A 112,067-nucleotide genomic window follows, 5' to 3' on the forward strand; every position below is an offset into this window, starting at 1 on the left:
CGTGAGACAGTTTGGTCCCTATCTGCCGTGGGTGTACGAAGCTTGAGAGGATCTGTCCCTAGTACGAGAGGACCGGGATGGACACACCTCTGGTGGACCTGTCGTGGCGCCAGCCGCGCAGCAGGGTAGCTAAGTGTGGACAAGATAACCGCTGAAAGCATCTAAGCGGGAAACTTACCTCAAAACAAGGCTTCGCCGAGAGCCGTGGTAGACCACCACGTTGATAGGCCAGATGTGGAAGCGCCGCGAGGCGTGCAGCTTACTGGTACTAATCGCTCGATCGGCTTGATCGTTCTTAGCAAAATTCATGCTTCGCTTGGGTTTTACCTGAGCAGCAATGATGTCTTCTCTTCACATCCGCTTCGTTGACCTGGTGGTTTTGCCGGGGGGTCCCCACCCGATCCCATTCCGAACTCGGTCGTTAAGCCCCTCTGGGCCGATGGTACTTCGTCTTAAGGCGCGGGAGAGTAGGTCGCCGCCAGGTCTACCAAGCGGATGTGAGATCCAAGACCCTTCAATTCACGATGCCAGCTTTCGCTTTGCCGCGGGGTGGAGCAGCCCGGTAGCTCGTCAGGCTCATAACCTGAAGGTCACAGGTTCAAATCCTGTCCCCGCACCCAAGTTCGAAACGGCCCCTGCGCGAGCAGGGGCCGTTTTCGTTTCCGCCCCAGCCGCTATGATCCTCTCCACCAATCGGGAGGAGGGCGCGACTTTGAGTATTCGCACACATTTTTACTTGACCGGCTGCGTGCTGGCCTTGACGGCCGGCGCGGCTGTCGCTCAGCCAAGCAACACCGCCGTCTACGTCTCCGCCGCCCAGGTCGCGGCGCTCTCGGCCAGGACCAAGGACGGGATCGCCACCGCGCCAGTCCCGACGGGGCCGGGGGTGGTCCTGCTGTCGGCCCATCGCGACGCCGACGGCCAGGTGGAGGTGCACGACCGGCTGGCCGACGAGCTCATCGTCCAGGCGGGCCAAGCCACCGAGTTGATCGGCGGGAGCGTCGCTGGCAACAAGCAGACCGCGCCCGGCGAATGGCGCGGCGGCAAGATCGCCGGCGCCCGCAGCTATCCGCTCGGGCCCGGCGACGTGTTGTGGATCCCGCCCGGAACGCCGCACCAGACCCTGGTCCCGAAGGGCGGCGACATCCGCTACCTGGCGTTCAAGTTCGCAGCCCCGGCGCCGTCGAAATAGCGGCTACTTCGCGAAGATCGCCTTGGGCATCATCACGTGGACGGCCTTGTTGCGGTCCACCACCTCGGTGATGTCCACGTCGCCGGCGACGCTGGTCAGCATGTAGGCGTCGTCCTTCGACAGGCCCTTATGGGCGACCAGGAAGTCGACCATGTTGCGCACCGCCTTGACGGTGGCCACGGCCAGGTCGTCGTCGAAGCCCATGGCGATGTAGTGGGTCGGCGTCTCGGCGCGCGGGTAGGGCAGTTTCTCGCCCTTATGGACGATGAACTGGAAGGTCCCGACCAGGGAGGTTTCCATGGCGGTCACATCCACCTCGCCGTTGCCCTGGCCGGCGTGGCCGTCGCCGACGTTGAAATAGGCGCCCTTCACGAACACCGGCAGGAAAAGGGTGGTCCCGGCGACCAGTTCCTTGTTGTCCATGTTGCCGCCGATGATGGTCGGCGGCGTGGAGTCCCAGCGGCCCATGGCCGGCGGCGGGGCCACGCCCATGCTGCCGAAGAAGGGATGCAGCGGGATGGTGACGCCCGGGCCGAAGTTGGCGATCATCCTGTTGCGGTCCAGCGGGATGATCTTGGTGCGCCGGTACAGGAAGTCGTCGCGCAGCAGGCCGTTGGCGGGACCGAAGCCGTTGTAGGCGTAGGGGATCGCCAGATCGATCTTCAGGATGCGGATTTCCAGGGTGTCGCCGGGCTCCGCGCCATCCACGACGATCGGGCCGGTCAACACGTGGCCGCCAGGCCCACGGGCGGAAGCCGGCACATGCTCGTAGACGTCCTTCAGCGCCGGCTCGATCTGGTCGTCCGGCACGCCGTTGGCCTTCAGGCCGGCCGGGCTGTTGGTCAGCACGGTATGCACCGCGACGGTATCGCCCGACTTGATGGTCAGCGCCGGCTTGTCCTTCGAGTCATAGTGGCCCCAGGCCACCGTGGAAGGCGTGGGCTCGAGCGTGTAGGCGGCCCCGAGCGCCGGCGTGGCGGCAATCAACGCGGCGGCGGCCGCCCCGGCCGCAAGGGTCCCGGCGGCGGGCAGGAAGCGGTCGAACATGTGAAGTCCCCGTGCGCCGAATACGCCGGCGCGGGCCGACTATTGGGCGAGGCCCGCGGCGACGCAAGACAAGCTTACGCCTAGGGAAGCTGGCCGTGGAAACCGGAACGAATTTCGCCGCCGATGTCGGCGCGGCTGGCGTAACGCCGTCTTCCAGGTGAACATCTTCCCGGAGGACCCAAGCCATGGCCAACGACAGCTTCCGTTTCGAACGCTCGATCCACATCGACGCTCCGCCGTCGGCGGTCTATCCGCACATCGACGACTTCCACGCCTGGGCGGCCTGGTCGCCGTTCGAGAAGATGGATAGCGACCTGCAGAAGACCTATTCGGGCGCAGCCCGCGGGGTGGGCGCGCAATACGCCTGGGTGGGCAAGAAGGCGGGCTCGGGCAGCATGGAGATCACGCAGGCCATCGCGCCGTCCAAGGTAGTGATCGACCTGAAGTTCACCAAGCCGTTCAAGGCGAACAACGTGGCCGAGTTCACCGTCGCCGCGGATGGCGCGGGCAGCAAGGTCACCTGGGCGATGAGCGGCCCGCTGACCTTGGTGAGCAAGCTGATGCACGCGGTCTTCCCGATGGACAAGATGCTCGGGCCGCAGTTCGACGACGGCCTGCGCGCGCTGAAGGGCCTGGCGGAAAAGGCGCCGGTCGCCTGAGAAGGGCGGGCCTAGACCGCGATCCGCACGATCTCGGTGAGCAGTTGGGCGGGCGAGAAGGGCTTGGGCACGAAGCCGTTCATGCCGGCGGCGTGATAGGCCGCCTGGTGATGGGTCATGACATCGGCGGTGAGCGCCACGATCGGCGTCTCGCAGGACGGTGCGGGGAGGCCGCGGATGCGGCGCGTGGCCTCCAGCCCGTCCATGCCGGGCATGTTCACGTCCATCAGGATCAGGTCGTAGCCGCCCTCAGCGGCCAGGGCGATGGCGGCCTCGCCGCTGTCGGCGGTTTCGGCGGCGGCGCCCAGCGCCTCCAGCGATTTCAGGCCCACCAGGCGATTGGTGCGGTTGTCGTCGACGATCAGCACCTTCAGTCCGGCCAGCGGCGCCTCGCCGCCCTCGACCACGGGCGCGGCCGCGGCGGCCGGCGCCGGCGGCGCGGCGATCTCGAACCAGAAGGTCGAGCCCACGCCCTCGGCGGACTCGAAGCCCATTTCGCCGCCCATCATCTCGGCCAGGCTGCGGGAAATGGCGAGGCCAAGGCCGGTGCCGCCGAACTTGCGGTCGGGGCCGGTGTGGGCCTGCTGGAACCGGTCGAAGAGCGCGGCCTTGGCATGCTCGGGCACACCCACGCCGGTGTCCTGCACCTCGACGCGCAGCTTGCGGTCCGCGCCGTCGTGGTAGCTCATCCGCACCTCCACCCCGCCGGCCTGGGTGAACTTCACGGCGTTGCCGATGACGTTGAACAGGCACTGGCGCAGGCGGATCGGGTCGATCATCGCCCAGCGGCCGTCGTCGGCGGCCGGCCCCACGGCGCGCAGGTAGAGGTTCTTGTTGTCGGCCTGCGGCTGCAGCAGGGCCACGACGCTGCCCATCACCGCCGCCGGATCGGTGGGCGCGGGCGTCACGTCCAGCTTGCCGGCCTCCATCTTGGAGAAGTCCAGCACGTCGTCGATCAGCTGGGCCAGCATGTCGCTGCAGGCCAGGGCCTCGCCCAGCAGGTCGCGGCCTTCCGCCGTCAGCTGCTCGCGCTTCAAAAGGTTCAGCACGCCCACGATGCCGTTCATCGGGGTGCGGATTTCGTGCGAGACCGACGCCAGGAAACTCGACTTCGAGGCCGTGGCGGATTCGGCCAGCACGCGGGCCTCGTTCAGCGCCAGTTCCTGCTGCTTCTGCTCGTCGATGTCGATCACCAGGCCCACGCCGCGCAGCGGGGCGCCGGCCGCGTCATATTCCGTCTGCCAGTAGAGGCGCACCCAGAGCGGGCCTTCCGGCTTCATCAGCCGCGCATCGACGCCCGGAGAATGGGCGCCGGCCTCCACGATGGCGTTGTAGGCGCGCACCCGCTCCTGGTCGTCCGGATGATAGATGGCCACGGAATCGACGGCGGCGGCCACCAGGATCTCGTCGCCGACCAGGGCGCGCAGCTCCTGCGAGAACCAGTACCGGCCAGCCACGTAGTCATAGCCCAGCACCCCGGCCCTGGCGCTGGTGAGGGCGAGCTTGAGCTGCTGGGCGCCGGCGTTGGCCTCGTCGCGCGCCTGGGCCAGGTCGGTGACGTTCTGGCTTAGGCCATACATCTCGTAGAGGCCGGACTTCAGCTTGCGGCCGGAACGGTAGAGCACCCGCAGGTGGCGCCAGCCGCCGTCGCCGGTGCGGTAGCGCATGTCGGCCTCGGCCGAGCCCTCCTCGGTGGTCAGGCGCTCGCGGATGGCGTCGTCGATCGCCACGTCGTCGGGGTGCTGGATGAGGCGCAGGTTCGCGACCGGCACCGGTTCCTGGATCCGGGCGTGGCCCAGGGCGAGCTCGGTGGGGAAATGGTAGACCTGGGCTTCCGGGTCGAAGCGCCAGACGCCCACCTCGGCGTCATGCATCAGCCGGCCGCGTGCGGCGAAGTCGGCCTTCATCCGCTCCAGCACCGAGCGTTCGCCCGTGACGTCCACCAACACCGCCAGGATCCGGTCCCCGGCTTCCTGCAGGTCCAGGCGCAGCCAGCGCGGCCCGTCGGCGCACTGGAACAGGAAGGTCTGCACGCCTTCGCCCTCGGGCGCCTCCAGCGCCACGGCCCGGACCCGCTGGCCGAACGGTTCGTGGATCAGGCTGGCGGCGGGCACGCCGAGCAATTCGGCGAACGCGGCGTTGGCGTCCTGGATGGCGAGGTCGCGGTCGAGCACCGCCATGGGGATCGGCAGGGCGTCGAATCCCCAACCGGCAGCCCCACCCGAGGCGGGGTCCTTCGTGGCATGCACAGCGGCCATGCGGCACCATCGCCCGATCAGGTTAAGGTCTTCCTCCCAAAACCCCGGTTTTTACGCTGTAATGAATGGGCTCGCGGCGACCAAATTTCGAATATTGGGTATGCTTCTGCGCACGCGTGACGCCTTGATTGTCGTGGCGTCATCTCTAGCTTGATGCGTCAAACGCTTGTTCGAACCGGGCGAGGAGCCGACGCATGACCGAAACCCTGGATCCCGCCCCCGCGCCCGCCGAGGACCTGGGGTTCGATCCCGAGGCGCTGCGCGCCAGGTATCGGGCCGAGCGCGACAAGCGGCTGCGTCGGGAAGGCAACGCGCAGTACCGCGAGATCGCAGGCGACTTCGCCCACTACCTGGACGACCCCTATGTGACGCCGGGCTTCTCGCGCGCGACGCTGACCGACGAGGTCGAGGTGGTGGTGGTCGGCGGCGGGTTCGGCGGCCTGCTCACCGGCGCCAGGCTGCGCGAAGCGGGCATCGAGGACATCCGCCTGATCGAGAAGGGCGGCGACTTCGGCGGCACCTGGTACTGGAACCGCTATCCCGGCGCGGCCTGCGACGTGGAGAGCTACATCTACCTGCCGCTGCTCGAAGAGATCGGCTTCATGCCGAAGGAGAAGTACACCCCGGCGCCGGAGATCCTGGCGCACTGCCGGGCCATCGGCGAGCACTTCGACCTCTACAAGGGCGCCCTGTTCCAGACCGAGGTCACCAAGCTGACCTGGGACGAGGCGACCGCGCGCTGGATCGTCGAGACCAGCCGCGGCGACCGCCTACGGGCGCAGTTCGTGGTGATGGCCAACGGGCCGCTGCACCGGCCGAAGCTTCCCGGCATTCCCGGCGTGGAGACCTACAAGGGGCATTCCTTCCACACCAGCCGATGGGATTATGACTACACCGGCGGCTCGCCGCAGGGCGGCCTCACCGGCCTGGCGGGCAAGCGGGTGGGCGTGATCGGCACCGGGGCGACGGCGGTGCAATGCGTGCCGCACCTGGGCGCCGGCGCGGGCGAGCTTTACGTCTTCCAGCGCACGCCTTCGTCCATCGACGTGCGCAACAACCGGCCCACCGACCCGGACTGGGCGAAGGCGCTGAAGCCCGGCTGGCAGCAGGAGCGGATGGACAATTTCACCGTCCTGACCAGCGGCGGCTTCCAGGCCGAGGACCTGGTGAAGGACGGCTGGACCGACATCATCGGCAACATCCTGCTGCTCGCCCGCAAGCAGGCGGAGGCCGGCCAGGCCATCGGCAATCCCGCCGACCTGATGCAGCTCGCCGACTTCAAGAAGATGGAGCAGGTGCGCGCCCGGGTGGACGGCGTGGTCGCCGATCCGAAGACCGCCGAGGCGTTGAAGCCCTACTACAACCAGTTCTGCAAGCGGCCGTGCTTCCACGACGAATATCTGCAGACCTTCAACCGGCCGAACGTGCATCTGGTGGACACCCAGGGCCGCGGCGTCGAGCGGATCACCGAAAAGGGAATTGTGGCGGGCGGCGTCGAGTACGAACTGGACTGCATCATCTACGCCACCGGCTTCGAGGTCGGCACGTCCTATACGCGGCGCTCGGGCTACGAACTCTACGGCCGCGGCGGCCAGACGCTGACGCAGAAGTGGGCGGACGGCGTCTCGACCCTGCACGGCCTCTATTCGCGCGGCTTCCCGAATGTCTTCATCATCTCCAACACTCAGTCCGGCTTCTCGGTGAATTTCCCGCACATGATCAACGAGCAGGCCCGGCACATCGGCTATGTGCTGGGTCACGCCGCGGCGCGGCAGGTGCGGCTGATCGAGGCCAGCCAGGAGGCCGAGGACGCCTGGGTGCAGACCATCATCGACCTGTCGCTGATGCGCCAGAAGTTCCTCGAGGAGTGCACGCCCGGCTACTACAACAACGAGGGCAATGTGCAGGCCATCAGCGCCCGCAACGGCTCCTATGGCGCGGGCCCGGTGGCCTTCGCCAAGCTGCTGGCCGACTGGCGCGAAGCCGGCGATCTCAAGGGGCTGGAGTTGAACTAAGTCGGTTCTTCAGCGTCCGCTCACGTCCACGGCTTCGATCTTCTTGCCTTCCTTCTCCGCCTGGCGGGCGCCGGCGAGGATGCCCGGCAGGGCGTAGTTGCCCTCATGGCAGGCGTATTCGTAGACCGGCCCCTTGGTGGCGTTCATCGGCATCTCGGCCTTCCACACCTGGGTGTAGACGGCCGGGTCGTCGACCTCGAAGCGGTAGAGGATCTGAGTCGGCGAGACGCGGGTGAAGCGCTCGGTCACCTTGGCGGCCGGTGACAGCAGGATCGAATTGTCGAAATAGGGCCGCAGGCTCTCGCCCGGATTGAAGTTGGTGGTCTCGACCACCAGGGTGTCGCCCTCCCACCAGCCGATGCTGTCGCCCATCCAGGGGCGCATGAAGTTGGGCAGGTGCTGCCTGGTGTTCAGCCGCACGATGCGCACGTCGTGGTTCATCTCGACCAGGATGGCCACCGAGTCCTTCGACTGAACGATCTGATAGTTGTTGTTATACAAGACGTTGAGCATTGGCGGGCCGGCCGTGGAGCCAAAGCCCAGCATGCAGCGTTCGCCGAGCGGGCGGTTCTCCGGCCCGTCCCAGCTGTTGCGGGCCTTGCGGAGCGTGTCGACGTAGAGCTTGTGGCCGGCGTCGCTGTAGGGCAGGCGGCCGTCGGCGGGATCGATGATCCACGAGGTGCGCACCTGGCCGTTGATGCGGCCGAGCGAGACGCCTGGATCGGTCCAGGAGGCGTTGTAGCCGCCGGGGTCGTTGCCGGCCGGCGGCGCGCCGGACTTGGGATCGGTGGGCTTGTCGGCGCGAGCGCGGGCCTCGGCGCGGCGCTTCTCCACATCCGTGGCCTGGGCCTCGGTCAGGGTGAGCGTCTTGAACATCGCCGGCCGCTGCAGGCTGGTGAGCGAGGCGTTGGTCCAGGTGCCCTGCAAGTCGGGCTGGCCGAAGCCGTTCTTCGGCGCGTGGTAGTCGGCCGCCGCAGCGGACGGAACTATCAGGGCGGCGGCGAGCGCCAGCCCGAGTGCGTTGCGCATCTTCGCTCCCCATCGGTTTGCGGCGAGTGTTCGCCCGCCGGGCTCGGCTGGCAAGCGAAGTCCTGTATCGTTCCCGCCAGGTGGTCGAGGAGGCAAGCATGGACGCGCTGTTCGAAGGCGGCTGGACCCACATCGCGGTCAGCCGGCGCGAGGCGGTGGTCGAGGTCGCCCTCGCCCGGACCGAGGCGCGCAACGCCCTGAACGGTCCCTTGATGGAGGAGTTGACCGAGGCGGCGCGGTTGCTGCGCCTGCGCACCGACATCCAGGCGGTGATCCTTACCGGGACCGACAGCTACTTCTCCGCCGGGGCGGATATCTCGGCCAGCCAGGCGCGGGCGGGGACGGGCGCGCTGCTGGAGGCGCGCCGCGCGGTGATGGCCGGGCCGGACCTGTGCCGGGCCTGGGAGGAGATCGAGGCGGTGACCATCGTCGCCATTGAGGGCTACTGCATCGGCGGCGCCTCGGCGCTGGCGGTCTCCTGCGACTTCCGGGTGATGGGCAAGAGCGCCTACATGCGCCTGCCGGAGGTCCCGCTCGGCATGAACATGAGCTGGCGGACGCTTCCCAAGCTGGTCGCCCTGGCCGGGCCTTCGCGCGCCAAGCAATATGTGATGTTCGGCGAGGCGGCCGACGCGACCCGCTGCCTCGACTGGGGCTTTGCCGACGAGGTCGTGGACGATGGCCAGGCGCTCGCCGCCGCCAGGGTCTGGGCCGACAAGGTCACGGCCCTGCCGCCGCTGCCGGTGCGGATGACCAAGGAGGCGATCAACGGCATCGCCGCGACGGGCGCCCAGGCGTCCATCTACATGGACCGCGACCAGTATCTGCTGGCCAGCCGGACCAATGACTACCGCGAGGGGATCGCCGCGTTCCGGGAGAAACGGAAGGGAAAGTTCAAGGGCGACTGAGCGGCTTCGCCAGAAGCAGGGTGGTGAGCCCGCTGTCCCATTCGCGGTCGGGATAGCGGTCGGCCTCCACATAGCCGCGCTTGGCGTAGAAAGCCTGGCTAGGCCGGTTGAAGGTGTCGGTCTCCAGTCGCGCCTGTGGGTGTCCGGCCTTGGCGATCTCGGCCTCCGCGAGGTCCATCAGGCGTGCGCCCAGGCCCTGGCGCGCATGGCTGGCGCGGACGTGCAGCGCGTTCACGAAGTCGCCGTCCCAATCGACGAAACCCACGACCTCGCCGTCGACCTCGGCGACATGGAAGAGAGGACCCCGTTCGCCGACGTAAGCCGTAGGCCGATCCTCGCGCAGGAACGCCTGCGCCGCAGCCTCGGTGATCTGTGGCCGCCAGGCGCTGGCGAAGGTGTCGTGCAGGATCGCGCACAACGCGGCGGCGTCATCCGCTCCGGCGGAGCGAAGGGTGAGCGCCACTCCGCGCCTCAGGGATCGGGCGTGGTCAGCACCGTGCCCTTGGGGGCCACGAACACCACCAGGAACTCGGCGGGCTCGGTGGCGCTGCCGTTGCGGCTGACCACATGGTGGGCGCCGGGGTTCTCGATCCAGCTGTCGCCCACATGCCAGGTGTGCTCGGGCTCGCCCTCCACCTGGCTGACCACGGTCCCCTTCAGCACATAGGCGACCAGGAAGCCGCCGTGGTGGTGCGGGTGGCCGATCTGGCCGGGCGCCAGCGTGACCTTGACTTCGGTCATCTGCAGGCCACCGGCGTTTGGAATCTCGCGGGTCATGATGGCCTGGGCGGCGGCGGGCGCCGCAAAGCCGGCCAAGGCGGCTGCCAGGGCGGTGGCGAGGAGGGCGGTGCGAAGTCTCATGAGGCGCCTTTCACGGGTTGGGCTCGAACGTCAGGCGTTGCGCGCCATCAGGCCGCCGTCGACGGGGATGGTCGCGCCGGTGATGTAGGAGGCGGCGGGCAGGCAGAGGGAGAGCGTCATCTGCGCCACCTCCTCCGGGCGGCCGTAGCGGCGCAGAGCCGTGCGGCGGCGCGCGAAGGTTTCCTTGTCACCAGCCGGAATCGCTTCGGTCATGCCGGTGAGGATCGGGCCCGGGCAGATGCAATTGACCGTGATCCCCTCGGGGCCCAACTCCACGGCCAATGCGCGGGTGAGGCCGGTGACGCCCGCCTTGGCGGCGGCGTAGGGGCTGTCGCGGCTGGTGGCGCCCAGGGCTTCGGTCGAGGCGATGTTGACGATGCGCGGGCTCGCGGAGCGGCGCAGATGCGGCAGGGCGGCGCGGACGATCCGCTGTTGGGCGGTCAGCAGCACGCCAAGCGCGCGTGTCCACACATGCTCGTAATCATCGGAATCTATAGGTGAAAAAGCGCTGATCCCAGCGTTGTTGACCACCATGTCCAGCCCGCCGAACCGCGCCGCGGCGGCGGCGACCACGGTCTTGACGGCCGCGCTGTCGGAGACGTCCAGCATCCAGGCCTCGGCGCTCATGCCGCGATGAACCAGGTCGTCGGCGACCTCGCGCACCGCCTCGCCGGCGATATCGCTGAGCGCCACGTGGGCGCCCTCGGCGGCGAACACCTCGGCGGTGGCGCGGCCCATGCCGCTGGCCGCGCCGGTGATGAAGGCCACCAGCCCTTCGATGCTGCGACCCGGCGCGCTCACAGCGACAGCCCTCCATCCACGATCAGGGTCTGGCCCACCACATAGGCCGCCAGCGGCGAGGCCAGGAACAGGGCCGCGCCCGCCATGTCGGCCGGGGTGCCCATGCGGCCGAGCGGGATGGCCCGCAGGGACGCGGCCAATCGGTCGGGATGTTCGGTGGTGACCTTGGTGAGCTTGGTGTCCACCAGGCCGGGCGCCAGGCCCACGACCCGGATCCCGTCCCGCGCCCAGGCCTCGCCAAGCGTCTTGGTCAGGCTGACCGCGCCCGCCTTCGACGCCGCATAGGCCGGGTTGCCGCGGTTGGCGGTGAAGCCCGAGACCGAGCTTACGACGATGATCACCCCCTTCCGCTGGGCGAGCGTGTCGTGGAAGCGGTTGGCGCAGGCCATCAGGCTGTCGAGGTTGACGGCCATCACCTGATCCCAGCCCTCGGGTTCGAACTCCCCGCGCCGATAGACCACCGTGCCCTGGCAGAGCACCAACACGTCCAGCGCCGGCGGCCCGACCGCCGCGGCGATCTGGGCGCGGTCGCCGACGTCGACCTGGGCGTAGGCCAGGCCGTCCAGGTCGGAGCCCTCGACGCATTCGTAGTCCTCGGCCGTGGCCCGGGTGCCCCAGACGTGGACCGCCGCGCCGCGTTCGGCGAAGGCGTGGGCGACGCCGTTGCCGATGCCGCTGGAGCCGCCCACCACCAGCACCGCCTTCTTGCTGAAATCGAGCTCGTTCATGCGCTTAGCGGCCTTCAAAGAGGGGCGGGCGCTTCTCCAGGAAGCTGGCGACGCCCTCGCGGTGATCGTGGGTCTGCATCAGACGGCGGATCTCGCCGATCGCCCAGGCGCCGATCTCCTGCGGATCGCCGTAGGCGGTGCGCTGCAGGCCCGCCTTCAAGCTTTGGACGGCGAGCGGCGGGTTGGCGGCGATGAGGGCGGCCAGATCGTGGGCGCGGGGCAGGAGGTCGGCGTGGGCGACAACCTCGCTGACCAGGCCGATGCGCAGGGCCTCGGCCGCGTCGATGACGTCGCCGGTGAACAGCAGCTCGGCGGCCTTGGCGGGGCCGACGATGGCCGGCAGGCGATAGAAGCCGCCCACGTCGCAGGGCAGGCCCCGCTTGACGAACAGCTCGGCGAAACGGGCGGCTTCCGAGGCGATGCGGATGTCGGCGAACAGCGCCAGCTCCATGCCCCAGCCGACGGCGGCGCCATTGACAGCGGCGATCACCGGCTTCGCGCAGGCCAGGGCCGCCATGGCCGCGGGCGTGGGCCGCGACGCCTGGGCGGCCGGCGCCTTCGACGCCGCCTTCGGTCCGGCCATGATCTCGGCCACGTCGTCGCCGGAGCAGAAGGCGGGGTCGGCGCCGGTGACCACGACACAGCGCACCTCCGGATCGGCGGAGGCCAGGCGGAACGCCTGCTCCAACTCGTCATAGGCCTGGTAGTTGAGCGCGTTGCGCCGGTGCGGCCGGTTGAGCGTGATCCGCGCGACATGATCGGCCACCGCGCAGGCCACCGTCTCGAACCCGGCGGCCGTCTTCATCATGGGCGCCATCGCTCATCCTCCCGCACGGACGATGCCGACAGCGCGCTCGCCGGGTCAACGCTGACGCGAGGTGATGCTTGCCGTGCGCGTCAGGACGGGGAACATGGACGCCACAGGGAGCCGCAGCCATGCCCGAATTCAGCACCATCGACGCCGGCCAGGCGCAGATCCGCGTGGCCACCGAGGGCGAGGGGCCGCTGGTCCTGATGGTCCATGGCTTTCCGGAGAGCTGGTACAGCTGGCGTCACCAGATCGGGCCGATCGCCCGGGCCGGCTTCACAGCCGCGGCCATCGACGTGCGCGGCTACGGCGGCTCCGACAAGCCGGGCGACGTGGCGGCCTACAGCATGGAGGCGATCACCGCCGACGTGGCGGGCGTGGCCAAGGCGCTGCAGCCGGACGCCCCGGCGATCCTCATCGGCCACGACTGGGGCGCGCCGATCGTCTGGAACTCCGGCCTGTCGCGGCCGGACAGCTACAAGGCCATCGCCGGCCTGTCGGTGGCCTATTCCGGTGTGCCGAACCGGCCCTTCACCGAGATCTTCAAGGAGGCCTTCACCGACAAGGGGATCTTCTTCTATCAGGCCTGGTACCAGGACGTGGGGCCGGCGGAGGCGGAGGCCGAGGCCGACGTGCGCGGCTACCTGCGCAAGTTCTACTATGGCGCCAGCGGCGATGCGCCCCGGGGCCAGTCACCGCTCAAGAAACACGGCGCGACCATGCTGGAAGGCATGATCGACCCCGAGGTTTTCCCCGCCTGGCTGAGCCCCGCCGACCTCGACTACTACGTGGACCAGTTCGAGGGCTCCGGCTTCTTCGGGCCGCTCAGCCGCTATCGCAACCACGAGCGCGACTTCGCCTGGCTGCAGCAGTTCAAGGGCCGCACGCTCGACATGCCGACCCTGCTGATCGGCGGTGACAAGGACCCGGCCTTCAACGGCTTCGGCCGCATCGCCGACCCGGGCGCGATGATGAAGACCCATGTCACCGACCTGCGCGGCGTCCACGTCCTGCCCGGCTGCGGTCATTGGACCCAGCAGGAGCGGCCGCAGGAGGTCACCGATATCATGATCCCGTGGCTGAAGGCTGTCGCCTGATGGCCGACCTGGAGCTGCGGCAGGAGGGCGAGGTCGTCTGGGCGACGATGAACCGGCCGGGGCGGCTGAACGCGCTGTCGCGCGGCCTGGTGACCGAGCTGCGCGAATTCTTCGTGGGCCTCTATTGGCGGCGCGACGTCCGCGTTGTGGTGCTGAGCGGCGCCGGCGAGGCCTTCTGCGCCGGCCTGGACCTGAAGGAGCGTGGCGACCCGCAGGCCCGCGGCTCGGTGGGCGCAGGCCTGACGCGGCAGCGGGAGATCAGCGAGATCGTCATCGCCATGCGCCGCTGCCCGCAGCCGATCGTGGCCTGCGTGAACGGGGCGGCGGCCGGCGGCGGCTTTGCGCTGGCGCTGGCAAGCGACGTGCGGATCGCCGCGCCGGAAGCGCGGATGAACGCCGCCTTCATCCGCATCGGCCTGTCGGCCTGCGACATCGGGGTGAGCTATTTCCTGCCGCGGATGGTGGGCTCCTCGGTGGCCGCCGAATACATGCTGACCGGCCGCTTCATCGACGCCGAGCGCGCCTATCAACTGGGCCTGGTCAGCCGGGTCGTCCCGCGCGAGCAGATGGCGAGCGAGGCGCAGGGCTTCGTGGACGACATGCTGCACGCCACCCCGCTCGGCCTTCGGCTCACCAAGGAGGCGCTGAACCACGCCATCGACGCCCAGGGGCTGGAGGCGGCGATCGCCATGGAAGACCGCAACCAGATCCTGGCCAGCCAGGACGGCGACTTCCAGGAGGGCGTGCGCGCCTTCCTGGAGAAGCGGCCGCCGGTCTACGAGACGCGGGAGGGCTGATGGCGATCAAGCTCTACCACTGCGTCGACGCGCGCTCATTCCGCCCGCTCTGGGCGCTGGAGGAGCTGGGTCTTTCGTATGAGTTGGTGGTGATGCCGTTCCCGCCGCGCTATCGGGCCAAGGAATTCATGGCGGTGAACCCGCTGGGCACCATCCCGGCGATGCGGGACGGCGAAACCTTCATGACCGAGTCCGCCGCCATCGTGCAGTACCTGGCGACCCGCGACGGGCCCACGGCGCTCAGCGTCGAGCCGGGCGATCCCGCCTATGGCGCCTGGCTGAACTGGCTGCACCAGGGGGAGGCGACGCTGACCTTCCCGCAGACGCTCGTCCTGCGCTATCGGCAGTTCGAGCCCGGCAAGGCCGAGGTGGTGGCCGACGACTACGCCAAGTGGTTCCTGGCGCGCCTGCGGGCCGTGGACCGGGTGGTCGAGACCGACGAATTCCTCTGCGCGGGGCGGTTCACGGCGGCGGACATCTCGGTCGGCTACGCCCTGCTGCTGGCGGCCCAGCTTGGGCTCGACGCCGAATTCAAGCCACAGACACAGGCCTATTGGGACCGGCTGCAGGCGCGCCCGGCGTTTCAGGCCGCCAAGGCCGCCCAGGTCCGCCACGCGCCCGCCGGATCGGAGACCATGGCCACATGATTGGGGCGACATGAGCGAGATCATCCTGCACCACTACGACACCTCGCCCTTTTCGGAGAAGGTGCGGATCATGCTGGGCGTCAAGGCGCTGAACTGGCGCTCGGTGATCCAGCCGGTGATCATGCCGAAGCCGGATCTGGTCCCGCTGACCGGCGGCTACCGGCGCATCCCGGTGCTGCAGATCGGCGCGGACGTCTATTGCGACACCCAGGTGATCCTGGCCGAGCTGGATGCTCGCCATCCCAGGCCGCCGGTGGTGAAGGGCGCCGACTGGGCGGTGAACCTCTGGGCCGACCGTCTGTTCTTCCAGACCACGGTGGCGGTGGTGTTCGGCGAAATCGGCGACAATGTCCCGCAGGCGTTCCGCGACGACCGCGAGAAGCTGTCCGGCCGGCCGTTCGACATCGAGGCGATGAAGGCGGTGGCGGGTCCCATGCGCGGCCAGTGGCGGGCCCACGCCGCCTGGATCGAGCGCGGCCTGGGCAACCACGACTTCCTCGGCGGATCAACGCCTTCGCTCGCCGATATCGCCGCCTACATGAACATCTGGTGGCTGGGCCGCGCGGCGCCGGGCCCAGCGGCTAGTCTGCTGGAGGGCCTGACCAAGACCATCGGCTGGCGAGCGCGGATGGAGGCCCTGGGACATGGGCGGCGTGAGGAGATGGCGCCCGCCGAGGCGCTGGAGGCCGCGCGAGCGGCCACGCCGGCCAACCCGCCGCCCAGCGACCCCCACGACCCCTCCGGCCTGGCGCCTGGCGCCATGGTGGCGGTGCGCGCCGACGACTATGGCCGCGACCCGATCGAGGGGCGGCTGGTCGCCATCAACGCCGAGCGGATCGTGGTCGCCCGCGAGGCCGGCGAACTCGACCTGATCCATGTGCACTTCCCGCGCGCCGGCTATGGCGTGAGCGCGGCCTGACACGACTGGAGGCTTCGATGAACGACCGCGTGAGCGTGGAGATCAAGGACGGCGTCGCCGACGTGCGCCTGGTCCGCGCCGACAAGATGAACGCCCTCGACAACGCCATGTTCGCCGCCCTGGTGGAGACCGGCGAGCGGCTGAAGACCGAGCAAGGCGTCCGCTGCGTAGTGCTGTCCGGCGAGGGCCGCGCCTTCTGCGCCGGGCTCGACATGGGCAATTTCGCCCAGATGGCCTCGGGCGACGGACGCCGCTCGTCGGAGGCGCTGGTGACGACCAGGCGCACGCCCGGCGGCGCCAATCACGCCCAGCAGGCCTGCATGGTCTGGCGCGAGATCCCGGTTCCGGTGATCGGCGCGATCCACGGGGTGGCGTTCGGCGGCGGCTTCCAGCTGGCGCTGGGCTGCGACATCCGTCTGGTCACCGCCGACGTGAAACTGGCGGTGCTGGAGATCAAATGGGGCCTGGTGCCCGATATGGCTGGCATCGTGTTGATGCGCGGCCTGGTTCGCGACGACGTGGCGCGCGAACTCACCTTCACCGGCCGCATCTTCGGCGGCGAGGAGGCGGTGGCCATGGGCCTGGCGACCCGGGTCTGCGCCGATCCCAGGGCCGAGGCGCTGGCCATGGCCGCCGAGATCGCGGCAAAGAACCCCGACGCCATCCGCGCCGGCAAGCGGCTGCTGAACATGGCGGCCGAGTCCGACCAGCCCGCCATCCTGCTCGCCGAAAGCCGGGAACAGGGCGCGCTGATCGGCTCGCCCAACCAGATCGAGGCGGTGATGTCGAACCTGCAGAAGCGGGCGGCGAACTACGCCGACTAGGCCCGCCTAGCCGCGCCCGATGAACGGCATGTCGGTGGCCATCACCGTCATGAACTGCACGTTGGCGTCGAGCGGCAGGCCGGCCATGTAGCGCACCGCCTCGGCGACGGCGGCGACGTCCATGGTGGGCTCCGCAGCGATGGAGCCGTCGGCCTGCATGACGCCCCCGCTCATGCGTTGCGTCATCTCGGTGGCGGCGTTGCCGATGTCGATCTGGCCGCAGGCAATGCCGTAGGCGCGGCCGTCCAGGGAGGTGGAGCGGGTGAGGCCGGTGATGGCGTGCTTGGTGGCGGTGTAGGCGACCGAACGCGGCCTGGGGACATGGGCCGAGATCGAGCCGTTGTTGATGATCCGGCCGCCCTTCGGATCCTGGTCCTTCATCAGCCGGAACGCGGCCTGGGTGCAGAGGAAGGCGCCGGTGAGGTTGATGTCGACCACCCGCTTCCAGTGGTCGAAGGAAAGCTCTTCCAGCGGAACGGGCGGGGCGCCGGTCCCGGCGTTGTTGAACAGCAGGTCCAGGCGGCCGAAGCGAGCCTTGGCCGTGTCGAACAGTCCGGTCACCGCCTCGGGATCGGCGACGTCGGCGGCGTGGGCCAGGGCGCGGCCGGCGGCGTCGCCGGCCAGGGCCCGGGTTTCCTCCAGGCGCTCGATCCGTCGGCCCGCGAGCGCCACCGACCAGCCGTCGGCCAGTAGCGCCAGGGACACAGCGCGGCCGATACCGCTGCCCGCACCGGTGACGATGGCGACCTTGGCTGTTGCGCTGTCCATCGACGCTGGATAGCGCTAAGGCCGTCGAAAGCCCAGTATGGGGCTGATAGGGGAGGCATTGATGGTCGACGCTGCGCCGCCGCCGCCCACCACCGTCGAAGTCGTCGTGGTCTACCCGCCGCGCCTCAAGCCGCTGGGCGGCGAGGCGGTGTTCAGCACCGCGCAGATCACGCCCGAGGTGCTGAAGCAATCGCCCCGGCTCGACCAGGCGCTGGAGAGCGTGCCCGGCGCATCCCTGTTCCGCCGCACCACCTCGCTCTCGGCCAACCCGACGACCCAGGGCATCTCGCTGCGCAATATCGCCGGCTCCGCCGCCAGCCGCGCGCTGGTGACCCTGGACGGCGCGCCGGTGAACGACCCGTTCGGCGGCTGGGTGATCTGGACGGCCCTGCCGCCCGAGGGGATCGAGGGCGCCACCGTCGTCCGCGGCGCGGGCGCCGGACCCTACGGCGCGGGCGCGCTCGAGGGCGTCATCAACCTGCAGGAGCGGGCGGCGCGCGACGGCCTGGGTGCGTTCGACGTCTCGGTGGGCGAGCGGGAAGCCTATCGCGCGGCGGTCAGCGGCGGCACCAAGGACATGCTGATCACCGTCTCCGGCGAGAGCAACAATGGCTATGTGCCCGTGCGCGGGCCTGAACAGGGCGCGGCCGACACGCCGCTGGACCTGGAGGACGCCAACGCCTCGGTGCGTTTCCAGCACAGCTTCGGCTCGGTGCAGGCGGCGTTGCGGCTCGAGACCTTCGAAGAGCGCCGCGGCGCGGGCCTGGAGGGCGCGCGCTCCACCGCCAAGGGCGACGCTGAGACCCTGACCCTGGCGCAGCCCGCGGGCGACGGCGTTGGCGGATGGCGACTGCAGGCCTGGGCGCGCGGCAGCAACCTGGCCAACACCTCGGTCGCGGTGGCGGCGGACCGTTCATCCACCACGCCTTCCAACGACGAGTTCGACACGCCGGCGCAGGGCTATGGCCTGAACGCCGCCTGGCAGGGCCGGCAGGGCGGGATGTCCTGGGAACTGGGCGCCGACGGCCGTTGGGCCATGGGCACCGACCATGAGCTCTTCAAGGTCGTGAACAACCAGTACACCATGGGTCGTCAGGTCGGCGGCCAGACCTTCGTGGGCGGAATCTATCTCGACGCCGACTACACACAGGGGCCCTGGCTGGTCACCGGCGGGGCGCGGGTGGACGACTGGACGACCAAGGACGCCCAGCGCAAGGAGTTCGTGCTGGCGAGCGGTGCGGTCACCCTGAACAATCCGACGCCGGACGCCTCGGGCACGGTGCCCACCGGCCGCGTCGGCGTGCGCTATTCGGTGGACGACGACCTGTGGCTGCGCGCGGCCGCCTATGCCGGCTTCCGGGCCCCGACCCTGAACGAACTGAACCGGCCGTTCCGCGTCGGCAACGACATCACCGAGTCCAACCCGCTGCTGCGGCCCGAAAAGCTGGACGGCGTCGAGGTTGGGATCGGCGGCGACGCGTTCGCCGGCGCCAGGTTCAACTGGGCGGGCACGGTGTTCTACAACGTGCTGAAGGACCCGGTGACCAACGTCACCATCGGCAAGGGGCCGGGCATCATTCCGGCGTTGCCGGTCGCGGGCTTCATCGTGGCCGGCGGCACCCTGTTCCAGCGGCAGAACGCGGGCCAGATCAACGCCTGGGGCGTGGAAGGCGACGCCGACGGTGAGGTGTTCACCGCGCTCAGCTGGCGGGCGGCCTTCTCCTACACCCACGCCCGCGTCGACGGAGAGAACGCCGCGCCGCAGCTCACGGGCCTCAAGCCCGCCCAGACGCCGGCCGTGACGGCGACCCTGGGCCTCGACTGGCGCGCGATGGAGAAGCTGACGCTCTCTTCCTTCGTGCGCTACACATCCGACCAGTTCGACGATGACCAGAACACGCGACGCCTGCCGCCGGGCGCCGAATGGGACGGCCGCGCGGCCTGGAGCCTGGGGCCGGGCGAGGAGCTCTACCTGGCCATCGACAACATCGCCGACGCGCACATCTCCACGGGCAAGACGGCCGTCTTCGTCACCAGCTGGGGCGAGCCGCGCACCGTGAAGGTGGGCTTCTCCTACCGGCGCTAGTCCGCCTTGGGCGGCTCCGCGCCCATCGCTCCGGTGATCAGCTGGACGATCTCGGGCCGGATATTCTCCGTGCCCTTCTCCATCATGTGCTGGACGATGCGCGCGCCGACCGCGCCGCGCACCTCGGTGGTGAAGGCCTCCTTGTTTTCCTTCACCCAGGCCATGGAGGCGGTGCGGTTGTCGTTGAGGTTCTGGAATTTCGGGAAGACGTAGCGGGCCATCAGCTCATAGGACTTCCGCGTCGCGTCCCAGGGCGCCCAGTTGTGGGCCATCAGCAGGAAGGCGCCGAAGCCGCCGGACTGGTCGACCAGTTGCTGGAGGCGCTCGGCCGCGTCGTCCGGCGTGCCGATCACCGCCATGCCGGTCTCGACCATGGCCTTCACCGGGTCGTCGCCTTCCGGCACGATCGGCAGGTTGGCGATCTCGCGGAAGTAATAGATCCACTTGTCGAGGCCGAAGCGGATGTCGGCCATGGCCTGTTCACGGGTCTCGGCGATGTGCATCGGCCCGACCAGCCGCCAGGCGGCCCGGTCCATGGCCGTCCCGTGCTCGGCGGCCTGCTCCTCGGCGATCGCCCAGTTGGACGCCAGCGCATTGAAGCCGCCCACCGAGGTCGCGCCCAGCGACAGCAGGCCCAGGCCGTGGCGGCCGGCGGCGCGCGAGCCGGTGGGCGAGACCTGGCTGGCCACCGCCATCTCCACGCTGGGCCGCGAATAGGGCGTCATCTGCAGGCGGGCGCGATCGAGCTCGAACCAGTCGGACTTGTGGGTCACCTCCTCGCCGCGCAGCAGGCGCACCAGCACCGCCAGCGCCTCGTCCATCCGGTCGCGCTGCTTGCCGACCGGAATGCCCATCATGAAGGCGTCGGAGACCAGGGCGCCGGGGCCCACGCCGAACATCACCCGCCCGCGGGTCATGTGGTCAAGCTGGTTGATCCGGTCGGCCAGCATCAGCGGGTGGTGGTAGGGCAGGGACGAGACCCCAGTGCCCAGGCGGATGTGCTTGGTCCGCTCGGCGGCGGCGGCGATGAACACCTCGGGGCTGGCGATCAGCTCGTAGGCGGCGGAGTGGTGCTCGCCGATCCAGGCCTCGTCATAGCCCAGCTGGTCCATCCATTGGACGAGCTCCAGGTCGCGCTGGATGGCCAGGGTCGGGTTCTCGTCGAGGGGATGGAACGGCGCGATGAAGGCGCCGAAACGCAGACGCTGGGGCAGCATGGGCTAAGGATCTCCCGACCGTTTCGGCGAGCTTAGGCGGCGGACGCGGCGGAAAGCCAGGGGCGGGTGACGCTCCCGTAGAAGGAAAAGAATTCACCTCAGATGCGAAATATTCAAATCTGAGTTTTATTAGTCCATTCAATAGTTAATCGGCGAATTCACAGTCTAGTGAAGATCAACGGCAGCGGGTTGCATCATCGATTTCTGCCATACAGGGTCCCGCCCCCAACTCTGGAGGAGTGGCCATGTTCAGCAGCGTTCAACGGCGCGCCCATGCGGGTTTGCGTCAGGGTCTTCGGGTTTCCGTCACCGGCCTTGCGTTCGGCGCGGGTCTTCTTGCGGCCTCGTCCGCCCTTGCACAGGCGGCGCGCCTGCAGGCCGACGGCTTGGTCATGGCGGGCGGCGACGTGCACGCGGCCAACACCGGCTTCATCGGATCCAGCACGCCGCTCGCCGTGAACCTCAGCGCCACCAGTAGCGGCGACCCCTTGAGCTCGTCCAACGCCACCCTTTCGATCCTGGCCGACTACGGCTCGCTGGACGTGGCGGGGTCCGGCGCCGCCTCCGGCGTTCCGCAGCACGGCGCGCAGTCCCAGGCGATCGCCAACGGCGGGCCCATGGCGCAGTTCGAGGATGAGGTGGTGATCAATTCCGCCACCTTGGCGGCGGGCACGCAGGTGGCGATCACCTTCACCCTGGACTACACCGGCCAGGCGGTCTTCACCGGGAACGATCTGGGCCAGTTCCCGTCGTTCTCGACGATCACCAGCAAGTTCACGCTGGACGACCTGCACGACGACAGCAACGGCTTCAGCCTGCTGCACACCACCGGGACCTTCCACGACGTGCGCACGGTGATGCTGGGCGTGGGCGACACCCTGGATCTGCTCGGCACCCTGACCGGCGGCGGCGCGGCCATCCTGGACAACACGGTCGGCGGCAGCGCCAGCTTCGACTTCCACGACCCGATGAACATCTTCGTCGACGCCGGGCCGGGCGTGAGCCTGGTTTCGGCCAGCGGCCACGACTATTCGTCCGCGGCGCTCGCCCCGCCGGGCGTTCCGGAGCCCGCGGCCTGGACCCTGCTTTGCGCCGGCTTCCTGGGGCTGGGCGGCGTGTTGCGGGCGCGGCGCCGGGTCGCCGTGGCCTAGGCCCGGCGCGCGGCTTCCAGGAACTTCAACACCGAGAGTTCGAAGGCGCGGTCGTCGCTAGTCGCCTTGAGGTCGAGGTCGCCGGCCTCGTAGGCCGCCAGGATCGCCGGGTGGATGTAGGCGGCGCGGCAGACGGCCGGGGTGTTGCCCAGCACGCCCGCCACCGCCTTCACGCAGACGGTGACGTTGTGCTTCGCCGCGCCGGCCGGCAGGGCCAGCAGGGCGCGGGCGGCGGCGAGCGTCCCGGCCCAGGTCCGGAAGTCCTTGGCCGAGAAGTCCTCGCCGATCGCCGCGTGGATGTAGGCGTTGACGTCGGCGCTCTCGACGGCGTGGCGCTCGCCGTCCTCGTCGAGGTACTGGAACAGCCGTTGGCCGGGCAGGTCCTGGCAGGCCTTCAGGATGTGGGCGAGGCGACGGTCGCTGAAGCCCGTGCTGTGGACCTTGCCGCTCTTGCCGCGGAACTCGAACACCGCCCTGGTGGCGCCGATCTTCGCATGACGGCCGCGCAGGGTGGTGAGCCCGAAGCTCTTGTTGGCCTTGGCGTATTCCTCGTTGCCGACCCGGATCAGGGTGATCTCCATGACCCGGATCACCGCGGCCAGCACCTTGTCGCGGGGCAGGCCATGGCGGGCGAGGTCGTGGGTCACGCGGGCGCGCAGCCTGGGCAGGGCGCGGCCGAAGGCGATCAGCCGGTCGTACTTGTGGGCGTCGCGCACCTGCCGCCAGCGGGCGTGGTAGCGGTACTGTTTGCGGCCCCGCGCGTCGCGACCGGTGGCCTGGATGTGCCCGCGGGCGGAGGGCGCGATCCAGACATCGGTCCAGGCCGGCGGGATGGTGAGGGCGCGGATGCGGTCGAGCGTCGCCTGGTCGGTCACCGCTGTTCCCTCGGCGTCCACATAGTTGAAGCCACGGCCGGCCTTGCGGCGGCGGATGCCGGGGTCGAGGTCGCTGACATAGCTCAGATGGGCGGCGGCGAGGTCTTCGGCCGGCGCGTGGTCATCGCTCATGTCCCTGGCCACCGATCCGCCTCCACTGAAGCTCGGCCAACGTGCTATGCGCGGGGCCGGTTCCGGAGCCGGATCTTTTGAGCGACCGCCCCATGAACGACTGCCGATGAACGACCGCGGATGAACTACCGCCACGCCTTCCATGCCGGCAACTTCGCCGACCTGGTGAAGCACGCCGCCCTGCTGCGATGGCTGGGGCGGCTGACGGCCGGGCCGGGTTCGCTCTCGGTGATCGACACCCATGCCGGGCGCGGGCTGTACGACCTGGCGGGCGCCGAGGCGAAAAAGTCCGGCGAGGCCGAGGCGGGGATCGGCCGGCTGATGGCCGCCGCCGATGTGCCGGGAACCTTCGCGCCGCTGACCGAGGCCGTGCGGCGGCTGAACGGCGGCGGGTCGGTGCGGCGCTATCCGGGCTCGCCTTGGCTGATCGCCCAGGCGCTGCGCCCCGGCGACCGCTACCTGGCCTGCGAACTGCGCTCCGAGGAGCACGCCGTCCTGCGCGAGGCGCTGAAGGCCCGGCCCGGGGTGCGCACCGCCTGCGCCGACGGCTATGCGGCCGCGGTCGCCGAGACTCCGGCGTCTGGGCGCGTGCTGGTGCTGATCGACCCGCCATTCGAGCGGGCCGACGACTATGCGCGCATCGTCGAGACCCTGGCCGGCGTGCGCCGGCGCAACCGGGACACGGCGGCCCTGGTCTGGCTGCCGCTCAAGGACCTCGAGACCTTCGACGCCTTCCTGCGCGACCTGGAGGACGCGGTCGACGCGCCCCTGCTCGTGGCGGAGACCCGAATGCGGCCGCTCGCGGACCCGCTGAAGATGAACGGTTGCGCGCTGGTGCTGCTGAACCCGCCGGCCGGCCTCGCCGCCGAGCTGGAGGCGATCTGTGGATGGGCAGCTGGCTTGGGCGAGGGCGGCGCGGCGCGCGTCTATGCGCCCGGCGCCTAGTGGGGCGGCGCCCGATCACAAAGCGTAAATTCACAGAGGTTTCGCACGAGCCGGCGCGACGGGCGTGCTATGCTGCAGTGCACAAAGTCCAGCTTGGAGCCTGCCATGTCCGAAACCCCGCACGACGTTTCCCCCGACATCACCGAACGCGCGTTCGAGACCTTCTCGAAGTCGGATGTCCTGCTGCGGGTGCCGATGGGGCTCGCCTCGCCGCTGTGGGGCTTCTTCGCCGGCGCCGCCATGAGCGGTTCAGCCTGGTGGTGGATGACGCGCTTCGCCCGGATCGAGAACCTGGAAGCGATGTTCGGCGCGGCCGAGGTCCAAGCGGTCAAGGCCGCCACCCTGCCGCTGCCGGCCGTCGAGGCGGTGGTGAGCGCGGCCATCGAGACCCTGGATGCGGTCGAGGGGGCGGTCGAAGGTGCAGTGGCGACGGTGGTCGAGCCGGCCGCCGAAGCCGCGGTCGCGGCGCAGGTCGAAGCCACGGCGGAGGTTCTGGACGAACGCCCGGCCGAGCCGCCGCCGATCCTGGAAACCCTGGCGACCGCGCCGGAAATTGCGACGCCGGTCGGCGGCGAATCCGCCCCGATCTCGCCGGTGGTCGCGGCCGCGGCCCCCGAGCCGCAGGCCGCCATCCGGCCGAAGAAGAAGACGCCGCCGACCCAGGCCGACTGACGCCCGCTTGGCGGGTCCGCGCTTGAGCGCCTAAAACCGTCGCGCGGCGGCGACCGGGCCGCGCCGGGCGGGGATGGCGTTGAAGCGGGCCTTGGACATCGCAGGCGGCCTTGTGGGCCTGGTCGTGCTCGGCCTGCCGATGCTGGCGATCGCGCTGGCCGTGCGGCTGGAGAGCCGGGGGCCGTCGCTCCACTGGTCGCGGCGGGTGGGCCGGAACAATCGCATCTTCCGCATGCCCAAGTTCCGCACCATGCGCACCGGCGCGCCCGACGTGGCGACGCATCTGCTGGCCGACCCCGCCGCCTGGGTGACGCCATTGGGCCGGACCCTGCGCCGCGCCAGCCTGGATGAGCTGCCGCAGCTTTGGAGCGTGCTTGTGGGCGACATGAGCCTTGTGGGGCCCCGGCCGGCGCTGTTCAACCAGGACGACCTGGTTGCGCTACGCACCGAGGCCGGCGTCGACGCCCTTCGGCCGGGCCTGACCGGCTGGGCGCAGATCAACGGGCGCGACGAGCTGCCGATCCCCGAAAAGGTGCGGCTGGATCGCGAATATGCGGAGCGCATGTCGGTGGGCTTCGACCTCCGGATCATCGCGGCCACGGCCGTCGCCGCCCTGTCCGGCCGCGGCGTGCGGCACTAGGCCGGGAGACCGATCGGGGCCTTGTGCGTTGATGAAGCTCTGGAAGAACGGGGCGGCGCGGAGAGATCGATTGGCCGCTGAGATCGCACAGCCTGCCGCGGGCGCACGAACCCGCATCCGACGCCGCCGCTGGGCCTGGACCGCCGGCGCGTTCGCGGTGCTGGCCGCCGCGAGCGCAGGCCTGGCGGCGATCTGGGACTGGAACTGGTTCCGCGGGCCGGTGGCTGGAATCGCCTCGGATCGCATGCACCGCCAGGTCAGTATCGACGGCGACCTCAGCGCCCACCTGCTGTCCTGGCAGCCGAGCGCCACGGTCACCGGCGTGCGCGTCGCCAAGCCGGCGTGGGCCGGCCCCGGCGACTTCGCCGACATCGACCGCATCGCCATCCGGATCCGATTGATCCCGCTGCTGACCGGCCACCTGGACATGCGGCTGCTGGAGGTCGACCGGCCAAGGCTGGCGCTCTACCGCAACGCCGACGGCCTGGCCTCCTGGGACTTTTCCGACGGATCGAAGCCGGACGAGCCGCTGCGCATGCCGCCGGTCCGCCGCTTCATCGTCGACAACGGCCAGATCAACTATCGGGACGACCAGAAGAAGCTGACCTTCACGGGCGTGATCGACGCCAAGGAGCACCTGGGCCGCACCGACCGCGGCTTCCAGCTCACCGGCCAGGGCGCGCTGAACGCCCAGCCCTTCCATCTGGCGGTCACCGGCGGGCCGCTGCTGAACATCGACCGCGACAAACCCTATCCGTTCGACGCCGACATCACCGCCGGCGCGACCCACGTCACCGCCCAGGGCGCGGTGCCGAAGCCCTTCGACATGTCGAACTTCTGGATGAACGTCACCAGCCGCGGTCCGGACCTTTCGGACCTCTACGGACTGACCGGCGTGCCGCTGCCGAACACGCCGCCCTATGACCTGCGCGCGCGCCTGTCGCGCGATGTCCACCTGTGGAAGGTGGACGCCATCACCGGCCGCGTCGGCTCCAGCGACCTGACCGGTCGGCTGTCGGTGAAGACTGGCGGCAAGCGGCCGTTCCTGACCGCCGACCTGCACAGCCGCAGCCTCGACTTCCCCGACCTGGGGGCCCTGTTCGGCGGCGCGCGCAAGACCGGGCCGGTGGCCTCGCCCAAGCAGATCGCCGTAGCCAGGAGGTTGCAGGCCCAGAAGCGGATCTTCCCGGAATCGACCCTCGACTTCAGCCGCGTCCGCGCGATCGACGCCGACGTCAGCTTCAAGGCCGACGCGATCGCCAACGCGCCGATCAACCTGCGCTCGGGCTCGACGCGGGTGAAGCTGAACGCTGGCCTGTTGCGCGCCGACCCCCTGGTCCTCGACCTCCCGCAGGGCCGCATCACCGGCTTCGTGCAACTCGACGGCCGCAACACCGACGCGGTCACCGACCTCGACCTGCGGCTGGCCAACGCGCGCCTGGAGAGCCTGGTCCCGATCAAGTTCCGCGGCGTCCCGCCGTTCACCGGTTCGGTGGTGGCCCGCGCACGCCTGCATGGGACGGGCGACTCCCTGCACGACGCCATGGGCGACGCCAATGGCGAGGTGATGGTGGTGGTCCCCAACGGCCAGATCCAGAAGAGCCTCGCCGAACTCTCAGGCGTCGACCTGATCAAGGGTCTGGGCCTGCTGTGGTCCAAGGACCAGAGCACGACGCCGATCCGCTGCGGGGTGCTGCATTTCACCGGCCGCGGCGGGGTGCTCTCCGCCGACCGGCTGATCGTCGACACCGACCCGGTGCTGATCGACGGCGGCGGCTATATCAACCTCGACACCGAAGCGCTGGGTTTCACGGTGAAGGGGCATCCCAAGAAGTTCCAGCTGGTGCGGCTGCTGGCGCCGATCACGGTGAGCGGCCCGATGCTCAGCCCCAAGGTCGACGTCCACAAGGGCCAGGCGATCGCCCAGGGTGCAGGCGCGGTGGCGCTGGGCGCGGTGCTGTCGCCGCTGGCGGCGCTGCTGCCGTTCGTCGACGGGGGCCTGGCGAAGAACGCCGACTGCGCCGGCCTGCGCGCCGAGGGCCAGGCGCAGGGCGCGCCGGTGAGCTCCGCCAAGCCTGCGCCCGCCAAGTCCGCCGCCGCCAGGCCCGCGCCTGGATCGCCGCGCCGCTGAAGCCTTGAATTTCCCATGCGCCGGCGCGCAACTGTCGTCGCGCAGGAGAGGGAAGGCCGATGCGGAAATTGCGGACACTGTGCGCCGTGGGCGCGCTGGCGCTGGCGTCGGGCCTGCTGGCGGACCGGACGGCCCTGGCGGCCGTGCCGGGCCCGGCGCGGCCGATCACCGATCCGAAGAGCGTGGTTTCCGCATCGAAGCCCGCCCCGCCGCCGGCGCCGGTCGCCGCCCTGTTCGACAACCGCGCGGCCCTGGACGCCGCCTGGAGCCCGGACGGCAAATGGGTGGTGGTCTCCGCCAACCTCTCCGGCCGCTACAACCTCTGGAAATATCCGGCCGGCGGCGGCGAGCCGGTCCAGCTCACCAAGAACGACGACCGCCAGTCGGGGCTGACGATCTCGCCCGACGGCAAGTGGGTGGTCTATCAGCAGGACCACGGCGGCGACGAAATGTACGACCTCTACGCAGTGCCCCTGGCCGGCGGCGAGCCGGTGAACCTGACCCAGTCGGCGACCGTATCGGAGACGAATGCGGTCTTCTCGCCGGACGGCCGGCGGCTGGCCTTCGCCGCCAAGCCGAAGACCTCGCCAATCAGCGACGTGGCGGTGATGGACTTCGCCAGCCGCAAGGTGACGCAACTCACCCACGAACCCACGAAGGACAATCGCTGGGCGCCGGCAGTCTTCACGCCCGACGGCAAGGGCGTGATCGCCAATCGCGGCGACGTGGGCTCGACGACCGGCAGCATCTGGCGACTGGACCCGGCAGGGAAGGCCGCACCGAGGCAGGTCACCCACGGCGAGGGCAGGGTGCGCATCGGGGCGGCCGACATCTCGAAGGACGGCAAGCTGCTTTCCATCACCTCCAACGCCAAGGGGGGCCGCGACCAGGCCGGCCTCATGGAGGTTGCGACCGGGACTGTGAAATGGCTTTCGCCCAGCCCGTGGGAGCAGCGCGGCGGCGGCTTCTCCCCCGACGGCGACCGGGTGATCGTGACCACCGACGCCGATGGCCGCCAGGACCTTTCGGCCTACGACCTCAAGACCGGCAAGACCGCGAAGCTGGCGTTGCCGCCGGGCTTCAGCTTCCCGGCGGGCGGCGATGACAGCCCCTTCGCCCGGGACGGCCGCCTGCTGGTCGGCCATGACGCATCCAACACGCCCTTCGACTACTGGACGCTCGACCAGGCGGGTCGGGCGAAGCGCCTGACCCATTTCGCCGCCCCCGGCTTCGATCCGGCGCACGTGCCCAGCTCGCGGATCGTCCACTACAGAAGCGCCGACGGCACGGTGATCAGCGCGATCCTGATGGTCCCGTTCGGGCTGAAGCGCGACGGCTCGGCGCCTGCCGTGGTCACGCCGCATGGCGGCCCCGCCAACCAGACCACCGACCGCTTCAGCCGCCAGAACGTGGCCCTGGTCTCCAGGGGCTATGTGGTGATCGCGCCCAACCCGCGCGGGTCCACCGGCTATGGCCAGGCGTTCCAGGACGCCAACCACAAGGACCTGGGCGGCGGCGACCTGACCGACGAGGTCTATGCGGCGAAGTTCCTGGTCGCGACCGGCTATGTGAACCCCAAGAAGATCGGCATCACCGGAGGGTCTTACGGCGGCTTCATGACCCTGATGGCGGTGGGCAAGACGCCGGACGTCTGGGCCGCCGGCGTGTCGCTCTACGGCATCATCAACTGGTACGAGATGATGAAGCATGAGGCCGCCGGATTGCAGGCCTATCAGCGCACCCTGATCGGCGACCCGGTGGCGGACAAGGCGGTCTACGACGCCGACTCGCCGATGACCTACATCAAGCGGACCAAGGCGCCGCTGCTGATCCTGCAGGGCGAGAACGACATCCGCGTGCCGCGAGGGCAGGCGGCCGAGGTGGTGGAGACGCTGAAGTCGGTCGGCGCGACCGTGGACGTCCACTACTATCCCGGCGAAGGCCACGGCTTCGCCAAGCGCGAGAACCAGATCGACAGCCTGGAGCGCACGATCGCCTGGTTCGACAAGTACCTGAAGTAGGGGCGGCGAGGGCCAGACCGGCTTGACCGTGCATCTGCATTGTATATACATCGTTGTATATGCAACGAGGAACGCCCATGCGCCGCGCCGCGATCTCCGTCCTTTCGCTTTCGCTGATGCTGTCCCCGATCGTGGCATGGGCGGCAGAAGCGGTCCCGCCGAACATCGCCGCCGCCGTCGCCGATCCGGGCCGTCCTGCCGCGGACAAGGCGCGCGACGCGAACCGCAAGCCGGCCGAGATCCTGGCCTTCGCCGGGGTGAAGCCGGGCGAAAAGGTGGGCGACTATGCGGCCGGGCAGGGCTACTTCACCCGCCTGTTCGCCGCCGCGGTGGGGCCGGGCGGGCATGTCTACGCCACGGTCCCGGCCTCGCTTTTCCAGTACCAGAACATCGTCGAGGGCATCGCCGACATCGACGCCTACGCGAAGGACCACGCCAACGTTTCGGTGACGGCGGCTTCAGCCCTGGATTCAGCGCGTTATCCGGAAAAGCTCGACCTGTTCTGGATATCCCAGAACTACCACGACCTGAAGGATCCCTTCATGGGGCCGGTGGACATGGCGGCCTTCAACAGGACGGTGTTCGCCGCGCTCAAGCCGGGCGGGACCTACATCGTGCTCGACCACGTGGCCGCCCCCGGATCGCCGGCCGATGTCACCGACACCCTGCACCGGATCGAGCCTTCGGTGGTGCGCCGCGAAGTCGAGGCCGCAGGGTTCAAATTCGTCGGTCAGAGCAATCTTTTGGCAAATCCGGCGGACCCTCATGACAAGGGCGTGTTCGACGCCTCCATCCGGGGCCGGACCGACCAGTTCGTCCTGAAGTTCCGCAAGCCCTAGGAGCCCAAAGCGCCATGTCGAGTTGCGTCTGCCTGCATGTGCGCCGCGCGGCCCGGGTGCTGACCCGCCTCTACGACGAGGCGCTGGCCCCCTGCGGGCTCACCTCCATGCAGCTCGGCACGCTCGACAGCCTGGCCGACCACGGCCCGATGACGGTGACGCGCATGGCGACGATCAACAGCCATGAGCGCAGCGCCACCTGGCGCGGGCTGCAGCCGCTGATCCGCCGCGGCGTGGTGCGTCGCGCCGGGACCGGCGGGCGGGCCGACCGCTACGAGATCACGCCGGCGGGCCGGGCGCTGTTGAGCCAGGCGCTGGAGCTCTGGAAAGGCGTGCAGGGCCGGGTGGTCGACTACCTGGGCGAGGACGCCCAGCGCCTGACCCTGATCGCCGACCGGCTCGACGCCCTGGAATAGCTAGCGGTCCGCCGCGTCACGCAGGCATTTCAGCCAGGCGTCCTCGCGCTTCTTCTCGGCGTCGCGCAGGGCGGTCTCGGCGTCGCGGACCCCGGCGTCGTGCTTGCGCCACTCGGCGACGGCGCCTTCACGCGCGGAGCGGGCGGCCTCCAGGGTCGGGAAGCGGGCGAGGACCGCGCGCACCGAATAGCTCACCGGCGGGCCGACGGTCTCGCGGTCGGGATAGAAGCCGGTGATGGAGTCCTTGCTCTCGGTCTCGATGTGGAAGACGTCCGCCCAGCCGGCATGATGGCGCATCAGGGCCCAGGGCCGTTCCATCTCGCTCACCGATCTCTCCTCGCTGTCTGGTCTTCGAATCCACCGCGACGAATCCCGGTGGCCGCGCGGGCCGCAACCTAGCGCAGCGCCCGCCGCGGTCCAACGCCGCGTCCGCGGATTTGGGCTTTGCCAGACGCCGCATCCGTGGAAAAGCCTTGGCCATTGATTTGATCCATAGCGTCTCACGCGAGCGTTCGAACCTTGCCCAATATCGTGATCGGCCGGCAATTCTGCGGGCCCCCCAATTCCGGCAACGGCGGCTATGTCTGCGGCGTCATCGCCCGCGGCCTCGACGGTCCGGCGAAGGCGGTGCTGCGCGCGCCGGTGCCGTTGGACATCGAGCTCAGCCTCGACGACGCCGAGGGCGCCATCCAGCTCACCAGCGCCGAGGGCCTGCTGATCGGGATCTCCGCGCCCGGCGACGCCTCGGTCCTGCCGCAGCCGCCCCCGGCGCCCGGGCTGGAGGCCGCCCGCGCCGCGAGCGAACGCTATCCGGGCCACCGCCAGCCGATTCATCCGATCTGCTTCACCTGCGGAACCGACCGGATCGAGGGTGACGGCCTGCGGGTCTTCCCCGGCCAGCTCGAGGGCGCGCCGGAAGGCCACCTGGCCTGCGTCTGGACGCCGGACGCCGCCTTCGCCGATGCCGATGGCCTGACGCCGAGCGAGATCGTCTGGGCGGCGCTGGACTGCCCGGGCTTCTTCGCCTGGGTGGTGAAGGAGGGCCGCCACGGCGCGCTGCTCGGCACCATGACCGGCGAGGTGACCCGCCGCCCGCGCGCGGGCGAGACGACCATCGTCACGGCCTGGCCGCTGGTAAGAGAGGGCCGCAAGGAGACCGCCGGCGTGGCCCTGTTCTCCGAAGGCGGCGAGCTTCTGGCCCGGGCGCACCAGGTCTGGATCACCATGGCGCAGGCCTTCCCGGCGAAGGCCGCGGAAGCCGGTGCGGCCACCGCCTAGGCTTGCGCCCGACGACGCATCGGGCTCCAACTTCGGCGAACCAGGCGGGAGGACAACTGTGCGCGCGGCTTCGGTCTCGGACTATCGGGAGCTCGCGCGCCGCCGGCTCCCCAACATCTTCTTCGAATATATCGACGGCGGCTCCTATGCCGAGGTGACGCTGAAGCGGAACGTGGCCGACCTGGAGGCGCTGGCCCTGCGCCAGCGGGTCATGCAGGACATGTCCCAGCTCGACATGACGGTGACGACGCTGGGCCAGACGCTGGCCATGCCGGTGGGCCTGGCGCCGGTGGGCATGGCCGGCATGTACGCCCGGCGCGGCGAAACCCAGGCGGCGAAGGCTGCGCAGGCGGCCGGGCTGCCGTTCGTGCTCTCGGCCATGGGGATCTGCGGCGCCGAGGAGGTGACCAGGGCCGCGGGCGTCCCGCCCTGGTTCCAGCTCTATATGCTGAAGGACCGCGGCTTCATGCGCGAGCTGCTAGGCCGCATGAAAGCCCTCGGTTGCCCCGTGCTGGTGTTCACCGTCGACCTGCCGACGCCCGGCGCGCGCTACCGGGACCTGCGCTCCGGCTTCACCGGGGCCAGCGGCTTTTCGGGCTGGCTGAACACCACGCTCGACGGGCTGAACCATCCGGCCTGGCTGTGGGACGTGGGCCTGCATGGCCGCCCGCACACCCTGGGCTCGGTGGCGAGCGCCCTGCAGGGCGGTGGGCGCAGCGTCACCGACTTCCTGTCCTGGGTGGCCAAGAGCTTCGATCGCTCGGTGACCTGGAAGGACCTGGACTGGGTGCGCGAGACCTGGGACGGGCCGATCGTCATCAAGGGCGTGCTGGACGTGGCCGACGCCAAGGATGCGGTGAAGGCCGGCGCGCAGGGCTTGATCGTCTCCAACCACGGCGGGCGGCAACTGGACGGGGTGCGCTCGTCGATCTCCGCCCTGCCGCCGATCGCTGACGCGGTAGGCGGCGATCTCGAGGTCTATATGGATGGCGGCATCCGCTCGGGCCTCGATGTGCTGAAGGCCATGGCTCGCGGCGCCAAGGCCGTCTTCATCGGCCGCGCCTGGGCCTACGCCTTGGGGGCTGGCGGCGAATCCACGGTGGCGAGGATGCTGGCGACGCTGAAGTCGGAACTCGCCGTGGCGATGATTCTCACCGGTAAGGCGAAGCTGCGTGACGCCGGCCGCGATCTGCTGGATACCTAGGGCGACGGCGGAATCGCGTTATCCGGGATTGCGCCATCAAAGGCCCGTGACCCGGCGAAACCCTTTACGCTGTCGAGGGTTCTGTCGGCCACACGCTCTCGGAGGCCCAATGTCGCAGTCGCTTTGTCTCGCCTATTCGCTCAGCCAGGCCGAAGAGGGCTGGCGGTGGAGCGTCTATGACGAGGACGGCGTGACCGTGGCCGACGGATCCGACGCCGATCGTGACGCCGCCCAGGCGGCGGTGGAAAGCGCCCTGCGCTCGCCGCCGGCGCCCGGGGCCTTCCTGAAGGTCGTCTGAGGCCACACCGGCCCCCTTGCGCGCGCCGCAGTTCGCGGCAGGCTCGCGTGCGTGAAACTGCTCATCGTTGAAGACGACCGCGAAGCCGCCGGCTATTTGAAGCGCGCCCTGTCGGAGGCCGGCCACGCCGTGGACTTCGCCACCAACGGCCGCGACGGCCTGCTCTTGGCTGCCGGCGAGCCCTACGACGTGATCGTGCTGGACCGCATGCTGCCGCAGGTGGATGGCCTGGCGATCCTGCGGACCATCCGCGCCTCGGGGGTCAAGACGCCGGTGCTGCTGCTGACGGCGCTGGGTGGCATCGACGACCGGGTCGAGGGCCTGGAGGCCGGCGCCGACGACTATCTGGTCAAGCCCTTCGCCTTCGCCGAGCTGCTGGCCCGGGTGAACGCCCTGGCGCGCCGCCCGCCCACCCAGGAACTGCGCACCGAACTGGCCATCGCCGACCTGAAACTGGACCTCATGAAGCGCACCGTCACGCGTGGCGGGCGGCGGATCGAGCTCCAGCCGCGCGAATTCCAGATCCTGGAATACCTGCTGCGCCACGCCGGCCGGGTGGTCACCCGCACCATGCTGCTGGAGAGCGTCTGGGATTTCCACTTCGACCCCAAGACCAACATCGTCGAGACCCACATGAGCCGGCTGCGCGGCAAGGTGGACCGCGGCCACGGCCATGACCTGATCCACACGGTGCGCGGCGCCGGCTACGTGCTGCGCGAGCCGGACTAGCCGCGATGTTCCGCTCCACCAGCCTGCGCCTGGCCGGCCTCTACACGACGATCTTCGCGATCCTGGTGGTGGTGGTCGGCGTGGTGACCCTGGTCGCCACGCGCCAGGCGCTCTCGGCCCAGTTCGACGCCCGCATCCGCGCCGAGTCCGCCGCCCTGGTGCAGGAGTATCGCGCCGAGGGCCTGACCGGGGTGATCGATGCGGTCCATGAACGGGACCGGACGCCGGGCTCGCTGGCCTTCGGCCTGGAGGGGCCGGGCGGGCGGGCGCTGGCCGGCCAGCTCGCCGCCGAGCACGCCGCCCTGGGCTGGTCAAACCTGCGGCCGGCCGGGTCGGGCGAGACCTTGCGGCTGTTCGCCGTCGCCTTGCCGGACGGCCACCGGCTGCTGGTCGGCGACGACGAGGAGCGGGTCGAGGCCTTGGACGGCGCCGTGCTGCGGGTGTTCGCCATCGCGCTGGCGGTGGTGGTGATCCTGGGCGTCGCCGGCGGCTATGCGCTGAGCGGCGACGTACACCGCCGGCTGGCGGCGATCTCGGGCACGGCGGAGGCGATCATCGACGGCGACCTTGGCCGCCGGGTGCCGGTGCGCGGTTCCGACGACGACCTCGACCGCCTGGCCGCCACCTTCAACCGCATGCTGGACCGGATCGCGGTGCTCATGGACAGCCTGAAACAAGTGTCCGGCGACATCGCCCACGACCTGCGCACGCCTCTGACCCGCCTGCGCCAGAAGCTGGAGGCGGGGCAGGCGCGACCTGAAGACCGCGAGGCGGCGCTGGAGGGGGCGCTGGCCGATCTGGATTCGATCCTGGAGACCTTCGCGGCCTTGCTGCGCATCGCCCAGATCGAGGGCGGGGCGCGGCGCGCGGGCTTCCGGCCCTGCGATCTCGCCCAGCTGGCCCAGCACGTCACCGAAGCCTTCTCGCCCTCGGCGGAAGACCAGCGCCAGTCCCTGGGCTTCGAGCCGCCGGCGGACGGGGCGGTTCGGGTCGACGGCGACGCGGAATTGCTGACCCAGCTGCTGGTCAATCTGGTGGAGAACGCCCTGCGCCATGCGGGGCCGGACGCCCACATCGCCGTGCGGGTCGGTCGCGCCGGGCGGGGCGCGGTGCTGTCGGTCACCGATGACGGACCGGGCGTGCCGGAAGCCGAACGCGAGCGGCTGTTCGACCGTTTCTACCGGCTGGAGCGCAGTCGCTCGACACCCGGCAGCGGCCTGGGCCTGGCCCTGGTGGCGGCGGTGGCGCGGCTGCATGGGGCGGAGGTGGCGCTGTTTCCGGCGGAGCCCGGGTTGGAGGCGCGCGTCGCTTTTCCCGAGGCGACCTAGCACAGGTTGTGTGGTCCAACATTGGGGTTTGGCAATCTGGCCGTCATCGGGCGGTCAAGCTGGTGGGTCTAGGTGAGGGCGAAGGGAGGACTTCCAATGCATGCTTCGCGCTTCGCCGCCGCGTTCGCTTTCAGCTTTCTCTGCGCTGGAGCGGCCTGCGCCGCCGGCACGGGCTATCACGTCATCGACCGGATCTCGGGCCCGGACGGCGGCTGGGACTATGTGCGGGTCGACGAGGCCAACAATCGCGTGCTGTTGACCCACGGGTCCTCAGTGATGGCCGTGAACTTGGCCACCAAGGCGGTTTCGTCCTTCGGCCCCGGCCAGCGGCTGCACGACGCCATGCCGGTGAACGGCGGCGCCGAGGTGATGGTCACCAACGGTGGGACCAGTACGGTGGTCTTCGTCAATTCAAAGACCGGCCAGCCGGTCGCGACCGTTGCGGCCGGCAAGGGCCCGGACGCGGCGGGCTTCGACCCCAAGACGGGCTTGGCCATGACGATGGACCACCAGGGCCAGATCACCCTGATCGATCCCAAGGCCCACAAGGTGACAGGCGTGATCGAGGTGGGCGGCGACCTGGAGGCGGCCGCGGCCGACGGGGCCGGAAAGGTCTTCGTCAACGTCGAGAACAAGAACGAGGTGGTGGCTGTCGACATCATGAAGAAGTCGGTCTTGGCTCACTATCCGCTGACGGGTTGCGAGGGCCCCACGGGCCTGGCCTACGACGCCGCCGACAAGTTGCTGATCGCCGCCTGCAGCGCCTCCACCGACATCGTCGACGCCAGGACCGGCCAGGTGGTCCAGACCCTGGCCACCGGCAGGGGCGCCGACGGCGTGGCCTATGACCCGAAGCAGAAGCTGGCCTTCGTGCCCGCGGGGCGCGACGGGACGCTGTCGGTGATCAAGGTCGCGGGCGGCGGCAAGGCCGCCATCGTGGAGACGGTGCAGACCCAGGTCAGCGCGCGCACCATCGCCGTTGATGAACGGACCGGCCGCGTCTACCTGCCGGCGGCGAAATACCAGCCGGCGACGGGCGGCGGTCGCCCGGGTATCGTTCCTGGCAGCTTCGAAGTGCTCGTGGTCGGCAAGTAGGGAGGACGCGTGAAGGCAGCGGGGCTCAGCGCGGTTCTCCTGGCTCTGGCGCTGGGCGCATGCGTGCACTACGCCCCCGCGCCGCCGCATCCCGAGGCCTTCGCGCCAGGCTTCGACGCCCGCGCCCTGCCGGGCGATCCGGGCGGCAAGGCCTGGACCCGCGCCGGTCTGCTCGCGCTCGCGGTCCGGCAGAACCCGCAGATCCTCGAGGCGCGGGCCAAGTATGCGACGGCGCTGGCGGCGGCCCGGGCGGCCAAGGCCGGCGCGGGGCCAAGCCTGACGCTGACGGCGGAATACGCCGACCAGGCGCCGCACTGGGGGTGGGAGGCGGCCAGCGATATCCCGCTGGATTTCGGCGTGCGGCGCAGCGCCCGGATCACCACCGCTCAGCTTCAGGCCCTGCAGGCCTATTACGACTACGGCGAGGCGATCTGGAGCGTGCGCACGGCGATCGACAGGGCGCTGGGCGACCTCGATTTCGCGCGGCAGGAGCGGTTCTTGGCGCAGCAGTCGACGCAGGTGCGTGATGATCGCGTGCAGCGCATGCAGCGGCGCGTGGACCTGGGGCAGGACGCCCGGACGCTGCTCATCACCGCGATGACCGACGCCGCCGCCGCCCGGCGCCGGCTGATCACCGCCGATGGCGACCAGGAAGCCGCGCTCGCGGCCCTCGCCAAGGCCCTGGGCCTGAGCCCGGCGGCGGTGCGCAGCCGGGTCTTCCCCGCGCCGGGCCAAGAGGAGCCGTCGCTGGCCGGCCTTGCGACCTGGCGGCGCGATGCGGCCGCTTCGCGCCGTGACGTGCTGCGGGCCGTGGCCGACTACGATCTCGCCGAACAGGCGCTCCGGACCCAGATCGCCATCCAGTATCCCGCGCTCAGCGTCGGCCCCGGCTATTTCTACGACCACGGGGTCAACAAGCTGCCCTGGACCCTGTCCCTGGCCCTGCCGCCCTGGGACCTGAACCGCAAGGCCATCGCCCAGGCCGAGGCGGCGCGCCTCGACGCCGGCCGGTCGCTGGAGGCCGCCCAGGCCAACGCCCTGGGCGAGGTCGACGCCGCGACTGCGGCCTTCCGCCAGGCCTGGGCCGACCTCGAGCGGGCTCGCGACCACGACGCGCCCCTGGCGGCCCAGGCGGCGGCGGTCGCCGACCGGCTGGCCCTGGCCGGCGAGGGCGACAAGGTCGATGCGCTGGCCGCGCGGGGCGCGCTGATCGACGCGGACCTGGCGGCGAACGACGCCCGACGCGCCGCCCTGGCCGCCAAGGCCGACCTGGAGGACGCCCTGCGCCGGTCGTTCGATCCGGCGGAGACGGCGGCGATCCTCAATGCCTTGAACGATGCGAAGGCCGCCCCGGCGCCGGTGGCGAAGACCGGAGGAGCGCGATGAAGGCTCATAGACTGGCGGCGCTGGCCGGCGCTTTGGGGGTCTTGCTGGCGGGCCACGCCTGGGCGGCGCCGGCGGCGGAGGCCGCGGCGGGCCTGCTCGCCATGGACGCCAGGACCCAGGCGCGGTTGGGGGTGGCGGTGGTCGCCCTGCCGTCGGCCTATCGCTCCAGCACCCAGACGGCCTTCGCCCGCGGCCTGGACCCGGGGCCGCTCGCGCAGCTGGATTCCGACCTGTCCGCCGCCCGGGCGGCGGCGCAGGCCTCGGCGGCGGAGGCGGCGCGGACCAAGGCGCTGGTCGCCGACCAGACCGTCTCGAAACAGGTCGCCGAGACGGCGCAATCCCAGGCGCGGCAGGATGCGCTGAAGCTGAAGCTGCTGCGCCAGCGGGTCGGTCTGGAGTGGGGCCCAGGCCTCGGCAAGCTCAGCGACGCGGCGCGCGGCAAGCTGATCGCCGACATCGTCGCGGGCCGCGCCGCCCTGGTCAGGCTCGACTCCGGCCAGGGCCTGCCGTTGGGCGGCGGCTCGGTGCTCATCCAGACCGGCGCGGACCAGACGGCTGCGGCCACCATCCTCGGCCCGACCCGGGCGGCCGATCCGCGGCTGCAGTCCACCGGCCTGCTGGCCGTGGTCCGCGGTCCCGCCGCTCTGCGGATGGCCAGCGGGGCGGTGGCGCCGGCCAGCGTGGCGGTCGGCGCGGGGGCGTCGGGCGTGACCATCCCGCGCGCCGCCCTGATGCGCTCCGGCGGTCAGACCTTCGTCTATGTGCGCCGCGACGCCACCCATTTCGAGCGACGCGTGGTGAGCGGCGGCGTGGCCGAGCCTGATGGCGTCTTCGTCCGCGCCGGCTTTCGGCCCGGCGAGCCGGTGGTGACCGCCGGCGCGGCCCAGCTGTTCGCGGCCCAGAGCGGCGCCGGCAAGGACGTCGATTGAGCATGTTGTCGCGCATCGTCGGATGGACGCTGGAGCGGCCGCGGCTGATGGCGGTCGCGGCCCTGCTGTTGCTGGTCTACGGCGGCATCGTGCTGGAGCGCGCCAAGCTCGACGTCTTCCCCGACTTCGTGCCCGCCCAGGTGGAGGTGCAGACCAACGCCCCGGGCCTGACCGCCGAACAGGTGGAGCAGCTGGTCACCCGGCCGGTGGAACAGGCCATCAACGGATCGGCCGGCGTGGCCTCGATCCGCTCGGAATCCACCGCGGGCCTGTCGACCATCACCGTCAACTTCGCCCAGGGGTCCGATCCCTTTCACGACCGGCAGGTGGTCTCCGAGGCGCTGGGCGAGCTCGACCCCCTGCCGCAGGGGGTGACGCCGCCGCATGTCTCGCCGCTCACCTCGTCCACCATGGACCTGATGAAGATCGGCTTCACCAGCGACCGGCTGACGCCCATGCAGCTGCGCGACCTGGTCGACTGGACCGTGCGGCCCAACATCCTGCAGGCCGACGGCGTGGCGCGCGCCACGGTGTTCGGTGGCCAGTTCCGCCGCATCGAGGTGCGCGTGCGGCCCGACGCCCTGGCGGCCCGCGGCCTGGGCCTCAGCGATGTGCTGAGCGCGGTGCAATCGGCGACCGGCGTCTCCGGCGCCGGCTACATCGACACCCCGCAGCAGCGGATCCTGATCGAATCCCACGGCCAGGCGCAGAACGCCGCCGACGTGGCCGCGGCCCCGCTGCCCAGCGTGGACGGCGCCGCCCCGGCCAGGGTCGGCGACGTGGCCCAGGTGGTGGACGGCCCCGCGCCGCTGGACGGCGACGCCCTGATCATGGGCAAGCCGGGCGTGATGATGGCGATCTCCAGCCAGTACGGGGCCAACACGCTGGACGCCACCCACGCGGTCGAGAAGGCCATGGCCGACATGGCCCCGGCCCTGAAGGCCCAGGGCGTGGTGGTGAACCAGAACCTGCATCGGCCGGCCAACTTCATCGCCACGGCGCTTTCCGGGATCGGCTGGGACCTGGGCCTGGGCGCGGTGCTGATCGCGCTGGTGCTGTTCCTGTTCATGCGGGACCTGCGCACCGTGCTGATCGCCTTCGTCTCGATCCCGTTGGCGCTGCTCACCGCGGTGATCGTGCTGGACCGCATGGGCTCGACGCTGAACACCATGACGCTCGGCGGCCTAGCCGTGGCCCTGGGCGTGGTGGTCGATGACGCGGTGATCGGCACCGAGAACATCGTGCGCCGGGTGCGGACCGCGACTCCCGGCGCGAGGGTCCGCGATGTGATCCTGGCGGCTTCGGTCGAGGTCCGCGCGCCGGTGATCTACGCAACCCTGATGCTGGCGGCGGTGCTGCTGCCGGTGCTGCTGCTGCACGGCCTGCAGGGATCGTTCTTCTCGCCGCTCGCGGCGTCCTTCATCATCGCCACCCTGGCCTCGCTGGCCGTGGCGATCGTGATCACCCCGCCGCTGGCGCTGCTGCTGCTGCACCGCGCCGACCTGAAGATCGAGCCCGGCTGGTTGCGGCACGCCAAGCATGGCCACGAGCGCATCCTGAAGCGGGCCATCGCCGCGCCCGGCTGGTCGCTGGTGGCGGTGGGCGTGGCGCTGGCGATCACCGTGGCGGGCTTCGCCCTGTTCAATTCCGAACTGCTGCCGGACTTCCGCGAAAGCCACTTCGTGCTCAGCGTCTCCGGCCCGCCGGGCACCTCGATCGCGGTGATGCGCGACTATGGGGAGAAGATCAGCCGCGACATCCTGGCGATCGACGGCGTGCAGAGCATTGAGCAGCAGATCGGCCGCGCCCCCGGTGGCGAGGACCCGTTCGGCACCGAGCGCACCGAGTTTCATGTCGAGCTGAAGCCGCACCTCTCCGGCCACCGGCAGGACGAGGTCCAGGACGCCATCCACAAGGTGCTGGACAGCTACCCGGGCCTGCGGACCGAGGTCGTGACTTTCCTGGGCGACCGGATCAGCGAGTCGATCTCCGGCGAGACCGCCGCTCTGGTGGTGGGCGTCTACGGCGCCGACCTCGACACCCTGGACAAGGTCGCCGACCAGATCTCCGACGTGATGAAGACCGTGAAGGGCGCGGTGGACGTCACTGTCCAGACGCCGCCGAAGACGCCGGTGGTGCGGGTCGACCTCGACTTCCCGGCCATGGCCCGGTTCGGCGTCGCGCCCGCCGACGCCCTGGCCGCCATCGGCGCGGCCTATCAGGGCGCGGCGGCGGCCAAGATCTTCCAGGAGACGCGGACCATCGACATCGCGGTCACCACGCCGCCGGACCTGCGCCGCGATCCGGAAGCGGTCGGCGACCTCTTGGTCCGCTCGGCGACCGGGACGGCCGTGCCGCTGAAATCCATCGCCAAGGTCTATCTCACTGAGACCAGGACCCTGGTGCGCCATGAAGGCGGGCGGCCACGGCAAGCGGTCACCGCCAACCCGCCGCCGAAGGACGTCGCCAAGGTGACCAAGGCCGTGCAGCAGGCCATCGCCGCCAAGGTGAAGCTGCCGCCGGGCGTCTTCCTGCAATATTCCGGCGCCGCGCAGGGCGCGCTGGCGGCGCGCCAGGAGCTGCTGTTCAACACCGTCATCGCCGCGGGTGGGGTGATCGCGCTCCTGCTGATCGCCTTCCGCAGCGGGCGCACCACCACGCTGATCCTCGGCGCGACGCCCTTCGCCCTGGTGGGCGGGGTGATCGCCGTGGCGCTGACCGGTGGCAGCCTGTCTCTCGGCTCGCTGGTGGGCTTCGTGACCCTGTTCGGGGTGGCCGCCCGCAACGCCATCCTGCTGATCGCCCACATCGACCAGCTCACCGACGAGGACGGCCAGCCCTGGTCGGTGGAGACCGTCCTGCTGGGAACCCGCGAGCGGGTGACGCCGATCCTGATGACCGCGCTGGTGACCGGCCTGGGGGTGGCGCCGCTGGCCGTCTCCACCGGCCAGCCGGGGCGCGAGATCCAGGGGCCGATGGCCATCGTCATCCTGGGCGGGCTGATCACCTCGACGGTAGCGAGCCTGGTGCTGCTGCCGGCGCTGACCTGGCGGTTCGGGCGCCGGCCGGGCGAGGCCGCGCCGCCGGAGACGATCCCCGCCTAGACCCTGATGGGTTCAGGCCGAAGCGGCCTGAACGCTGAATCAGGATCTACACATTTGATTCTAGAGATGTCTGGCGAGTTCCTTCGCCACCACCGGCGCCAGTTTGCCGACGATGATCTGCACGCCCCGGGCGTTGGGGTGGATGGAGTCGCCCTGGTTCAGCGCGGGGTTGCGTTCCACCCCGGCCAGCAGGTCGGGGAACAGGGTCACGCCCTCGGCCTTGGCGACGCTTTCGAAACTGGTGTCGAAGTCGCGGGCGTAGTGGGCGCCCATCTCGGGCGGGGCCTTCAGGCCGCAGAGCACTACGCCCATGCGGCGCTGCTTCAGCCGGGCGACGATCTTCTGCAGGTTGGCGCGCGTGGTTTTCGGATCGATGCCCTGCAAGAGGTCGTTGCCACCCAGCGCCACCACCACCAGTGCGGTGTCGGGCTGGATGCTGAAATCGACGCGCGCGGCGCCGTCGGCGGCGGTGTCGCCGGAAACGCCGGCGCCGCGCACCACATTGGCGACGCCCAGCCGGGCGAGCGCGTCGTGAAGTTGGGCGGGGAGGGCGGCGGCGGCCGGCAGGCCCAGGCCGGCGGTGATCGAATCCCCCAGGATGGTCACCACCTTGGCCTTGGCCGCGACGGCTCTCAGCGGCACGATCGAGACCCCTGCGGCGATGAGCGTTCGCCGGGAGACGGAAATGGGGGAAACGGAAAGGGATCGTGTATCGGCCATGCGCGTGCCCTATCTAGGATGAACTGAACGCCGCTGAAACGCCTGAGGGCCCACCTTGACCGACACAGACGTCCCAAAGTCGCCGCGCGACGCGGGGGACCCGCTCGTCCTGGAGCAGGTCTCGCTCACCCTGCCGTCGGCCGCCGGGCCGGTGGAGATCCTCCGCGGGCTGGACGTCACCGTGAAAGGCGGGGAGCGGGTGGCGCTGATCGGGCCGTCGGGATCGGGCAAATCCTCGCTGATCGCCGTGGCCGCGGGGCTGGAGCGGCCGACCGGCGGAACGGTCAGGCTGTTCGGCCAGGACCTGGCGGGCCTGGACGAGGATGGCCGCGCGCGCCTGCGGCGGGGCCGCGTCTCCCTGGTGTTCCAGAGCTTCCATCTGCTGCCCAACATGACGGCCGAGGAGAACGTCGCCGCGCCCCTGGAGATCGCGCGCGTGGCCGACGCCACGGCGACGGCGCGGGTCTGGCTGGATCGGGTGGGCCTCTCCGCCCGCGGCCGGCACTATCCGCACCAGCTGTCCGGCGGTGAGCAGCAGCGGGTGGCGCTGGCCCGCGCGCTCGCCTCGCGGCCGGCCCTGCTGTTCGCCGATGAGCCCACCGGCAACCTCGACGCCGCCAACGCCCACAAGGTCGCCGACATGATGTTCGAGCTGGTGGCAGAGACCGGCGCGGCCCTGGTGCTGGTGACCCACGACGAGAGCCTGGCGCAACGAGCCGACCGCATCGTGCGCCTGCGCGACGGCCGCGTGGCCGTCTCCCCAGAAAAAGCGAAGACCCGGGCGTGACGCCGCTCTCCTTCCGGTTCGCGGCGCGCGAGCTGCGCGGCGGCGTGCGGGGTTTCCGCATCTTCCTGGCCTGCCTGGCGCTGGGCGTGGCGGCGATCGCCGCGGCCGGCTCGACCGCGGAAGCCTTCCGCCGGGGCCTGGCCAGCCAGGCCAGCGAGATCCTGGGCGGCGACCTGGCGCTCAACACCCGCGGCCGGGCCTTCGACGCCAAGGAGCAGCGGGTCCTGGCCCATGCCGGCCGGGTCTCCTACGCCGTGGGCTCGATGGCCATGGCGGAAGCCCCTTCGGGGGATCGCCGGCTGGTGGAGCTGCGCGGCGTCAACGGGACCTATCCGCTGGCCGGGCAGGTGACGTTCAAGGCCGCCGCGCCCGGGGTTTCGTCCGTCCAATCCGCCATCGCGCCGGCAAAGGCCGGTGGGATCGACGGGGCGCTGGTGGAACAGCCGCTGCTCGACCGGCTGCACCTCAAGGTCGGCGACCAGTTCCTGGCCGGGAACCTGCCACTGCGGGTGACCGGCGTCTTGCTGGACGAGCCCGACCGGCTGGCGCGTGGCTTCGCGCTGGGCCCGCGGGTGCTGACCAACATCTCGGCCATGCAGCGCGGCGGCTTCATGACCCGCGGCCTGCCGTTCGGCGAGACCGCCCGGGTGGCCCTGCCGCCGGGCGCGCGCCTGGCGCAGGCGAAGGCCGACCTGCACCGCCAGCTGGGCGGCCTGATCCGCATCCGCGACCGGGAGGACGCCGCGCCCGGCATCCATCGGCTCATAGACCAGCTGGAATACTTCCTGGGGTTCATCGGCCTGGCGTCGCTGGTGGCCGGCGGCCTGGGCGTCTTTGGGGCGGTGAGCGCCTATCTCGAGGCGCGGAAGCCGGTGATCGCGACGCTCAAGGCGCTCGGCGCCGAGGGCCAGTTGGTGCGTGACGTCTACCTGATCCAGATCGGCCTCCTGGCCGCGCTGGGCGTGGCCATCGGCCTGGCGGTGGGCGCGGCCGCCCCGCTGGTGATGGGCGAGATCGTCAAGGACAACCTTCCGGTGCCGGCCCTGTTCGCGGTCTATCCCTGGCCGTTGGCCAAGGCCGCCGCGTTCGGCCTGCTGTCCGCCGCCGCCTTCTCCCTGGCGCCGCTCGGCCGGGCGCGTTCGACGCCGCCCGCCAGCCTGTTCCGCAGCGACCTGGAAGGCGCCTTCCAGATCGGGCCGGAGATCGTGGGCGCGGTTCTGGCGACCGTGGGCCTGGCCGCCATGGCGGTGGTGACCGCGCCGACGCCGCTGGCCGCCGGGATCATGATCGCCGGCGTCGCCGTCTCGTTCGGCCTGCTCTGGGCGCTGGGCTGGGGTTCGGCGATCTTTGCCGGCAGGGCGCGAGCCGGGGCGCGCGGGCCGTTGCGGATCGGCCTCGCCAACTTGGCCGGGCCGCACTCGGCGGCGCGGACCGCCTCGCCGGCCATCGGCCTGGGCGTGGCCCTGCTGGCCTGCGTGGTGCTGATCCAGTCGGCCCTGCTGCGCCAGGTGGCCGAGGTCGCGCCGCGCACCGCACCGGCCCTGGTGTTCACCGATATCCCGACCGACCGCGCTGCCGCGTTCGACGCCGCTGTGGCCCGCGCCTTCGGCCAGCCGCTGACCGATAAAATCTATCTGCGCGAGCCCTTCGTGACCGGCCGCATCACCGCGGTGCGCGGCCAGCCGGTGGAGGTCGCCAAGATCGACCGCTCCGACCGCTGGGCCTACGACAGCGACATCACCATGTCGGCCATCGGTCCCGAGCCGGAAGGCGCCGGGATCGAGGACGGCAAGTGGTGGCCGGCGGGCTATTCCGGCCCGCCGCTGGTCGCGCTCGACACCGACGTGGCGCGCGGCGAGCGGATCAGGGTCGGCGACGCCATCACCCTTTCGATCCTCGGCCGCGACATCGCCGCCAGGGTCGCGGTGTTGCGCAAGGTGGAGGTGGGCGGGTTTGGCGCCAGCTTCCCGGTGGTTGTCACGCCCGACGCGCTGGCTGGCGCGCCGCTGCGCCAGGTGGCCATCGCCAAGGCGACCCGGCCGCAGGAGGCGGCGGTGACGCGCCAGCTCGGACAGAGCTTCCCGACCGTGAATGTCATTTCGGTGCGCGAGCAGCTGGAGGCCGCCACCGACCTTTTCGCCCGCCTGGCGCTGGCGATCCGCGGCGCCGCGGCGGTGGCGGCGCTCGCGGGCCTGCTGGTGCTGGCCGGCGCGATCGCCGCGCGCGCCCGGGCGCGGACCCGCGAGGCCGCGACCCTGAAGGTGCTGGGCGCGTCGCGGACGCAGATTCTCAGCGCCTATGTGCTGGAGTACGGCGCGGTCGGCGTGATCGCCGGGACGGCCGGCGTGGCGCTCGGCTATGCCGCCGCCTGGCCGGTGGTGGTGCGCGTCTTCCACGCCAAATGGAGCATGGACTGGGCGGGCGTCGCGGCCCTGCTGGCGGCCGCGGCGGTGGTGGCCGGGATCGGCGGCCTGCTGGCGGCCTTCCAGGCGCTGTCGAAGCGCCCGGCGCCGGCGCTGCGGGCCGAGTAGGGAGGATGGTCGAACCCGACGACGTCCGGCGGATGGCGGCGGCCATCGAAGGGGCGCTCGATGTTTCCGACGAACTGCGCCTGGGGTTCGAGGTCGCCGGCGCCGGCAAGGGCTTCGCCTGGAGCTTTAATGAGCGCGTCCATCCGAAAAAGCCGCGCGTTCCACGCCGCGACATCCTGGCGGTCCGCTGCCCGATCGAGCGCAAGGAATTCCTGATCGAGGCGGCGCCCGACCGGTTCTTCGACGACGACCATTATCGCGGCTATCCGGCCGTGCTGGTGCGCCTGGACGTGGTGGAGGCGGAGGAGTTGGCCGGCCTGCTGGCCGACGCCGCGCGGATCGTGGCCGCGATGAAGCCGCGGAAGTCCCGCAAGCGCGGCTAGGCGAAGCCGTCCAGATCGGGCAGCCGGCCGTTCCAGCCGCTGACCTTCTCGAAGGCCGCGCCCAGGGCGACCACGGCGGCCTCGTCGCGGGGATTGCCGAGGATCTGCAGGCCCGCCGGCATGCCTTCGCCGGTCAGGCCGCAGGGCGTGCTGATCCCCGGCAGGTCGAGGTAGTTGGCCGCCCGCGTCAGGCGGCTGAGCGGCGAGACGGCCTCATCCACCTGGTCCATCGGCGGGCCGGGGATCGGACAGGTGGGCGTCACCAGCCCGTCGTAGGCCGAGAGCCACGCGTGGAACTCGCGCTGGTCGGCGGCGCGGCGGTCCTGGGCTTCGGCCAGGCGTTCGTCGGAGATGTCGCGGCCGACCTCGAAACGCCGCACGATCCACGGGTCCATCACCTTGCGGTGGGTCTCGATCCGCTCGCCCCAGATGCGCCAGCCCTCAGCGGCCATGATCAGGCCGTTGGGCGCGAAACTCTCGTCGAGCGCCTTGGGCGGACGGACCATCTGGACGGTGACGCCGGTCCTGCGCAGCCGCTCCAAGGCGGCGAGGTAGAGGCGGCCGACCTCGGCGTCCACCTCGCCCAGGTGCTCCAGCGGAATGGCGGCCACCCGTTGGCCCTCGACCTCGGCCGACAACGCCGCCTCGGCGTCGAACGGCCCGCGCGCGGCGGCCGCGCCGTCCGGACCGGAGATCACCGCCAGCATGCGCGCCGCGGTCGTGACGTCCTTGGCCAGCGCGCCCACCGTATCCAGCGACGGGGCCAACGGATGAACGCCGCCCAGGCTGACCAGGCCACGCCCGGGCTTCAGCCCCACAACGCCGCAGGTCGAGGCCGGAATCCGCACCGAGCCGCCGGTGTCGCTGCCCAGGGCCGCGTCGCAGAAGCCTGCCGCCACCGCCACCGCCGAGCCGGAGGACGAGCCGCCCGGCGCGCGATGGGTCGTGTGGTCCCACGGATTGTGCGGCGCGCCCACGGCCCGGTTGGTGCCCCAACCGCCATAGGCCAGCTCGACGGTCTGGGTCTTGCCGATCGCCCGCCAGCCGGCGTTCAGCAGCTTGTCGACGACCACGGCGTTGGCCTGCGGCGACGCCGCCAGCGGCACGCGCGCGCCGCCGCCGGTGGGCGCGCCAGTCACGTCGAACAGGTCCTTGATCGCGAAGACCGGTCCGGGACCCACGCCCAGCGGCGGCTCGAACACGCGCACGAAGGCCTTCAGGCGCCCATCGTAGCGGCGGATGCGGTCGAGGGCGTCGTGGGGCGTCATGCGCGTTCCCTTCGCGGAAGCTATAGCGACTATCACGGCTCGGTTCGCAGGAAACCAGATGACGCACTCGCCGGCCTGTGGCTTTTCCTAGGGCCGCCATGAGCACGCCGATCCCCGAGCAGCTGCGCGCCACCGTCCGCTTCCTGGGCAAGGTGCTGGGCGACGTGATCCGCGCCGAGGACGGCGAGGCGGTGTTCAACCAGATCGAGGAGACGCGGCAGGCCTCGGTCGCCTTCCACCGCGAGGGCACGGCCGCCGCCGCCAAGGCCATGGCCGAGCGGCTGGGCGCGCTCAGCCTGCCGGACACGGTGCGCTTCGCCCACGCCTTCGCCTGCTTCCTGCAGATCACCAACATCGCCGAGGATCATATCCAGCGGCGGCAAGGCCGCGGCGGCGACGCCCGCCATGACACCCTGGCCGGGGCGATCCGCACCCTGGCGGGCGAGGGTGTCGGCCGCGAACAGGTGGTGGAGCTCTTGCAGCGCGCCCTGATCGCCCCGGTGATCACCGCCCATCCCAGCGAAGTGCGGCGCAAGAGCGTGCTGGACCGCGCCGGCGCCATCGCGAGCGGCCTCGACGCCCATGACTGCGCCGCCTCGGACGTCGAACGCGCGGCGATCGAGCGCGAACTGATGCGCCAGGTGTCGATCTTCTGGCGCACCCGGCTGCTGCGCTCGGTGAAGCCGGGCCTGAAGGACGAGATCGAGAACGCGGTCTCCTATTTCGAGCGCAGCTTCCTGCCGGAGCTGCCGAGGCTCTACGCCCACTGGGTGGAGGTGCTGGGCGGGCCCAAGCCGTTGAACAGCTTCCTGCGGTTGGGCTCCTGGGTCGGCGGCGACCGCGACGGCAATCCGTTCGTGACGGCGCAGGTGATGCGCCAGGCCACGGCGCGCCAGGCCGGGGCGGCGCTGCGAACCTATCTGGAGGCGATCAATGCGCTGGGCGCGGAGCTGTCGTTGTCCGTGCGCCTGGCGCAGGTGACGCCGAAGCTGCGGGCGCTGGCCGACGCCGCCCATGATCGCTCGGAGCAGCGGGCGGACGAGCCCTACCGCCAGGCGCTGACCGGCGTCTATGCGCGCACTGCGGCGACCTACACGCGGCTGACCGGCGAGCCGCCGGCCCGGCCCCCGGCCATGGACGCCGCACCCTACGACAGCCCTGACGACCTCAAGGCCGACCTCGAGACGGTGCTGGAGAGCCTGCTGGCCCAGCACGGCTCGCTGTTCGAGCGCGGGCCTTTGCCGGACCTGATCCGCGCGGTCGACACTTTCGGCTTCCACCTGGCGCGGCTGGACCTGCGGCAGAATTCCGCTGTCCATGGGCGCACTTGCGCCGAACTCCTGAAGGTCGCCGGGGTCTGCGACGACTACGAGGCGCTCGACGAGGCGCAACGGCGTACGCTGCTGATCGCCGAACTCAGCCACGGGCGGCCGCTGCGTTCGCCGTTTGCGACCTACAGCGAGGAGACCGAGCGCGAGATCGAAGTGCTGATGGCCGCCGCCGAGGCCAAGCGGCTCTGCGGCAAGGACGTGATCCGCTCCTACATCGTCTCCAACACCCAGACGGTGTCCGACCTCCTGGAAGTCTATCTGCTGCTGAAGGAGGTGGGCCTGTTCACGCCAGGCGACCCCCCGCGCACCCAGATCTTCGCCGAGCCGCTGTTCGAGACCATCGGCGACCTGCGCGCCGCGCCGCAGACGCTGTCCGAGTACCTGGCCCTGCCGCTGATCCGCCGCCTCGTCGAGCCGATCGGCCTGCAGGAGGTGATGATTGGCTACTCCGACAGCAACAAGGACGGCAGCTACCTCACCTCGACCTGGGAGCTCTACCAGACATCCCGCGCGCTCGGCCGCGTGGCGCGCGGCGAGGGCCTGCGGCTGCAGCTTTTCCACGGCCGGGGCGGGGCGGTGGGCCGCGGCGGCGGCTCCAGCTTCGACGCCATCCTGGCCCAGCCCGGGGGCACGGTGAACGGGCGCATCCGCATCACCGAACAGGGCGAGGTGGTGGCCAACAAATACGCCGACCCGGAACTGGCCGCCCAGAGCCTGGAGACCCTGACCGCGGCGACCGTTCTGGCCTCGTTCCGGAACGAGGCGGCGAGCCAGGTCACCGAACCCCATGCCAAAGCCATGGAGGCGCTCAGCCAGGCCTCCTTCGCCGCCTACCGCGCCCTGGTCCACGAAACCCCGGGCTTCGTGGACTACTTCTACGCCGCCACCCCGATCACCGAGATCGCCGACCTGAACATCGGCAGCCGGCCGACCTCGCGCCAGGCCAGCCGCTCCATCGGCGGCCTGCGGGCCATCCCCTGGGTGTTCTCCTGGTCCCAGAGCCGCGCCATGCTGCCGGGCTGGTACGGCTTCGGCTCGGCGGTGGAGAGCGCCGGGCTCGATATGAACGAGCTGACGGAACTGTACGAAGCCTGGCCGTTCTTCTCCTCGGCGATCGCTAACATGGAGATGGTGCTGGCCAAGTCCGACATGGCCATTGCCGGGCGCTATGCGGGCCTGGTGGAAGACCGCGCGCTCGCCGACGCCATCTTCGGCCAGATCCAGGCGGAGTGGGAGAAGACCTGCGCGGCGGTGCTGAAGATCACCCGGCAGTCGGCGCTGCTGGACAACAATCCCGACCTCGCCGCCGCGATCCGCGCGCGGCTGCCCTACATCGACCCGCTGAACCATCTGCAGATCGAGTTGATCCGCAGGCGTCGCCGCGGCGACCAGGACGAGGCGGTCAGGGAAGGCATCCACCTGACCATCAACGGGGTGGCGGCGGGGCTTAGAAATACCGGATAGGGGAACACCGGCTGAAGCCGGGACGAACGGGAAAGGGAGCGCATGACCACGCGCCGGGACTATCTCAGCCTATCGGCCGCGGCGGCGGCGGCGCTGGCCGCGCCGCGCGCCTCGGCGCAGGGCAGGGCGCGCAAGACGCTGCGGATCCTGATCCTCGGCGGCACCGGCTTCATCGGCCCGCATGAGGTCCGCTATGCGCTTGCCCGCGGCCACCAGGTGACGATCTTCAATCGCGGCCGGCAGAAGGAGGCTTGGCCCGGGCCGGTGGAGGAGCTGCTGGGCGACCGCAACACCGGCGACCTGAAGGCCCTGGACGGCCGCGAGTGGGACGTCTGCATCGACAACCCCACGACCCTGCCGTTCTGGGTGCGCGACGCGGCGAAGGTGCTGAAGGGCAAGGTGAAACAGTACGTCTTCGTCTCCACCATCTCGGTCTATGCGAAGAACGACACGCCCGGGGCCGACGAGACCGCCGCGGTCGATCCCTACAAGGGCGCCGACCCGATGGCCGAGACGCAGGCCTCGCTCGCCAAGAACCCGGCGCTCTACGGCCAGCTCAAGGCGGTGAGCGAGGCCGAGGCGCGCAAGGCGTTCGGGGCGAGCGCGACCACCATCGTTCGCCCCGGGTTGATCGTCGGGCCCGGCGACGAGACCGACCGCTTCAGCTACTGGCCGGTGCGGCTGGCGAACCTCGGCGACCGTTGGGGGCCGCAGGTGCTGGCGCCCGGCGACGGGAGCGATCCGGTACAGTTCGTCGACGCCCGCGACCTCGCCGAATGGATCGTCCGCCTAGCCGAGACGCGCACGACCGGCACTTTCAACGGAACCGGGCCGGCGAAACAGCTCCTGACGAAGGACTTCCTGGCGGGCGTCGCCAGCGGCGTCCAGGCCAGGCCGAAGCTGGAATGGGTCGCCACGACGTTCCTGCAGGACCACAAGGTCCACGCCTGGAGCGATCAGCCGGTGTGGATCCCGGGCCAGGGCGAGACCGCTGGCTTCCATCGCCGCAGCATCGCCCGCGCCCTCAAGGCGGGGCTGACGTTCCGGCCGCTGCCCACCACCGCCGGCGACACCCTGGCCTGGTTCAAGACCCTGCCGGCGGATCGCCAGGCGAAGCTGCGGTCGGGGCTGACGCCCGAGCGCGAGACGGCGCTGCTGGCGGAGTGGAAAGCGAACGGTGGGAAGGCCTGATGGCGAACCTCTACGACATCCTGGCCGCGGGTTTCCCGGCCGACCGCACCAAGCCGGCGTTCATCCTCGGCGACGGCGCCCAGGTTAGCTACGCCGAGCTGGAGGCGGGCGTGGCCCAGATCGCCGGCCATCTCGTCGCCTCCGGCGTCGCGCCGGGCGACCGCGTGGGCCTGCAGACCGAAAAGTCGGTCGAGGCGGTGATGATCTATCTCGGCGTGCTGAAGGCGGGCGCGGTCTTCTTGCCGCTGAACCCGGCCTACACCAAGGCCGAGGTGGACTACTTCATCGGCGATGCGGGCCCACGGGTCTTCGTCACCGATGCGCTGGCGTTCCGCGACGAGGCCAACGCCGCCGACCCCCTCACCGAGACTGTCGCGCGCAAGGACACCGATCTCGCCTCGCTGATCTACACCTCCGGCACCACCGGCCGGTCGAAGGGGGCGATGCTCAGCCACGGCAACCTGGCGGAGAACGCGCGGGCCTTGCACCAGGCCTGGGGTTTCACCCCGCACGACGTGCTGCTGCACGCCCTGCCGATCTTCCACGTCCATGGCCTGTTCGTGGCCATGCACTGCGCCTTCCTGTCCGGCGCGCCGATGGTCTGGCTTGCGAAGTTCGACGACGCCCAGGTGCTGGCGGCCCTGGCCAGGTCCACGGTGATGATGGGCGTGCCGACCTTCTACACGCGCCTGCTGGCCAACCCCGGCTTCACGCGCGAGCGGGCGGCCCACATGCGCCTGTTCATTTCCGGCTCCGCGCCGCTGCTGGAATCCACCTTCGCCGAGTTCGAACAGCGCAGCGGCATGCGCATCCTGGAACGCTACGGGATGAGCGAGGCGGTGATCATCACCTCCAACCCCCTGGACGGCGCCCGCATCCCCGGCAGCGTCGGCTATCCGCTGCCCGGCGTGGCCCTAAGGATCGGCGGCGGCGAGGAGACGGGTGTCATCGAGATCAAGGGCCCCAGCGTCTTCTCGGGCTATTGGGAGATGCCGGAGAAGACCGCCCAGGAGTTCACCGCCGACGGCTATTTCATCACCGGCGACGTGGCGCGGCGCGACCCGGACGGGCGGGTGTGGATCAGCGGCCGGGCCAAGGACCTGATCATTTCCGGCGGCTACAACGTCTATCCCAAGGAGATCGAGCTGATCCTGGACGAACTGCCGGGCGTCACCGAAAGCGCCGTGGTGGGCGTGCCGCACCCCGACTTCGGCGAGGGCGTCGTGGCCGTGGTGATCGCGCCCAAAGGGGCGGTGCCCGACGAGGCGGCGATGATCGCGGCGTGCCGCGAACAACTCGCGCCCTACAAATCGCCGAAACGCGTGGTCTTCGTCGACGCGCTGCCGCGCAACACCATGGGCAAGGTGCAGAAGAACCTGCTGCGCGAGCGCTACAACAACCTGTTCAGGGTTTGAGGAGGACGCCATGGCCGACGGAAACCCGGTGCATCTCCAGTCCACCCTGACCTGCCCGGCCTGCGGCGGGCGGACCACCGAGACCATGCCCACCGACGCTTGCCAGTATTTCTACGATTGCCCCGTCTGCCATGCGGTGTTGAAGCCAAAGCCGGGCGACTGTTGTGTCTTCTGTTCCTATGGCGACACGCCCTGTCCGCCGGTGCAGATCGACGGCAAGGATTGTTGTTCCGGCGGCGCCTAGCAAATCCACAACGGGAGGGAAGCGACTTGGACCTGCAACTGAAGGGCAAGACCGCCATCGTCACCGGCGGCACGCGTGGCATCGGCCGCGCCATCGCCGAAGGCTTCGCCGACGAGGGCGCCAACGTCGCCATCTGCGCGCGCAAGGCCGACCAGGTGGAAGAGGCGGTGGGGGCGCTGCAGGCCAGGGGCGTCAAGGCCTTCGGCCAGGTGGTGGACATCGCCGACCGGCCGGCGCTGCAGGGCTTCGTCCGCGCCGCGGCCGAGGCGCTGGGCGGGCTGGACGTGCTGGTCTCCAACGCCAGCGCCCTGGTGCAGGGTAACAGTGAGGCCGACTGGCGCGCGATGTTCGACGTCGACATGCTGGGCGCGGTGCGCACCTGGGAAGCCGCCCAGCCGCTGCTGACCAAGGCCGCCGCCGACAAGGGTGACGCCGCCTTCGTGATCATCTCCTCGGTCTCCTCGGTCAACGCCGACCGGCCCTCGTCCTATGGGGCGATGAAGGCCGCCTTGATCCACTTCGCCAAGGGCGTGGCGCGGGAGAACGCTCCCAACAAGGTCCGCTGCAACGTGGTCTCGCCCGGCACGGTCTATTTCGACGACGGCGTCTGGGGGAACGTGAAGGCGAACATGCCGGGCTTCTTCGACCAGATGATCAAGCGCAACCCGACCGGGCGCATGGCGAGCCCGCAGGAGATCGCCGCGGCTGCGGTGTTCCTGGCCAGCCCGCGCTCGGCCTTCACAACCGGCATCAACATGATCGTCGACGGCGCGATCACCCAGCGTGCGAACTACTAAGGATAAGTCCGTGGAATATAATTACTTCGAGGTGGTCCTGGGGCGCGGAGCGACCGCTCATCGCGCGCTGTACGACCATGTCCGCAAAGGGCTCGGCAACCATCTGGTCGCCGTCTTCGCCCCCTCACTGGGCTATGCGACCAACCAGGCGCTGGTGCTGACGGACGAGGCGGAGACGGCGGGCGCGGTGCTGGCGGGGCCCGGCGTGGTTTCGGTCCAGCATCAGAAGCTCACCGCCACCACGCGGCCGACGCCCGGCGCGCGGCCCAAGGCCCAGGGGATCTACGTCCACCGCTGGCTGACCATCGACGGCGGGGCGGTGGACGAGTTCGTGCGGCTGTCGAACGAGGCCTGGGTCGGCTTCGAGGGTGGCTTCGAGACCGACGTCTTCGGGCTTTTCGTGGCCGAGGCGTCAGCCGAGGACCAGCGGCAGGGCGAGCGGCGCATGCTGCTGATGACCCACTACCGCGACTTCGCCGAGTGGGAGGCCAGCCGCAGGCCCGACCCGAAGACCGCCGCGGCCTTCGCGCGCCGGCGGGAGCTGACGCGGGTCGCCTTGCCGCGCGCCTGCACGGTCATGGCGGGGGGCTGAGGGATGGCCGCGCTCGCCGGATTGAAGGTACTCGACTGCACCCACGTGCTCGCCGGGGCCTACTGTTCCATGGTGCTGGCCGATCTCGGCGCCGATGTGATCAAGATCGAGCCGCCGGGCGGCGAGAGCACCCGCGGCATGAGCGTCGATCGCGGCTCATTCCGTCCCTACGACTTCGTCAACCGCAACAAGCGCGCCATCGCGCTCGACCTTTCGACCGAGGCGGGCGCAGGCGTGGTGCGCCGGCTGGCGCAGACGGCGGACGTCTTCGTGGAGAACTATCGGCCCGGCTCCATGGAGCGGATGGGTCTCAGCTACGCGGTGCTGTCCAAGATCAATCCGCGGCTGGTCTACTGCTCGATCTCCGGGTTCGGCCTGGACGGGCCCTACCGCGACCGCGGCGGTTTCGACCTGATCGCCCAGGCGATGAGCGGGCTGATGAGCTATGTGGGCGAGACCGGGAGCCAGGCGCCGTGTTCCACCGCCGTGCCGATCTCCGATCTCAACGCCGGCCTGTTCGGCGCGATCGGCGTGCTGGCGGCGCTGCAGAGCCGCGCGGCGACGGGGAAAGGCCAGCAAGTTGAAAGCTCCCTGCTGGAGTCGGCGCTCGCCTACACCATCTGGGAAAGCGGCATGTTCCTGACCACCGGCGCGATCCCGAAGCGCAGTGGCACGCGCCACCGCCTGTCGGCGCCCTATGAGGCCTTGAAGACGGCCGACGGGCACCTGGTGGTCGGCGTCAACAGCCAGCGTCTGTGGAAACGGCTCTGCGCGGGGCTCGGCGACCCGACCCTCGAGCAGGAGGCGGGCTTCGAGACCCCGGGGAACCGGGTCAGGAACCGCGACGCCCTGCAGGCGAGGCTGGAGGCGATCCTGACGAAAGAGACGTCGGAAACCTGGGTCAAGCGGCTGGACGTCGTGGGCGTGCCGGCCGGGCCGCTCAACACCTTGGCCCAGGCCTGGGACGATCCGCAGATCAAGGCGCGCGGCCTGTTGGCTGAGGCCGGCGGGCGGCCGTTCCCCCGCACCCCGATCAAGCTGCACGCGACTCCGGTAGAACTGACCCGCGGCCCGGCCGAGGTGGGCGAGCACACCCGCGAGGTGCTGGCCGAAGCGGGCTTCGGCGCGGCCGAGATCGAGGCCCTGGTCGCCAGCGGCGCGGCGGCCGTGGAACGCAAGCGCGAGGGGGCCGCATGAGCGGGCAGGTGCATGTGGAGGCGATCAGCGAGGCGGTCGTCCTGCTGGAGATCGATAACCCGCCTATGAACCCGCTGGGCGTGGAGATGCGCCAGACCTTCATGGACGCCCTGGACCAGGTGGAGGCCAACGACGCCCTGCGCTGCCTGATCGTCACGGGCAAGGGTCGCGCCTTCTGCGCCGGCGACGACCTCAAGTCCACCGGCCCTGGCGGCGAGGACCTGGCCGGCTTTGGCCGTCTGCTCGACCGGCTGGAGGCGACGCGCGTCCCGGTGGTGGCGGCGGTCAACGGCTGGTGCGTGGGCGGCGGCTTCGAGCTGGCGCTCTGCTGCGACCTGCGCCTGGCCTCGACGGAGGCGAAGTTCGTCTGCGCCGGGGTGAACGTGGGCCTGATGGCCTCGACCTACCGGTTGCCCCGGCTGATCGGGACATCCCGGGCCAAGGCCATGCTGCTGACCGGCCTGCCGCACGACGCCGAGATCGCCGAGCGCTACGGTCTGGTCACCGGCCTGCACGCGCCGGACGACCTGCGCCCCGCCGCCGTCGCGCTCGCCGAACGCATCGCGAGCCGCGCCCCGCTGTCGGTGGAAGCCACCAAGCGCACCGCGGGCCGCGCCGTCGACTTGTCGCCGGACGAATTCAACGCCCTGGCCGCGCCGGAACTGCGCACCCTGCGCCGCTCCAACGATCACAAGGCCGCCGTCGCCGCCTTCCGCGAACGGCGCGATCCGGTCTTCACCCGCAGCTAGGAGGCCCCGGTGCGCTACGCCCGCATGCCGATCGAGGTGGAGAGCCCGGAGGAGTACGGCTACGCCCGCATCCGCTGGAACCTGTCGGAGAGTTCGGTCGCCGACCAGAAGCTGTCGGACCTGGGGCTCACCATTCCCGACCTGACCCTGCTCTATGGCGAGCATCGCGGCCGCATCCGCCTGCGCGAACTGATCGCCGCCGAAGGGCAGGGGCTCAGCGCCGACGACGTGCTGGTGACGACCGGGGCGGCCGGCGCGCTGTTCATCATCGCCACATCGCTGCTCAGCGCGGACGACCACCTGGTGGTGATCCGGCCGAACTACGCCACCAACCTGGAGACGCCCAAGGCGATCGGCTGCGCGGTGACCCATGTGGACCTGGCCTTCGAGGACGGCTTCCGCCTGGATCCGGAGCGGATCGTCGCCGCCATCACGCCGCGGACCCGGCTGGTCAGCGTCACCTGCCCGCACAATCCGACCGGGGTGATGCTGAGCCGCGCCGAACTGGACGCCCTGGTGGCGATCACCGCGCGCGCCGGCTGCCGCCTCCTGGTGGACGAGACCTATCGCGACCTGTCCTTCGACGCGCCGCTGCCCGTGGCGGCCGGCCTCAGCGAGCATGTGATCAGCGTGGCCTCGCTGTCGAAGGCCTATGGCGTGCCGGGCATCCGCATCGGTTGGCTGGTCAGCCGCGATCCGGCCCTGCGCGAGGTGTTCCTGGCCGCCAGTGAGCAGATCAGCATCTGCGGCAGCGTCATGGACGAATGGGTGGCCGAACAGGTGATGCAGCGCCGCGGCCAGATCCTGCCGCCGCGCCTGGCGCAGATGCACGCGCGGCTGGGACGGGTGAGCGCCTGGATCGAGGGCGAGCCGCTGCTGGAATGGGTCAAGCCGTCGGGCGGCGTGGTCTGTTTCCCGCGCATGACCTCCGAGCCGCCGGGCGGGACCGAGGGCTTCTATCGCCGCCTGCTGGAGGACCACGGCGCCTATGTGGGCCCGGGCCACTGGTTCGAGCGGCCGGACAGCTATTTCCGCCTGGGCTATGGCTGGCCGACCGATAGGGAGCTGGACGCCGGCCTGGCCGCCATTTCCGCGGCGTTGAGGGGCTAGGTCATGGGCCTGATCGAAAGCCGCCACGCCCAGATGTTCCCGGTGCTGGACGCCGGCCAGATCGAGACCGCGCGGCGGTTCGCCAGCGGCCCGCCCCGGACCTTCGCGCCCGGCGAGCGGATCTATGACGTGGGCGAGCAGAACGTGCCCGCCTGGCTGCTGCTGGACGGCGCCATCGTGGCCACCCGCCACGACGGCCTGGGCCATGAGGAGCCGATCACCGTCGACCATGTCGGCCAGTTCACCGGCGAGGTCAGCCAGCTGGCGGGGCGCGGCACGCTGGCCGCCAGCCGGGCGGGGCCGCAGGGCGCGACGGCCCTGCCGTTCGACGCCCCTCACCTGCGCGCCCTGCTGATCGGCACGGCCGAACTCGGCGAGATGATCATGCGCGCGCTGATCCTGCGCCGCGTGGGCCTCCTGGAAGCCGGGTCGGTGGGGTCGGTCCTGGTCGGGCCGCGCGACCATCCCGACCTGGTGCGCCTGCAGGGCTTCCTGTCGCGCAACGCCTATCCGCACACGGTGCTGGAAGCGCTGGGCGACGGCGAGGGCCACGCGCTCGTCGAGCGCATGGGCGTGCTGCCGGGCGAGCTGCCGCTGATGGTCTGCCCGAACGGGACCGTGCTGCGCAGGCCCACCAACGCCCAGGCGGCGGCCTGCCTGGGCCTGACCATCCCGCTCGATCCGGAAAAGGTCTGGGATGTGGTCGTGGTGGGCGCCGGGCCGGCGGGCCTGGCCACGGCGGTCTATGCCGCCTCGGAAGGGCTCTCGGTGCTGGTGCTGGACCAGCGGGCGATGGGCGGCCAGGCGGGCGCCTCGGCGCGGATCGAGAACTACCTGGGCTTCCCGACCGGCATCTCCGGCCAGGCGCTGGCCGGCCGCGCCTGGAGCCAGGCGCAGAAGTTCGGGGCCGAGATCGCGGTGACCCTGGAAGTGGCGCGGCTGGACTGCGATCGGCCGCCGGGCGAACCCATGCGGCTCGAATTGACCGACGGCGCCGAGGTGAAGGCGAGGACCGTGGTGATCGCCTCGGGCGCCCGCTACCGCCGCCCGGACATCGCGGGGGTCGAGGCGCTGGAAGGCGCGGGCGTCTCCTACTGGGCCTCGGCGATCGAGGCCAAGCTGTGCGAGGGCGAGGAGGTGGCCCTGGTGGGCGCCGGCAACTCGGCCGGCCAGGCGACCGTCTTCCTGGCCCCGAAGGTCAAGCGCCTGCACATGATCGTGCGCGGCCCGGGCCTCGCGGCCACCATGTCGCGCTACCTGATCGACCGCATCGAGGCCCTGCCGAACGTCGAGCTGCACTGCGATACCGAGATCGTCGCCATCGAAGGTGACCGGAACGGTGGGCTGACCGGCGCCACCTGCCGCCACCGCAGCACCGGCGAGACCCACCACAAGCCGTTCCGCCACCTGTTCCTGTTCATCGGCGCCGAACCCAACGCCGGCTGGCTGCGCGGCTGCGTCGAGACCGACGACAAGGGCTTCGTGGTCACCGGCGCCGATCCGGCCCGTCCGCTGCAGACCGCGCGGCCCGGGGTCTTCGCCATCGGCGACGTACGGGCCGGGTCCACCAAGCGGGTGGCCGCGGCGGTGGGCGAGGGCGCCGCGGTGGTGGCCCAGATCCACGGCTTCCTGGGCGGCCTCACCACGAGCGCATAGCTGGGGTAGCCTCGCGCCATGTTCGACGCCTTCGTCGCCTTCCGCGCCCGGCTGGAGCCTCGCGCGATCGCGCTCATCACTCCGGACCGGCGGACGAGCTTCGCCGCCCTGGACGCCGAGGTCGACAAGGTCGCCGTGGCGCTGGCGGCCGACGGGCTGTCCACAGACTCCGGCGTCGTGGCCGCCGATGCGCCGGACGCCCACAGTCGCGCGGTGCTGCTGCTGGCGCTGGCCCGGCTCAGGGTCGCTTCCTCGCCCGCGGCCGATCCTGAGGCCGACCTGCGTATCGTCCTCGACGCCGACTGGTTCGCCAGGGCCGCCGCCGCGCCGTCGCAGACCATTGCGCCGCGCCCCGTCGACCCTCAGGCCCCGGGCCGGGTGCTGCTGTCCCCGCAAGAGGGCGGGGACGTCCGGCGCGTCGGCCTGACCTGGGCGATGATCCAGGCCGACCTCCACGACGCGGCGACCCTCTGGCTGGCGGGCAAGGCGGGCCGCTGGGCGCCGGCGATCGGCCTCGACACCCGCGAGGGCTTCACGACCGCGCTCACCGCCTGGGCGAGCGGCGCGGCGGTGGTGACCGGCTGGGGCCCGGACTCGCTTTCCGCCCTGCTCGAGGACGCCGATCCAAGCGTGCTGGTGCTGACGCCGGACCAGCTTCGCGACCTGCTGGCGACGCTGCTGACCGGCGCGCGGCCGCGGCCCGACCTGCGGGTGCTGGCCTGCGGCCGGACGCTGCCGTGGACGACGGCGCGCGAGGCGCGGCTGCGCCTGGCGCCGGACCTGCGGACGCTCTACGGGACGGCCGAGTGCATCGCCGTGGCCCACTTCGACGCCGCGCGGCTGGAGGAGGCCGACGGCGCGGTCGGCTGGCCGGCGCCGGACGTGCGGCTGGAGATCGTCGAGATCGACGGCGCGGCGCTGCCCAGGGGCAGGGTCGGGGCGGTGCGGATCCATTGCCCGCGCGCGGTCCGCAGCCACTTGAGCGGGTCGGGCGCGGAAGCCACGGCGTTCCGGGACGGCGGTTTCCAGCCGGGCGACATGGGCCGCCTGACCGCCCAGGGCCTCCTGGTGCTGGAGGGTCGGGTCGAGGACCGTATCGATCTCGCCGGGCGCGGGATCATGCCCGGCCCGATCGAGGCGGCGGCCCTGGGGTGCGAGGGGGTCGCCGACGCCGCCGTCTTCGCCGCGCCCAAGGCGGACGGCGAGGAACAGCTCTGGCTGGCGGTGATGCAAGGGCCGGACTTCCGGCGCGAGCGGCTGGTGGCGGCCCTGCAGGCCGTGGCCGGCGACTGGCCCACCGTGCGCTTCGTCTGGGTCGAGGCGATTCCACGGGATGGCGCGGGCAGGGCCGACCGCGCCGCCTTGCGCGCCGAGGTCGTAGCGGCGATCGGGGCGGCGATCGGGCCCAAAGGCGCCTGAGGCTTGCCCAGCAGGGCCCTGCGGCTCCATGAACGCCGCATGGAGCGCTCCTTCTTCGACCTGCGCGCGACGCACAACCCGCACCGCTGGTACATGCCGCTGACGCCGGAGGTTTGCGTCGGGCGGCCGGACGAGCTGTTCATGTTCGGCGGCGTCGGCCTGGCCTCGGCCATCGCGGCCATGGAGCGCACGACCGGGCGGCCGCTGATCTGGGCCACGGCGCAGTACCTGTCCTACGCCCAGCCGCCCAGCGTGGTGGACCTCGACGTCTGGGTTCCGGTCACCGGCAAGTACAACACCCAAGCCCGCGTCATCAGCCACGTCGGCGACAAGGAGATCCTCACCGTCAACGCCGCCCTGGGCGCGCGGCCCAGCGAGCTGTCGCGCCAGTGGCTGGCGGCGCCGGACGTCCCGCGGCCGGAGGACTGCGCGCCGGGCGAGCATTGGCGCCAGGCGGGCTACGGCCTGCACAGCCGCATGGAGATCCGCGTCGCCAAGGGCCGTTACGGCTTCGACCGCGCCGGCGCGCCGGAGGCGGACGGCCGCCTGCTGCTTTGGGTGAGGCCGAGGGAGCGCTATCCGATCGACGCGGCCATGCTGGCGATCGTCGCCGACCATGTGCCGTCCGGCATCGGCAACGCGCTCGGCCAGAACGCCGGCGGCAACAGCCTGGACAACACCCTGCGCATCCGCCGCATCGTGCCCACCGAATGGGTGCTGGCCGACATCCGCATCCTGGGCGTCCACGGCGGCTTCGGCCACGGCGCCATGTACCTGTTCGCCCAGGACGGCGAGCTGATGGCGACGGCCAGCCAGTCGCTGATCGTGCGCGTGCGCGAAGGCCTGGAGGACCGCTAGGGGCGGTCAGGGATAATAGGGCCAGTCCGCGCCGACCGTGGTCAGGGTCTCGGTGTGACCGACCTTGGCGACCGCGGCGACGACGGCGGGGTCGTTGCGGACCTCGTCAAAGCGGCGACTCAGCACGGCGCGGTAGGCGCCGAGCGGCCGGTCGGCAACGGGCTTGCTGAGTTCGAGGAGGGCTCGACCCCGGTTCCGGGGCTCGTCCAGCCACGCGATCATCTCCTTCGCCGCGCCGGATTCATCGTCGGCGCACAGCAGGGTGTGGAGCCGTGCCGCGCGGTTCTCGGCGAGTTGGCCCGACGCGGAGGCCATGGCCTCACGCTGCTCCTTGATGCGACCCAGGCCATTCAGGGCGCAGACCCTGATCTGCGCGACGAAGGCGCGGCCCGTCGGGCTGCCGACGTTTGGACGCTCCATCGGCTTGAGGATCGCCAGCGCCTCGCGGAAACGCCCGACGTCGAGCAGCATCTGAGCCAGGTTGAGGACCTGACTGACGTTGGCATGGCCGCGCTCCTGGCGCGTGGCCGCCTTTCGCTCGCCGGCGATCGCCTCGTCGAACCGTCCCAGATCGAACAGGGCGTAGGCGCGCCGGTCCTCGATCCAGTTCCGGTAGTCCTTGCCATGCCCATCGACGATCCGGTCCTGCTTGAGGACCTCGTCGGCGACGGTGACCGCGGCGTCGTAGCGGCCCAGGGCCCTGAGCGCGTCGATGATCTCATAGGCCGGGTCGTCGTTGCCGGCCGTCTTGTAGAGTTCGATGAGCCGTTGGAGGTCCGCGACGGCGGCGCGTTGGATATCGAAAGCCGCCGGGTTGGTCGCCCGCAGTTCGTCGAAGCGTTTGTCCAGCCGCAGGCCGAAGAGGATGTTTGCGGCCGTCACCTTCTTCAATTGCCGCGCGGCGTTGGTCTTGTCGCCGATGTCCAACAGGAGGGCGCTGTAGTCGCCCCAGAATTCGCTGACGTCATCGGCGGTTTCGACCGGCGTCCAGCCTGCGTCGTCCAGGATCTTGAACAGCCGGCGCTGGTCGTCGTCGCGCCCGAGGCGGTCGTAGAAGACATAGACCCCTTCTATATTTGGCATGGAGAACGACTGGCCCCTTCGCTTGGTGGCGCGAGGTCGGCCTCCAGGTCGGCGAAGGCCCCGGCGGTGTCGTGCGCATCCACGGCCTCCAGGAACAGCAGGCCCCAGGCCAGCGGCGGGGTGTCCGGCTCCTTCGACGCAAGCACGCGCCACTCGTGAAGCCGTGCGCCGCCCACGCAGGCCGCCAGGTTGAGGTAGGTGATGGCGCGATCCCGGCTCGGGAGGCTGGAGAAGTCGTTGTCGGAGGCCACGGCGGTCCAATCCTCGCCGTGGCAACCGGTCTTCTGCAGGCGTTCCAGCGCCGCGGCCATCCGTCCGGGCAAGGTCCTAGGCGGTGGTCCCGCCGCCCGGGCGGCGCCCAGGGGCAGGGCGCAGGCCAGCGCCAGCAGGACAACCCGAACAAAGCTGGACATGCGGCTCCCCCAGAGTTGCGCCCGAGGCTAGCGCGGGGTTCCACAGGCCGCCAAGGCGGGCGGCATCATGGAGGATCGTTAACCCATCTGCGACGCAAAGACGCTTTTCGAACGGCGTTCGAGAGGGCAGAATCCAGGTTGAGAGGCTGCGACCCCGCGCGGCCGGCTGAGGGGATACTCGGATGACCACCACACGCATCGCCATGCTGCTCGGCAGCGCGGCCCTGCTCGCGAGCTGCGCGGTCAACGCGCCGAACGCGCTGACGTCGGCCGCGCCGACCGCCGCTGCGGCCCCGGCCCGCGTCGACAACTTCCTGTTGGTCGACCAGGACCTGCGGGCCCACGAGCTCTATCGTCTGGCCGATGCGCCGGCGGTGGTGCTGGTGACCCAGCAGAACGGCGACGCGGTCGTCCAGAAGCTCGCGCCCCAGATCAACAAGATCGCCGCCGACTATGGCGCCAAGCGCGTCGAGTTCATGATGCTGAACTCCAGCCTGAAGGACTCCATGGAGGCCATCCAGGGCGAAGTCGCCAAGGTCGGCTACAAGCTCCCGGTCCTGATGGACGACAAGCAGATCATCGGCGAAGGCCTGGGCGTCAGCCGCTCGGCCGAGGCGATCGTCATCAACCCGAAGACCTGGACGGTGGTCTATCACGGGACTGTGGCCGGCCTGCCGGCGGCGCTCGACGAGGTGCTGGCCGGTCAGCCGCTGAAGACCGCCTCCGCCGCCAGCGCCGGCGCGACCATCGCCTTCCCGGCGCGCAGCGACCACGCCCAGATCACCTACGTCAAGGACGTGGCCCCGATCCTCGAGAAGAATTGCGTCGGCTGCCACGAGGAAGGCGGCATCGGCCCGTTCGCCATGACCAACTACGCCATGGTCAAGGGCTTCGCCCCGATGATCCGCGAGGTGATCCGCACCGACCGGATGCCGCCCTATCACGCCGACCCGCGGGTCGGGCACTTCTCGGACGACAAGCGCCTGAGCCCCGACGAGATCAAGACCATCGTCCACTGGGTGGACGAGGGCGAGCCGCGCGGCGAGGGAACTGACCCGCTGGGCGCCGTCAAGCACGTGGCCGCAGCCTGGCCGCTGGGCAAGCCGGACCTGGTCCTGAACATCCCGGCCTACAACGTCCCGGCCAGCGGCGTGGTGGACTACCAGCGGCCGTTCACCGTCAATCCGGAGACCGAGGGCCACTGGATCCGCGCCACCTCGGTTAAGCCGGGCGACCGTCAGGCCGTGCACCACGTGCTGAGCGGCTGGATTCCGCAGGTGCCGACCGGCAAGACGTCGAACGAAGGCATGTGGCGCCAATCGGTGGGCCGCTATGCGGTGGGCTCGGAAGCCGACGTGTTCGACGGCGACGTCGGCACCTACCTGCCGCCCGGCGGGGCCGTGGGCTTCCAGATGCACTACACGCCCTATGGCAAGGCGACGACCGACAGTTCCGAGATCGGCGTCTACTTCCGCAAGGATCCGCCCAAGTACATCATGCGCCAGACGGTGGTCAGCGACGCGACCATCGATATCCCGGCGAACGACGGCCACCACATGGAGATGGCCTATACGGAGTTCCCGAAGGACGCTCTGCTCTACGACGCCTTCATCCACGCCCACTACCGGGCCACGGCCAGCGACCTGTGGATCCAGTATCCGGACGGCAAGAAGAAGCTGCTGGTCGCCCTGCCACGCTACGACTTCAACTGGCAGCGGGCCTACACCTTCGCCGAGCCGGTGAAGATCCCGGCCGGCTCGCGGCTGATCGCCCACTACTGGTACGACAATTCCAAGCGCAACCCGCACAACCCCAACCCGAACATCGAGGTGACGTGGGGCGAGCAATCCTTCCAGGAAATGCTGTTCACCCAGGTGGACTTCCGCTGGATGGACGAGACGGCGGCCAAGCAGATCGACAGCGACGCCCGCTTCGCCGACACCCGCCTCATCGGCATGCTGGACAAGAACCTCGACGGCAAGATCGAGAAGTCCGAGTTGCGCGGCCAGATCGGCAAGATGCTCGCCGACAAGTTCGACCAGATCGACACCGACCACGACGGCTCGCTCGACAAGGCCGAGCTGAAGGTGGCGATGTCGAAGATGCAGATGTTCGGACCGAAGCGCCCGCGCAACGCCGCCGACGACTTCAACGGCGGCCAGGCGGCCTCCACGCCGACGGCCGGGAAGTAAGAACAGCAGCGCCGTCTCCCCTTGCGGGAGACGGTGGCTTGCGGAGCAAGGCGGATGAGGGGTCGCGCGGCGTGTCCGGCGGCCCCTTTTCCTTGCCCGCGGCTAGTCCCCGCCGTCGAGCGGCTCGGGGACGCGACCCTCGGCCTCGGCCTTGCGCGCGCCGGCCAATATGCCTTGCAGGGCGTAGTTGCCTTCGTGACAGGCGTATTCCAGGAGGGAATTGGCCGGCGCGGCGGTCAGCTCCATCTCGCCTTTCCACGGCTGGGTGTAGTTGGCCGGATCGGCCACGGTGAATTCGTAGAGGATGGTCTTGGGCCCCGTGCGGGTGAACCGCTCTTCCACCTGGGCCTGATCGGAGAGGACCACGCCACCGCGCGGAAATTCGCGAGGGTTGAAGCCGGTTGTCTCGACAATCAGGCTCTCGCCCACCCAATGCCCGGTCGAGCGGCCCATCCACGCGGGGACGGCCGCCGCCGGAGGCGTCGCGCGCGCCATGTGGATGATCCGCACGTCATGGGTCATTTCGGCGAGGATGGCGATGTCGTCCCGCGTCTGGACGATCTGCAGATGGGCGTTGAAACCCGGATTGAGGATGGGCGGCCCCGAGGCCAGATTGGCCAGGCATCGCTCATTCAGCGGACGGGTCTCCGGGTCGTCGAAGTTGCGGTTTCCCGCCTGGGTCCGCGCCCGGATCCAGGCCCGCGCGGCGGGCGTATAGGGCAGTTTCCCGTCGCTGGGCTGGACGAGGAACGAGCTACGCGGCTCTCCCCGCACCCGGGCAAGCTTCTGGTCCGGATCGGGGTATTCCGACTGATCCTGACCGACATCGGGAAGCGGCGGCTTGCCGGCCTTTTTCCGCTCGGCCGCCGCCTTCGCCTCCAGCGCGTCCGGATCGTTCTGCAGCCGCTCGAACGCGGCCGCCTCCGCCGGGGTCGGAACGAGCGCCTTCAGGTCCTCGGGCCTTTGCAGCTCCGTGAGCGACAGGTCGGTCCACACGCCGTCCAGCTCCGGCGCCCCGAACGCGTTGCGGGGCGCCCGGTATTCACCGGCGACCGCGCCGCCTGCCGCCAGCAGGCTCAGCAACACCACTGCAGTCGGCGCGTCCAAGAGGCCTCCGCCATGGTCGGTGGCGTGAGTTAGAATATTAGTATTGGAGGGAAATAAGATTTATTCGAGCGGGGCGGAGCGATGGAACGCCGCCCCAGCCCGCGCGGCGCCCGCTACCGCTCGCCCTCTTCCTTCACCTGGCCGCGGTTGCCTTCCATCTCCTTGCCCTGCTTCTCGGCGTTGCGGGCCCCGGCGAGGATGCCGGGCAGGGCGTAGTTCCCCTCATGGCAGGCGTATTCGTAGATGTGGTCCTTGGTCAGGTTCCAGGCGACCTCGCCCTCCAGCGGCGCCTTGAAGGTCGCCGGGTCCTCGACCCGGAACTGATAGAGGATCTGGGTGGGAGAGATGCGCGTCAGCCGCTCGGTCACGTGCATGTTGATCGTGGCGCCGCGGAAGGTCTGGTCGGGCCGGAAGTTGGTGGTGTCGACCACCAGGGTCTCGCCCTCCCAGTGGGCGATCGAGTCGCCCATCCATTCACGCATGCTCGCCGGCGCGTGGACGCCGCCCACGCGGATCATGCGAACGTCGTGGACCATCTCCACCTGCAGGGCGACCTCGTCCTTCGATTGGGCGATGGCGTAGTGGTTGTTGTAGAGCACCGGCAGCATGGGTGGGCCGGAGGTCGAGCCGAAGCCCACCAGGCAGCGCTCGGCCAGGGGGCGGCGTTCCGGGCCGTCGAAGTTGCCGACCTGGGCGTTGCCGAAGGCCGCCCGCTGGCGCGCGGTCCCGCTGTCGGTCATCGGGACCCGGCCATCCTTCGGCGACACCAGGATCGAGGCGCGCGGCTCGCCGGCGATGCGCATCACCTTGGTGCCGGGATCGACCCAGAAGTTGTTGTAGCCGCAGGCGACGCCGGAGAAGCCCTTCACCCCACAGTCCACCTGGTCGACCGAAAGCTTCTGATCGGTGGGCAGGGCGGCCTTGGCGTTGCCGGCGGCGATGGAGCCTTCCAGGGCGGCCACCTCGGCGGCGGTGAGCACCAGCCGATCGCCCAGCTTCGGGTCGCGCTCCAGGCGGGTGATGGTGGCCGTGCCCCAGGTTCCGGAGAGGTCGGGGTGGCCGAAGCCGTCGCGCGGGGCGCGGTAGCCTTTGGCGACGGCGGTCGGATCGGTCAGCGCCAGCGCGGGCGTGGCGCAGAGCGCCGTGAGCGCGGTGCAGGCGAAGGCGATGGCGAAGGCTTTGGACGACATCTCGGACCTCCCTGGGCGGGCGCCGTCTTCGCGGGCGTCTCGCGTGATCCTGAAGCCCTGATGAGGCGCCTTCGAACGCCATTCGACAAGAGAGCGCTTCCTTTCCGCTAGGTGCGGCGCGCATGCTGCCTCGAAGAGCGAGGTCCGACTCGCCGGGGTGAAGGGGATGAACGTCAGGGCCAGGCCCGGATCGATCGAAACCGCCGGGGTGCGCTCGCGCGTGCTGGGGGCCGCGGCGCAGCTGCTCGCGACCCAGCCGGCGGAGGACCTGAGCCTGCGCGTCATCGCTGAGGCCGCCGGCGTGGGCCTGGCATCGATCTACCACTACTTCGCCAGCAAGGAGGAGCTGCTGCTCCACCTCGCCATGGAGGGGTTGGAGACCCTGCGACGCGACATCATGGCCCTGCAGGCCGACCCGGAGATCGGCTCGCCGATGCGCGGCGGGCACCGGGCGTTCTTCAGCTTCCTGCGGACCAAGCCGGCGCTGTTCTCGCTGATGTTCAACGAACGGATGCTGGCGCGCCACGCCGAGATGCGCGAGGCGGAGGACCGGGCGTTCCTGGCCTACCAGGCGGCGGTGCAGGCCGACAGCCGCATCCCGGCGCGCCAGCAGGAAAACGCCGCTCGCGCCATCTGGGCCCTGGGGCGCGGCATGGCGGCGATGAACGCGTCCCAGCCGGACGGCCAACTGCCGCCGGACATCGCCGAGAAGCTGTCGGCGGGCGCGCTCTACCTGATCGACCGCCCGCCGGAAGACGCCTGATCGCGGCGGCGATTAACCGGACTTTGGCGAAGATCGGTCATCCTGCCCGCAAAATAGGGGTGGGTGATGTCGGAAGACCGGACGGAGGCGCGGCCGCGTGAGGCTGGCGCCAAGGACAGGCGTGCGACGGGCTGGTTCTCGGGCGCGCGCCGCGGGCGCAGAACCACGGACCGCGAGGCCGAGGACGCCATGGCCGAGGCCGTTGGCGCGCTCACCCGCCTGGCCGGTATCAGCCAGACGATCCTCGAGACGGTGGAAGGCTCGGCGCTGCCGGCGCTGGACGGCCTGATCGCCCAGACCGGCGCCATGGCGTCCGATCGCCGCCTGGCCGCCTCGGTGCGCAGCCGCATGAGCGACCTCAAGGCTTCGGCGGAGCATCTGCGCGCGACCTTCGCCGCCCTGATCGATCCGGCGATGCTGGCCGACGCCGCGCCGTCGCCCAAGCCCGTGGCCGCGCCGCAGCCAGAGCCGCTCACCACCTTCGCCGAGCTGGCGGACCGGCCCGTCTCCACCGCCGCGACCTGCGGCCTGCGGGTGCTCGCCGTGGAGGTGAACGGCGCCCATCAGCTGCAGCTGCGCGCCGTGCTTTCGCAGATCGGCGCCGAGCCGCAGATCGTCGCCGACGGCGCCGCGGTGATCGACGTCTGGCGCAACGAGCCTTGCGACCTCTTCCTGATCGACCCGGAGATCGAGGGCGCCCTGGCCGCCGCCCAGATGATCCGCGCCGCCGAGGTCAAGATGGGCTGGTCGCCGACTCCGATCGTGGCCCTGGGCGGCCTGCCGGACATGACCGAGGACGAGGCCGCCATGCTTGACGGCCATGTGACCAAGCCGGTGTCGGGCCCCGGCCTGATCGCGGCGATCGAGGCGGCGCTGGCCGCCAAACCCGAGGTCGAGCCGCAGATGACGGTCTTCCGTCAGGTGGCCTAGGGACTAGGCCCGGGCTGGGATCACCACCGGCATGGTCTCGTAGCCCTTCACGAAGGTCGAGAAGACCCGCTTCGGCTCGCCGGTGACCTCGATCACCGGGAACCGGGCCAGGATCTCTTCCCAGATGATCTTGAGCTGCAGCTCGGCCAGGCGGTTGCCCACGCAGCGGTGGATGCCGAAGCCGAAGCTCATGTGGGTGCGCGGCCGCTCGCGGTCGATGATGTAGGCGTTCGGGTTCTCGATCACCTCGTCGTCGCGGTTGCCGCTGACGTACCACATGACCACCTTGTCGCCTTCCCTGATGGTCTTGCCCTGGAACTCCACGTCCTCAAGCGCAGTGCGGCGCATATGGGCGAGCGGCGTCTGCCAGCGGATGGTCTCCGACACCATCGAGGGGATCAGGCCGGGGTTCTCGCGCAGCTTCCGGTACTGATCCGGGTTCTGGTTCAGCGCCAGGATCGAGCCGGAGATGGTGTTGCGGGTGGTGTCGTTGCCGCCCACGGTCAGCAGCACCACGTTCCCGAAGTACTCGCGCGGCTCCATGTTCCGGGTGTCCGGATGGTGCGCCAGCATGGAGATCAGGTCGCCGGTCGGCGCGGCGTTGACCTTCTCGTTCCACAGCCCGGTGAAATAGGCGTGGTACTCGGTGAAGATGCCGAGCTTCTGCTCGATGGTCTCGACGAGGCCGCCGGGCCGGGGCGCGGCGGTCACCACGTCGGACCAATAGGTGATCCGGCGGCGGTCCTTCTGCGGCGCGTCGAACAGGGTGGCGAGCGTCATCGCCGTCAGTTCCTTCGACACCAGGTCGACCCAGTCGAACTCCTCGCCGATCGGCAGGGCGTCGAGGATTGCGCCGGCCCGCTCGCGGATCACCGGCTCCATGTCGATCAGGGCGGAGGGCGAGACGGCCGGGCTCACCGCCTTCCTCTGCACGTCGTGCTTAGGGGGATCCATGGCGATGAACATCGGCAGTGGATCCATGTTCGCCTGGCCGCCGGCGATGGTGATCCCGCCCTTCAGGAAGTCGGACGAGAACTGCTGGTGGTTGGTGTCCGCCGCCATGATGTCGTTGTATTTGCAGATGGACCAGTACGGCCCGAACTCGTGCTCGGCGGTGTAGTGCACCGGGTCCTCGGCGCGCAGGCGCTCGAAGATCGGCCACATGGCGTCGGCCTCAAACAGTTCGGGCTGGGCGGGGTTCAGGCTTTCCAGCGGGGCGGCGTAGGCGTCCTCGCGCGCCTTGGCGCGGACCTCCGACAGGTTGGCGAAATTGCCATCGGCCATGGTGCGTCCTCCCAAGTGAACGGCTTGAACTGAACATCGTATAGATTGGATCGTGACGCCAGAGTCAACTTTGCCGGCTCGCGCGGTCGTGACAGAAGGCGGCGTGCTGAATCCGATCCGCATCGACGATCCGGACGACCCGCGCCTGGCCGATTACCGCCAGGTGCGCGAGCGCGACCTGGTGGGCCGGGACGGCGGCTTCATCGCCGAGGGCGTGGTGGTGCTGGAGAAGCTGGTCGCCGCCGGGCGCCATCCGCTGCGCTCGGTGCTGGTGGCGGAGCAGCGCCTGGCGGCCCTCAGCGAGCGGCTGGGATGCCTGCCGGCGGAGGTTCCCGTCTACGCCGCCGGCCAGGCGGTGATGGACGCGGTGGCGGGGTTCCACATCCACCGCGGCGTGCTGGCGGCCGGGACCCGCGCCGAGCCGTCGCTGGATGACCTCCTCGCCGGCCTGCCTGCGCGGGCGCTGGTGGTGGGCCTGGCCGGGATCGCCAACCACGACAACATGGGCGGCCTGTTCCGCAACGCCGCCGCCTTCGGGGCCGATGCGGTGCTGCTGGACGACGGCTGCTGCGACCCGCTCTACCGCAAGGCCATCCGCGTCTCGGTGGGCGCGGCCCTGACCACGCCCTTTGCCCGCGCCGGGTCGGCCGAGGCCATGGCTGGGAGGCTGGCCAAGGCGGGCTTCGCACTGGCTGCCCTGTCGCCGCGCGGTGAGATCGAGCTGGAGGACTTCAGCCCCGGCCCGCGCACGGCGGTCCTGTTCGGCGCGGAGGGGCCCGGCCTGCCGGCCGCGCTGCTCGGCCGGGCCCGCACGGTGCGCATCGACATGGCGGGCGGCTTCGACTCCCTGAACGTGGCCACCGCCAGCGGGATCGTGCTGCGGCGATTAGTCGTGGCCCGGCGGGGACTTGGCCCGGATTAGAGCCCTTTCTTAACCGGCCGGGGCGCAGGCTTGGCCGTGCTATCTCGGGGAGCATCCATGACCGAACAGGGTCGGCCAACCGCGCCGCTCGGGTTGGAGGAGTCGACCCCGGTCTTCGACCGGGCGCGACGGCTGGCGCGCGCCCTGTTCCCGCACGCCGAGGCCTCGGTGGTGCTGTTGCACGAGGGCCTGGCGTGGCGCAGCCACGAACCCTATGGCGAGGCCCCGAAGAGCGCCCCGATCGCCAGCCTGGCCGCCGAGCGCGGCGAACTGATCTGGCTGGGCGACCTCAGCCAGGACCCCACCTATCGCGATCGCCCCGCGGTCACTCAAGCTCCGTATCTGCGTCTCTACGTCGCCGCGCCGATCCGCCTGGAGGACGGCTCGCGGCCCGGCGCCTTCGTGATCGCCGGGCCTCAGGCGACCCCCTATGACGCCGAGCTGGCTGCGCGCCTGCAGGACCTCGCCGACGTGGTCGCCGACGAGTGGAGCCGGGTTCAGGCCAGGCTCGCCCGCGAGGCCGCCCGGCGCGAAAGCGACATCGCCCAGCGCATGGTCGCCCAGATCATCGACACCGCGCCTCTGTCGCTGCTGATGACCGACGTCGAGATGCGGGTGGTCTCCGCCAGCCCGCGCTGGATCGAGAGCCGCCAGTTGGTCGGCCGCGAGGTGATCGGCCGCTCGCTCTACGATCTGTTCCCCAATTCCCACGTGAAGTGGAAGCCGGTCTACGACCGCTGCCTGGCCGGCGAGTCCGTGCGGGCCGAGCGTGTGCCGCTGGACCGCCCCGACGGCTCCACCATCTGGCTGCAGGTGGAGCTGACCCCCTGGCGCAACGCCACCGGCGAGGTCGCGGGCCTGATCATCAACTCCCACGACGTCACCAGCATGGTCGAGGCGCTGGAGCGCACGGAGCGTTCCGAGGAGCGGTTGCGCCTGGCGATCGAGATCGCCGACATGCACGTCTGGGAGCTGGACTTCCGCCGCCATGAACTGATCACCATCGGCGCGGAGATGAACTTCTACACCGAGCCCTTCGACTACAAGAAGCTGTCCGGCGACATCTGGTCGACCATCGACGAACGTGACCTGCCGCAGGTCAAGGAAGCGTGGCGCCGCCACGAGGAAGAGGGCGCGCCCTATCGCCCCGAATACCGGGTCCGCCGCACCGACGACAAGGAAGTCTGGGTGCAGGGCGCGGTGCGCTACCTGACCGACGACGCCGGCCAGCCGCTGCGGATGATCGGCGCGCTTCAGAACATCACCGAGCGCAAGGCGCAGGAACGCGCCCTGATCCACGCCAAGGAAGAAGCCGAGAGCGCCACGCGCGCCAAGTCCGCCTTCCTGGCCACCATGAGCCACGAGATCCGCACGCCGCTGAACGGGGTGCTCGGCATGGCCCAGGCCATGGCCACCGGCACGCTCGACGCCCAGCAGCGCGGGCGCCTGGACGTCATCCGCCAGTCCGGCGAGAGCCTGCTGGCGATCCTCAACGACGTGCTGGACCTGTCCAAGATCGAGGCCGGCAAGCTGGAGTTGGAACAGGCCGAGTTCGACCTGGAGGAGATCGCGCAGGGCGGAGTGAATGCGTTCACGGCCACCGCCCAGGCCAAGGGCCTGGCGCTGACGCTGAACGTCCAGCCGGCGGCGCGCGGCGTCTATGTCGGCGACAGCGTCCGCGTCCGCCAGATCCTCTACAACCTGATTTCCAACGGCCTGAAGTTCACCGGAAAGGGCGGGGTCACGGTGACCCTGTCGCGGCGCGGCCGGCGCCTCAGGCTACGGGTCGCCGACACCGGCATCGGCGTCGCGCCCGAGAAGCTGGCTGGCCTCTTCCAGAAGTTCGAACAGGCCGACGCCTCGACGACGCGGCGCTATGGCGGCACTGGGCTGGGCCTGGCGATCTGCCGCGACCTGGCCGAACTGATGGGCGGCGAGATCCACGCCGAGAGCACGCCGGGCGAGGGCGCGACCTTCACCGTCGAGCTGCCGCTGGAGCGGATAGCCAACGCGCCGGAGCGCACGTCGCGGCCGGCGGGCGAGGCGACGGCAGCGGTCGAGGACGGGGCCGAAATCCGCATCCTGGCCGCCGAGGACAACGGCATGAACCAGCTGGTCCTGCGCACCCTGCTGGCCCAGGTCGGCATCGAGCCCACCATCGTCGGCAACGGCCGCGAGGCCGTCGAGGCCTGGGCCAGCGAGCCCTGGGACCTGATCCTGATGGACGTGCAGATGCCCGAGGTGGACGGGCCCACCGCGACCGGCATGATCCGCGCCCGCGAGCGGGCCGCGAAGCTCGCGCGCACCCCGATCATCGCGCTCACCGCCAACGCCATGGCCCACCAGGTGGCGGAATACACGACCGCGGGCATGGACGACTTCGTCGCCAAGCCGATCGAGGCGGCGCGCCTGTTCGAGGCGATAGAGGCCGCGCTGGAAATGCGTCGCAAGGCCGTCGCGGAAGCCGAAGCGGCTTAGGCCGCCACGCCGAATTCGTAGCCGCTGAGCGCCACGTCCATGGCGACATCGCGGAACGCCACGCGTCCCGGCTCGCCCTGCGCCGCGCCGGCGGCGACGAACAGGGGCGCCAGGTGCTCCTCGCGCGGATGGGCGTCGCGGGCATAGGGAGCCCGATCCCAGTGGGCGAGGGCGGCGTCGCGGGTCGCCGGATCGGCGATGGCGGTCTCCAGCCAAGCGTCGAAGGCCTGGGACTTGGCGGTGAACGCCGGGCTGAAGCCGGCCATGTTGTGCCAGCTCATGCCGGAGCCGACGATCAGCACGCCCTCGTCGCGCAAGGGTGCGAGCGCCCGGCCGGCGGCCAGGTGCGCCTCAGGGTCCAGGTCATGGCGCAGGGAAAGCTGCACCACGGGAATATCGGCGTCGGGCGTCGCCAGCAGCAGGGGCACGAAGACCCCGTGGTCGTAGCCTCTCTCGACAGCCTCGGCGGTCGAGACGCCGGCCTTTTCGAGCAGTTCGCGCACGCGCTTCGCGAGCGCCGGCGAGCCGGGCGCATCGAAGCGTAGGCGATAGGTCTCTTCGGGGAAGCCGTAGTAGTCGAACAGCATCGGCGGCCTGGGCGAGGAGCCCACGGTGAACACCGGCGCCTCCCAGTGGCCGGAGACCACCAGGATCGCCTTCGGCCGCTCAGGCAGGTTCGCCACCAGGCCCTTCAGCCAGGCCGCGGTCCTGTCCCAGGTGTCGGCGGGGCCCCGCGTCCAGTCCATGAAGAAGCAGGGGCCCGCGCCGTGCGGGATGAAGAGGGTGGGCAGCGTCATCGTCTTACGCCACGTGCTTTTCGATGCCGTCGGCGAAGGTCTGGGCGAAGCCGGCGAGGAACTCGCGGCTGGCCTCGTTGATCAGTTCGCCGCTCTCATCGAACATCTGGGCCACCCCGCCGACATAGGTCTCGGGCTGGTTCACGGTCGGCATGTTCAGGAACACCAGCGACTGGCGCAGCTGGTGGTAGGCGCCGAAGCCGCCGATGGCGCCGGGGCTGTTGGAGACCACCGCCGCCGGCTTGCCGTTCCAGACGCTGTGGCCATAGGGGCGCGAGCCCACGTCGATGGCGTTCTTCAGCACGCCCGGCAGGCCGCGGTTGTATTCGGGGGTCACGAACAGCACCGCGTCGGCGCCGCGCACCTGGTCGCGGAACGCCGTCCACTCGGCGGTGGGCGTAGCCTCCAGGTCCTGGTTGAAGTGCTGCAACTGGCCGATGTCGACGAAGTCGAACTGCAGGTTCGCCGGCGCCACGGTGGCGATCGCCTTGGCGAGCTTGCGCGAATAGGACTCCTTGCGGAGGCTGCCGACGATCACGGCGATCTTGCGGGTCTTGGCCATCTGGATTGCTCCTCGACGCGGTGTTGCGCTGTCGGGCGGAGAGATGGACCCATCACGATGCGTTGATAATCGGGCAATTTCGAACAAGTCCGTTTCCAATTGGGAAATCTCTGCTTGGCTTACCGGAACGAAGATGTTCTATATTTGTTCTTGACCGGTATTCAGATTTAGCGTAGCATCCAGTCTTCGAACTGACGCTGTGCTCGCGCTTTCGCGAGGATCTCGGCTCCAGCAATCGGTCCATTCCACCCTCATGACCGACGCGCCGCTCGCGCGCCTTCGACCTTGCCTGGAGCCTTAGATGATCGACGACGACGCTGATCCCGAGACCCTGGACGCTTGGTACCGCCGAACGCCGGGCCAGATCGCCCAGGCGAAGAACAACGCATGGAACGCAGCCTGGTCCGCCCTGCGGACGCCCGAAGATCAGGCGTATGAGACCGACGACGAGACGGCGCCTTCCGGTTCCGCGCCCACGCCGCCCATCGAAACGGACTACGGCGCACCTCCCGAATCGGCGGTGACGGGCGATGCCGTCGATGCCGCAGCGAGGACGCCGCCGCCGCCGAAGACCGCCTGGGCGAACCAGGACCTTGGATTTCTGGATGTCCTGTCGAGCGGCGAGGCGCCGGGCTATGACATCCTGGCCACCGCGCCTCATCAGCCGCTAAGACACATACCCCTCGGGCCGGATGGCCAGACGGACTACAGTCGCCATCCCAACAGTCTGCTCAAATACACCGACAGTTCGGGTAAGGTTGTGAAGACCACGGCGGCGGGACGCTATCAGATCAACAATCCGACCTGGGATGGACTTGTCCAAAGCCACCCCGACCTCTCGGATTTTACGCCCCTGAATCAGGACAAGGGAGCGTGGTATCGCGCGGATGACGCCTACCGGGCGGCAACCGGCCGCGATCTTAGTGGCGATCTGGCCGACGAGAAATATTGGCCGCAGATCGCTGCGAACCTGAACAAAATTTGGATATCGCTACCGGGCGGAGGTCACGGCGCAATGAGCCAGGAACAATTCAATCAACGCTTGCGCGACGCTACCGCCCGCTATCGCGATCCCTATCCCGACGACTAGAGAGGGTAGGGGTAACGATCCTTGGCGGAGTAGTGATGTCCATCCCAGGGCCAGCCGCGCGGGGCGGTGTCGATGTTCGTATTGCGAACGAAGAAATCGCTCATCTGGAAGCCGCCCCGAGCGTCCGGCAGTAGGCAGTCGATGTAGGTCCGATGGATGGAACAGGAAACTTCGCTGACCTCAATCTCCGCGCCCGGCGCCAGGACCTTTCGCGCGGGAGACGTTTCATCCACCCCTCGGATCGCCATAGGGTCATTGTAGTCCAACCCCTCAAAATGGGGGGCGCATACGAACTGCGCGCAGAGGATGAGAACCTGGCGGTTGGAACAGCTCATCCTGTCGCCTAGGACCCTACAGGTCACCTTCCGGTCAGGCGTCGTATAAAGCCCGTCCTCCAGATGGACCGACCGGTGGGTGCGGAGGCGCCGCTTGCCGGCCGCATCGGTAGCGCTTGCAGACACTGCAACGGCCACGACAATCAGGACAGTTAGGCCACGGACCATTGGTCCCTCCCTGCACTCGACATTATCGGAACGAAGGGGGAACGCAAGGCCTGGCTGCTCAGCGCATACATCCCGCTGTCGATAATCTCTGGGACATCGTCCAGTTTATTGCCGATTGGGATATAATTCCCCATGGACCGCTTCGACGAGATCAACGCCTTCACCGCGGTGGCCGACGCGCGCAGCTTCACCCACGCCGCCCGGCGGCTCGGGGTGTCGTCGGCCCAGGTCTCCAAGCTGGTGGCCAGGCTCGAGAACCGGCTCGGCGCGCGGCTGCTCAACCGCACCACCCGCGACGTCTCGCTGACCGACACCGGCCGCGCCTATCTCGAACGCGCCCGCAACCTGGTGGAGGAGTTCGAGGCCCTGGAAGGTTCGGTGCGTGACCAGAGCGGGCCGCGCGGCCTGCTGCGCATCTCCGCGCCCGTGTCGTTCGGCGCGAACCAGCTGACGCCGGCCCTGCTCGATTTCGCCGCCGCCTACCCGGAGGTCTCCATCGATGTCTCGGTCACCGACCGGATGGTGAACCTCGTGGAGGAAGGCTTCGACGTGGCGGTGCGGATCGGGGACCTGCCGGATAGCTCGGTCATCGCCCGCAAGCTGGCGCCGGTGCGGCTGGTCACCTGCGCCTCGCCCGCCTACCTGCAGGCGGCCGGCGCGCCGGCGAGCCCGCAGGACCTCGCCCGGCACGAGGCGATCCTCGACAACAACATGCGCGATCCCACCATCTGGACCTATGGCGGCGGCGTCGACCGCCAGGAGGTTCGGGTGCACGGCCGGCTGAAGTTCGGCGGCGCCGACGCCTGCGTCGCGGCCGCCCGCCGGGGCCTGGGGATCACGGTCACCCCGGCCTTCGCGGCGGCCGACGACCTGCGCGCGGGCCGCCTCACGGCGCTGCTGTGCGCCTACGAGCCCCAGCTCATCCACGTCCACGCGGTCTATCCGCACGCGCGGCACCTGGCGGCCAAGGTGCGGGCGTTCGTGGATTTCCTGGCGGACCGCTTCGCGGGCGAGCCCGAGTGGCACCAGGGCTGGGGCGAGATTCACGCCCACGAACTTACTTCAACATGACCGTCATCGCCGGGCTTGTCCCGGCGACCCATGAACGCCGACGCCGGGGGAGTCTGTCGCCTTGGCGTCGAACCAGGTTCTCCGTCGCCTGAGATCATGGGTGGCGGGACAAGCCCGGCCATGACGATCAGGATTTTTTCGGCGCCGCGCGGTCGGTGAGATAGCGGGCCATGGCCCGGCGCGGCTCCTCGCCCCGCCAGGCGTCCTCGAAGGCGTCGACCCCGGCGGCGATGGCGTCGGTGGTGGATGCGTCCTCCCAGCGGCGGATCAGCGCCTTCTGCAGGCGCACCGCCTGCGGCTCGGCCTCCAGCAGCAGGTCCAGCAGATGGTCGACCGCGGCGGTGAGCCCGGCGGCCGGATGGACCGCCTCCACGAAACCCCAGGCCAGGGCGTCCGCGGCCGTGAAGGTCTCGCCGGTCATCAGGATGCGCCGCGTGCGGCCCCAGCCGATCAGTTGCGGCAGCAGCGCGGCCTCGACCACCGAGGGGATGCCCAGCTTCACCTCCGGCATGCCGAAGGCGGCGGTCTCGGCGGCTAGGCGCATGTCGCAGGCCGCGGCCACCTCCAGCCCCGCGCCCAGGCACCAGCCGTTCACCGCCGCGATCACCGGGACGGGCAGGTCGCGGATCGCGCGGCAGCAGGCATGGACCTTCAAGATGAAGGCGCGCGCCTCGGCGGGCGATGCGATGGCGGCCATCTCGTCGATGTTGGCGCCGCCGATGAAGGCCTTGTCGCCGGCGCCGCTCAGCACCACGCAGCGCAGGTCGGGCTCGCCGGCCAGAGCCTCGAAGATCACCACGAACGCGGCCATCACCTCGCTCGAGAGGCTGTTCAGCTTGCGCGGGTTGTCGATGGCGACGTGGGCGATCCGGCCGCGCGGGCGGGTTTCGTGGCGAAGGGTGACGAGATCGGTCATGGCGCCCTTGATTTCATGTCCGTGGAGGGCTGGAAAGGCGCATGAGCCGGGGCGCGCAGGTGATCGTGGCGGGGGCTGGCGCGCTGGGCCTGAGCTCGGCGCTGGCGCTGGCCGACGCCGGTTGCGCGGTCACGGTATTTGATCCCGAAGGCTTCGGTCGCGCCTCGTCGGTCGCGGCGGGAATGTTGGCCCCGGCTTTCGAGAGTGCGCTTGAACCCGAGATGTTGGTTCAGGCCGACCTGCTGTTCGCCGCGCGGAATCAGTGGGCCACTCTGGAAGCGCGCGTTGGCATTACGTTGGACAGGTCCGGCGCATTGGCGGTTGGCGACGACGCGTGGCTCGACGCACAGATCGCTGCGCTGGCACGGCTCGGCGTACGTCCGACGGAGGTTGGCCGGGCAACAATCGACGCCTTGGGACCAAATGTGTCGCCCCCGGACCCGTTCGAGACCATAGCGCCCAAAATTTCACCGGCCCTGCAAAGGGGTCTTCTGGTACGCGAAGACTGGCGATTGGAGCCAAGGCCGACGCTCGTCGCGCTGCGCAGGGCTTGTGAAGCCTCGAGCGTAGTTTTCCGGGCCGAGCGGGTGACGGAGTTGGCCACGGCTGACGTCTTGGTGTTTGCGGTGGGCTACGACCGAGGGCTGGCGAGCCTCGCGCCCGAGTTGGATGTTTTGGCGCCGATCAAGGGCCAAATCCTGCGCTACGGCGACGTGAAGGGGAGCGGTGTCTCCATCCGCTCACCCTGGGGCTATGCGGTTCCGTCTTCGGAGGGGCTGGTGTTCGGCGCAACGATGGAACCGGGTCGATCGGATCTTGAATTCGACGCTGAAGCGTTCGGGGATCTCGTCGCCGGATCTGGAAAGCTGTTCGCTCACGGGGACGCCCACGCCTACAAAGCGGAACGGGGCATTCGCGCAGCCACACCGGATGGCCTGCCGCTTGTGGGCTGGTCTACGTCGCCGAACGTGATCCTCGCTGTCGGCGCGCGGCGCAACGGCTGGCTGCTCGCGCCGCTGGTCGCTGAGGTCGTGACGGCTTGCGTGACGGGGCGTGATCCCGGCCCCTATGCGGCCCGCCTCGATCCTGCGAGGTTCAATCCCGGGAAGGGCGCATGACCACGGCCTACGGCTTCACCGACGACCAGCAGGCGATCCGAGAGGGGGTGCTGAAGCTCTGCGCCCGCTTCGACGCCGAATACTGGCGCCGGACCGACGAGACCGGCGACTTCCCGGAGGCCTTCGTGGCGGCGATGGCGCAGGCCGGGTGGCTGGGCGCGGCCATGCCGGTGGAGCTGGGCGGCTCGGGCCTGGGCCTCACCGAAGCCGCCATCGCCATGCAGGCGGTGGCCGAAAGCGGCGCGGGCTTCTCCGGCGCCAGCGCCCTTCATCTGAACATCTTCGGGCCCATGCCGCTCGCGAAGTTCGGCACCGAGGAGCAGAAGCGGAAGCTGATCCCGCGGCTGATCGCCGGCCAAGACAGGATGTGCTTCGGCGTCACCGAGCCCGACGCCGGCCTCGACACCACCAGCCTCTCGACCCGGGCCACCCGCACCAACGACGGCTATGTGATCCGTGGCCGCAAGATGTGGACGACCATGGCCCAGCGGGCGACCAAGATGCTGATCGTGGCCCGCACCACGCCGCGCGCCGAGGTCAAGAAGGCCACCGACGGCATCAGCCTGTTCTACGTCGACTTCGACCGCGAGAAGATCGCCGCGACCCCGATCCCCAAGATGGGCCGCAAGGCCGTGGAGTCGAACGCGGTGTTCATCGACGACCTGCACGTGCCGGCCGACGCCCTGGTGGGCGAGGAGGGGCGCGGCTTCTACTACCTGCTGGAGGGGCTGAACCCGGAGCGGGTGATGATCGGCGCCGAGGCCGTGGGCCTGGGGCGCGCGGCGCTGAAGAAGGCCGCCGCCTACGCCAAGGAACGCGTGGTGTTCGGTCGCCCGATCGGCCAGAATCAGGGCGTCGCCCATCCGCTGGCCCGGGTCTGGGCGGAGCTGGAGGCCGCCAACCTGATGGCCTTCAAGGCCGCCGCCCTCTACGACGCCGGGCAGGATTGCGCGGCCGAGGCCAATGCGGCGAAATACCTGGGCGGCGAGGCGGGGTTCCGGGCCTGCGAGGCCGCGGTGCTCGCCCACGGCGGCATGGGCTACGCCAAGGAATTCGACGTCGAGCGCTATTTCCGCGAGGCGATGATCCCGCGGATCGCCCCGGTCAGCCGCGAGATGATCTTCAACTTCATCGCCGAGCGGGTGCTGGGTCTGCCCAAAAGCTATTGAGGCGAAGAGTTATTGAGGGGGAACAAGGGTATGCGTGGATATCTTGTGGCCGTTTCTGCCGCGGCTTTGCTCATGGGGACCGCGGCGAGGGCTGCGGACGGCTTCAGCGTCGCCGACGCCCTGGCCTATCCCTTCACCCTGGGGCTGGTCAGCGCGTCGAAGGCCGATGTCGTCGCCTGGGTGCGCGTCGTGAAAGGCGTGCGCAACGTCTGGGCGGCGAGCGGGCCGGACTATGCGCCGCGCCAGGTGACCCAGTTCACCGCCGATGACGGCCAGGAACTGACCCAGCTCACCTTCTCGCCGGACGGCAGGACCCTGGTCTTCGTGCGCGGCGGCGACCACGACGCCAACTGGCCGGCCGCCGGCAACCTGGCGCCCGACCCGGCCGATGCGACCGAACAGCCGAAGGTCACCCTGTGGCTTGCTGATCCCACCGGAGCCAAGCCGGCCGCGAAGATCGCCGAGGGCGACGCGCCGGCGGTCTCGTCGAAGGGCGAACTCGCCTATGTGAAGGACGGCGCCGTCTGGACCGCGAAGCTGGACGGCACGGGCGCGAAGAAGCTGTTCTTCGATCGCGGCAAGGACAGCGAACTCGCCTGGTCTCCGGACGGCGGCAAGCTCGCCTTCGCCTCGGCGCGGGACGGCGACCACGCCTTCATCGGCGTCTTCTCCGGCGAAGCCCAGCCGCTGGAGTGGCTCGCGCCCTCGACCAGCGTCGACCGCGAGCCGGTCTGGGCGCCGGACGGCGCGCGCATCGCCTTCACCCGCCAGCCAGGCCGCGGCGGCGCGCCGCCGCCGATCCTGACCCGTCAGCCGCGCCCCTGGGCGATCTGGACGGCCGAGGTGGCGACCGGCGCGGGCAAACAGGTCTGGAAGAGCGGCGAGGACCTGCACGGCTCCTATCCGGACGTGGCCGGCCAGGCGAACCTCGACTGGGCGGGGAACGGGGCCCTGACCTTCCTGTCGGAGGCCGACAACTGGCCGCACCTCTACGCCGTGCCGGCGAGCGGCGGGGCGGCGAAGCTGCTGACCCCGGGCGCCTTCATGGTCGAGCACATGGCCCGCACCCGCGACGGCAAGGCGATCGTCTATTCGGCGAACACCGGCAAGGACCCCGACGACAATCAGCGGCGCCACCTTTTCCGGGTCTCCACGGACGGCGGCGCGCCGGTGGCGCTCACCGCCGGGACGACCCTGGAATGGAGTCCGGCGACGGTCTCCGGCGGCGTGGCCTTCATCGGGGCCGATGCGAAGAACCCGCCCGCCGTGGACGTGATCGCCATGAGTGGCTCGGGCCGCAAGCAGCTGGCCGGCCAGGCGCCGCCGGCCGAGTTCGCCGGCGCGAAGTTCGTGGTCCCCAAGAAGGTGACCTGGAAGGCGCCGGATGGCTGGACCATCGAGGGCCAGCTCTTCCAGGCCCCCGGCGCCAAGGCCACGCCCGGGGTGATCTTCGTCCACGGCGGCCCGCCGCGGCAGATGATGCTGGGCTGGTCCTACATGGACTACTATTCGAATTCCTACGCCGTGAACCAATACCTGGCGGCGCACGGCTTCACCGTGCTGTCGGTGAACTACCGCCTTGGCATCGCCTACGGCTGGGACTTCCAGCACGCGCCGCAGGGCGGGGCGGCCGGGTCGTCGGAATACCAGGACGTGGCCTCCGGCGGGCGGTTCCTGCAGCAGGTCCCGGGCGTCGACCCCAAGCGGATCGGCATCTGGGGCGGCTCCTACGGCGGCCTGCTGACGGCGCTGGGCCTGGCGCGCAACTCCGACCTGTTCAAGGCCGGCGTTGACTACCATGGCGTCCACGACTGGTCGCGCAGCATCGCCCGCCAGTATGGCGCGCGCCTCGACCGCTATGAGAAGGGCGACCTGGCGGCGGCCATGGAGACGGCCTTCAAGGCCTCGCCGGACGCCGACATCGCCACCTGGACCTCGCCGGTGCTGCTGATCCAGGGCGACGATGACCGGAACGTCCATTTCGCCGAGACCATCGACCTGGCCCGCCGGCTCCACGCCAAGGGCGTGGATTTCGAGGAGCTGGTGATCCCCGACGAGATCCACGGCTTCCTGCGCTATGCCTCTTGGCTCAAGGCCGACACGGCGACCGCCGAATACCTGACCCGCAAGCTGGGCGCCCAGCCGGCCAGGTAGGCCGATTGGGAGAAGCCGAAGGCCCGGCCGGGCGCCCAACAAGATCAGCTTCAGTCAGCGGACGCTGAAGCGGATCGGGATCTGGACGGTCGCGCCATCCACCGGCTGGCCGTCCTGGGTCTGCGGGCTCATGCGGAACAGCCGCGCGAGCTTCAGCGCCGCGGGTCCGAAACCGGCCTCGACCGGCGTCTCGGCGGCGACGCGGCAGTTCTGCACCGTGCCCGTGGCCGTCACCTGGCAGGCCAGGGTGGCCGAGCCGCTGATGCCCATGCGGATGGCCCGGTCGGGATAGGCGTCGGCCATCTCCGCGCCGGTCGGCTTCTTCAGCCAGTTGGGGCTGACGATCACCGGCGGCGGCTTGGGCTTGGGCGTCGCGTCGGCGAGCTTGATGGGGCCGGGATCCGGCGCCGGGTCGGGCCTCGGAACCTCGACATTGAGCGGCGGGATCGGCGGCAGGTCGTGCAGCTCGGTGTCGTGGAACTTGATGGGCGGCGGGTCGTGGGGCGTCCGGGGTTGCGGTGGCGCTTCGGGCGGCGGCGGAGGCTTGTAGATCGTGGCGATGATCGGGTTGTCCGAGGTCTCGACGATCGGCGCCGGGCCCACGAACTTGGCATAGGCCAGATAGGCCAGGATCACCGCGTGGGCGCCGATCGAAAACATGATCGCGGCGCGCATGTGCGGCGGCATGCGCCGGGCCGGGCGGGCGTCGGCGAACCAGAGGGGGAGGGCTTCGCGAATGACCATGGGCGGACTCCATTCGTATCACACGTGTAATAAATTACGCTTGTGAAAACGATCGTCAAGCGGAGTTTCCGAAACCCTGCGCCGGCCTGAAATCCGGGTTCGGGCGTTGTTCATGTTGGAGGACCGATGATTTCCCGGTTCGAGTTGGGAACGGTGAAGCTAACGAGGGGTTAGAGCGCCATGTCACACCGCTTGATCCTGCTGACCACCGTTGCGGCCGCGAGCCTGGCGCTCGCCGCCTGCAACAAGACCGATGGAACCCAGCCGGCCACCGGCGCGCCGATCGCCAGCCTGCCGCTGGCCACCGCCGCCCCGCCGCCGGAGAGCGCCGCGCCGCTGCCGCCGGCCCTGCCGCCCGCGCCGCCGATCGTGCGCCTCGCGAACCCGCCGCGGCCGGTCTACGGCTATGTGGACGCCGCCTATCAGCTGAACGACGCCTTCGCCGACAGCCCGCCGGACTACACCGTCGACTACCAGGGCGAGGCGCCGTGGGTCTGGCGTTCGGACGACGGCGAATACCGGGTGGTCGAGGACACGCCCGACGGCGAGCGGATCTACTATTACCGCAGCGACAGCGAATACCCGTTCTTCGTGCGCGACCCGCATTACTGCTACGCCTACGACGATGGCCAGCTCGTGGAGGTCTACGACAGCTACGGCCGGCCCTATCAAGACTATGGCCCGGCCCTGATCGAGATCGCTGCCCAGTACCTGTTCCGGGCGCGGAACCTTCACTACGCCGTACTCCACGACCAACGCCGCGCCGCCTATGCCGCCGACTGGCGGGCGCGCCGCGACGACATGCTGGTCTACCAGCAGCGCTGGCGCGAAGAGCGCGACCGCAATACTGAGTGGCGGCAGGTCCACGACCAGCTTGCCCAACAGCAGCAGCCGCGCTTCGCCGCCCTGCAGCAGGAGCGCGCCCACCGCCAGGCCTACGCCCAGCGCACCGCCGCGGTGGTCGCCGCCGCGCCGCAGGCGCCGCGTCCGCTGCCGCCCGGCGAGGCCCGGCCCGGCTTCGCGCGCAACGGCCCTGGCAATGGTCCCCAAGGCGGTCCTGCCAACGGTCCGGGCTTCGAGCGCAACGCCGCCGAACGCGCCCAGGCCGAGACCCAGGCCCGGCAACAGCGGATGCAAGCGCAGGCCGCTCAGCGCGGCCAGGCGGAGGACCAGCGCCGGCAGGCCGAGCTGGCCCGCCAGCAGCAGACTGGGCAACGCGCCGCCCAGGACCAGGCCGCCCGGCAGCTGGCCGCCCAGCAGGGCCGCGACCAGCAACAGCGCGCCCAGGCCGAGAACCAGAGGCGCCAGGCGGAGGCCAACCGCACCGCCCAGGCCCAGCAGCAGGCGCACGACCAGAAGGCGCAGGCGGAGGTCGCGCGTCAGCAGCAACAGCAGCAGCATGCGCACGACCAGCAGCAGGCGCAGGCGGCCAACCACGCCCGCGAAGACCAGGCGCGGCAGGCCCAGGCTCAGCAGGCCCAGCGCGCTCAGGCTGAGGCCGCCAACAACCGCGCGCACGAGGACCAGGCCCGCCAGGCCCAGCGTGCGCAGGCCGAGGCGGCCAACCACGCCCGCGACCAGGCGGCGCATCAGGCTCAGGCCCAGATGGCGCAACAGCGCCAGCAGGCCGAACAGCACCAGCAGCAGGCGCAGGCGGCCCAGCAACACGCCGCCGAAGCCGTGCAGCGCCAGGCCCAGGCGGCCCAGCAACATTCCGCGGAGGCCGCTCAGCAGCATGCGGCCGAGGCGTCCCAGCGCGCCGCCCAGCAACAGCAGCGCCAGCCACAGCCGCATCCGCCGCAACCACATCCCGGTGGCGGCGGCAAGCCGGACGACAAGCACAAGGACCAGCCGAAGTAGCGGCTTCCTTCGCCGCGGCCTGTAAGACTTCCCGCCTCCCGACGACTATCTGGTCGAACGGAGCAGGGGCAGGCTTTGGACCTGAGCCAAGGACAAGATGAGCGCTACGCCGTGGCCGCCGCCGAGTTCGGCGCGGCGGTCGAGCGACTGGCGCGCGGCTACGAGGCGAATCCCGAGGCCCGCCGCGACCTGGTGCAGGACATCCACCTGGCGCTCTGGCGGAGCCTCAGCGCCTTCGACGGCCGCTGTTCCCTGCGCACCTGGGTCTACCGCGTCGCCCACAACACCGCGGTCAGCCACGTGCAGCGCGGCCGCCGTTGGCGCAGGGAGGGGCGCGCGACGCTGGAGGAGCTGGAGCGCCTGCCGGACGCCGACGACCCGGAAACCGCCGTGGGCGAGCGCCAGGCGCTTTCGCGGCTGATGGCGCTCATCCAGGCGCTGGGGCCGCCCGACCGCCAGGTGGCGCTGCTCTACCTCGAAGACCTCGACGCCGCCGCGATCGGCGAGATCACCGGCCTTTCGGCCGGCGCCGTCGCGGTTCGCATCCACCGCCTGAAGGCGCTCCTCGCGCGCCGCTTTGCTGAGGGAGGCCGCGCATGAGCCAGCCGCCTGACGACCATCTGAAGGCCCTCTGGCAGGGCCAGGAACCGGAGATCCCGAACATGACCGTGCAAGCCGTCCGCATGCTGGTGAAGGACAACCAGGCCAGGGAGCGCCGCAATGTCGTCTGCTGTCTCATCGTAGCGGCGGTCGTCGTCTGTATCTTCGTGGTGCAGGCCTGGACCGCGATGAACACCCTCCTGCGGGTGGCGGACATCGTCATGCTGGCCTGGGCGCCGATGATGCTCTGGATGCAATACCGCCGCTGGCCGCGCCGGACGCCGGGCGTGGAGGCCTCCGCTCAGGGGCTGGTGGACTTCTATCGCGCCGAGGTCGTGCGCCAGGCGCCGGACCTGCGGCTGATCGGCCTGTCCCTGGCGCCCCTCGCCGTCGGCATGGGGTTGCTGATCGCTGCGGTCTGGGACAAGGCCCAGCGCCTCCATCCGTCCCCGCTGTGGTTCCTGGGCGCTCTGGTCGTGCTCTGGGTGGTGGTGGTGGTCACGCAGCTGCGCCGCAGTCGCCGCCGCCTGACCGAGCGCCTGCGCGACATCGACGCCCTGCGCGGCTAGGGAGGTAGGCAAATTCTGCAGGATGGTTAGCGGCGCATTAACCACGATCCTTCAGGACTTCGGGCCATGGCTTCAGTCGAGGGCATTCGCGGAGTCGTCGAGCAGGCGATCCAGCGCGCGTCGCAGGCGACGGGCGTGGACTTCGGCTTCCTGCTCAAGACCGCGGGGCGCGAGAGCGGCCTGAACCCGGCCGCCAAGGCGGGCTCGTCCTCGGCCGCCGGCCTCTTCCAGTTCGTGCAGCAGACCTGGCTGTCGACGCTCAAGCAGCACGGCGCCAAGCACGGCTACGCCCGTTACGCCGACCTGATCGGCAAGGGCGCCGACGGCCGCTACTACGTCAGCGGCTCCGAGGCCAAGCGCGCGGTGATGGACCTGCGGCTCGACCCGCACGCCGCCGCGCTGATGGCCGGCGAGCTCACCGCCGATTCCGCCGCCTACCTGAAGGGCCGCACGGGGCGGGCGCCCACGGCGGGCGAGCTCTACGCCGCCCACTTCCTGGGCCCACAGGGCTCAGCCAAGCTGATCGAGGCGGCGGAACGGCAGCCCGGCGCCAGCGCGGCCCACCTGTTCCCCGACGCCGCCCACGCCAACAAGGCGATCTTCTACCCCGGCGGCCAGGCGGCGACCGTGGGCCAGGTCTACGCCAACCTGACCAAGGTGGCGGGCTCCGCGGCCCCGATGGACCCGCCGCCCGTCCAGCCGTCGGAAGACGGCGGCTTCATCCAGTACGCCTCGGCCCGCAACGCCGACCACAAGGCCCAGGAGCAGGAGGTGATCGCCATGATCCTGCGCGGCTCCGAGGCCAGCGACGAGATGGGGGTCGGCGCGCGCCTCACCGGCTCGCTGTTCACCAGCGAGATGCTGAAGGTCCTCTCGGAGAGCAAGCGGAGCTGAGGCGGCGCCGGGCCGCACGGCTTTTCGCTTCTAAGCCCGCGCGCGGGCCTCTAACCTCGGCTCACGATAGATCAGCCGGGGACCTTCATGCGCTTTGCCTTTTCCGTCGCGGCCTCCGCGGCGCTCGCCTTCGGGCTGCTCGCCGTGGCCGCGCCCTGCGCCGCCCAGACCGCCGCCACCGACGCCGCCGACCCCTACATCTGGCTGGAGGACGCGAACGGGGCCAGGGCCATGGACTGGGTCAACGCCCACAACGCCAAGGCCACCGCCGTGCTGGAGGCCGACAAGCGCTATCCGACGCTCTACCGGGAAGCCCTGACCATCGCCGAGGCCAAGGACCGCATCCCGGCCGGCCGTTTCCTGCACGGCGAGATCTATAACTTCTGGCAGGACGCCGACCATGTGCGCGGCATCTGGCGCAAGGCCTCGCTGGCCAGCTACCGGACCGAGACGCCGCAGTGGACCACGGTGCTCGACGTCACCGCGCTCGGCAAGGCGGAGGGCAAGAGCTGGGTCTACAAAGGCGCGAGCTGCGCGCGGCCGGCGGAGACCCGCTGCCTGCTCAACCTCTCCGAGGGCGGCGAGGACGCGGTGACGATCCGCGAGTTCGACCTGACCACCGACAAGTTCGTGGACGGCGGCTTCATGATCCCGAAATCCAAGGCCCGCGTGGCCTGGGAAGACCAGGACACGCTGCTGATCTCCAACGCCTGGGCGCCGGGCGAGCTGACCGCCTCGGGCTATCCCTACATCGTCAAGCGGCTCAAGCGCGGCCAGCCGCTGAGCGCGGCCGTCGAGGTCTATCGTGGCGACAAGTCCGACGGCGGCTACGGCGTCTCGCCGGAAGTGCTGCGCGACGCCAAGGGGAACACCCTGTCGGTGATCACCCGGCCCTTGGACACCTTCCGTCAGGAAACCTATGTGCTGACGCCCAAGGGGACCGAGCGGCTGGCGATCCCCATGAAGGCCAGCGTCGACGAGCTGATCGACGGGCGCGTGCTGATCCGCACCGAGGAGGACTGGACGGCCGGCGGCAAGACCTTCCCGGCCGGCAGCCTGGCCTGGACCACGCTGGCGGCGCTGAAGGCCGATCCGGCGCATCTGAAGCCCACGTTGCTCTATGCGCTCGGCCCGCGGGAGTCGCTGGATGAGACCGCCTCCACCGAGGGCAAGCTGCTGGTCACCGTGCTGGATAACGTGAAGAGCCGCGCCTACGTCTACACCCCGACCGCCGCCGGCTTTTCCCGCAAGGCGCTTGCCCTACCCGACAACGCCACCATCCGGATCACGGCGGCCGACGACCACAGCAACCGGGCCTTCGTCGACGTCACCAGCTTCCTGACGCCCACCAGCCTGTGGCTGGCCGACGCCGCCAGCGGCTCGCTCGCCAGGATCAAGACCCTGCCGGCGAAGTTCGACGCCTCGGCCGACGTGGTCGAGCAGTTCGAGGCGACCTCCAAGGACGGGACCAAGGTGCCGTACTTCGTCGTCCACCGCCGCGACATCAAATACGACGGCTCAAACCCCACCCTGATGACCGCCTACGGCGGCTTCCAGATCAGCGAAACGCCCGCCTACAGCGCCAACAACGGCAAGCTGTGGCTCGAGCGCGGCGGGGTCTATGTGCTGGCCAATATCCGCGGCGGCGGCGAGTTCGGGCCCAAGTGGCACGAGGCCGGCCTCGTGGAGAAACGCCAGGTGATCTACGACGACTTCGCCGGCGTCGCCGAGGACCTGATCCGGCGCAAGATCACCTCGCCGCGGCGCCTGGGCATCCAGGGCGGCTCCAACGGCGGCCTGCTGATGGGCGTGGAGTTCACCGAGCGGCCGGACCTGTGGAACGCCGTCGTCATCGACGTGCCGCTGCTCGACATGATCCGCATCTCGAAGATCGCGGCCGGCGCGAGCTGGCAGGGCGAATACGGCGACGTCAACGCCAACCCCAAGGCCATGGCCTTCTGGCTCAAGACTTCGCCGTACCAGAACCTCAAGGCCGGGGTGAAATACCCCGAGCCCTTCATCTTCACGACCACCAAGGACGACCGGGTCGGGCCCCAGCACGCGCGCAAGTTCGCCGCGCGGATGGAGGAGATGCATCTGCCCTTCCTGTTCTACGAGAACACCGAGGGCGGCCATGGCTCCGGCGCGGACCTGAAGCAGCAGGCCCACACCCAGGCGCTGACCATGACCTATCTGCAGAGGAAACTGATGGACTAGGCTGCCGCGTCAGCCGCGAAGATCGCCTCGATCTCGCCCTCGGAATAGCCGATCTCGGCCAGCACCTCGCGGGTGTGTTCGCCCAGGCGCGGCGCGCGGGGGCGAGGCGCCTGCGGCTCGCCCGGGAAGACGGCGGGGCTGGCGGGGGAGCGGTAGGTCCCGCCCTGGCCGTCGTCGACCTCCACGAAGGCGCCGGCCGCGGCGACCTGCGGATCGGCGTCCACGTCGGCCGGGGTCTGGAACGGCGCCCAGACCAGGTCGGCCTCGTCGAGGCGGCGCGCGATCTCGTCGAACGTCAGCGCGGCGAAGGCGGCCTCCAGCTCGACGGCGAGTTCGCGCGCGTGGGCCCGGCGCTCCTTGCCGGTGGCGAAGCGCGGATCGGTGACCAGGTCCGGCCGGCCGGCGACGCCCAGGAACTTCTCCCAACCGCCCGAGCCGCCGCGCGGGTTGTGGACGAACCAGCGGCCGTCGGCGCTGCGGAAATGGTTGGCGACCGCGTTGATCGGGTTCTCGCGCGGGCGGATCGAGGCCACCCGGCCGAGCTTCAGCTGCACCGCCAGGTCCGAACCCCAGAGATAGACCCCGGTGGCCAGCAGCGAGGTCTGCACCATGCGCCCGACGCCGGTCCGCTCGCGCTCGTATAGCGCGGCCAGGATCGCCGAGACGGTGGCCAGCGACGTTGAGTGGTCGCCCATGCCGGAGGTGCGCATGAACGGCTCCACGCCCTTGGGCGCGGTCATGTAGCCGATGCCGGAGCGGGCCCAGAAGGCGGTGACGTCGAAGCCGGGCAGGTGGGCGTCGGGGCCTTCCAGGCCGTAGCCGGTGATCACCGCGTAGACCAGCCGTGGGTTCGCCTTGCGCAGGGTCGCCTCGTCCAGGCCGTACTTCTTCAGCGACACCGGCCGGGTGTTGGTCAGGAACACGTCGGCGGTCTCGGCCAGCCTCGCCAGCGCGTCGCGGCCGGCCGGCTTGGTGATGTCCAGCACGATCCCACGCTTGCCGCGGTTGTCGAGCTCGAAGGTCGGGTTCGCGCCGATGTCGGTCTTCAGGTCGGCGAAGACATGGCGCATGGTGTCGCCCTCGCGCCGCTCGACCTTGATCACGTCCGCGCCCCAGTCGCCCATGATGGCCGCCGCGCCGGGCCCGGCGATGTAGGCGGTGAAATCGACGACCTTCAGACCCTTGAGCAGCACGTGCGGCGGTCTCCCCTTGCGAAGCGGGCGCACCGTAGAGCAGGCGCGGTGATCAGGCGACTCGGGGCGGGAATTCTTCATCCACAGATTCGAGTCCTAACCAGGTGTTAAGCATGATCGGCGAGGCTCGGACTCGTGAGAGGCGTGGACGCGACCGCGCCTTGGACGGTTGAGGCGGGACGGATCAGGCGGACGATGGCGACGACGCACTCAGCGCTGACGCAGGAAGACATCCGCACGCTGGTGAGGGGGCCGACGCCCGACCTGCGCGCCGCCGCCGCCTACAAGCTCTGCCGCGCCATCGATGGCGCGCCGCTGTCGGCGCAGGACCGCGAGACCGCCGCCGAGATCCTGCGGGTCATGGCCACCGACGCCGCCGAACTGGTCCGTCGCGCCCTGGCGGTGACGCTCAAGGCGAGCCCGCTGGTGCCGCGCGACGTGGCGCTGCGCCTGGCGCGCGACGTGGAGACCGTCTCGCTGCCGATGCTGAACTGGTCGCCGGTGTTCACCGACGCGGACCTTGTGGACATCATCCGCCTGGGCGGGCCGGTGCGCCAACTGGCCATCGCGCGCAGGCCGCGCCTGTCGACCATCGTCACCGACGCCATGACCGAGCATGGCGGCGAGCGGGCCGTGGCCGCCGCCTGCGCCAACGACAACGCCGATTTCTCCGAAAGCGCCCTGCAAGAAGTCATGGCGCGGTTCGAACAGCACGAGAAGGTGCTGGCCGCCGTCGCCTACCGCAATACGCTGCCGCTCGCGGTCGGCGAGAAGCTGGTGACCCTGGTCAGCGACCAGTTGCGCGACCATCTGATCGCCCATCACAACATCTCGCCGCAGCTCGCCCTCACCGTCGCCGCGGGCGCCGCAGAGCGGGCGACCATGGACCTGGTGGACGAGGCCGGCCGCACTGCCGACGTGAAGGCCTTCTGCGCTCATCTGGCCGACGAAGGGCGGCTTTCCGCCTCCCTGCTGCTGCGCGCGCTGGCCCAGGGGCACATGACCGTCTTCGAGTGGGGCGTGGCGGAGCTGGCCCAGGTGCCGCACCACCGCACCTGGCTGATGATCCATGACGCGGGCCCGCTGGGCCTGCGCGCCATCTATGAGCGGGCCGGGCTGCCGGCGCGGCTGTTCCCGGCGTTCCGCGCGGCCGTGGACACCCACCACGCCATGGAATTCGACGGCGGCGCCCGCGACCTGGAGCGCTTCCAGGAGCGGATGCTGCAGCGGTTCCTGACCCAGCCGCAGACCGCCGCGCGCGAGGACGTGGACTACCTGCTGGACAAGATGGACCAGGTTTCCCAGACCGCCCGCGCCGAGGCGGACGCCGTCCAGCAGGCCGAAGCCTGAGCCGCAAGCCTTAGCCGCTTGCTTTCGGAGGCCTGGCCGCCTCAAGCTCTTCCCATGAGCGACACCCCCGCGAGCGCCGAGATCAAGCCGGCCGCCACCATCCTGATCCTGCGCGACGACCCCGCCTTCGAGGTGCTGATGGTCAAGCGGCATCACCAGATCGACTTCGCCTCCGGGGCCCTGGTCTTCCCTGGTGGCAAGAGCCATGCCGGCGACCACGACCGGAACTGGGAAACCCACACCGTGGGCTGGGAGGCCTATGACGCCGCCCAGCGGGCCCTGCGCATCGCCGCCATCCGCGAGGTGTTCGAAGAGGCCGGCATCCTGCTCGCGCGGCGCCGCGACGGGCGGCCGATGAGCGGCGAGGCCTGTCCGATGGCCGTGCGCCAGGCGGTGGACGCCGGCACGAAGCGGTTCATCGACGTGGTCAGCGGCCTCGACGCCTATCTCGACCTCGACGCGCACACGGTCTTCGCCCGCTGGATCACCCCGCCCTTGACGCCCAAGCGCTTCGACACCTGGTTCTATGCGGTCAATGTGCCGATCGAACAGCTGGCCGCCTGCGACGGGCGCGAGACGGTGGACGCCGAGTGGATCGCGCCGGCCGAGGCGCTGCGCCTGGCCGCGGCGGGCGAGCGCAAGGTGATCTTCCCGACCCGGATGAACCTGCAGCTGCTGGCCGAGGCCAAGGGCGCGGCCGACGCCCTGGCGCGCGCGGCGGCGCGCAGGCTGGTGACCGTGCAGCCCAGGATCGAGCAGCGCGACAGCGGCCGGGTGCTGGTCCTGCCGCCCGACGCCGGCTACGGCGCGGTCGCCGAGCCGCTGGAAAACGTCATGTGAGAGGCCCGCGCCGCGGCCATCGTGGCGCATGACGAAAGCTTAAGTTGTGCCGGCGCGGCGTGGCTGGTGTCCTGAGAGCGAACCGAAGGACTTCTCCCATGCGCCTCCTGAGCCTCTTCGCCGCCGCCGCCCTGGTCGCTGCGCCCATCGCCGCCGCGCCGGTCGCCGCCGCCGCCCAGACGGTTGTGCCGGTCGACAAGTTCACCGCCGTCGAGCTGCATGGCGGCGGCAACATCACCATCCGCCAGGGGCCGGTCCAGCGCGTGACCCTGGTTCGCGGCGACCCGAACCGGGCGCGCTTCCATGTCAGCGGCGGCAAGCTGGTGATGAGCCCCTGCGACGGCTGGTGCTTCGGGCCGAACCACTTCGACGTTGAGATCGAGACGCCTGAGCTGAACGGCGCGGGCATCATGGGCGGCGGGCGCATCATCGCGGAAGGCAACTTCCCCGCCCAGGGCGCCGTGTCGGCCGTGATCCACGGGGGCGGCGATATCGACCTGCGCACCGTGCCGTCCCAGTCGGCCCAGGCCGCCATCCACGGCGGCGGCAAGATCTACGTCGCGGCGCAGAGCAGCCTGGACGCCTCGATCTTCGGCGGCGGCCTGATCCGCTATGCCGGCCATCCGTCGGTCAATTCCTCGATCCACGGCGGCGGATCGGTGGCGCAGCTCAACTGACGCCCGCAACGGAAAAGGGGCCAGGCGCGAGCGCCTGACCCCTTTGATCTCGTTCTGAATGGGTCTGGCGGCTTAGGCGGCCATCGCCTTCACGCGGCGCTCCAGCTCTTCCACCAGGACGCTGCCCACCGGGTGGTCGTCGGACTTGATGTCGTCGCGCACGGCGGCCTTGATGGCGTCGATGTGGGCGTCGACCAGTTCCAACGGCACGGTGGCGCGCTTTTCCTTGTCGTCGATCAGGCGGCAGAGCGAGCCCGCGATGCGGGTGATCAGCTGGTAGCCGTAGGTGGTGCCGAGGCCCTTCAGGTCATGGGCGCGGAGATAGAGGTTCTCCATGGTCTCGGTGGTCACTCCGTCGCTGCGCACCGTCTGGCGAGCGTTTTCGAGCTTGGTGATCTCGTCGTTCAGCCATTGGGTGAAGTTGGAGGCGAGGCTCTTCAGAGCGGCTTCGGCCTTGGCGATCGCGGCCGGGTCGATCGCGCCCAGACGGCCGCCGCCCACCTTCAGGCGCAGCGCGTTGTTCGGCTGGATCATTTGGCCAGAGTTCTGTTGGCTCACGAGACGCCCTCCAGGTGACTACCAAATGAGGGTACGCCGAACCTGTTAATAACCGGTTTGGGCAAGTCGCGGTTTTGACTGGCTTTCCAGGCGGCGATTCGCGTGGACGGGGTGGGCGTTCGCCTAGACGGAGAACTGCTCGGCCATCACCCGTTCTTCCAGGCTGCGGCCCTCGTCGAACAGCATGTGCAGCGCCACGTCGCGATCCTCGGCGATCTGCACGTCCATGACGTCGCGCACCTCGATGTTGTCGGCCACCGCGCTCACCGGCCGCTTGGCCGCCTCCAGCACCTCGAAGGTGACCTTGGCGGTGTGGGCGAGCAGGGCGCCGCGCCAGCGCCTGGGGCGGAAGGCGCTGATCGGGGTCAGCGCCAGCACCTTGGCGTCCAGGGGGATGATCGGGCCGTGGGCCGAGAGGTTGTAGGCGGTGGATCCGGCCGGCGTGGAGACCAGCGCCCCGTCGCAGGCCAGCTCGCTCAGGCGCAGCCGCCCGTCGATGGAGATCCGCAGCTTCGCCGCCTGGCGGGTCTGGCGCAGCAGCGAGACCTCGTTGATCGCCAGCGCCACGTGGCTGTTGCCCTCCACGTCGGTGGCGGTCATCCGCAGGGGGTGGATCACCGCCTTCTCGGCGGCCTCGATCCGCTCGACCAGGCCGACTTCGCTGTAATCGTTCATCAGGAAGCCCACCGAGCCGCGGTTCATGCCGTAGACCGGCAGGCCCGAGGCCATGTGGTCGTGGAAGCACTCCAGCATGAAGCCGTCGCCGCCGAGGGCGACGATCACCTCGGCCTCACTGACCGGGACCTCGCCATAGCGCTTGGCCAGCCGGGCGCGGCCTTCCTGCGCCTCCGGCCGTTCGCTGGCGGTGAAAGCGATGCGCATGGTGAAGGGCCCCCGACTGCTCTCCCGTCTGGGAAAAGCCGTTATGCGGGGCGGGTTGTCAAACGGACAGGGCGGCCTGGCGGAAGGCGGTGGCGGCGATCTGCGGGCTGACCGGGCCAAAGGCGCCGATGGCCTTCTTCGCGCCATCGAGGCCGCCGCCGGGGAAGCCGCCGTTCAGCCCACGGATCATTTCCAGGATGCTGGGGAAGACGCTGCGGTCGATGCCGACGGCGGCGCAGGCCAGGCCCAGCAGCTCGGGCCGGTCGCTGTCGATCACCCGCTGCACATGGCTCATCTCGAAGCGGCCCAGGGTGGCGAGCGCCACGGTGAACAGCGACAGCCGCCCCTCCTGCAGGGCGCGGACCAGATAGCCGGGGCGCAGCTGGCCGGCGGAGTACAGCTTCTCGATCAGCTTCTTCTCCATGGCTTCCCGCTCGCCGTCGCGGGCCATGACCACGGACCCCTGGCTGGCGGGCGCGCCGGAGAAGGATTCGCTGACCGCCTGCGCCAGCGCCGTCTCGATGCGCTTGGGATCGAGGCGGAACCGGTCGGCGAGGGATTCGCGCAGCGCCTGGCCCACCCAGACATAGAGCTGCAGGGCCAGGTCGTCGGTGAGCCCGGGATGCCGCGACAGCGGCGGGCGGAGCGCCGCGATCTCGCGGGCGTGGGCCACCAGCCGCTTCAGCTCCGGCGGGCCGAGATCGGCGGAGACATTGCCGGCCAGCGCGGTCATCACCGCTGGCTCGGCGGCGTCGAGGATGGCGCAAACCACGCTCGGGCCGAGGTTCGGCCGCCGGGCCACTTCGATCTGGTGCTCCACCGTCGCCTCGACCAGCAGGCGCACGAGGTCGGCGTCCTTGAGCAGGGGGCTGGCGGCGATCACCGGTCGGGCGATCTCGATCTCGTCCAACGCCAGCACATTGATCAGGGCGGCGGGCGCCCAATCGACGTTGGACAGCTTCTCGGCCAGCCGCTTGCGGATTTCGCGCTCGGCGCCGGCCACCAGGCCCAGGAAGATGGAATTCAGCAGCGCCTGGATCTCAGGCGAGATCATCGCCGGCGCGCCGTCGCCGGCGTCGCACAGTTCGACGATGCCCAGCAGCAGGCGCTCGCGATCCGCGGGCGCGCGGCTCTTGGCGAGTTCCAGCAGCTTCTCGCTGCTCATCGCGACGCTCAAGCCCGTCCCTCCGTTCTGTCGGTGAGGCTTTCAAAGCGCCACAATGGGCGAGGCCGGTGAAAACATGTTTAAACCTCACGCAACGATGAACGAGAACGATACCGGGAGGACGCCATGGCCGATCCGTTGATCCTGGCGCTGGACCAGGGGACCACCTCCACCCGAGCCATATTGTTCGACGCCAAGGGCCGCGCGCTGGCCGAATCCGGCCGGCCGCTGGAGCAGTTCTATCCGGCCGACGGCTGGGTGGAGCATGACGCCGAAGCGATCTTCGCCGCCTCGGCAGAGGTGCTGAGGGAGGCGGTCCAGAAGGCCGGGCGGGCCATGGCCGAGGTGGCCGCCATCGGGGTCACCAACCAGCGCGAGACGGTGGTGATCTGGGACCGCGCGACCGGCCGGCCGATCCACAGGGCGATCGTCTGGCAGGACCGCCGCACGGCCGGCGCCTGCGACGAATTGCGCGCCGCCGGCCACGAGCCGAAGGTCACCGAAATCTCCGGCCTGCTGCTCGATCCCTACTTCTCGGGCACCAAGATCGCCTGGCTGCTGGACCATGTGGAGGGCGCCCGCGCCCGCGCCGAGGCCGGCGACCTACTGGCCGGCACCATCGACGCCTGGGTGATCTGGAAGCTGACCGGCGGGAAGTCGCACGCCACCGACGCCACCAACGCCTCGCGCACCCTGCTGTTCGACATCCGCAAGCAGGCGTGGTCGGACGAGATGGGCGAAATGCTGGGCGTGCCGCTCGGCCTGATGCCTCAGGTGCTGGACTGCGCCGGCGACTACGGCGAGACGGAGGCCTCGCTGCTGGGCCGGGCGATCCCGATCCGTGGCGTGGCCGGCGACCAGCAGGCGGCGCTGATGGGGCAGGGCTGCATCCGCCCGGGCGAGATGAAGGCCACCTACGGCACCGGCTGCTTCATGCTGCTGAACACCGGCGAGACCGCGCCGGTCTCCAAGGCGCGCCTGCTGACCACCGTGGCGGCGCGGATCGGCGGCAAGGCCACCTTCGCCCTGGAGGGGGCGATCTTCATCGCCGGCGCGGCGATCCAGTGGGCCAACGAGGGCCTGAAGATCGGCGGCGGCCCGCAAGGCGTCGAGGCCCTGGCGAAACAGGCCAATGATGAGCTGGGCGTGGTGCTGGTCCCGGCCTTCACGGGCCTCGGCGCGCCGTGGTGGGACGCGGGCGCCCGCGGCGCGATCGTCGGCCTCACCCGCGACGCCGGCCTGCCGGAGATCGCCCGGGCGGCCTTCGACGCCAGCGCGCTGCAGACCCGCGACCTGATCGAGGCCATGCGGGCGGACGCGCCCCAGGCCCTGCACGACCAGGCGGAGCTGCGCATCGACGGCGGCATGTCGCGCAGCGCCTGGTTCAGCCAGCGGCTGGCCGACCTAACCGGCGTGGCCGTGGGCCGGGCGACCTATGGCGAGACCACCGCGCTCGGCGCGGCCCTGTTCGCCGGCGTGGGCGCGGGCGTCTACCGCGACGTGGCCGAAGCCGCCGCCGCGCGCCCGAAGACCGAGGCCTTCGCGCCGGCGATGGATGCGCCGCGCCGCGAGGCGGCCTACGCCCGCTGGCTGGACGCGGTGGGCCGGGTGCGGAGCTAGATCGCCGTCACCGATCCGAAACCGGCTGCGGGCGGCGAAGCAGCCACCGATCGATCGAGAGCGGCCCTGATCCGCCAAGGACCAGGGCGACCAAGGCCGCCGCATAGAGCAGATCGGTCTCGTACCCCGGCTGGCCGAAGTGCGCCCCCGCGGCGGTCACGGACTGGAGCTTGATGGAGCTGAAGCCGTTCGGCAGGTGAACGGTGAAGATCGCCACCAGCAGCACGAACATCATCGGAATGGTGGCCACGGGGACGACGAAGCCGAGCAGCACGGCCAGGCCTCCGCCCAGTTCCACCGCGATCGTCGTCCAGGACAACAGTTCCGGCGCTGGCATCCCCAGCGCCTGCAGGATGCCCGCGAAGGACTCCGGACCCCGCGCCAGCTTGGCCCAGCCGTGCTCCATGAAGCCGTAGCCGACGATCATTCGCAGCGGCAGGGCCCACCCGCCGCCGGTAAGCCCCGAACTCAGCCGGGAGTACTGTTGCAGCAGCCATTCCATGGACGGCCATTCGTCTGCCGCACAGCACGGGTTACACGGCCGGCGAGCTTGACGCCTCTGGTCGGGGAGCGGATTCTAAGGCGGCAGACAAAGGGAGCGACCCATGGCGGACGGATCGGTGGCGGGCGTGGCCTCGCTGAAGGGCAAGGTCAGCGCCGCGGAATGGCGCGCCCGCGTGGAGCTGGCGGCCCTCTACCGGCTGGTGGCGCTCTACGGCTGGGACGACCTGGTCTACACCCACATCTCCGCCCGCATCCCCGGGCCGGAGCACCATTTCCTGATCAACCCCTACGGCCTGCTGTTCGAGGAGATCACCGCCTCGTCGCTGGTGAAGATCGACCTGGACGGCAACATCCTCCAGGAGACGCCCTACTTCATCAATCCGGCGGGCTTCACCATCCACTCGGCGATCCACGCCAACCGCGAGGACGCCCACTACGTCATGCACCTGCACTCCGACGACGGGGTGGCGGTGGCCGCGCAGTCGTCGGGCCTGCTGCCGATCTCGCAGCATGCGCTGATCGTCACGCCCAGGCTGGCCTACCACGACTACGAGGGCATCGCGCTCAACCACGACGAACGCGAGCGCCTGGTGGCCGACATCGGCGACAAGACCCTGATGCTGCTGCGTAACCACGGCACGCTTTCGGTGGGCGCCTCGGCGGCCGATTGCTGGGTCGGCATGTACTATCTGGAGCGCGCCTGCACCATGCAGGTGAAGGCGCTCAGCGGCGGCCGTGACGGCGTGCTGATCGCGCCGGACGCCTCCCAGGCCGAGGTGAAGAGCCAGGTTTCCCGCGGTATGAACGGCGCGCTGGCCTGGCCCGGTTGCCTGCGCAAGCTGGACCGCGAGCTGCCCGGCTACGACGCCTAGGGCCGCAAGCCGATCCCCATCGGAAAAAGGCCTTCCCCGGGGGCGGGGAAGGCCTTGCAGTCCGTACGCCCGGGCGCGGCGTGGGGGGTACGTCGCCCCGTCTTGGCGCACAAACCGACGCATGGGGGCGTCGGCAGGATGCCGCCTCCGACCCGCCCGCCGAAAGCGGACGCGTGCGGAAAGCGGGACCGAGGATGCGCGCCGCCGGGGTACGCGTCAAGGTTGAAAGCCTGGCTTTAACTCTACCGAGCGTCGGCCGATGGCGGGCGCCGCCCTTAGGGCTTGTAGCCGGTCTGGACCATCAGCCAGGCGATGACGTCGGTGCGGTCCTTGGGGTCCTTCAGGCCGGCGAAGGTCATCTTGGTGCCGGGCAGGGCGACCTTGGGGTCGGTGATCCAGGTGTCGAGGCGGGCGGCGTCCCAGGTCCAGCCGGTGGCCTTCAGCGCGTCGGAGTATTTGAACTCGGCCTTGCTGGCCGCCTTGCGCCCGAACACGCCGTGCAGGTTCGGCCCGGTCATGTTGGGCCCGTTCTCCACCACCGTGTGGCAGGTTGAGCAGAGCGCGAACTTCGATTCCCCGTTCGACAGGTCGGCGGTGTTGTAGGGCGCGGGCAGGGCCGCCAGGGCCTTCTTGGCGTCGTCGTCGCTGAGCAGGCTCCCGACCGGTCCGGAGGGCGCGTTCCCGCCGCCTGCGGACGGGTTCGCGGACTTGTTGCAGGCGGCAAGCGCGGCAGCGCCGATCGCGACGGCGGCGATCGTCAGACCCGGGTGGCGCATCGGCAGGACTCTCCTCGGCGGTACGGATGGTGCCGGATGCAGGACTCGAACCCGCGACCTTCGGTTTACAAAACCGCTGCTCTACCAGCTGAGCTAATCCGGCGATCAGCCATGGGCTTTAGCCAGGATCGATGAAGATGTCAGCCGCCCGGCCTGCATCCAGGCCCGCTCGGTTCGCGAACATTGTTCAGCCAGGCTTTGGAGTTCGCGCCCAGCGAGAGGTCGATGGACGACCTCGCCGGGCCACTTCTACGGTCAAGCTTGGGGTCGAACGAGGGGACTTTGGAATGGTTATGCTGGATCGTCGGGCGCTGATCGCGGGCGCGGTTTCCATCGTGGGCGCCCAGGCCCTGCCGCGCTTCGCCCTGGCGGCGATGCCGGCCAACGGCGCCTACCGCTACCAGGTGCTGCGCAACGGCAAGCCGTTCGGCGCCTATGCCCTGACCTTCGCCACCGCCGGCGACGCCACGACGGTGACCACCGACGTGGCCATGCAGGCCAAGGTCGCGGGGCTCACGGTCTTCAACTACCGCCACCACTGCGAGGAGATCTGGAAGGCCGGCCGCTTCCAGGAGATGCACTCGACCTCGCAGCGCGACGGCGACAAGGACTTCTGCGCCGCGGTGCGCAGCACGAACGGCGGCATCAACATCACCAACAAGAACGGCCCCCTGCTCGCGCCGCCCTCGGCCAATCCCTACACCCACTGGAACGGCGGCGTGCTGCAGGGGCCGCTGTTCAATCCCGAGACCGGCTTCATGCTGCGGCTCACCGCCCAGTCCATGGGCCATGAGCCCTTCGTCATGGGCAATGGCGCGCGGGCGAGCGGCCTGCACTGGGCGGTGCGCGGCGAGAACGACATCGATGAGTGGTACGACGACGCGGGGATGTGGATGGGCCTGCGCGCGGTGTTCCCGGACAAGTCGATCGTCGAGTATCGTCGCCTCTAGCGAACCCGCCGGAACCGGGCGGGGTTGGCCCGCCGCCGGCCCTGTGCTTGCGTGATCCTCCGCATCAGTGAGGACCGCCATGGATTTCGAGGACTATCGCCGGCATGACGCCGTGGGCCTGGCCGAGCTGGTCGCCCGGCGCGAGGTGAGCGGCGCCGAGCTGCTCGATACGGCGGCCGCGCGGATGGGCGAGGTCAATCCGAAGATCAACGCCGTCACCCTGGACCTCACCGAGCGCGCGCGGCGCGAGGCGCCCGAGCACGGCGCCTTCGCGGGCGTGCCGTTCCTGCTGAAGGACCTGGGTGCGACCCTGGCCGGCACGGTGACCTCCGGCGGCTCGCGCCTGATGGCCAAGGAGGTGGCGGCGGCCGACAGCGCCATCACCGCCGCCTACAAGGCCGTGGGGCTGAACATCTTCGGCAAGACCAACACCCCGGAGTTCGGCCTGTGGCCCTTCACCGAGTCCGAGCTGCTGGGCGTCTGCCGCAATCCCTGGGACCTGGGGCGGACCCCGGGCGGCTCGTCCGGCGGCGCGGCGGCGGCGGTGGCGGCGGGGATCGTGCCGGCGGCCCACGCCAGCGACGGCGGCGGCTCGATCCGCACGCCGGCCTCCTGTTGCGGCCTGTTCGGGATGAAGCCGTCGCGCGGCCGGGTCTCCTCGGCGCCGCTGGGCGAAGGCTGGGCCGGGGCGTCGGTGCAGCACGCGGTCACCCGCTCGGTGCGCGATTCCGCCGCCCTGCTGGACGCGGTCTGCCGCCCGCAGCCGGGCGACCCCTATTTCCTCGCCCCGCCCGAGCGGCCGTTCGTGGAGGAGGCGGCGCGCGAGCCGGGCAAGCTGCGCATCGCCTTCATGGCCGGCGCCATGCAGGCCCCGGCGATCGATCCCGAATGTGCCGAAGCCGTGCGCGAGGCCGCGCGCCTCTGCGCCGAGCTGGGCCATGAGGTGGTCGAGGCGACGATCCCCGGCGACGTGCAGGCGATGGCCCAGGGGGCGGGCGTGGCGATCTCGGCCAGCGTCGCCGCCAACCTCGATTCCTTCGCCCAGAAGCGCGGGAAACCCATCGAGGCCGGTGAAATCGAGAGCTTGACCATGGCGACATACCGTCGCGGGCAGGCGGTGATGGGCGCGGCCTACGTCCAGGGCCTGGCCGCGATCCATGCCTACGGCCGCGCGGTGGCCCAGCTTTTCGAAACCTATGACGTCCTGCTGCTCTCGACGCTCGGCCAGCCGGCCATCCCCATCGGCTGGATCCTGGAGGACCGCCAGCAGATCGCCGAGCGGCTCTTCGCCTTCATGCCCAACACTCAAGCTTTTAATAATACAGGACAACCGGCGATGACCGCGCCCCTGGCCTGGAGCCGATCCGGCCTGCCGATCGGCCTGCAGTTCGTGGCCCGCATGGGCGGCGAGGCGACCCTGTTCCGCCTGGCCGGTCAGCTCGAACAGGCGCGCCCATGGTTCGACCGGACCGCGCCCCTGTGACCGCAGGGCTCCCCTGTGAGGGGAATTTCGCGCGGTATAATTCACCCCATACGGGAAATAATCGCGCTATAAGTAAGGTTAACGCGTGGCTATTTAAGCACAGATAGTCGACGTTTCAGGTCGCTATCAGAATCGCGTAATTGAAATTTTCACCGACAGCGCACATTAATTGCAACGTGCGCACCATGGTTCCAGCCCGTTCCAGATCGAGACTCGCCAAGCGGCTGTTTCTGACAGCCTGTGCGACCTTTATTGCGGCCGGCGCGATGGCCTACTCGAACGGCGGCGGCATCCAGCACCACCAGGATGAAGCGCCCGATCCGCAATTCGCGAACAACGGCCATCACAACGGCGGCGGCTTCAGCGCCATCGACACCCAGACCAGCGGCGACCAGGGCGGCGGCTCCGACACGGGCGCGGGCGGCGATGTCGGCGCGGGCGGCGGCGCGGGCGTCGGCAACCAGCAGTTCGCCGGCAACGGCCCCGGCCACGTCTACGGCCCGGGCGACGGCCACGACAACGGCGGCCCGAGCGGCTTCATGCCGAACGGCGAGGACGGGCTGATGACGCTCGCCTCCTACGTCCAGACCCACGGCGGGAACGGCGGCCAGCACGAAAACAGCAACAACAACTCCGACCACATGCCCGGCGGCTCGCAAGGCGGCTCCGGCGGCGACGTCGGTTCCGGCGGGAACGGCGGCGACGGCTCGTCCAAGGTCGCCTCGAACGGCGGGACGACCGCGCAGGGCGGCGGCGGCAACGGCGGCAACGGTGGCGGCGACGGCGGCGGCTTCGGCCTCGGCGGCAACGGGGGTTCGGGCGGCAATGGCGGCTTCGGCGCCCCGGGCGGCTCCGGCGGCGACGGCGGGTTCTCCCCGGGCCTCGGCTCGACCGGCGGCAATGGCGGCAATGGCGGCTCGGGCGGCAACGGCGGCGACGGCGGCTTCCCCCCGCCTCACGGCGGTGACGGCAGCGAAGGCGGCAATGGCGGTTCGGGTGGCGACGGCGGCGGCGGCAAGGTCTGCGTGGTGAGCGCGATCACCAGCTGCGGCGCGTCGGAGAACGGCGGCGGCCCCACCAACAACTTCACGCCGTTCTTCGCCACGGTCCCCAACGACGGGCCGACCGCGCCCGCACCGGAACCGGCGGCCTGGACGCTGATGATCCTGGGCCTCGGCGCGGCCGGCGCGGCCCTGCGCGCGCGTCGCCGCAAGACGCTCGCCGCCTAGGCTTCCTTCCGCCGGCCGATCGCCAGGCTGGTCAGCGACACCCCCAAAGCCACCGCCCCGATCAGCAGGGTCGAGACCGCATTGATCTCCGGGTTCACGCCCAGGCGCACGGCGCTGTAGAGCCGCATGGGCAGCGTCGTCGCGCCCGGCCCCGAGGTGAAGCTGGCGATCACCAGGTCGTCCAGCGACAGCGTGAAGGCCAGCATCCAGGCCGCCGCCACGGCCGGCGCGATCACCGGCAGGGTGGCCTTGGCGAACGCCGTGGCCGGCGGGCAGCCGAGGTCGCGCGCCGCCTCCTCCAGGCTGGGATCGACCGAGGCCAGCCGGGCGCGGATCACCACCGTGGCGTAGCCGACGGTGACGGTGGCGTGGCTGAGGGTCACCGTCCAGAAGCCACGCGGCAGGCCCAGGGCCACGAACAGCAGTAGCAGCGACAGGCCCAGGATCACATCCGGCAGGCTGAGCGGGGCGTAGACCATGCTCGAGAACAGCGCCCGGCCCCTAAAGCGGCCGCCGCGCGCCAGGCTGACCGCCGCCAGCAGGCCCATGGCCGTCGCGAGGCTGGCCGAGATCAGTCCCACCCGCAGGCTCACCGAGACCGCGTCCAGCATGGCCTGGTCCTGGGCCAGGGCCGCATACCACCGCATCGACCAGCCGCCCCAGACGGTGACCAGCCGGCTGGCGTTGAAGGAGTAGACCACCAGCAGGACGATGGGCGCGTAGAGGAAGACCAGGCCCGCGCCCACGCTCAGCCGGTTGAACAGGCCAGGCCCGCGCCTCACGCTTCGCGCTCCCCGGCGAGCTTGGCCTGCTGGCGCTGGACCACCGCCATGGGCAGCGCGAGCGTCGCCAGCAGCGCCAGCGCCACCGCCGAGGCGGCCGGCCAGTCGCGATCGGCGAAGAACTCGGTCCACAGCGTCTTGCCGAGCATCAGGGTCCGCGAGCCGCCCAGCAGGTCCGGGATCACGAACTCCCCGACCATGGGGATGAAGCACAGCAGCCCGCCGGCCAGCAGGCCGGGCAGCGACAGGGGAAAAGTCACCCGCCAGAAGGCCTGGGCGGGCGTGCAGCCGAGGTCCAGCGCCGCCTCGACCAGGCTCTCGTCGCGCCGTTCCAGCACCGCATAGAGCGGCAGCACCATGAATGGCAGGTAGGCGTAGGTGAGGCCGATCAGCACGCCGGCGTCGCTGTCCAGCAGGGCCAACGGCGGCAGGTGGATGAGGCTCAGGCCCTGGTTCAACAGGCCCGCCGGCTTGAGGATGGCGATCCAGGCGTAGATGCGGATCAGGAAGCTGGTCCAGAACGGCAGGATCACCGCCGCCAGCAGGATGCGCCGCCCCCTTGGGCCGAACCGGCTCATCCCATAGGCCATCGGATAGCCGATCAGCAGCAGCAGGACCGTCGCCCTGGCGGCGAACCACAGGCTCGAAAGATAGGCGGAAAGGTACAGCCGGTCGGCGACCAGGCGGGCATAGGTCTCGAAGCTCAGGGCGCGGGCGAAGGCGGCGAGGCCGGCCAGGCCCTGGGACAGGTCGAGCTGCGGCGCATAGGGCGGAATGGCCAGCGCCGTGTGCGACAACGACAGCTTGGCGACCAGCAGGAACGGCAGGCCGAAGAAGACCGCCAGCCACAGGTAGGGCAGGGCGATCAGCCGCCAGATCCGCCTCATGCCGGCACCCTGACTTCGGCGTCCTTCGGCCAGCTGACGAAGGCCTCGTCGCCGAGTTTGAGCGGCAAAGCCGCCGCGCCCGCCGCGCGGCTTACCAGCAGCGGCTTGCCGGCCCCGGTCTTCACCACATAGCGGGTGCGGTCGCCGAAATAGGCGATCTCGGCCACCCGGCCCGCGACAGCGCCCGGCGAGGCCTTGGCGGCCAGGACCATCCGCTCCGGCCGCACCAGGGTGAAGGCCGCCCCGTCCGCGAACAGGTTCGCCTCGCCGATGAACTCGGCGACGAAGCGGCTGGCCGGGCGTTCGTAGACCTCGCGGGGCGGCCCGACCTGGGCGATCGCCCCGTCCTTCATCACCGCCATGCGGTCGGCGACCACCATGGCCTCGTCCTGGTCGTGGGTGACGATCATGAAGGTGACGCCCAGGGCCCGCTGGATCGCCTTGAGCTCGAGCTGGGTGTCCTCGCGCAGTTTGCGGTCGAGCGCCGCCAGGGGCTCGTCGAGCAGCAGGATCTTCGGCTCGACCGCCAGCGCGCGAGCCAGGGCCACGCGCTGCTTCTGGCCCCCGGAGAGCTGGTGCGGCTTGCGCCGCTCCAGGCCCGACAGCCGCACCAGGGCCAGCATCTCGGCCACCCGGGCCGCCGTGCGCGCCTTGTCCCAGGCCTGCTGCCGGCACCCGAAGCCGACGTTCTGCGCCACGCTCAGGTGCGGGAACAGCGCATAGGTCTGGAACATCATGCTGGACGGGCGCTTGTGCGGCGGCAGGCCCGCGATGTCGGCGCCGCCCAGCAGGATGCGTCCGGCGTCCGGCGCCTCGAACCCGGCCAGCATGCGCATGAGCGTGGTCTTGCCGCAGCCGGACGGGCCGAGCAGGGCGAAGAACTCGCCCTCGGCCAGGTCCAGGTCGACGGCGTCGGCCGCCACCGCCTCGCCGAAGCGCTTGCAGACGCCCTCGAAGCGGACGAGGGGCGGCCCGCTCATTGGCCGGTCAGCACCCGCGTCCACTGGCGGTTCACGTCGCGCAGCAGGGCCTGGTCCTTGGTCGTGGTGACGAACAGCCGCTTCGCCAGGGCCGGCGGCGGATAGGCGGCAGGGTCGTCGCGCACCGACGGGTCGACCAGCGGCGTCGCCGCGGCATTGGCGTTGGCGTACTTGGTGAAGTTCGACGCCCTGGCGATCACCGCCGGGCGCAGCATGAAGTTCAGGAAGGCGTAGGCCGCTTGTCGGTCAGGCGCATCGGCCGGGATGGTGAACAGGTCGAACCAGACCTGGCTGCCTTCCTTGGGCAGCGCGTAGGCCAGCTTCACCCCGTTCTTCGCCTCGGCGGCCCGGGCCTTGGCCTGCAGCACGTCGCCGGAATAGCCGATGGCCAGGCAGATATCGCCGTTGGCGAGCGCGTCGATGTATTCGGACGAGTGGGACTTGCGCACATAGGGCCGGACCTTCAGCAGCAGGTCGGTGGCCGCGGCGTAGTCCTTCGGATCCTTCGAGTTTGGGTCCTTGCCCAGGTAGTTCAGGGCGAGCGCGTACATGTCCTCCGAGGCGTCGAGGAAATAGACCCCGCAGTCCTTCAGCCTGGCGAGCTTGGCGGGGTCGAACACCACCGACCAGCTGTCCACCGGCCCGCCCAGCCGCTTGGCGACCGCGTCGGTGTTGTAGCCGATGCCGATCGTGCCCCGCATGTAGGGGACCGAATAGGCGCCGCCGGGATCGAAGGCCGCCATCTGGGCCATCACGCCCGGGTCGAGGTTCTCCAGGCCCTTGAGCTTCGCCTTGTCCAGCGGCTGGATCGCCTTGGCGGCGATGTAGCGCGGCAGGTTGTGGTTCGAGGGGACCACGATGTCGTAGCCGGTGTTCCCTTGCAGGACCTTGGTCTCCAGCACCTCGTTGGAATCGAAGGTGTCGTAGCGGACCTTGATCCCGGTCTCGGCGGTGAACTGTTTCAGGAGCGCCGGGTCGATGTAGTCCGACCAGTTGTAGATGTTCAGCGTCTGCGCCTTGCCGCCGCCCTGGCCGCAGGCGGCGAGCGTCGCCGCGCCCAGCAGGACGGCCAGGGCGATCAGGATCGATTGGGCGCGGCGCTGACGCATGACGGCCGACTTATAGGGCGCGCCGGGGGCGCCTCAACGCCAAAGCTTTCGAACCGGCCGGGCTTCGGCCTATAAGCGCGCTCCGCGTCCAAAGCCCATATCCGAGCCAATGTCCCGCATCCTGATCACGTCCGCGCTGCCCTACATCAACGGGATCAAGCACCTGGGGACGCTGGCGGGCTCCATGCTGCCGGCCGACGTCTACGCGCGCTTCCAGCGCTCGCGCGGCCGCGAGACCCTCTACATCTGCGCCACCGACGAGCACGGCACGCCCACCGAGCTCGCCGCCGCCGAGAAGGGCCAGGACCCGGCCAGCTTCTGCGCCGAGCAGCACCAGATCCAGCACGACCTCGGCCGCGCCTTCGGCCTCTCCTGGGACCACTTCGGCCGCTCGTCCTCGCCGCAGAACCACCGGCTCACCCAGCGCTTCGCCCAGCAGCTCTGGGAGGCCGGCTTCATGGAGGAGCGGGTCACCCAGCAGGTCTATTCCAACGCCGACAAGCGCTTCCTGCCGGACCGCTACGTGATCGGCACCTGCCCGCACTGCGGCTATGAGGCGGCGCGCGGCGACCAGTGCGAGAACTGCACCCGGGTGCTGGACCCGGCCGACCTCATCAAGCCCCGCTCGGCGGTCTCCGGCTCGACCGACATCGAGATCAGGGGCTCCAAGCACCTGTTCCTGCGCCAGAGCCTGTTCGCCGGGAAGCTGCGCCACTGGATCGAGGCCAAGCGCGACCGCTGGCCGCTGCTTGTCACCTCCATCGCGCTGAAGTGGCTGGACGAGGGCCTGCAGGACCGTGGCGTCACCCGCGACCTGGAATGGGGCGTGCCGGTCAACGCCTGGGAATGGGGCCCCAACCCGGACGGCCAGACGCCGGACGTCGAGGGCCTGGCCGGCAAGGTGTTCTACGTCTGGTTCGACGCGCCCATCGAATATATCGGCGCCACCTGGGAATGGGCCGACGCGCGGGCCGCCGAGGCCGGCAAGGGTCCGGCTGACGACGCCGACTGGGAGCGCTGGTGGCGCGAGCCGGCCGCCGCCGACGTGACCTATGTGGAGTTCATGGGCAAGGACAACGTGCCCTTCCACACCGTGGGCTTCCCCTGCACCCTGTTCGGCATCAACGAGACGCTGGGCGCCGACGGCCAGTTCTCGCCGTCCGGGAATGCGCCCTGGAAGCTGGTCGATCAGCTGAAGGGCTTCAACTGGCTGGACTACTACGGCGGCAAGTTCTCCACCTCCCAGAAGCGCGGCGTGTTCATGGACCACGCCCTGGAGCTGCTGCCGGCCGACTACTGGCGTTGGTGGATCACCGCCAACACGCCGGAGACCTCCGACGCCACCTTCACCTGGGAGCAGTTCCGCGACCAGGTGAACGCCGACCTGGCCGACGTACTGGGCAACTTCGTCAACCGCATCCTGAAGTTCACCGAGACGCGCTTCGACGGCGTCGTCCCGGCGGGCGGCCAGAGCGGGCCGCTGGAGGCGAAGCTCGAGGCCGACGTGCTGGCCAAGCTGCGCGAGCTCACCGACCATCTGGAGACCCGCGAGTTCCGCAAGGCGTCCACGGCGCTTCGCCAGCTCTGGGTGCTGGGCAACGGCTACCTGACCGAGGCCGCGCCGTGGACAGCGTTCAAGACCGATCCCGAACGGGCCGCCGTGGCGGTGCGCACGGGCCTGAACCTGGTGGCCCTGTTCGCCAAGGTCTGCGAGCCCTTCATCCCCTTCGCCGCCGAGACCATCGCGCTCTCGGTCGGCGAGCCCTTCCCCGGCGCCTGGCCGGCGCTGGACGGGAAGGGGACGCTGGACATCCTGCCGCCCGGCCGGCCGGTGAAGGCGCCGGAGGTGCTGTTCCGCAAGATCGAGGACGCCCAGGTCGCCGAATGGCGCGAGCGGTTCGGCGGCCCGGAGAGCTGATCGGCACAGGACGGGAAGGGAGCCTACCGCGTCTTGCGCTTGGTGACCTCGGACGGGTGGATGTCCAGGGCGTCGGGCATGGCGCGGTTGTAGAGGTGGGTCTGGCCGGTATCGATGGCCACCGCGCGCGTGCCGTCCCAGATCATGTGCCCGGCCACCCAGATCACGATCACCAGGCCGATGTAGGCGATCCAGGGCAGGCGGTGCAGCAGCTTGGCGATCCAGGTCGCCGCCAGGCCGGTCAGGGTGATCGACAGCAACAGGCCTGCGATCAGCACGATCGGGTGCTGGCGCGCCGCGCCGGCCACGGCCAGCACATTGTCGAGCGACATGGCCAGGTCGGCCAGCAGGATCTGGCGCAGCGCCTGGGCGAGCGTCCTGGCCGGCGGCCCGTGCTGGGCGATCGCCTCGCCCTCCAGGGCGGCCTCGCCATCGCGGATCCGCTTGCGGCCTTGCTCGCGCAGGTCGCGGAACATCTTCCAGCAGACCCACAGCAGGATGAGGCCGCCGGCCAGCGACAGGCCCACGACCTTCAGCAGCTGGGTGGTGATCAGGGCGAAGCCGATCAGCATCACCACCGCGCCGCCCAGGCCCAGGATGATGGCCTTGCGCCGGTCGGCCTGCGGCAGGCCCGCGGCCACGATGCCCACGGCCATGGCGTTGTCGCCGGCCAGGGCCAGGTCGATGAACACCACCTGCAGGAAGGCCGTGGCCGCGCCGGTGGTGAGGAAGTCCGGAAGGGTCATCAGCGCGGTCGCGAGGCCTCGTAGAGCGCCACGGCCGCGGCGGCGGAGACGTTCAGGCTCTCGAAGCCGCCCGGCATCGGGATGCGGGCCAGCTCGTCGCAATGCTCGGCCACCAGGCGGCGCAGGCCTTCGCCCTCCGAGCCCATGACCAGCACGGTCGGCGCCCCGTCGAGCACCTCGGCCACGCCGCGCTCGGCCTCGCCCGCCAGGCCCACGGCCCGCCAGCCGGCGGTGGTCAGCTCGTCCAGCGCGCGGGAAAGGTTGACCACCCGAGCCACCGGCACCGCGTCGACGGCGCCGGCCGCGGCCTTGGCCAGCGCGCCGCTGAGCTTCGGCGTGTGGCGGTCCTGCAGGATCATGCCGGCCGCCCCGAACGCCGCCGCTGAGCGCAGGATCGCGCCCACGTTCTGCGGATCGGTCACCTGGTCCAGCATCAAGAGCACTGCGCCTCGCGTGGCCGCGAAATCGGCCAGGGCCCAGTCCTGCGGCGGCGGGCTCTTCAGCGCAACACCCTGGTGGACCGCGCCCTGCGGCAGGGCCTGGGCGATTCTCTGGCTTTCGGCGACCTCCAGCGCCGCCTGGCGGCCGAACCGGGCCTCGATCTGGCGGGCGCGCTCAGCCGTGGCCAGGATCAGCTGCGGCGGCTCGCGGCGCGGATTGCCGAGCGCGGCTTCCACCGCGTGCCAGCCCCAGAGCCAGTCGTCCGAGACCCCGTGGGCGGGCCTGCGAAACCCTGCGTGGCCGTGACGATTCCGGCCTCGGCGGGCGTCGTTGCGTTCGCTGGACGAGGCCACTATAAGACGCGCTCCAAATTGGGGCCCCGGACGGGCTTCCGCCGCAAGGAACCCTGCGTGGGCGCTCTTAAGCCCCTCGCATCCGGCAGCGGAAGCCTTTTGTTCGAAGGCCCTGACCCGGCTCCGCGCGCGAGGGGGAATGTCCCGAGTGGCAAAGGGGGGGGACTGTAAATCCCCTGGCGTACGCCTTCGTAGGTTCGAGTCCTACTTCCCCCACCACGCAACCGGAGCGGCGACAGACGAGGAATTTCGATCGGCGGGTATAGCACAATGGTAGTGCAGCAGCCTTCCAAGCTGAATATGCGGGTTCGATTCCCGCTACCCGCTCCAGAGTTCAACATCCACTTGAAGCAACGCCCGTAGGACCCCGATGGCCAAAGAGAAATTCGAACGGAACAAGCCGCACTGCAACATTGGCACGATCGGCCACGTTGACCATGGGAAGACGACGCTGACGGCGGCGATCACCATGACGCTTGCGAAGACGGGCGGCGCGACGGCGAAGAAGTACGAGGAGATCGACGCGGCGCCGGAGGAGAAGGCGCGCGGGATCACCATCAACACGGCGCACGTGGAGTAT

102 protein-coding genes, 4 tRNA genes and 2 rRNA genes are annotated in these 112,067 nt (G+C 70.2%); 72 read left to right on the plus strand and 36 right to left on the minus strand.

Going from position 1 to position 112,067, the window contains the following annotated elements:
* From VGL85_RS14880 to VGL85_RS14895, 4 genes are all read left to right on the plus strand, one after another.
* Window positions 1-293 (plus strand): 23S ribosomal RNA (locus VGL85_RS14880); the annotation flags it as partial.
* A 76-nt stretch (window positions 294-369) separates the two neighbouring features.
* Window positions 370-484 (plus strand): 5S ribosomal RNA (gene rrf / locus VGL85_RS14885).
* Between the two features lie 59 nt (window positions 485-543).
* Window positions 544-620, plus strand: a tRNA-Met gene (locus tag VGL85_RS14890).
* 128 nt (window positions 621-748) lie between these two features.
* Entirely contained in the window at window positions 749-1,192 is a 444-nt protein-coding gene (locus tag VGL85_RS14895) for an AraC family ligand binding domain-containing protein (protein WP_331589742.1), read from the plus strand.
* A 3-nt stretch (window positions 1,193-1,195) separates the two neighbouring features.
* Here the strand turns inward: VGL85_RS14895 and VGL85_RS14900 are convergent, their stop codons facing one another.
* Window positions 1,196-2,239, minus strand: a complete 1,044-nt coding sequence (locus VGL85_RS14900; RefSeq protein WP_331589743.1) for an acetamidase/formamidase family protein — start codon at window positions 2,237-2,239, stop codon at window positions 1,196-1,198.
* A 185-nt stretch (window positions 2,240-2,424) separates the two neighbouring features.
* Here VGL85_RS14900 and VGL85_RS14905 point away from each other — a divergent pair, with 185 nt between their 5' ends.
* Window positions 2,425-2,898 carry an SRPBCC family protein gene (locus tag VGL85_RS14905; protein ID WP_331589744.1) on the plus strand — a complete coding sequence of 158 codons (474 nt, stop codon included), beginning with the start codon at window positions 2,425-2,427 and terminating at the stop codon, window positions 2,896-2,898.
* 11 nt (window positions 2,899-2,909) lie between these two features.
* Here the strand turns inward: VGL85_RS14905 and VGL85_RS14910 are convergent, their stop codons facing one another.
* Entirely contained in the window at window positions 2,910-5,156 is a 2,247-nt protein-coding gene (locus VGL85_RS14910; protein WP_331589745.1) for an ATP-binding protein, read from the minus strand.
* Between the two features lie 194 nt (window positions 5,157-5,350).
* Here VGL85_RS14910 and VGL85_RS14915 point away from each other — a divergent pair, with 194 nt between their 5' ends.
* Complete coding sequence (locus VGL85_RS14915) at window positions 5,351-7,171, plus strand: NAD(P)/FAD-dependent oxidoreductase (protein ID WP_331589746.1); 1,821 nt, start codon at window positions 5,351-5,353, stop codon at window positions 7,169-7,171.
* A gap of 9 nt (window positions 7,172-7,180) precedes the next feature.
* On the opposite strand, the gene VGL85_RS14920 is transcribed toward VGL85_RS14915, so the two are convergent.
* Window positions 7,181-8,200 (minus strand): hypothetical protein, encoded by a 1,020-nt coding sequence (locus tag VGL85_RS14920; RefSeq protein WP_331589747.1) that lies wholly within the window; start codon window positions 8,198-8,200, stop codon window positions 7,181-7,183.
* Window positions 8,201-8,298: 98 nt separating this feature from the next.
* On the opposite strand from VGL85_RS14920, the gene VGL85_RS14925 reads away from it, so the two are divergent.
* Window positions 8,299-9,108: an enoyl-CoA hydratase/isomerase family protein gene (locus VGL85_RS14925; RefSeq protein WP_331589748.1), complete on the plus strand. Its 810-nt coding sequence runs from the start codon at window positions 8,299-8,301 to the stop codon at window positions 9,106-9,108.
* On the opposite strand, the gene VGL85_RS14930 is transcribed toward VGL85_RS14925, so the two are convergent.
* Genes VGL85_RS14930 through VGL85_RS14950 form a run of 5 tightly spaced genes read right to left on the minus strand, consistent with a single transcriptional unit; the run spans window position 9,095 to window position 12,315 of the window.
* The gene (locus VGL85_RS14930; protein WP_331589749.1) at window positions 9,095-9,571 is read right to left on the minus strand and encodes a GNAT family N-acetyltransferase; all 477 of its coding nucleotides are present in this window, start codon (window positions 9,569-9,571) and stop codon (window positions 9,095-9,097) included. The genes VGL85_RS14925 and VGL85_RS14930 overlap by 14 nt on opposite strands.
* A gap of 8 nt (window positions 9,572-9,579) precedes the next feature.
* The gene (locus VGL85_RS14935; protein WP_331589750.1) at window positions 9,580-9,969 is read right to left on the minus strand and encodes a cupin domain-containing protein; all 390 of its coding nucleotides are present in this window, start codon (window positions 9,967-9,969) and stop codon (window positions 9,580-9,582) included.
* A 30-nt stretch (window positions 9,970-9,999) separates the two neighbouring features.
* Window positions 10,000-10,770, minus strand: coding sequence for an SDR family oxidoreductase (locus VGL85_RS14940; protein WP_331589751.1), 771 nt, complete (start codon window positions 10,768-10,770; stop codon window positions 10,000-10,002).
* A complete protein-coding gene (locus tag VGL85_RS14945) occupies window positions 10,767-11,498 on the minus strand; it encodes an SDR family NAD(P)-dependent oxidoreductase (protein WP_331589752.1) in 732 nt (243 codons plus the stop codon). Before VGL85_RS14945 ends, VGL85_RS14940 begins: the two co-directional genes overlap by 4 nt.
* Window positions 11,499-11,502: 4 nt before the next feature.
* On the minus strand, window positions 11,503-12,315 hold the full coding sequence (locus tag VGL85_RS14950; protein WP_331589753.1) for an enoyl-CoA hydratase/isomerase family protein: 813 nt from the start codon (window positions 12,313-12,315) through the stop codon (window positions 11,503-11,505).
* Between the two features lie 119 nt (window positions 12,316-12,434).
* Between VGL85_RS14950 and VGL85_RS14955 the strand changes: the two genes are divergently transcribed.
* The 5 genes from VGL85_RS14955 to VGL85_RS14975 are packed head-to-tail and all read left to right on the plus strand — an operon-like array spanning window position 12,435 to window position 16,590.
* Window positions 12,435-13,403, plus strand: coding sequence for an alpha/beta hydrolase (locus tag VGL85_RS14955; RefSeq protein ID WP_331589754.1), 969 nt, complete (start codon window positions 12,435-12,437; stop codon window positions 13,401-13,403).
* Window positions 13,403-14,200: an enoyl-CoA hydratase/isomerase family protein gene (locus VGL85_RS14960; RefSeq protein ID WP_331589755.1), complete on the plus strand. Its 798-nt coding sequence runs from the start codon at window positions 13,403-13,405 to the stop codon at window positions 14,198-14,200. Before VGL85_RS14955 ends, VGL85_RS14960 begins: the two co-directional genes overlap by 1 nt.
* Entirely contained in the window at window positions 14,200-14,847 is a 648-nt protein-coding gene (locus VGL85_RS14965) for a glutathione S-transferase (RefSeq protein ID WP_331589756.1), read from the plus strand. The genes VGL85_RS14960 and VGL85_RS14965 overlap by 1 nt, the downstream gene beginning before the upstream one ends.
* A 10-nt stretch (window positions 14,848-14,857) precedes the next feature.
* Window positions 14,858-15,766, plus strand: coding sequence for a glutathione S-transferase family protein (locus VGL85_RS14970; RefSeq protein WP_331589757.1), 909 nt, complete (start codon window positions 14,858-14,860; stop codon window positions 15,764-15,766).
* Between the two features lie 17 nt (window positions 15,767-15,783).
* Complete coding sequence (locus tag VGL85_RS14975; RefSeq protein WP_331589758.1) at window positions 15,784-16,590, plus strand: crotonase/enoyl-CoA hydratase family protein; 807 nt, start codon at window positions 15,784-15,786, stop codon at window positions 16,588-16,590.
* A gap of 6 nt (window positions 16,591-16,596) precedes the next feature.
* Here VGL85_RS14975 and VGL85_RS14980 read toward each other — a convergent pair whose 3' ends face one another.
* The gene (locus VGL85_RS14980) at window positions 16,597-17,358 is read right to left on the minus strand and encodes an SDR family oxidoreductase (RefSeq protein WP_331589759.1); all 762 of its coding nucleotides are present in this window, start codon (window positions 17,356-17,358) and stop codon (window positions 16,597-16,599) included.
* A 61-nt stretch (window positions 17,359-17,419) separates the two neighbouring features.
* Here VGL85_RS14980 and VGL85_RS14985 point away from each other — a divergent pair, with 61 nt between their 5' ends.
* Window positions 17,420-19,444, plus strand: a complete 2,025-nt coding sequence (locus VGL85_RS14985) for a TonB-dependent receptor (RefSeq protein WP_331589760.1) — start codon at window positions 17,420-17,422, stop codon at window positions 19,442-19,444.
* Here the strand turns inward: VGL85_RS14985 and VGL85_RS14990 are convergent.
* Window positions 19,441-20,661 carry an LLM class flavin-dependent oxidoreductase gene (locus tag VGL85_RS14990; protein WP_331589761.1) on the minus strand — a complete coding sequence of 407 codons (1,221 nt, stop codon included), beginning with the start codon at window positions 20,659-20,661 and terminating at the stop codon, window positions 19,441-19,443. The two genes, VGL85_RS14985 and VGL85_RS14990, sit on opposite strands and share 4 nt — an antisense overlap.
* Before the next feature lie 245 nt (window positions 20,662-20,906).
* On the opposite strand from VGL85_RS14990, the gene VGL85_RS14995 reads away from it, so the two are divergent.
* Complete coding sequence (locus VGL85_RS14995) at window positions 20,907-21,812, plus strand: hypothetical protein (RefSeq protein WP_331589762.1); 906 nt, start codon at window positions 20,907-20,909, stop codon at window positions 21,810-21,812.
* Here VGL85_RS14995 and VGL85_RS15000 read toward each other — a convergent pair.
* Complete coding sequence (locus tag VGL85_RS15000; protein ID WP_331589763.1) at window positions 21,809-22,819, minus strand: DNA topoisomerase IB; 1,011 nt, start codon at window positions 22,817-22,819, stop codon at window positions 21,809-21,811. The two genes, VGL85_RS14995 and VGL85_RS15000, sit on opposite strands and share 4 nt — an antisense overlap.
* 120 nt (window positions 22,820-22,939) lie before the next feature.
* Here VGL85_RS15000 and rlmJ point away from each other — a divergent pair, with 120 nt between their 5' ends.
* The 7 genes from rlmJ to VGL85_RS15035 all read left to right on the plus strand — a co-directional run bounded on the left by rlmJ (window position 22,940) and on the right by VGL85_RS15035 (window position 30,483).
* The gene (gene rlmJ / locus VGL85_RS15005; RefSeq protein ID WP_331589764.1) at window positions 22,940-23,764 is read left to right on the plus strand and encodes a 23S rRNA (adenine(2030)-N(6))-methyltransferase RlmJ; all 825 of its coding nucleotides are present in this window, start codon (window positions 22,940-22,942) and stop codon (window positions 23,762-23,764) included.
* A gap of 105 nt (window positions 23,765-23,869) precedes the next feature.
* Window positions 23,870-24,436, plus strand: coding sequence for a hypothetical protein (locus VGL85_RS15010; protein WP_331589765.1), 567 nt, complete (start codon window positions 23,870-23,872; stop codon window positions 24,434-24,436).
* Between the two features lie 79 nt (window positions 24,437-24,515).
* Entirely contained in the window at window positions 24,516-25,076 is a 561-nt protein-coding gene (locus VGL85_RS15015; RefSeq protein ID WP_414695274.1) for a sugar transferase, read from the plus strand.
* A gap of 70 nt (window positions 25,077-25,146) precedes the next feature.
* Window positions 25,147-27,207 carry an AsmA family protein gene (locus VGL85_RS15020; RefSeq protein ID WP_331589767.1) on the plus strand — a complete coding sequence of 687 codons (2,061 nt, stop codon included), beginning with the start codon at window positions 25,147-25,149 and terminating at the stop codon, window positions 27,205-27,207.
* A 59-nt stretch (window positions 27,208-27,266) separates the two neighbouring features.
* Window positions 27,267-29,228 carry a S9 family peptidase gene (locus VGL85_RS15025; protein ID WP_331589768.1) on the plus strand — a complete coding sequence of 654 codons (1,962 nt, stop codon included), beginning with the start codon at window positions 27,267-27,269 and terminating at the stop codon, window positions 29,226-29,228.
* Window positions 29,229-29,305: 77 nt separating this feature from the next.
* Window positions 29,306-30,067, plus strand: coding sequence for a methyltransferase (locus VGL85_RS15030; protein ID WP_331589769.1), 762 nt, complete (start codon window positions 29,306-29,308; stop codon window positions 30,065-30,067).
* A 14-nt stretch (window positions 30,068-30,081) separates the two neighbouring features.
* The gene (locus VGL85_RS15035; RefSeq protein ID WP_331589770.1) at window positions 30,082-30,483 is read left to right on the plus strand and encodes a MarR family winged helix-turn-helix transcriptional regulator; all 402 of its coding nucleotides are present in this window, start codon (window positions 30,082-30,084) and stop codon (window positions 30,481-30,483) included.
* On the opposite strand, the gene VGL85_RS15040 is transcribed toward VGL85_RS15035, so the two are convergent.
* Window positions 30,484-30,810 carry a hypothetical protein gene (locus VGL85_RS15040; RefSeq protein ID WP_331589771.1) on the minus strand — a complete coding sequence of 109 codons (327 nt, stop codon included), beginning with the start codon at window positions 30,808-30,810 and terminating at the stop codon, window positions 30,484-30,486. It lies immediately after the preceding gene.
* A 192-nt stretch (window positions 30,811-31,002) separates the two neighbouring features.
* Here VGL85_RS15040 and VGL85_RS15045 point away from each other — a divergent pair, with 192 nt between their 5' ends.
* From VGL85_RS15045 to VGL85_RS15085, 9 genes are all read left to right on the plus strand, one after another.
* The gene (locus VGL85_RS15045; protein WP_331589772.1) at window positions 31,003-31,761 is read left to right on the plus strand and encodes a hypothetical protein; all 759 of its coding nucleotides are present in this window, start codon (window positions 31,003-31,005) and stop codon (window positions 31,759-31,761) included.
* A gap of 58 nt (window positions 31,762-31,819) precedes the next feature.
* A complete protein-coding gene (locus tag VGL85_RS15050; RefSeq protein ID WP_331589773.1) occupies window positions 31,820-32,965 on the plus strand; it encodes an L-lactate dehydrogenase in 1,146 nt (381 codons plus the stop codon).
* 109 nt (window positions 32,966-33,074) lie between these two features.
* Window positions 33,075-33,263, plus strand: a complete 189-nt coding sequence (locus VGL85_RS15055; protein ID WP_331589774.1) for a hypothetical protein — start codon at window positions 33,075-33,077, stop codon at window positions 33,261-33,263.
* Window positions 33,264-33,314: 51 nt separating this feature from the next.
* Window positions 33,315-33,992 (plus strand): response regulator transcription factor, encoded by a 678-nt coding sequence (locus VGL85_RS15060; RefSeq protein WP_331589775.1) that lies wholly within the window; start codon window positions 33,315-33,317, stop codon window positions 33,990-33,992.
* Window positions 33,993-33,997: 5 nt separating this feature from the next.
* Complete coding sequence (locus tag VGL85_RS15065; RefSeq protein WP_331589776.1) at window positions 33,998-35,320, plus strand: HAMP domain-containing sensor histidine kinase; 1,323 nt, start codon at window positions 33,998-34,000, stop codon at window positions 35,318-35,320.
* Window positions 35,321-35,416: 96 nt separating this feature from the next.
* On the plus strand, window positions 35,417-36,415 hold the full coding sequence (locus tag VGL85_RS15070; protein WP_331589777.1) for a YncE family protein: 999 nt from the start codon (window positions 35,417-35,419) through the stop codon (window positions 36,413-36,415).
* Between the two features lie 9 nt (window positions 36,416-36,424).
* Window positions 36,425-37,801, plus strand: coding sequence for a TolC family protein (locus VGL85_RS15075; RefSeq protein WP_331589778.1), 1,377 nt, complete (start codon window positions 36,425-36,427; stop codon window positions 37,799-37,801).
* Window positions 37,798-38,730, plus strand: a complete 933-nt coding sequence (locus VGL85_RS15080; RefSeq protein ID WP_331589779.1) for a hypothetical protein — start codon at window positions 37,798-37,800, stop codon at window positions 38,728-38,730. The genes VGL85_RS15075 and VGL85_RS15080 overlap by 4 nt, the downstream gene beginning before the upstream one ends.
* 2 nt (window positions 38,731-38,732) lie before the next feature.
* Window positions 38,733-41,834 carry an efflux RND transporter permease subunit gene (locus VGL85_RS15085; protein ID WP_331589780.1) on the plus strand — a complete coding sequence of 1,034 codons (3,102 nt, stop codon included), beginning with the start codon at window positions 38,733-38,735 and terminating at the stop codon, window positions 41,832-41,834.
* Window positions 41,835-41,894: 60 nt separating this feature from the next.
* On the opposite strand, the gene VGL85_RS15090 is transcribed toward VGL85_RS15085, so the two are convergent.
* Window positions 41,895-42,476: a GDSL-type esterase/lipase family protein gene (locus VGL85_RS15090; RefSeq protein WP_331589781.1), complete on the minus strand. Its 582-nt coding sequence runs from the start codon at window positions 42,474-42,476 to the stop codon at window positions 41,895-41,897.
* A gap of 133 nt (window positions 42,477-42,609) precedes the next feature.
* Here VGL85_RS15090 and VGL85_RS15095 point away from each other — a divergent pair, with 133 nt between their 5' ends.
* Genes VGL85_RS15095 through VGL85_RS15105 form a run of 3 tightly spaced genes read left to right on the plus strand, consistent with a single transcriptional unit; the run spans window position 42,610 to window position 46,255 of the window.
* Window positions 42,610-43,341 (plus strand): ABC transporter ATP-binding protein, encoded by a 732-nt coding sequence (locus VGL85_RS15095; RefSeq protein ID WP_331589782.1) that lies wholly within the window; start codon window positions 42,610-42,612, stop codon window positions 43,339-43,341.
* Window positions 43,338-45,872, plus strand: coding sequence for an ABC transporter permease (locus VGL85_RS15100; RefSeq protein ID WP_331589783.1), 2,535 nt, complete (start codon window positions 43,338-43,340; stop codon window positions 45,870-45,872). The genes VGL85_RS15095 and VGL85_RS15100 overlap by 4 nt, the downstream gene beginning before the upstream one ends.
* A gap of 5 nt (window positions 45,873-45,877) precedes the next feature.
* Entirely contained in the window at window positions 45,878-46,255 is a 378-nt protein-coding gene (locus VGL85_RS15105) for an MmcQ/YjbR family DNA-binding protein (protein ID WP_331589784.1), read from the plus strand.
* On the opposite strand, the gene VGL85_RS15110 is transcribed toward VGL85_RS15105, so the two are convergent.
* Window positions 46,252-47,523, minus strand: a complete 1,272-nt coding sequence (locus VGL85_RS15110; RefSeq protein ID WP_331589785.1) for an amidase — start codon at window positions 47,521-47,523, stop codon at window positions 46,252-46,254. The two genes, VGL85_RS15105 and VGL85_RS15110, sit on opposite strands and share 4 nt — an antisense overlap.
* 98 nt (window positions 47,524-47,621) lie before the next feature.
* Here VGL85_RS15110 and ppc point away from each other — a divergent pair, with 98 nt between their 5' ends.
* Genes ppc through VGL85_RS15170 form a run of 12 tightly spaced genes read left to right on the plus strand, consistent with a single transcriptional unit; the run spans window position 47,622 to window position 61,546 of the window.
* Entirely contained in the window at window positions 47,622-50,318 is a 2,697-nt protein-coding gene (gene ppc / locus VGL85_RS15115; protein ID WP_331589786.1) for a phosphoenolpyruvate carboxylase, read from the plus strand.
* 42 nt (window positions 50,319-50,360) lie between these two features.
* Entirely contained in the window at window positions 50,361-51,509 is a 1,149-nt protein-coding gene (locus VGL85_RS15120; RefSeq protein ID WP_331589787.1) for an NAD-dependent epimerase/dehydratase family protein, read from the plus strand.
* The gene (locus VGL85_RS15125) at window positions 51,509-52,924 is read left to right on the plus strand and encodes an AMP-binding protein (protein WP_331589788.1); all 1,416 of its coding nucleotides are present in this window, start codon (window positions 51,509-51,511) and stop codon (window positions 52,922-52,924) included. Before VGL85_RS15120 ends, VGL85_RS15125 begins: the two co-directional genes overlap by 1 nt.
* 10 nt (window positions 52,925-52,934) lie before the next feature.
* Window positions 52,935-53,168: a GDCCVxC domain-containing (seleno)protein gene (locus tag VGL85_RS15130; protein WP_331589789.1), complete on the plus strand. Its 234-nt coding sequence runs from the start codon at window positions 52,935-52,937 to the stop codon at window positions 53,166-53,168.
* A gap of 26 nt (window positions 53,169-53,194) precedes the next feature.
* Window positions 53,195-53,965, plus strand: coding sequence for an SDR family oxidoreductase (locus VGL85_RS15135; protein WP_331589790.1), 771 nt, complete (start codon window positions 53,195-53,197; stop codon window positions 53,963-53,965).
* Window positions 53,966-53,975: 10 nt separating this feature from the next.
* Window positions 53,976-54,557, plus strand: a complete 582-nt coding sequence (locus tag VGL85_RS15140) for a hypothetical protein (RefSeq protein ID WP_331589791.1) — start codon at window positions 53,976-53,978, stop codon at window positions 54,555-54,557.
* Window positions 54,558-54,560: 3 nt separating this feature from the next.
* Window positions 54,561-55,754 carry a CoA transferase gene (locus tag VGL85_RS15145; protein ID WP_331589792.1) on the plus strand — a complete coding sequence of 398 codons (1,194 nt, stop codon included), beginning with the start codon at window positions 54,561-54,563 and terminating at the stop codon, window positions 55,752-55,754.
* Window positions 55,751-56,503 (plus strand): enoyl-CoA hydratase/isomerase family protein, encoded by a 753-nt coding sequence (locus VGL85_RS15150; RefSeq protein ID WP_331589793.1) that lies wholly within the window; start codon window positions 55,751-55,753, stop codon window positions 56,501-56,503. The genes VGL85_RS15145 and VGL85_RS15150 overlap by 4 nt, the downstream gene beginning before the upstream one ends.
* A 9-nt stretch (window positions 56,504-56,512) precedes the next feature.
* Window positions 56,513-57,613 carry a pyridoxal phosphate-dependent aminotransferase gene (locus VGL85_RS15155; RefSeq protein ID WP_331589794.1) on the plus strand — a complete coding sequence of 367 codons (1,101 nt, stop codon included), beginning with the start codon at window positions 56,513-56,515 and terminating at the stop codon, window positions 57,611-57,613.
* A 3-nt stretch (window positions 57,614-57,616) separates the two neighbouring features.
* Window positions 57,617-59,269 carry an NAD(P)/FAD-dependent oxidoreductase gene (locus VGL85_RS15160; RefSeq protein WP_331589796.1) on the plus strand — a complete coding sequence of 551 codons (1,653 nt, stop codon included), beginning with the start codon at window positions 57,617-57,619 and terminating at the stop codon, window positions 59,267-59,269.
* Window positions 59,270-59,287: 18 nt separating this feature from the next.
* Window positions 59,288-60,688, plus strand: coding sequence for an AMP-binding protein (locus tag VGL85_RS15165; protein WP_331589797.1), 1,401 nt, complete (start codon window positions 59,288-59,290; stop codon window positions 60,686-60,688).
* Window positions 60,689-60,727: 39 nt separating this feature from the next.
* A complete protein-coding gene (locus VGL85_RS15170) occupies window positions 60,728-61,546 on the plus strand; it encodes a thioesterase family protein (RefSeq protein WP_331589798.1) in 819 nt (272 codons plus the stop codon).
* A gap of 6 nt (window positions 61,547-61,552) precedes the next feature.
* Here the strand turns inward: VGL85_RS15170 and VGL85_RS15175 are convergent, their stop codons facing one another.
* Window positions 61,553-62,473: a hypothetical protein gene (locus VGL85_RS15175; protein WP_331589799.1), complete on the minus strand. Its 921-nt coding sequence runs from the start codon at window positions 62,471-62,473 to the stop codon at window positions 61,553-61,555.
* A 143-nt stretch (window positions 62,474-62,616) separates the two neighbouring features.
* Complete coding sequence (locus VGL85_RS15180) at window positions 62,617-63,042, minus strand: hypothetical protein (protein ID WP_331589800.1); 426 nt, start codon at window positions 63,040-63,042, stop codon at window positions 62,617-62,619.
* 182 nt (window positions 63,043-63,224) lie between these two features.
* Between VGL85_RS15180 and VGL85_RS15185 the strand changes: the two genes are divergently transcribed.
* Entirely contained in the window at window positions 63,225-65,234 is a 2,010-nt protein-coding gene (locus tag VGL85_RS15185; RefSeq protein ID WP_331589801.1) for a hypothetical protein, read from the plus strand.
* Between the two features lie 102 nt (window positions 65,235-65,336).
* Here VGL85_RS15185 and VGL85_RS15190 read toward each other — a convergent pair whose 3' ends face one another.
* Together VGL85_RS15190 and VGL85_RS15195 are read right to left on the minus strand one after the other, a co-directional pair.
* On the minus strand, window positions 65,337-66,341 hold the full coding sequence (locus tag VGL85_RS15190; protein WP_331589802.1) for a hypothetical protein: 1,005 nt from the start codon (window positions 66,339-66,341) through the stop codon (window positions 65,337-65,339).
* Between the two features lie 113 nt (window positions 66,342-66,454).
* Window positions 66,455-67,531, minus strand: a complete 1,077-nt coding sequence (locus VGL85_RS15195) for a hypothetical protein (protein WP_331589803.1) — start codon at window positions 67,529-67,531, stop codon at window positions 66,455-66,457.
* A 166-nt stretch (window positions 67,532-67,697) separates the two neighbouring features.
* On the opposite strand from VGL85_RS15195, the gene VGL85_RS15200 reads away from it, so the two are divergent.
* Window positions 67,698-68,294: a TetR/AcrR family transcriptional regulator gene (locus tag VGL85_RS15200; protein WP_331589804.1), complete on the plus strand. Its 597-nt coding sequence runs from the start codon at window positions 67,698-67,700 to the stop codon at window positions 68,292-68,294.
* A gap of 66 nt (window positions 68,295-68,360) precedes the next feature.
* Window positions 68,361-69,224: a hypothetical protein gene (locus VGL85_RS15205; protein ID WP_331589805.1), complete on the plus strand. Its 864-nt coding sequence runs from the start codon at window positions 68,361-68,363 to the stop codon at window positions 69,222-69,224.
* 3 nt (window positions 69,225-69,227) lie between these two features.
* Here VGL85_RS15205 and VGL85_RS15210 read toward each other — a convergent pair whose 3' ends face one another.
* A complete protein-coding gene (locus VGL85_RS15210; RefSeq protein WP_331589806.1) occupies window positions 69,228-70,508 on the minus strand; it encodes a cytochrome P450 in 1,281 nt (426 codons plus the stop codon).
* Window positions 70,509-70,614: 106 nt separating this feature from the next.
* Here VGL85_RS15210 and VGL85_RS15215 point away from each other — a divergent pair, with 106 nt between their 5' ends.
* Together VGL85_RS15215 and VGL85_RS15220 are read left to right on the plus strand one after the other, a co-directional pair.
* The gene (locus VGL85_RS15215; RefSeq protein ID WP_331589844.1) at window positions 70,615-71,430 is read left to right on the plus strand and encodes an RNA methyltransferase; all 816 of its coding nucleotides are present in this window, start codon (window positions 70,615-70,617) and stop codon (window positions 71,428-71,430) included.
* A 57-nt stretch (window positions 71,431-71,487) separates the two neighbouring features.
* Entirely contained in the window at window positions 71,488-73,908 is a 2,421-nt protein-coding gene (locus tag VGL85_RS15220; protein WP_331589807.1) for an ATP-binding protein, read from the plus strand.
* Here the strand turns inward: VGL85_RS15220 and VGL85_RS15225 are convergent.
* Window positions 73,905-74,705, minus strand: coding sequence for a class III extradiol ring-cleavage dioxygenase (locus VGL85_RS15225; protein WP_331589808.1), 801 nt, complete (start codon window positions 74,703-74,705; stop codon window positions 73,905-73,907). The genes VGL85_RS15220 and VGL85_RS15225 overlap by 4 nt on opposite strands.
* A gap of 4 nt (window positions 74,706-74,709) precedes the next feature.
* Window positions 74,710-75,267: an NAD(P)H-dependent oxidoreductase gene (locus VGL85_RS15230; protein ID WP_331589809.1), complete on the minus strand. Its 558-nt coding sequence runs from the start codon at window positions 75,265-75,267 to the stop codon at window positions 74,710-74,712.
* A 301-nt stretch (window positions 75,268-75,568) separates the two neighbouring features.
* Between VGL85_RS15230 and VGL85_RS15235 the strand changes: the two genes are divergently transcribed.
* On the plus strand, window positions 75,569-76,357 hold the full coding sequence (locus VGL85_RS15235) for a hypothetical protein (RefSeq protein ID WP_331589810.1): 789 nt from the start codon (window positions 75,569-75,571) through the stop codon (window positions 76,355-76,357).
* A gap of 635 nt (window positions 76,358-76,992) precedes the next feature.
* Window positions 76,993-77,931, plus strand: coding sequence for a LysR family transcriptional regulator (locus VGL85_RS15240; RefSeq protein WP_331589811.1), 939 nt, complete (start codon window positions 76,993-76,995; stop codon window positions 77,929-77,931).
* Between the two features lie 127 nt (window positions 77,932-78,058).
* Here VGL85_RS15240 and VGL85_RS15245 read toward each other — a convergent pair whose 3' ends face one another.
* Complete coding sequence (locus VGL85_RS15245; protein ID WP_331589812.1) at window positions 78,059-78,847, minus strand: enoyl-CoA hydratase; 789 nt, start codon at window positions 78,845-78,847, stop codon at window positions 78,059-78,061.
* Between the two features lie 41 nt (window positions 78,848-78,888).
* Between VGL85_RS15245 and VGL85_RS15250 the strand changes: the two genes are divergently transcribed.
* The 3 genes from VGL85_RS15250 (at window position 78,889) to VGL85_RS15260 (ending at window position 83,288) form a co-directional block, all read left to right on the plus strand.
* On the plus strand, window positions 78,889-79,965 hold the full coding sequence (locus VGL85_RS15250; RefSeq protein ID WP_331589813.1) for an FAD-dependent oxidoreductase: 1,077 nt from the start codon (window positions 78,889-78,891) through the stop codon (window positions 79,963-79,965).
* Window positions 79,962-81,134 carry an acyl-CoA dehydrogenase family protein gene (locus VGL85_RS15255; RefSeq protein ID WP_331589814.1) on the plus strand — a complete coding sequence of 391 codons (1,173 nt, stop codon included), beginning with the start codon at window positions 79,962-79,964 and terminating at the stop codon, window positions 81,132-81,134. The genes VGL85_RS15250 and VGL85_RS15255 overlap by 4 nt, the downstream gene beginning before the upstream one ends.
* 72 nt (window positions 81,135-81,206) lie before the next feature.
* Window positions 81,207-83,288, plus strand: coding sequence for a S9 family peptidase (locus VGL85_RS15260; RefSeq protein WP_331589815.1), 2,082 nt, complete (start codon window positions 81,207-81,209; stop codon window positions 83,286-83,288).
* Window positions 83,289-83,342: 54 nt separating this feature from the next.
* On the opposite strand, the gene VGL85_RS15265 is transcribed toward VGL85_RS15260, so the two are convergent.
* Window positions 83,343-84,032 (minus strand): energy transducer TonB, encoded by a 690-nt coding sequence (locus VGL85_RS15265; protein ID WP_331589816.1) that lies wholly within the window; start codon window positions 84,030-84,032, stop codon window positions 83,343-83,345.
* 180 nt (window positions 84,033-84,212) lie between these two features.
* Between VGL85_RS15265 and VGL85_RS15270 the strand changes: the two genes are divergently transcribed.
* The 5 genes from VGL85_RS15270 (at window position 84,213) to VGL85_RS15290 (ending at window position 90,172) form a co-directional block, all read left to right on the plus strand.
* Window positions 84,213-85,892 (plus strand): hypothetical protein, encoded by a 1,680-nt coding sequence (locus VGL85_RS15270; RefSeq protein ID WP_331589817.1) that lies wholly within the window; start codon window positions 84,213-84,215, stop codon window positions 85,890-85,892.
* A gap of 75 nt (window positions 85,893-85,967) precedes the next feature.
* Window positions 85,968-86,492, plus strand: coding sequence for a sigma-70 family RNA polymerase sigma factor (locus VGL85_RS15275; protein ID WP_331589818.1), 525 nt, complete (start codon window positions 85,968-85,970; stop codon window positions 86,490-86,492).
* Window positions 86,489-87,061 (plus strand): hypothetical protein, encoded by a 573-nt coding sequence (locus tag VGL85_RS15280; RefSeq protein WP_331589819.1) that lies wholly within the window; start codon window positions 86,489-86,491, stop codon window positions 87,059-87,061. Before VGL85_RS15275 ends, VGL85_RS15280 begins: the two co-directional genes overlap by 4 nt.
* Window positions 87,062-87,127: 66 nt before the next feature.
* Window positions 87,128-87,955 (plus strand): transglycosylase SLT domain-containing protein, encoded by an 828-nt coding sequence (locus VGL85_RS15285; protein WP_331589820.1) that lies wholly within the window; start codon window positions 87,128-87,130, stop codon window positions 87,953-87,955.
* Between the two features lie 87 nt (window positions 87,956-88,042).
* Window positions 88,043-90,172, plus strand: a complete 2,130-nt coding sequence (locus VGL85_RS15290; protein WP_331589821.1) for a prolyl oligopeptidase family serine peptidase — start codon at window positions 88,043-88,045, stop codon at window positions 90,170-90,172.
* Here the strand turns inward: VGL85_RS15290 and VGL85_RS15295 are convergent.
* Entirely contained in the window at window positions 90,169-91,365 is a 1,197-nt protein-coding gene (locus VGL85_RS15295; protein ID WP_331589822.1) for a CoA transferase, read from the minus strand. The genes VGL85_RS15290 and VGL85_RS15295 overlap by 4 nt on opposite strands.
* 195 nt (window positions 91,366-91,560) lie before the next feature.
* Between VGL85_RS15295 and VGL85_RS15300 the strand changes: the two genes are divergently transcribed.
* The 3 genes from VGL85_RS15300 to VGL85_RS15310 all read left to right on the plus strand — a co-directional run bounded on the left by VGL85_RS15300 (window position 91,561) and on the right by VGL85_RS15310 (window position 94,232).
* Window positions 91,561-92,715: a DUF2336 domain-containing protein gene (locus VGL85_RS15300; protein ID WP_331589823.1), complete on the plus strand. Its 1,155-nt coding sequence runs from the start codon at window positions 91,561-91,563 to the stop codon at window positions 92,713-92,715.
* Window positions 92,716-92,769: 54 nt separating this feature from the next.
* Window positions 92,770-93,555: an NUDIX hydrolase gene (locus VGL85_RS15305; RefSeq protein ID WP_331589824.1), complete on the plus strand. Its 786-nt coding sequence runs from the start codon at window positions 92,770-92,772 to the stop codon at window positions 93,553-93,555.
* A 98-nt stretch (window positions 93,556-93,653) separates the two neighbouring features.
* The gene (locus VGL85_RS15310) at window positions 93,654-94,232 is read left to right on the plus strand and encodes a GIN domain-containing protein (protein ID WP_331589825.1); all 579 of its coding nucleotides are present in this window, start codon (window positions 93,654-93,656) and stop codon (window positions 94,230-94,232) included.
* A 72-nt stretch (window positions 94,233-94,304) separates the two neighbouring features.
* Here VGL85_RS15310 and VGL85_RS15315 read toward each other — a convergent pair whose 3' ends face one another.
* The 3 genes from VGL85_RS15315 to VGL85_RS15325 form a co-directional block, all read right to left on the minus strand.
* On the minus strand, window positions 94,305-94,766 hold the full coding sequence (locus VGL85_RS15315) for an Hpt domain-containing protein (protein ID WP_331589826.1): 462 nt from the start codon (window positions 94,764-94,766) through the stop codon (window positions 94,305-94,307).
* A 147-nt stretch (window positions 94,767-94,913) separates the two neighbouring features.
* Entirely contained in the window at window positions 94,914-95,672 is a 759-nt protein-coding gene (locus tag VGL85_RS15320; protein ID WP_331589827.1) for an NAD kinase, read from the minus strand.
* A gap of 58 nt (window positions 95,673-95,730) precedes the next feature.
* Window positions 95,731-96,837, minus strand: coding sequence for a DUF2336 domain-containing protein (locus VGL85_RS15325; RefSeq protein ID WP_331589828.1), 1,107 nt, complete (start codon window positions 96,835-96,837; stop codon window positions 95,731-95,733).
* Window positions 96,838-96,963: 126 nt separating this feature from the next.
* Here VGL85_RS15325 and glpK point away from each other — a divergent pair, with 126 nt between their 5' ends.
* Complete coding sequence (gene glpK / locus VGL85_RS15330; protein WP_331589829.1) at window positions 96,964-98,457, plus strand: glycerol kinase GlpK; 1,494 nt, start codon at window positions 96,964-96,966, stop codon at window positions 98,455-98,457.
* 7 nt (window positions 98,458-98,464) lie between these two features.
* Here glpK and VGL85_RS15335 read toward each other — a convergent pair whose 3' ends face one another.
* Entirely contained in the window at window positions 98,465-98,959 is a 495-nt protein-coding gene (locus tag VGL85_RS15335; RefSeq protein WP_331589830.1) for a DoxX family protein, read from the minus strand.
* Window positions 98,960-99,062: 103 nt separating this feature from the next.
* Here VGL85_RS15335 and VGL85_RS15340 point away from each other — a divergent pair, with 103 nt between their 5' ends.
* Window positions 99,063-99,833, plus strand: coding sequence for a class II aldolase/adducin family protein (locus VGL85_RS15340; protein WP_331589831.1), 771 nt, complete (start codon window positions 99,063-99,065; stop codon window positions 99,831-99,833).
* A gap of 275 nt (window positions 99,834-100,108) precedes the next feature.
* On the opposite strand, the gene VGL85_RS15345 is transcribed toward VGL85_RS15340, so the two are convergent.
* The gene (locus tag VGL85_RS15345; protein WP_331589832.1) at window positions 100,109-100,609 is read right to left on the minus strand and encodes a cytochrome c family protein; all 501 of its coding nucleotides are present in this window, start codon (window positions 100,607-100,609) and stop codon (window positions 100,109-100,111) included.
* Window positions 100,610-100,636: 27 nt separating this feature from the next.
* Window positions 100,637-100,712 (minus strand) — tRNA-Thr (locus tag VGL85_RS15350).
* A 190-nt stretch (window positions 100,713-100,902) separates the two neighbouring features.
* Here VGL85_RS15350 and VGL85_RS15355 point away from each other — a divergent pair.
* The 3 genes from VGL85_RS15355 to VGL85_RS15365 all read left to right on the plus strand — a co-directional run bounded on the left by VGL85_RS15355 (window position 100,903) and on the right by VGL85_RS15365 (window position 104,271).
* Window positions 100,903-101,559 (plus strand): DUF6134 family protein, encoded by a 657-nt coding sequence (locus VGL85_RS15355; protein WP_331589833.1) that lies wholly within the window; start codon window positions 100,903-100,905, stop codon window positions 101,557-101,559.
* Window positions 101,560-101,638: 79 nt separating this feature from the next.
* Window positions 101,639-103,042, plus strand: coding sequence for an amidase (locus VGL85_RS15360; RefSeq protein WP_331589834.1), 1,404 nt, complete (start codon window positions 101,639-101,641; stop codon window positions 103,040-103,042).
* A gap of 266 nt (window positions 103,043-103,308) precedes the next feature.
* Window positions 103,309-104,271 (plus strand): PEP-CTERM sorting domain-containing protein, encoded by a 963-nt coding sequence (locus tag VGL85_RS15365; RefSeq protein ID WP_331589835.1) that lies wholly within the window; start codon window positions 103,309-103,311, stop codon window positions 104,269-104,271.
* Here the strand turns inward: VGL85_RS15365 and VGL85_RS15370 are convergent.
* Genes VGL85_RS15370 through VGL85_RS15385 form a run of 4 tightly spaced genes read right to left on the minus strand, consistent with a single transcriptional unit; the run spans window position 104,268 to window position 108,029 of the window.
* Window positions 104,268-105,053 carry an ABC transporter permease gene (locus VGL85_RS15370; RefSeq protein WP_331589836.1) on the minus strand — a complete coding sequence of 262 codons (786 nt, stop codon included), beginning with the start codon at window positions 105,051-105,053 and terminating at the stop codon, window positions 104,268-104,270. The genes VGL85_RS15365 and VGL85_RS15370 overlap by 4 nt on opposite strands.
* On the minus strand, window positions 105,050-105,940 hold the full coding sequence (locus tag VGL85_RS15375; protein ID WP_331589837.1) for an ABC transporter permease: 891 nt from the start codon (window positions 105,938-105,940) through the stop codon (window positions 105,050-105,052). Before VGL85_RS15375 ends, VGL85_RS15370 begins: the two co-directional genes overlap by 4 nt.
* Window positions 105,937-106,920, minus strand: coding sequence for an ABC transporter ATP-binding protein (locus VGL85_RS15380; RefSeq protein WP_331589838.1), 984 nt, complete (start codon window positions 106,918-106,920; stop codon window positions 105,937-105,939). Before VGL85_RS15380 ends, VGL85_RS15375 begins: the two co-directional genes overlap by 4 nt.
* Window positions 106,917-108,029, minus strand: a complete 1,113-nt coding sequence (locus VGL85_RS15385) for a polyamine ABC transporter substrate-binding protein (RefSeq protein ID WP_331589839.1) — start codon at window positions 108,027-108,029, stop codon at window positions 106,917-106,919. Before VGL85_RS15385 ends, VGL85_RS15380 begins: the two co-directional genes overlap by 4 nt.
* A gap of 109 nt (window positions 108,030-108,138) precedes the next feature.
* Here VGL85_RS15385 and metG point away from each other — a divergent pair, with 109 nt between their 5' ends.
* On the plus strand, window positions 108,139-109,947 hold the full coding sequence (gene metG / locus VGL85_RS15390) for a methionine--tRNA ligase (protein ID WP_331589840.1): 1,809 nt from the start codon (window positions 108,139-108,141) through the stop codon (window positions 109,945-109,947).
* 23 nt (window positions 109,948-109,970) lie between these two features.
* Here the strand turns inward: metG and VGL85_RS15395 are convergent, their stop codons facing one another.
* The gene (locus tag VGL85_RS15395) at window positions 109,971-110,693 is read right to left on the minus strand and encodes a TerC family protein (RefSeq protein ID WP_331589841.1); all 723 of its coding nucleotides are present in this window, start codon (window positions 110,691-110,693) and stop codon (window positions 109,971-109,973) included.
* Window positions 110,693-111,487, minus strand: coding sequence for a 23S rRNA (guanosine(2251)-2'-O)-methyltransferase RlmB (rlmB, locus tag VGL85_RS15400; protein ID WP_331589842.1), 795 nt, complete (start codon window positions 111,485-111,487; stop codon window positions 110,693-110,695). The genes VGL85_RS15395 and rlmB overlap by 1 nt, the downstream gene beginning before the upstream one ends.
* A 133-nt stretch (window positions 111,488-111,620) precedes the next feature.
* Between rlmB and VGL85_RS15405 the strand changes: the two genes are divergently transcribed.
* From VGL85_RS15405 to VGL85_RS15415, 3 genes are all read left to right on the plus strand, one after another.
* Window positions 111,621-111,706: transfer RNA gene (locus tag VGL85_RS15405), tRNA-Tyr, on the plus strand.
* 37 nt (window positions 111,707-111,743) lie between these two features.
* A tRNA-Gly gene (locus VGL85_RS15410) sits at window positions 111,744-111,817 on the plus strand.
* Between the two features lie 40 nt (window positions 111,818-111,857).
* Window positions 111,858-112,067 (plus strand): GTP-binding protein (locus VGL85_RS15415; protein ID WP_331589843.1); only part of this gene is annotated, 210 nt, incomplete at its 3' end.

Source organism: Phenylobacterium sp. (assembly GCF_036501465.1).
In the GTDB taxonomy this organism is placed as follows: Bacteria; Pseudomonadota; Alphaproteobacteria; order Caulobacterales; family Caulobacteraceae; genus Phenylobacterium.

Excerpts from the sequence above, each read along its gene's own strand:
- VGL85_RS14900 (WP_331589743.1), bottom strand. The coding sequence starts at position 2,239 with ATGTTCGACCGCTTCCTGCCCGCCGCCGGGACCCTTGCGGCCGGGGCG.
- VGL85_RS14905 (WP_331589744.1), top strand. The coding sequence starts at position 2,425 with ATGGCCAACGACAGCTTCCGTTTCGAACGCTCGATCCACATCGACGCT.
- VGL85_RS14910 (WP_331589745.1), bottom strand. The coding sequence starts at position 5,156 with ATGGCCGCTGTGCATGCCACGAAGGACCCCGCCTCGGGTGGGGCTGCC.
- VGL85_RS14915 (WP_331589746.1), top strand. The coding sequence starts at position 5,351 with ATGACCGAAACCCTGGATCCCGCCCCCGCGCCCGCCGAGGACCTGGGG.
- VGL85_RS14920 (WP_331589747.1), bottom strand. The coding sequence starts at position 8,200 with ATGCGCAACGCACTCGGGCTGGCGCTCGCCGCCGCCCTGATAGTTCCG.
- VGL85_RS14925 (WP_331589748.1), top strand. The coding sequence starts at position 8,299 with ATGGACGCGCTGTTCGAAGGCGGCTGGACCCACATCGCGGTCAGCCGG.
- VGL85_RS14935 (WP_331589750.1), bottom strand. The coding sequence starts at position 9,969 with ATGAGACTTCGCACCGCCCTCCTCGCCACCGCCCTGGCAGCCGCCTTG.
- VGL85_RS14945 (WP_331589752.1), bottom strand. The coding sequence starts at position 11,498 with ATGAACGAGCTCGATTTCAGCAAGAAGGCGGTGCTGGTGGTGGGCGGC.
- VGL85_RS14950 (WP_331589753.1), bottom strand. The coding sequence starts at position 12,315 with ATGGCGCCCATGATGAAGACGGCCGCCGGGTTCGAGACGGTGGCCTGC.
- VGL85_RS14955 (WP_331589754.1), top strand. The coding sequence starts at position 12,435 with ATGCCCGAATTCAGCACCATCGACGCCGGCCAGGCGCAGATCCGCGTG.
- VGL85_RS14960 (WP_331589755.1), top strand. The coding sequence starts at position 13,403 with ATGGCCGACCTGGAGCTGCGGCAGGAGGGCGAGGTCGTCTGGGCGACG.
- VGL85_RS14965 (WP_331589756.1), top strand. The coding sequence starts at position 14,200 with ATGGCGATCAAGCTCTACCACTGCGTCGACGCGCGCTCATTCCGCCCG.
- VGL85_RS14970 (WP_331589757.1), top strand. The coding sequence starts at position 14,858 with ATGAGCGAGATCATCCTGCACCACTACGACACCTCGCCCTTTTCGGAG.
- VGL85_RS14975 (WP_331589758.1), top strand. The coding sequence starts at position 15,784 with ATGAACGACCGCGTGAGCGTGGAGATCAAGGACGGCGTCGCCGACGTG.
- VGL85_RS14980 (WP_331589759.1), bottom strand. The coding sequence starts at position 17,358 with ATGGACAGCGCAACAGCCAAGGTCGCCATCGTCACCGGTGCGGGCAGC.
- VGL85_RS14985 (WP_331589760.1), top strand. The coding sequence starts at position 17,420 with ATGGTCGACGCTGCGCCGCCGCCGCCCACCACCGTCGAAGTCGTCGTG.
- VGL85_RS14990 (WP_331589761.1), bottom strand. The coding sequence starts at position 20,661 with ATGCTGCCCCAGCGTCTGCGTTTCGGCGCCTTCATCGCGCCGTTCCAT.
- VGL85_RS14995 (WP_331589762.1), top strand. The coding sequence starts at position 20,907 with ATGTTCAGCAGCGTTCAACGGCGCGCCCATGCGGGTTTGCGTCAGGGT.
- VGL85_RS15000 (WP_331589763.1), bottom strand. The coding sequence starts at position 22,819 with ATGAGCGATGACCACGCGCCGGCCGAAGACCTCGCCGCCGCCCATCTG.
- rlmJ (WP_331589764.1), top strand. The coding sequence starts at position 22,940 with ATGAACTACCGCCACGCCTTCCATGCCGGCAACTTCGCCGACCTGGTG.
- VGL85_RS15010 (WP_331589765.1), top strand. The coding sequence starts at position 23,870 with ATGTCCGAAACCCCGCACGACGTTTCCCCCGACATCACCGAACGCGCG.
- VGL85_RS15025 (WP_331589768.1), top strand. The coding sequence starts at position 27,267 with ATGCGGAAATTGCGGACACTGTGCGCCGTGGGCGCGCTGGCGCTGGCG.
- VGL85_RS15030 (WP_331589769.1), top strand. The coding sequence starts at position 29,306 with ATGCGCCGCGCCGCGATCTCCGTCCTTTCGCTTTCGCTGATGCTGTCC.
- VGL85_RS15035 (WP_331589770.1), top strand. The coding sequence starts at position 30,082 with ATGTCGAGTTGCGTCTGCCTGCATGTGCGCCGCGCGGCCCGGGTGCTG.
- VGL85_RS15055 (WP_331589774.1), top strand. The coding sequence starts at position 33,075 with ATGTCGCAGTCGCTTTGTCTCGCCTATTCGCTCAGCCAGGCCGAAGAG.
- VGL85_RS15065 (WP_331589776.1), top strand. The coding sequence starts at position 33,998 with ATGTTCCGCTCCACCAGCCTGCGCCTGGCCGGCCTCTACACGACGATC.
- VGL85_RS15070 (WP_331589777.1), top strand. The coding sequence starts at position 35,417 with ATGCATGCTTCGCGCTTCGCCGCCGCGTTCGCTTTCAGCTTTCTCTGC.
- VGL85_RS15080 (WP_331589779.1), top strand. The coding sequence starts at position 37,798 with ATGAAGGCTCATAGACTGGCGGCGCTGGCCGGCGCTTTGGGGGTCTTG.
- VGL85_RS15085 (WP_331589780.1), top strand. The coding sequence starts at position 38,733 with ATGTTGTCGCGCATCGTCGGATGGACGCTGGAGCGGCCGCGGCTGATG.
- VGL85_RS15105 (WP_331589784.1), top strand. The coding sequence starts at position 45,878 with ATGGTCGAACCCGACGACGTCCGGCGGATGGCGGCGGCCATCGAAGGG.
- VGL85_RS15110 (WP_331589785.1), bottom strand. The coding sequence starts at position 47,523 with ATGACGCCCCACGACGCCCTCGACCGCATCCGCCGCTACGATGGGCGC.
- ppc (WP_331589786.1), top strand. The coding sequence starts at position 47,622 with ATGAGCACGCCGATCCCCGAGCAGCTGCGCGCCACCGTCCGCTTCCTG.
- VGL85_RS15120 (WP_331589787.1), top strand. The coding sequence starts at position 50,361 with ATGACCACGCGCCGGGACTATCTCAGCCTATCGGCCGCGGCGGCGGCG.
- VGL85_RS15125 (WP_331589788.1), top strand. The coding sequence starts at position 51,509 with ATGGCGAACCTCTACGACATCCTGGCCGCGGGTTTCCCGGCCGACCGC.
- VGL85_RS15130 (WP_331589789.1), top strand. The coding sequence starts at position 52,935 with ATGGCCGACGGAAACCCGGTGCATCTCCAGTCCACCCTGACCTGCCCG.
- VGL85_RS15145 (WP_331589792.1), top strand. The coding sequence starts at position 54,561 with ATGGCCGCGCTCGCCGGATTGAAGGTACTCGACTGCACCCACGTGCTC.
- VGL85_RS15150 (WP_331589793.1), top strand. The coding sequence starts at position 55,751 with ATGAGCGGGCAGGTGCATGTGGAGGCGATCAGCGAGGCGGTCGTCCTG.
- VGL85_RS15160 (WP_331589796.1), top strand. The coding sequence starts at position 57,617 with ATGGGCCTGATCGAAAGCCGCCACGCCCAGATGTTCCCGGTGCTGGAC.
- VGL85_RS15165 (WP_331589797.1), top strand. The coding sequence starts at position 59,288 with ATGTTCGACGCCTTCGTCGCCTTCCGCGCCCGGCTGGAGCCTCGCGCG.
- VGL85_RS15170 (WP_331589798.1), top strand. The coding sequence starts at position 60,728 with ATGGAGCGCTCCTTCTTCGACCTGCGCGCGACGCACAACCCGCACCGC.
- VGL85_RS15180 (WP_331589800.1), bottom strand. The coding sequence starts at position 63,042 with ATGTCCAGCTTTGTTCGGGTTGTCCTGCTGGCGCTGGCCTGCGCCCTG.
- VGL85_RS15185 (WP_331589801.1), top strand. The coding sequence starts at position 63,225 with ATGACCACCACACGCATCGCCATGCTGCTCGGCAGCGCGGCCCTGCTC.
- VGL85_RS15195 (WP_331589803.1), bottom strand. The coding sequence starts at position 67,531 with ATGTCGTCCAAAGCCTTCGCCATCGCCTTCGCCTGCACCGCGCTCACG.
- VGL85_RS15200 (WP_331589804.1), top strand. The coding sequence starts at position 67,698 with ATGAACGTCAGGGCCAGGCCCGGATCGATCGAAACCGCCGGGGTGCGC.
- VGL85_RS15205 (WP_331589805.1), top strand. The coding sequence starts at position 68,361 with ATGTCGGAAGACCGGACGGAGGCGCGGCCGCGTGAGGCTGGCGCCAAG.
- VGL85_RS15210 (WP_331589806.1), bottom strand. The coding sequence starts at position 70,508 with ATGGCCGATGGCAATTTCGCCAACCTGTCGGAGGTCCGCGCCAAGGCG.
- VGL85_RS15220 (WP_331589807.1), top strand. The coding sequence starts at position 71,488 with ATGACCGAACAGGGTCGGCCAACCGCGCCGCTCGGGTTGGAGGAGTCG.
- VGL85_RS15225 (WP_331589808.1), bottom strand. The coding sequence starts at position 74,705 with ATGACGCTGCCCACCCTCTTCATCCCGCACGGCGCGGGCCCCTGCTTC.
- VGL85_RS15230 (WP_331589809.1), bottom strand. The coding sequence starts at position 75,267 with ATGGCCAAGACCCGCAAGATCGCCGTGATCGTCGGCAGCCTCCGCAAG.
- VGL85_RS15235 (WP_331589810.1), top strand. The coding sequence starts at position 75,569 with ATGATCGACGACGACGCTGATCCCGAGACCCTGGACGCTTGGTACCGC.
- VGL85_RS15240 (WP_331589811.1), top strand. The coding sequence starts at position 76,993 with ATGGACCGCTTCGACGAGATCAACGCCTTCACCGCGGTGGCCGACGCG.
- VGL85_RS15245 (WP_331589812.1), bottom strand. The coding sequence starts at position 78,847 with ATGACCGATCTCGTCACCCTTCGCCACGAAACCCGCCCGCGCGGCCGG.
- VGL85_RS15250 (WP_331589813.1), top strand. The coding sequence starts at position 78,889 with ATGAGCCGGGGCGCGCAGGTGATCGTGGCGGGGGCTGGCGCGCTGGGC.
- VGL85_RS15255 (WP_331589814.1), top strand. The coding sequence starts at position 79,962 with ATGACCACGGCCTACGGCTTCACCGACGACCAGCAGGCGATCCGAGAG.
- VGL85_RS15260 (WP_331589815.1), top strand. The coding sequence starts at position 81,207 with ATGGGGACCGCGGCGAGGGCTGCGGACGGCTTCAGCGTCGCCGACGCC.
- VGL85_RS15265 (WP_331589816.1), bottom strand. The coding sequence starts at position 84,032 with ATGGTCATTCGCGAAGCCCTCCCCCTCTGGTTCGCCGACGCCCGCCCG.
- VGL85_RS15270 (WP_331589817.1), top strand. The coding sequence starts at position 84,213 with ATGTCACACCGCTTGATCCTGCTGACCACCGTTGCGGCCGCGAGCCTG.
- VGL85_RS15280 (WP_331589819.1), top strand. The coding sequence starts at position 86,489 with ATGAGCCAGCCGCCTGACGACCATCTGAAGGCCCTCTGGCAGGGCCAG.
- VGL85_RS15285 (WP_331589820.1), top strand. The coding sequence starts at position 87,128 with ATGGCTTCAGTCGAGGGCATTCGCGGAGTCGTCGAGCAGGCGATCCAG.
- VGL85_RS15290 (WP_331589821.1), top strand. The coding sequence starts at position 88,043 with ATGCGCTTTGCCTTTTCCGTCGCGGCCTCCGCGGCGCTCGCCTTCGGG.
- VGL85_RS15300 (WP_331589823.1), top strand. The coding sequence starts at position 91,561 with ATGGCGACGACGCACTCAGCGCTGACGCAGGAAGACATCCGCACGCTG.
- VGL85_RS15305 (WP_331589824.1), top strand. The coding sequence starts at position 92,770 with ATGAGCGACACCCCCGCGAGCGCCGAGATCAAGCCGGCCGCCACCATC.
- VGL85_RS15310 (WP_331589825.1), top strand. The coding sequence starts at position 93,654 with ATGCGCCTCCTGAGCCTCTTCGCCGCCGCCGCCCTGGTCGCTGCGCCC.
- VGL85_RS15315 (WP_331589826.1), bottom strand. The coding sequence starts at position 94,766 with ATGATCCAGCCGAACAACGCGCTGCGCCTGAAGGTGGGCGGCGGCCGT.
- VGL85_RS15320 (WP_331589827.1), bottom strand. The coding sequence starts at position 95,672 with ATGCGCATCGCTTTCACCGCCAGCGAACGGCCGGAGGCGCAGGAAGGC.
- VGL85_RS15325 (WP_331589828.1), bottom strand. The coding sequence starts at position 96,837 with ATGAGCAGCGAGAAGCTGCTGGAACTCGCCAAGAGCCGCGCGCCCGCG.
- glpK (WP_331589829.1), top strand. The coding sequence starts at position 96,964 with ATGGCCGATCCGTTGATCCTGGCGCTGGACCAGGGGACCACCTCCACC.
- VGL85_RS15335 (WP_331589830.1), bottom strand. The coding sequence starts at position 98,959 with ATGGAATGGCTGCTGCAACAGTACTCCCGGCTGAGTTCGGGGCTTACC.
- VGL85_RS15340 (WP_331589831.1), top strand. The coding sequence starts at position 99,063 with ATGGCGGACGGATCGGTGGCGGGCGTGGCCTCGCTGAAGGGCAAGGTC.
- VGL85_RS15345 (WP_331589832.1), bottom strand. The coding sequence starts at position 100,609 with ATGCGCCACCCGGGTCTGACGATCGCCGCCGTCGCGATCGGCGCTGCC.
- VGL85_RS15355 (WP_331589833.1), top strand. The coding sequence starts at position 100,903 with ATGCTGGATCGTCGGGCGCTGATCGCGGGCGCGGTTTCCATCGTGGGC.
- VGL85_RS15360 (WP_331589834.1), top strand. The coding sequence starts at position 101,639 with ATGGATTTCGAGGACTATCGCCGGCATGACGCCGTGGGCCTGGCCGAG.
- VGL85_RS15365 (WP_331589835.1), top strand. The coding sequence starts at position 103,309 with ATGGCCTACTCGAACGGCGGCGGCATCCAGCACCACCAGGATGAAGCG.
- VGL85_RS15375 (WP_331589837.1), bottom strand. The coding sequence starts at position 105,940 with ATGAGGCGGATCTGGCGGCTGATCGCCCTGCCCTACCTGTGGCTGGCG.
- VGL85_RS15380 (WP_331589838.1), bottom strand. The coding sequence starts at position 106,920 with ATGAGCGGGCCGCCCCTCGTCCGCTTCGAGGGCGTCTGCAAGCGCTTC.
- VGL85_RS15385 (WP_331589839.1), bottom strand. The coding sequence starts at position 108,029 with ATGCGTCAGCGCCGCGCCCAATCGATCCTGATCGCCCTGGCCGTCCTG.
- metG (WP_331589840.1), top strand. The coding sequence starts at position 108,139 with ATGTCCCGCATCCTGATCACGTCCGCGCTGCCCTACATCAACGGGATC.
- VGL85_RS15395 (WP_331589841.1), bottom strand. The coding sequence starts at position 110,693 with ATGACCCTTCCGGACTTCCTCACCACCGGCGCGGCCACGGCCTTCCTG.